At 37.5% G+C, this 115,343-nt stretch carries 97 protein-coding genes and 1 pseudogene (1 of these 98 running past the window's edge); 16 read left to right on the forward strand and 82 right to left on the reverse strand.

Annotated features, from left to right (window positions below; translation table 11 throughout):
* Nucleotides 1-386: 386 nt before the first annotated feature.
* From LQ50_RS07735 to LQ50_RS07820, 18 genes are all read right to left on the reverse strand, one after another.
* Nucleotides 387-1,235, reverse strand: coding sequence for an SDR family oxidoreductase (locus LQ50_RS07735; RefSeq protein ID WP_034627868.1), 849 nt, complete (start codon nt 1,233-1,235; stop codon nt 387-389).
* Nucleotides 1,211-2,308, reverse strand: coding sequence for a mannonate dehydratase (gene uxuA / locus LQ50_RS07740; RefSeq protein ID WP_034628040.1), 1,098 nt, complete (start codon nt 2,306-2,308; stop codon nt 1,211-1,213). The genes LQ50_RS07735 and uxuA overlap by 25 nt, the downstream gene beginning before the upstream one ends.
* Complete coding sequence (uxaC, locus tag LQ50_RS07745) at nt 2,271-3,734, reverse strand: glucuronate isomerase (protein WP_152608187.1); 1,464 nt, start codon at nt 3,732-3,734, stop codon at nt 2,271-2,273. Before uxaC ends, uxuA begins: the two co-directional genes overlap by 38 nt.
* Before the next feature lie 86 nt (nt 3,735-3,820).
* Complete coding sequence (locus LQ50_RS07750; protein WP_373279175.1) at nt 3,821-4,504, reverse strand: GntR family transcriptional regulator; 684 nt, start codon at nt 4,502-4,504, stop codon at nt 3,821-3,823.
* Nucleotides 4,505-4,577: 73 nt separating this feature from the next.
* Nucleotides 4,578-5,120 carry a D-lyxose/D-mannose family sugar isomerase gene (locus LQ50_RS07755; RefSeq protein ID WP_034627870.1) on the reverse strand — a complete coding sequence of 181 codons (543 nt, stop codon included), beginning with the start codon at nt 5,118-5,120 and terminating at the stop codon, nt 4,578-4,580.
* 43 nt (nt 5,121-5,163) lie between these two features.
* The gene (locus LQ50_RS07760) at nt 5,164-6,327 is read right to left on the reverse strand and encodes a Gfo/Idh/MocA family protein (RefSeq protein WP_034627871.1); all 1,164 of its coding nucleotides are present in this window, start codon (nt 6,325-6,327) and stop codon (nt 5,164-5,166) included.
* Between the two features lie 54 nt (nt 6,328-6,381).
* Nucleotides 6,382-8,493 (reverse strand): glycoside hydrolase family 52 protein, encoded by a 2,112-nt coding sequence (locus LQ50_RS07765; RefSeq protein WP_034627872.1) that lies wholly within the window; start codon nt 8,491-8,493, stop codon nt 6,382-6,384.
* 65 nt (nt 8,494-8,558) lie between these two features.
* The gene (locus LQ50_RS07770) at nt 8,559-9,659 is read right to left on the reverse strand and encodes a Gfo/Idh/MocA family protein (RefSeq protein ID WP_034627875.1); all 1,101 of its coding nucleotides are present in this window, start codon (nt 9,657-9,659) and stop codon (nt 8,559-8,561) included.
* Nucleotides 9,660-9,783: 124 nt separating this feature from the next.
* Complete coding sequence (locus LQ50_RS07775) at nt 9,784-11,289, reverse strand: GH39 family glycosyl hydrolase (RefSeq protein ID WP_034627876.1); 1,506 nt, start codon at nt 11,287-11,289, stop codon at nt 9,784-9,786.
* Between the two features lie 29 nt (nt 11,290-11,318).
* Complete coding sequence (locus LQ50_RS07780; protein ID WP_034627878.1) at nt 11,319-12,200, reverse strand: carbohydrate ABC transporter permease; 882 nt, start codon at nt 12,198-12,200, stop codon at nt 11,319-11,321.
* Nucleotides 12,201-12,212: 12 nt separating this feature from the next.
* Nucleotides 12,213-13,178 carry an ABC transporter permease gene (locus LQ50_RS07785; RefSeq protein WP_034627880.1) on the reverse strand — a complete coding sequence of 322 codons (966 nt, stop codon included), beginning with the start codon at nt 13,176-13,178 and terminating at the stop codon, nt 12,213-12,215.
* Nucleotides 13,179-13,291: 113 nt separating this feature from the next.
* Nucleotides 13,292-14,953: an extracellular solute-binding protein gene (locus LQ50_RS07790; RefSeq protein WP_034627881.1), complete on the reverse strand. Its 1,662-nt coding sequence runs from the start codon at nt 14,951-14,953 to the stop codon at nt 13,292-13,294.
* A 626-nt stretch (nt 14,954-15,579) separates the two neighbouring features.
* On the reverse strand, nt 15,580-16,218 hold the full coding sequence (locus LQ50_RS07795; RefSeq protein ID WP_237563668.1) for a YesL family protein: 639 nt from the start codon (nt 16,216-16,218) through the stop codon (nt 15,580-15,582).
* 183 nt (nt 16,219-16,401) lie between these two features.
* Entirely contained in the window at nt 16,402-18,459 is a 2,058-nt protein-coding gene (locus tag LQ50_RS07800) for an alpha-glucuronidase family glycosyl hydrolase (RefSeq protein ID WP_373279176.1), read from the reverse strand.
* 59 nt (nt 18,460-18,518) lie between these two features.
* Entirely contained in the window at nt 18,519-20,177 is a 1,659-nt protein-coding gene (locus LQ50_RS07805) for an ABC transporter substrate-binding protein (protein WP_034627885.1), read from the reverse strand.
* A 125-nt stretch (nt 20,178-20,302) separates the two neighbouring features.
* Nucleotides 20,303-22,024 carry a sensor histidine kinase gene (locus LQ50_RS07810; RefSeq protein WP_034627887.1) on the reverse strand — a complete coding sequence of 574 codons (1,722 nt, stop codon included), beginning with the start codon at nt 22,022-22,024 and terminating at the stop codon, nt 20,303-20,305.
* A gap of 7 nt (nt 22,025-22,031) precedes the next feature.
* Entirely contained in the window at nt 22,032-23,603 is a 1,572-nt protein-coding gene (locus tag LQ50_RS07815) for a response regulator transcription factor (protein WP_161784668.1), read from the reverse strand.
* A gap of 182 nt (nt 23,604-23,785) precedes the next feature.
* Complete coding sequence (locus tag LQ50_RS07820; RefSeq protein ID WP_034627889.1) at nt 23,786-24,421, reverse strand: bifunctional 4-hydroxy-2-oxoglutarate aldolase/2-dehydro-3-deoxy-phosphogluconate aldolase; 636 nt, start codon at nt 24,419-24,421, stop codon at nt 23,786-23,788.
* Between the two features lie 494 nt (nt 24,422-24,915).
* Between LQ50_RS07820 and LQ50_RS07825 the strand changes: the two are divergent.
* Nucleotides 24,916-26,183, forward strand: a pseudogene (locus tag LQ50_RS07825) (MATE family efflux transporter).
* Between the two features lie 56 nt (nt 26,184-26,239).
* On the opposite strand, the gene LQ50_RS07830 reads toward LQ50_RS07825, so the two are convergent.
* The 9 genes from LQ50_RS07830 to phaQ all read right to left on the reverse strand — a co-directional run bounded on the left by LQ50_RS07830 (nt 26,240) and on the right by phaQ (nt 35,513).
* The gene (locus tag LQ50_RS07830; protein WP_034627890.1) at nt 26,240-27,307 is read right to left on the reverse strand and encodes a Gfo/Idh/MocA family protein; all 1,068 of its coding nucleotides are present in this window, start codon (nt 27,305-27,307) and stop codon (nt 26,240-26,242) included.
* A 168-nt stretch (nt 27,308-27,475) separates the two neighbouring features.
* On the reverse strand, nt 27,476-28,093 hold the full coding sequence (locus LQ50_RS07835; RefSeq protein ID WP_034627892.1) for an SGNH/GDSL hydrolase family protein: 618 nt from the start codon (nt 28,091-28,093) through the stop codon (nt 27,476-27,478).
* A 222-nt stretch (nt 28,094-28,315) separates the two neighbouring features.
* Nucleotides 28,316-29,659 carry a branched-chain amino acid transport system II carrier protein gene (brnQ, locus tag LQ50_RS07840; protein ID WP_034627894.1) on the reverse strand — a complete coding sequence of 448 codons (1,344 nt, stop codon included), beginning with the start codon at nt 29,657-29,659 and terminating at the stop codon, nt 28,316-28,318.
* A gap of 226 nt (nt 29,660-29,885) precedes the next feature.
* A complete protein-coding gene (locus LQ50_RS07845) occupies nt 29,886-30,845 on the reverse strand; it encodes an aldolase catalytic domain-containing protein (protein WP_034627898.1) in 960 nt (319 codons plus the stop codon).
* Between the two features lie 494 nt (nt 30,846-31,339).
* Entirely contained in the window at nt 31,340-32,758 is a 1,419-nt protein-coding gene (locus LQ50_RS07850; protein ID WP_034627902.1) for a hypothetical protein, read from the reverse strand.
* Nucleotides 32,755-33,309, reverse strand: a complete 555-nt coding sequence (locus LQ50_RS07855) for an RNA polymerase sigma factor (protein WP_034627905.1) — start codon at nt 33,307-33,309, stop codon at nt 32,755-32,757. Before LQ50_RS07855 ends, LQ50_RS07850 begins: the two co-directional genes overlap by 4 nt.
* 217 nt (nt 33,310-33,526) lie before the next feature.
* Entirely contained in the window at nt 33,527-34,267 is a 741-nt protein-coding gene (gene fabG, locus LQ50_RS07860) for a 3-oxoacyl-[acyl-carrier-protein] reductase (protein ID WP_034627907.1), read from the reverse strand.
* 200 nt (nt 34,268-34,467) lie between these two features.
* Nucleotides 34,468-34,974, reverse strand: a complete 507-nt coding sequence (phaP, locus tag LQ50_RS07865; protein WP_034627909.1) for a polyhydroxyalkanoic acid inclusion protein PhaP — start codon at nt 34,972-34,974, stop codon at nt 34,468-34,470.
* Between the two features lie 158 nt (nt 34,975-35,132).
* Nucleotides 35,133-35,513 carry a poly-beta-hydroxybutyrate-responsive repressor gene (gene phaQ, locus LQ50_RS07870; protein ID WP_034627911.1) on the reverse strand — a complete coding sequence of 127 codons (381 nt, stop codon included), beginning with the start codon at nt 35,511-35,513 and terminating at the stop codon, nt 35,133-35,135.
* A 265-nt stretch (nt 35,514-35,778) separates the two neighbouring features.
* Between phaQ and LQ50_RS07875 the strand changes: the two genes are divergently transcribed.
* The 3 genes from LQ50_RS07875 (at nt 35,779) to phaC (ending at nt 38,204) form a co-directional block, all read left to right on the forward strand.
* A complete protein-coding gene (locus LQ50_RS07875) occupies nt 35,779-36,231 on the forward strand; it encodes a poly(R)-hydroxyalkanoic acid synthase subunit PhaE (RefSeq protein ID WP_052144647.1) in 453 nt (150 codons plus the stop codon).
* Between the two features lie 64 nt (nt 36,232-36,295).
* Nucleotides 36,296-37,078, forward strand: coding sequence for a 3-oxoacyl-[acyl-carrier-protein] reductase (gene fabG, locus LQ50_RS07880; RefSeq protein WP_052144648.1), 783 nt, complete (start codon nt 36,296-36,298; stop codon nt 37,076-37,078).
* Between the two features lie 37 nt (nt 37,079-37,115).
* The gene (gene phaC / locus LQ50_RS07885; protein ID WP_052144649.1) at nt 37,116-38,204 is read left to right on the forward strand and encodes a class III poly(R)-hydroxyalkanoic acid synthase subunit PhaC; all 1,089 of its coding nucleotides are present in this window, start codon (nt 37,116-37,118) and stop codon (nt 38,202-38,204) included.
* An 82-nt stretch (nt 38,205-38,286) separates the two neighbouring features.
* On the opposite strand, the gene LQ50_RS07890 is transcribed toward phaC, so the two are convergent.
* The 4 genes from LQ50_RS07890 to LQ50_RS07905 form a co-directional block, all read right to left on the reverse strand.
* The gene (locus LQ50_RS07890; protein ID WP_034627913.1) at nt 38,287-38,679 is read right to left on the reverse strand and encodes a cytochrome-c oxidase; all 393 of its coding nucleotides are present in this window, start codon (nt 38,677-38,679) and stop codon (nt 38,287-38,289) included.
* Nucleotides 38,680-38,847: 168 nt separating this feature from the next.
* Nucleotides 38,848-40,560 (reverse strand): DUF2207 domain-containing protein, encoded by a 1,713-nt coding sequence (locus tag LQ50_RS07895; RefSeq protein WP_034627914.1) that lies wholly within the window; start codon nt 40,558-40,560, stop codon nt 38,848-38,850.
* Nucleotides 40,561-40,754: 194 nt separating this feature from the next.
* Nucleotides 40,755-41,117 (reverse strand): hypothetical protein, encoded by a 363-nt coding sequence (locus LQ50_RS07900; RefSeq protein ID WP_034627916.1) that lies wholly within the window; start codon nt 41,115-41,117, stop codon nt 40,755-40,757.
* Nucleotides 41,118-41,256: 139 nt separating this feature from the next.
* The gene (locus LQ50_RS07905; RefSeq protein WP_034627918.1) at nt 41,257-45,456 is read right to left on the reverse strand and encodes a right-handed parallel beta-helix repeat-containing protein; all 4,200 of its coding nucleotides are present in this window, start codon (nt 45,454-45,456) and stop codon (nt 41,257-41,259) included.
* A gap of 565 nt (nt 45,457-46,021) precedes the next feature.
* Here LQ50_RS07905 and LQ50_RS07910 point away from each other — a divergent pair.
* Entirely contained in the window at nt 46,022-46,453 is a 432-nt protein-coding gene (locus tag LQ50_RS07910) for a MarR family winged helix-turn-helix transcriptional regulator (protein WP_034627920.1), read from the forward strand.
* A gap of 40 nt (nt 46,454-46,493) precedes the next feature.
* Nucleotides 46,494-47,663, forward strand: coding sequence for an MFS transporter (locus LQ50_RS07915; protein WP_237563669.1), 1,170 nt, complete (start codon nt 46,494-46,496; stop codon nt 47,661-47,663).
* Nucleotides 47,664-47,959: 296 nt separating this feature from the next.
* Here LQ50_RS07915 and LQ50_RS07920 read toward each other — a convergent pair whose 3' ends face one another.
* From LQ50_RS07920 to LQ50_RS08010, 21 genes are all read right to left on the reverse strand, one after another.
* The gene (locus tag LQ50_RS07920; protein WP_034627923.1) at nt 47,960-49,669 is read right to left on the reverse strand and encodes a SulP family inorganic anion transporter; all 1,710 of its coding nucleotides are present in this window, start codon (nt 49,667-49,669) and stop codon (nt 47,960-47,962) included.
* Between the two features lie 45 nt (nt 49,670-49,714).
* The gene (locus LQ50_RS07925) at nt 49,715-50,689 is read right to left on the reverse strand and encodes a formylglycine-generating enzyme family protein (RefSeq protein ID WP_084138664.1); all 975 of its coding nucleotides are present in this window, start codon (nt 50,687-50,689) and stop codon (nt 49,715-49,717) included.
* 299 nt (nt 50,690-50,988) lie between these two features.
* Nucleotides 50,989-53,289: a glycoside hydrolase family 3 C-terminal domain-containing protein gene (locus tag LQ50_RS07930; protein WP_034627925.1), complete on the reverse strand. Its 2,301-nt coding sequence runs from the start codon at nt 53,287-53,289 to the stop codon at nt 50,989-50,991.
* Nucleotides 53,290-53,739: 450 nt separating this feature from the next.
* Nucleotides 53,740-54,384 (reverse strand): YesL family protein, encoded by a 645-nt coding sequence (locus LQ50_RS07935; RefSeq protein WP_052144651.1) that lies wholly within the window; start codon nt 54,382-54,384, stop codon nt 53,740-53,742.
* 46 nt (nt 54,385-54,430) lie between these two features.
* Nucleotides 54,431-56,683 (reverse strand): glycoside hydrolase family 3 protein, encoded by a 2,253-nt coding sequence (locus LQ50_RS07940; protein WP_237563670.1) that lies wholly within the window; start codon nt 56,681-56,683, stop codon nt 54,431-54,433.
* A 218-nt stretch (nt 56,684-56,901) separates the two neighbouring features.
* Complete coding sequence (locus tag LQ50_RS07945; RefSeq protein ID WP_034627928.1) at nt 56,902-58,365, reverse strand: sulfatase; 1,464 nt, start codon at nt 58,363-58,365, stop codon at nt 56,902-56,904.
* A gap of 26 nt (nt 58,366-58,391) precedes the next feature.
* A complete protein-coding gene (locus tag LQ50_RS07950; protein ID WP_034627930.1) occupies nt 58,392-59,942 on the reverse strand; it encodes a sulfatase family protein in 1,551 nt (516 codons plus the stop codon).
* 102 nt (nt 59,943-60,044) lie between these two features.
* Nucleotides 60,045-61,379: a sulfatase family protein gene (locus LQ50_RS07955; RefSeq protein WP_034627932.1), complete on the reverse strand. Its 1,335-nt coding sequence runs from the start codon at nt 61,377-61,379 to the stop codon at nt 60,045-60,047.
* 36 nt (nt 61,380-61,415) lie between these two features.
* Nucleotides 61,416-62,894, reverse strand: coding sequence for a sulfatase family protein (locus tag LQ50_RS07960; RefSeq protein ID WP_034627934.1), 1,479 nt, complete (start codon nt 62,892-62,894; stop codon nt 61,416-61,418).
* 188 nt (nt 62,895-63,082) lie between these two features.
* Entirely contained in the window at nt 63,083-64,663 is a 1,581-nt protein-coding gene (locus tag LQ50_RS07965) for a sulfatase family protein (RefSeq protein WP_052144652.1), read from the reverse strand.
* A 41-nt stretch (nt 64,664-64,704) separates the two neighbouring features.
* Entirely contained in the window at nt 64,705-65,196 is a 492-nt protein-coding gene (locus LQ50_RS25960) for a carbohydrate ABC transporter permease (RefSeq protein WP_237563671.1), read from the reverse strand.
* Nucleotides 65,197-65,204: 8 nt separating this feature from the next.
* Nucleotides 65,205-65,558 carry an ABC transporter permease family protein gene (locus tag LQ50_RS25965; protein WP_237563672.1) on the reverse strand — a complete coding sequence of 118 codons (354 nt, stop codon included), beginning with the start codon at nt 65,556-65,558 and terminating at the stop codon, nt 65,205-65,207.
* 35 nt (nt 65,559-65,593) lie between these two features.
* Nucleotides 65,594-66,550: a carbohydrate ABC transporter permease gene (locus LQ50_RS07975; protein WP_034627937.1), complete on the reverse strand. Its 957-nt coding sequence runs from the start codon at nt 66,548-66,550 to the stop codon at nt 65,594-65,596.
* An 80-nt stretch (nt 66,551-66,630) separates the two neighbouring features.
* Complete coding sequence (locus tag LQ50_RS07980) at nt 66,631-68,079, reverse strand: ABC transporter substrate-binding protein (protein WP_237563676.1); 1,449 nt, start codon at nt 68,077-68,079, stop codon at nt 66,631-66,633.
* Nucleotides 68,080-68,261: 182 nt separating this feature from the next.
* On the reverse strand, nt 68,262-69,017 hold the full coding sequence (locus LQ50_RS07985) for a response regulator transcription factor (protein ID WP_034627939.1): 756 nt from the start codon (nt 69,015-69,017) through the stop codon (nt 68,262-68,264).
* A 9-nt stretch (nt 69,018-69,026) separates the two neighbouring features.
* Nucleotides 69,027-70,868: a cache domain-containing sensor histidine kinase gene (locus tag LQ50_RS07990; RefSeq protein ID WP_034627941.1), complete on the reverse strand. Its 1,842-nt coding sequence runs from the start codon at nt 70,866-70,868 to the stop codon at nt 69,027-69,029.
* Between the two features lie 186 nt (nt 70,869-71,054).
* A complete protein-coding gene (locus tag LQ50_RS26590) occupies nt 71,055-71,636 on the reverse strand; it encodes a hypothetical protein (protein WP_444542585.1) in 582 nt (193 codons plus the stop codon).
* Nucleotides 71,633-72,217: an iron-containing alcohol dehydrogenase gene (locus LQ50_RS26595; RefSeq protein ID WP_444542586.1), complete on the reverse strand. Its 585-nt coding sequence runs from the start codon at nt 72,215-72,217 to the stop codon at nt 71,633-71,635. The genes LQ50_RS26590 and LQ50_RS26595 overlap by 4 nt, the downstream gene beginning before the upstream one ends.
* Nucleotides 72,218-72,297: 80 nt before the next feature.
* Entirely contained in the window at nt 72,298-73,152 is an 855-nt protein-coding gene (locus LQ50_RS08000; RefSeq protein WP_034627943.1) for a Cof-type HAD-IIB family hydrolase, read from the reverse strand.
* 121 nt (nt 73,153-73,273) lie between these two features.
* Entirely contained in the window at nt 73,274-74,461 is a 1,188-nt protein-coding gene (locus LQ50_RS08005) for a sulfite reductase subunit alpha (protein WP_052144654.1), read from the reverse strand.
* 129 nt (nt 74,462-74,590) lie between these two features.
* Entirely contained in the window at nt 74,591-75,160 is a 570-nt protein-coding gene (locus tag LQ50_RS08010) for a DUF6944 family repetitive protein (protein ID WP_034627944.1), read from the reverse strand.
* A gap of 263 nt (nt 75,161-75,423) precedes the next feature.
* Here LQ50_RS08010 and LQ50_RS08015 point away from each other — a divergent pair, with 263 nt between their 5' ends.
* The 3 genes from LQ50_RS08015 to LQ50_RS08025 are packed head-to-tail and all read left to right on the forward strand — an operon-like array spanning nt 75,424 to nt 77,999.
* Nucleotides 75,424-76,422 carry an ABC transporter ATP-binding protein gene (locus tag LQ50_RS08015; protein ID WP_034627946.1) on the forward strand — a complete coding sequence of 333 codons (999 nt, stop codon included), beginning with the start codon at nt 75,424-75,426 and terminating at the stop codon, nt 76,420-76,422.
* Entirely contained in the window at nt 76,419-77,210 is a 792-nt protein-coding gene (locus LQ50_RS08020) for an ABC transporter permease (RefSeq protein WP_034627948.1), read from the forward strand. The genes LQ50_RS08015 and LQ50_RS08020 overlap by 4 nt, the downstream gene beginning before the upstream one ends.
* Before the next feature lie 3 nt (nt 77,211-77,213).
* Entirely contained in the window at nt 77,214-77,999 is a 786-nt protein-coding gene (locus LQ50_RS08025) for an ABC transporter permease (protein WP_034627949.1), read from the forward strand.
* A gap of 67 nt (nt 78,000-78,066) precedes the next feature.
* Here the strand turns inward: LQ50_RS08025 and LQ50_RS08030 are convergent, their stop codons facing one another.
* From LQ50_RS08030 to LQ50_RS08065, 9 genes are all read right to left on the reverse strand, one after another.
* Nucleotides 78,067-78,702: an FMN-dependent NADH-azoreductase gene (locus LQ50_RS08030; RefSeq protein ID WP_034627951.1), complete on the reverse strand. Its 636-nt coding sequence runs from the start codon at nt 78,700-78,702 to the stop codon at nt 78,067-78,069.
* 59 nt (nt 78,703-78,761) lie between these two features.
* Complete coding sequence (locus LQ50_RS25735) at nt 78,762-78,920, reverse strand: hypothetical protein (protein WP_202595365.1); 159 nt, start codon at nt 78,918-78,920, stop codon at nt 78,762-78,764.
* A 120-nt stretch (nt 78,921-79,040) separates the two neighbouring features.
* Entirely contained in the window at nt 79,041-79,883 is an 843-nt protein-coding gene (locus tag LQ50_RS08035) for a DUF368 domain-containing protein (protein ID WP_034627954.1), read from the reverse strand.
* Nucleotides 79,884-80,200: 317 nt separating this feature from the next.
* Nucleotides 80,201-81,580 carry a Glu/Leu/Phe/Val family dehydrogenase gene (locus LQ50_RS08040; RefSeq protein WP_034627955.1) on the reverse strand — a complete coding sequence of 460 codons (1,380 nt, stop codon included), beginning with the start codon at nt 81,578-81,580 and terminating at the stop codon, nt 80,201-80,203.
* Between the two features lie 200 nt (nt 81,581-81,780).
* Complete coding sequence (locus LQ50_RS08045; RefSeq protein ID WP_034627957.1) at nt 81,781-82,635, reverse strand: DUF4097 family beta strand repeat-containing protein; 855 nt, start codon at nt 82,633-82,635, stop codon at nt 81,781-81,783.
* Nucleotides 82,628-83,188, reverse strand: a complete 561-nt coding sequence (locus LQ50_RS08050; RefSeq protein ID WP_034627960.1) for a DUF1700 domain-containing protein — start codon at nt 83,186-83,188, stop codon at nt 82,628-82,630. Before LQ50_RS08050 ends, LQ50_RS08045 begins: the two co-directional genes overlap by 8 nt.
* Complete coding sequence (locus LQ50_RS08055; protein ID WP_034627961.1) at nt 83,181-83,504, reverse strand: PadR family transcriptional regulator; 324 nt, start codon at nt 83,502-83,504, stop codon at nt 83,181-83,183. Before LQ50_RS08055 ends, LQ50_RS08050 begins: the two co-directional genes overlap by 8 nt.
* A 197-nt stretch (nt 83,505-83,701) precedes the next feature.
* Nucleotides 83,702-84,757 (reverse strand): LLM class flavin-dependent oxidoreductase, encoded by a 1,056-nt coding sequence (locus tag LQ50_RS08060; protein ID WP_034627963.1) that lies wholly within the window; start codon nt 84,755-84,757, stop codon nt 83,702-83,704.
* A gap of 21 nt (nt 84,758-84,778) precedes the next feature.
* On the reverse strand, nt 84,779-85,780 hold the full coding sequence (locus LQ50_RS08065; RefSeq protein ID WP_034627965.1) for an LLM class flavin-dependent oxidoreductase: 1,002 nt from the start codon (nt 85,778-85,780) through the stop codon (nt 84,779-84,781).
* 229 nt (nt 85,781-86,009) lie between these two features.
* Between LQ50_RS08065 and LQ50_RS08070 the strand changes: the two genes are divergently transcribed.
* On the forward strand, nt 86,010-87,137 hold the full coding sequence (locus tag LQ50_RS08070; protein ID WP_034627967.1) for an MFS transporter: 1,128 nt from the start codon (nt 86,010-86,012) through the stop codon (nt 87,135-87,137).
* Between the two features lie 60 nt (nt 87,138-87,197).
* Here LQ50_RS08070 and LQ50_RS08075 read toward each other — a convergent pair whose 3' ends face one another.
* Nucleotides 87,198-87,761, reverse strand: coding sequence for an HPP family protein (locus tag LQ50_RS08075; protein ID WP_237563673.1), 564 nt, complete (start codon nt 87,759-87,761; stop codon nt 87,198-87,200).
* Nucleotides 87,762-88,027: 266 nt separating this feature from the next.
* On the opposite strand from LQ50_RS08075, the gene hmpA reads away from it, so the two are divergent.
* Together hmpA and LQ50_RS08085 are read left to right on the forward strand one after the other, a co-directional pair.
* Complete coding sequence (gene hmpA / locus LQ50_RS08080; RefSeq protein ID WP_152608188.1) at nt 88,028-89,260, forward strand: NO-inducible flavohemoprotein; 1,233 nt, start codon at nt 88,028-88,030, stop codon at nt 89,258-89,260.
* 244 nt (nt 89,261-89,504) lie between these two features.
* A complete protein-coding gene (locus LQ50_RS08085) occupies nt 89,505-89,969 on the forward strand; it encodes a hypothetical protein (RefSeq protein ID WP_034627973.1) in 465 nt (154 codons plus the stop codon).
* A 181-nt stretch (nt 89,970-90,150) separates the two neighbouring features.
* Here the strand turns inward: LQ50_RS08085 and LQ50_RS08090 are convergent, their stop codons facing one another.
* From LQ50_RS08090 to LQ50_RS08125, 8 genes are all read right to left on the reverse strand, one after another.
* Nucleotides 90,151-90,351, reverse strand: coding sequence for a cold-shock protein (locus tag LQ50_RS08090; protein ID WP_034627976.1), 201 nt, complete (start codon nt 90,349-90,351; stop codon nt 90,151-90,153).
* Between the two features lie 205 nt (nt 90,352-90,556).
* Nucleotides 90,557-91,156: a response regulator transcription factor gene (locus tag LQ50_RS08095; RefSeq protein WP_034627977.1), complete on the reverse strand. Its 600-nt coding sequence runs from the start codon at nt 91,154-91,156 to the stop codon at nt 90,557-90,559.
* Between the two features lies 1 nt (nt 91,157).
* Nucleotides 91,158-92,288: a sensor histidine kinase gene (locus tag LQ50_RS08100; RefSeq protein WP_034627980.1), complete on the reverse strand. Its 1,131-nt coding sequence runs from the start codon at nt 92,286-92,288 to the stop codon at nt 91,158-91,160.
* 179 nt (nt 92,289-92,467) lie between these two features.
* On the reverse strand, nt 92,468-93,523 hold the full coding sequence (desA, locus tag LQ50_RS08105; RefSeq protein ID WP_034627982.1) for a Delta(5) desaturase DesA: 1,056 nt from the start codon (nt 93,521-93,523) through the stop codon (nt 92,468-92,470).
* A gap of 246 nt (nt 93,524-93,769) precedes the next feature.
* The gene (locus LQ50_RS08110; RefSeq protein WP_034627985.1) at nt 93,770-94,450 is read right to left on the reverse strand and encodes a MerR family transcriptional regulator; all 681 of its coding nucleotides are present in this window, start codon (nt 94,448-94,450) and stop codon (nt 93,770-93,772) included.
* Between the two features lie 235 nt (nt 94,451-94,685).
* A complete protein-coding gene (locus tag LQ50_RS08115) occupies nt 94,686-94,895 on the reverse strand; it encodes a hypothetical protein (protein WP_034627988.1) in 210 nt (69 codons plus the stop codon).
* A 225-nt stretch (nt 94,896-95,120) separates the two neighbouring features.
* Nucleotides 95,121-97,796: a pyruvate, phosphate dikinase gene (gene ppdK / locus LQ50_RS08120; protein ID WP_034627989.1), complete on the reverse strand. Its 2,676-nt coding sequence runs from the start codon at nt 97,794-97,796 to the stop codon at nt 95,121-95,123.
* On the reverse strand, nt 97,789-98,610 hold the full coding sequence (locus LQ50_RS08125; protein WP_034627991.1) for a pyruvate, water dikinase regulatory protein: 822 nt from the start codon (nt 98,608-98,610) through the stop codon (nt 97,789-97,791). The genes ppdK and LQ50_RS08125 overlap by 8 nt, the downstream gene beginning before the upstream one ends.
* 430 nt (nt 98,611-99,040) lie before the next feature.
* Here LQ50_RS08125 and LQ50_RS25385 point away from each other — a divergent pair, with 430 nt between their 5' ends.
* Entirely contained in the window at nt 99,041-99,193 is a 153-nt protein-coding gene (locus LQ50_RS25385) for a hypothetical protein (RefSeq protein ID WP_161784669.1), read from the forward strand.
* A 216-nt stretch (nt 99,194-99,409) separates the two neighbouring features.
* Here LQ50_RS25385 and LQ50_RS08130 read toward each other — a convergent pair whose 3' ends face one another.
* From LQ50_RS08130 to LQ50_RS08140, 3 genes are all read right to left on the reverse strand, one after another.
* Complete coding sequence (locus LQ50_RS08130; protein WP_034627992.1) at nt 99,410-100,042, reverse strand: response regulator; 633 nt, start codon at nt 100,040-100,042, stop codon at nt 99,410-99,412.
* On the reverse strand, nt 100,039-101,184 hold the full coding sequence (locus LQ50_RS08135; protein WP_034627994.1) for a sensor histidine kinase: 1,146 nt from the start codon (nt 101,182-101,184) through the stop codon (nt 100,039-100,041). The genes LQ50_RS08130 and LQ50_RS08135 overlap by 4 nt, the downstream gene beginning before the upstream one ends.
* Nucleotides 101,185-101,651: 467 nt before the next feature.
* Nucleotides 101,652-103,067 carry a Na+/H+ antiporter NhaC family protein gene (locus LQ50_RS08140; protein WP_034627995.1) on the reverse strand — a complete coding sequence of 472 codons (1,416 nt, stop codon included), beginning with the start codon at nt 103,065-103,067 and terminating at the stop codon, nt 101,652-101,654.
* A 205-nt stretch (nt 103,068-103,272) separates the two neighbouring features.
* Between LQ50_RS08140 and LQ50_RS08145 the strand changes: the two genes are divergently transcribed.
* Nucleotides 103,273-103,455, forward strand: a complete 183-nt coding sequence (locus LQ50_RS08145; protein WP_034627997.1) for a hypothetical protein — start codon at nt 103,273-103,275, stop codon at nt 103,453-103,455.
* Between the two features lie 59 nt (nt 103,456-103,514).
* On the opposite strand, the gene LQ50_RS08150 is transcribed toward LQ50_RS08145, so the two are convergent.
* The 7 genes from LQ50_RS08150 to LQ50_RS08180 form a co-directional block, all read right to left on the reverse strand.
* On the reverse strand, nt 103,515-104,879 hold the full coding sequence (locus LQ50_RS08150) for a HAMP domain-containing sensor histidine kinase (RefSeq protein WP_052144655.1): 1,365 nt from the start codon (nt 104,877-104,879) through the stop codon (nt 103,515-103,517).
* Nucleotides 104,880-105,548, reverse strand: a complete 669-nt coding sequence (locus LQ50_RS08155; RefSeq protein ID WP_034627998.1) for a response regulator transcription factor — start codon at nt 105,546-105,548, stop codon at nt 104,880-104,882.
* Nucleotides 105,549-105,910: 362 nt separating this feature from the next.
* On the reverse strand, nt 105,911-107,098 hold the full coding sequence (locus LQ50_RS08160) for an endo-1,4-beta-xylanase (RefSeq protein WP_034628000.1): 1,188 nt from the start codon (nt 107,096-107,098) through the stop codon (nt 105,911-105,913).
* A 474-nt stretch (nt 107,099-107,572) separates the two neighbouring features.
* Complete coding sequence (locus tag LQ50_RS08165; RefSeq protein ID WP_034628004.1) at nt 107,573-108,082, reverse strand: GNAT family N-acetyltransferase; 510 nt, start codon at nt 108,080-108,082, stop codon at nt 107,573-107,575.
* Nucleotides 108,083-108,088: 6 nt separating this feature from the next.
* A complete protein-coding gene (locus LQ50_RS08170; RefSeq protein ID WP_084138668.1) occupies nt 108,089-109,129 on the reverse strand; it encodes a glutathione S-transferase family protein in 1,041 nt (346 codons plus the stop codon).
* Nucleotides 109,130-109,269: 140 nt separating this feature from the next.
* Nucleotides 109,270-110,922 carry a methyl-accepting chemotaxis protein gene (locus tag LQ50_RS08175; protein ID WP_034628006.1) on the reverse strand — a complete coding sequence of 551 codons (1,653 nt, stop codon included), beginning with the start codon at nt 110,920-110,922 and terminating at the stop codon, nt 109,270-109,272.
* A gap of 28 nt (nt 110,923-110,950) precedes the next feature.
* A complete protein-coding gene (locus tag LQ50_RS08180; protein ID WP_034628008.1) occupies nt 110,951-111,931 on the reverse strand; it encodes a BMP family lipoprotein in 981 nt (326 codons plus the stop codon).
* 487 nt (nt 111,932-112,418) lie between these two features.
* Between LQ50_RS08180 and LQ50_RS08185 the strand changes: the two genes are divergently transcribed.
* Complete coding sequence (locus tag LQ50_RS08185) at nt 112,419-113,066, forward strand: DsbA family oxidoreductase (protein ID WP_084138670.1); 648 nt, start codon at nt 112,419-112,421, stop codon at nt 113,064-113,066.
* 59 nt (nt 113,067-113,125) lie between these two features.
* On the opposite strand, the gene LQ50_RS08190 is transcribed toward LQ50_RS08185, so the two are convergent.
* Nucleotides 113,126-114,610: a nicotinate phosphoribosyltransferase gene (locus tag LQ50_RS08190; RefSeq protein ID WP_034628012.1), complete on the reverse strand. Its 1,485-nt coding sequence runs from the start codon at nt 114,608-114,610 to the stop codon at nt 113,126-113,128.
* Between the two features lie 148 nt (nt 114,611-114,758).
* On the opposite strand from LQ50_RS08190, the gene ybaK reads away from it, so the two are divergent.
* Nucleotides 114,759-115,235, forward strand: a complete 477-nt coding sequence (ybaK, locus tag LQ50_RS08195; RefSeq protein WP_034628014.1) for a Cys-tRNA(Pro) deacylase — start codon at nt 114,759-114,761, stop codon at nt 115,233-115,235.
* Between the two features lie 66 nt (nt 115,236-115,301).
* On the opposite strand, the gene LQ50_RS25390 is transcribed toward ybaK, so the two are convergent.
* On the reverse strand, nt 115,302-115,343 hold the end of the coding sequence (locus LQ50_RS25390; RefSeq protein WP_161784670.1) for a hypothetical protein. It continues 102 nt past the right edge of the window; only the last 42 of its 144 coding nucleotides appear in the window; its start codon lies off the right edge, out of view; the stop codon is at nt 115,302-115,304.

The following is a 115,343-nucleotide window of genomic DNA, read 5'->3' on the forward strand; positions in this document are numbered from 1 at the left end:
ACTTTCACCTTTTCAGTGGCCTTTAAGCAATGAGTGGAACCGTTGCTTTGTCTTAAGCTAGCTACGAGTGGGTTTCTCGTAGCTGGCGTGCAACGTGTGGAGCCATTGCTACTTCCTCGAATCCTCTTAGGGTACGATTTTTTCCTTTTTCAGTGGCCTCACGACTTTCACCTTTTTCAGTGGTCTTTAAGCGGAACCGTTGCTTTGTTTTAAACCTGCTATGAGTGGGTTACTCGTACCATTGCCGCTTCCTAGAATCTTCTAAAAGGACTTTTTCAGTGACCACTGACCTTTCTCAACCTTCACATAATCAATATCTTAATTCTGTAAAAAAGCAACCAAGCAGCGGAAATCCACTACTTGGTTGCTTAAGCATAAATGTTCAACTATACGCCTGAATATGATAAGAACCCTCCATCAACCGGAACCGTAATACCTGTAATGAAACCTGACATATTTTCATCAGACAGCCAAATTAATGTTCCAAGTAAATCTTCAGGTGTTCCGAATCGTTGCATCGGAGTATGAGCTAATATTTTGTGAGAGCGCTCTGTTAACGATCCGTCTTCATTCGTTAACAATCTTTTATTTTGTTGTGTAAGAAAAAAACCAGGAGCAATTGAATTAACTCTAATCCCAACTTCAGCCATATGTACCGCTAACCATTGTGTAAAATTATCAATACCTGCTTTAGCTGCACTATATGCTGGTACCTTCGTCATAGGTGACGGAGCACTCATCGAAGACATGTTAATAATGGTTGCCCCTTTTTTATTGATCATTTTCTTAGAAAATACTTGAGTTGGAATGATCGTACCAATTAAATTTAAATTGAAGACAAATTGAAAGCCTTCTGTTGTTAAATCGAAAAATGTCTTTAGCTCTTTATTATCGAGATCCTCTGGTTTTAATGTTTCATTTGTTGTAGAACCATCAGGATGATTCCCACCAGCGCCATTAATTAAAATATCACATTCACCGAGCTGTTCTGAAATGAGGGCTTCTGCTTCTTTCACACTTTCAACATCTAGGACGTCACAAGAAACGGCAAGAGCCGTCCCACCATTTTCCCGTATTTCTTGTTCAACTAGCTTACCTTTTTCAAGCTGACGGTTTAATATCGCCACCTTTACACCTTGCCTGCCAAGCTCTGTTGCCATCGCACCGCATAATACACCACTTCCACCCGTAATAACTGCTACTTTTCCTTTCAAATTTTCATTGATTGGTAACATAACGCTTCCTCCTTTTTTGTTCGTTCAAGTAAATCCCAAATACCCCATAAATACATAATCCCTAGTCCTCGATCATATAGCCCATAACCAGGTCTACACTTCTCTCCCCAAATATGCCGACCATGATCCGGTCTTGCATAACCTGTAAACCCAATTTCATGATAAGCTTTCATAATCCCCAAAATATCAACGGTACCGTCAGAAGAGCGATGGGACGTTTCGATGAAATCTCCATTTTCATATGTATTCACATTCCGGATATGAGCAAAATGGATTCGATCTGCAAACTCTCTAATCATTTCAGCAACATTATTAGTAGGATTTGCTCCTAGTGATCCACTACAAAGAGTTAACCCATTAGCAGGGCGATCAACAAGCTTTAAAAAACGTTGAATGTTCTCTTTGTTAATGATAATTCTAGGCAAACCAAAAACAGAAAAAGGAGGGTCGTCTGGGTGAATGGCCATTTTAATATTATTTTCTTCGGCAACTGGAATGATTTCTTCTAAAAAGAATTGCAAGTTCGCCCATAAATCCTCTTCTGTCACACCTTTGTATTGTTCAAAAAGCCTAGATAATGATTGAAGTCTATCAGGTTCCCAGCCTGGCATTGTCAGTGTTGAATTACCGGCGATTTCTTTTACTAATTCCATCGGTTCAAGATCTTTGATCTTAGCATTCTCAAAAAAGAGAGCTGTTGATCCATCTTCTAGTTCTTTAAACAAGTCCGTTCGAGTCCAATCAAACACCGGCATAAAGTTATAACAGATAACCTTCACTCCCGCCTGAGCCAACTTCTCAATCGTTCGTTTATAATTGGCAATATAGCGATCTCTTGTGGGCAACCCCAGTTTAATATCCTCATGAACGTTCACACTTTCAACTACATCGATATGAAACCCATGTTGGTTAGCTAACTCTTTTACTTCCATGATCCGATCTAATGGCCACTCTTCTCCTGCCGGAATGTCGTGTAATGCCCAAACGATACCCTCTACCCCCGGGATTTGTTTGACGTGCTCTAAAGGGATCAGGTCATTGCCTTCCCCAAACCATCGAAATGTCATTTTCATCATTTTCCAGCCCCTTCCCCTTCACTTGATCGAATCCTAAGTAGTTCTCAATATTTGAATAGCTAATATCCTTCACTATCTTTCCTAACTGTTTAAAGTCAGCTGGATATTCTCCATTTTCAACCCACTTACCGATGACATTGCAAAGGATTCTCCTAAAATATTCATGTCTAGTATAGGAAAGAAGACTACGAGAATCCGTAAGCATTCCAACAAAGTTAGATAATACGCCTACATTGGCTAACGTTTTTATTTGGTCTTCCATTCCATCACGCTGATCATTGAACCACCAAGCCGTACCAAATTGGATCTTACCTGGTACTTCACTTTGAAAATTACCAGCTAATGTGGCAACCATATAATTATCACGTGGATTTAAACAATACAAAACGGTCTTCGGCAAACGACCATTCTTTTCTAACTCATCTAACAAATTAGCTAAATCCTGTGCGTACGTAAAGTCAGCAATGGAATCAAACCCCGTGTTAGGTCCTATTTGTTCGATCATTGTTGTATTTACATTTCTGAGTCCACCAATATGCAGCTGCATCGCCCAGCCCTTTTTGGCGTATAACTTTCCTAAATAAATCATGACTGCTGTTTTGTATTGGATCGCTTCTCCTTCATTAATTTTTTCGTTTGCTAGAGCTTTATTAAAAATCGTTTCTATATCAGATTCTTGATAGGGGGTGTAGAACGATGAATCTAATCCATGATCAGATAAACGACATCCAACATCATGAAAATAATTAACTCGATCTTCCAATGCCTTCTTGAAATCTCCATAGGTGGATATGGTTCTTCCTGAAACTTGTTCAAGCTCTTTTACCCAATTGCTAAATGAGGTCTTTTCGATGTTTAATGCCCCGTCCGGTCGAAATGTTGGCAAAACCTTAACAGAAAAAGTTGGATCTTCTTTTAATTGCTTATGATAATAAAGAGAATCTACAGGATCGTCTGTTGTACATAACGCTTTTACTTTAAATTGATTGATAATCTCCTTTGCAGTTAAATCACCTGTTTGTAATTTAATATTGCATTTTTCCCAAATCATCTCAGCCGTGTCTGGAGTTAGAACTTCATCAATTCCAAAGCAACGCTGAAGCTCAAGATGGGTCCAGTGATAAAGGGGATTTCCAATCAGGTTTGGAACCGTTTCAGCCCATTTTAGAAATTTATCTTTATCACTTTTTTCACCTGTCACATACTCTTCAGCTACTCCGTTTGCTCGTAATGCCCTCCATTTATAATGGTCATCACCAAGCCACACCTCTGTAATAGAAAAAAACCTTTTGTTCTCCGCTATTTCTTTCGCTGATAGGTGGCAATGATAATCAATAATCGGCATTTCTTTTGCATATTCATGAAATAACCTCTTCGCCGTTTCCGTTTCTAACAAAAAGTCTTGATTCATAAATGAACTCACCTAATCACCTCTGTTAACAAGTTTTATTATTTAAAGGTAACGCTTTCATATATCCTAACAAAAAACCAGCTATCTGGTTCTTTGTCCTATTTAAAATACATAGGATAAGCTTCCTTTAATTTTCCCTGATCTTCATTCACAAGAGTTAGATGCTCTGTTATAAGCGTTTTAGCTTTGTTTGCATTCTTTTCTCGAATCGCAAGAATCATATCCTCATGTTGTTGTAAAATGGTATCCCAATTATGTTTTTCTGTTAAACTAAGCATTCTAACTCGATTTAAATGAACATTCATTTGTTGGATAATATTCCAGATCCTTTTCTTCCCACATCCTTCAGATATGGTCTCATGAAATTCTTCATCAAGCTCAAAAAACTTCTTATAATCCTTTACTTCAACACAGCGCTTTTGCATATAAATATTAAACTCTAGTTTCTGCATATGCTCTGGTGTGAAAACGCTGCAAGCTAATTCTATTGCCGCTTTTTCCAAATGCTCACGAATAAAACGAGCTTCCTCAACATGTTTTAAATCGATTAGTGCAACAAATGATCCTCTTTGTGGAAAGACTTCTAATAATTCATCCTGTACTAGCTTCACAAATGCTTCTCTCACAGGGGTCCTACTCACTTGAAGTATATCTGAAATTTCTTTCTCGGAAATATTTAGTCCAGGTTCAATTTTTAATGAAATAATGTTTTCCCGTAAAATGGTATAAACATAATCACGGGTTGAAGCGAATTTATTTCTTTCATCAAGTTCCAAAATCACATTGCTACACCTCCTCAGCTTTAGACTACCATACAAGTCTACTTGTATGGTAGTCTAAAGTAGTTACAACAGCCTACGTTTTTTTAGGAACTCGTGTAATATGTGGGTCTGTAAAGATATCGTATTCATCCCTGCTTGTCGTGGAAAACTCTGATACAATCGCCCCCTCTTCACCCGCTTGAAACCAGTGAAGGGTATTAGGGGGGATCGTAAATTGATCACCTGGATGTAATTCAATTTCATGAGAGACCGTGTAATAATCTTTACTAGAACTTGGAATGCTTGCTTTAAAATCTATTGAAGGCTCACCTTCCACATACAAATATACCTTCCCATAGCGGCAACGAAATGTCTCCGTTTTTCCCAATGAATCACCAATTGGTGGATGTTTGTGTTCAGGACAAGTTTGCAGTGGAAACAATACCAATTCTTTCGCACAATAGTGCTCGTTATTTATATAGGTTACCAATTCTAACCCTTGTCGTTCTAAATCATTTAACCCAAAATCGGCAATTTCTATTTTTTCTTGTTCTTCACTAGTTAATATAATATTCGCTTGCTCAAAATAACTCATCGTTTTAGATTTTGCTTTTTGATAATCACTTACACTTAACATCTTTTCTCTCCCTTAAACGTAAGATGTTCATTTATTAGTTGAGTTATAGATCACCTGAATAATTTCCACCTGTTGTAATTTGATTGTTAGTGAAATTTTCTATACTGTTTTTCTTCTCATAAAAATGTATGGCATGCTTCATGACCCCATCTCTTGTATAAAAAGGGCTGTCGTCTTTTAAAGGTAATTTCACAGACTCCCCAAAGCTAGAAGATTGATAAATAGCCGTTATGAGCTCGAGCGTTTGTCGACCTTGTATTCCATCAACAAGAACATCTTTTTTCCCTTCCACAGCAAGGAGTACATCATGAATTTGTCCTGTGTGCCCTTCATACGCAACGGGTGGGTACTCATCATAGACTTGCTGAATCTTTGATTCCAATTCTTTATCTTCTACCGGGAAACCATTTTCTTGTGCTGTGGAAGCTTTTAACTTCCAAGGTACAGAAACGCGTGCATTTTTACCTTGAAAAATCAATTGTTGCTCTTCTCCATGATGAACAACTGAACTCGTCACTTGCGCTAAACTCCCATTGTCATAACGACAAATGGCAATCGATAAGTCCTCTACTTCTGCATTATCATGAGACGTATTAGTCGATACGGCAGTCACTTCCTTTGGCATCCCGTTCATCCATTGAAAAATATCAATATGATGAACAGCATGATTTAGCGTACAACCGCCTCCTTCTTTCTCCCATGTGCCTCTCCACCATAAATCATAATAACTATGTCCTCTCCACCAGAAAGAATCTACTTGAGTATGAACAATCGGTCCCATCAGCTTTGATTCAAGGACGTGCTTTAACTTCATCATTGGTGACCCAAACCGATTTTGCGCGACAACCGATAATACCTTTTGGTTTCTACTTGCTGCTTCATTCATGGCATCACACTCTTCTAAAGAAGACGCCATCGGTTTTTCAACAAGTACATTTTTTCCAGAGTCCAATAGCGCAATTGCTGTTTCTGCATGTGTGTATGGCGGAGTACAAATAGATACTAAATCAATATCTGTGCGTTCCACTATGCCCTTAATATCATCATAAATATTGACATTTAAGTTGAAATCATTAGCTTGTTTTTCCGCTTTTTCTGGATAAATATCACATAAGGCAACAATTTCACAACGATCTGAGAATTCTTGATATGCTTTAATATGAGTTGAAGATATCGCTCCCGTACCTATAATCGCTACTTTTAACATATGATCCTCTCCTATTAAATTACTTCAATTACAAAGCAACCTTATTTCGTGATTCTACTTTTCTAATAGCCATAAAATACTAGTAACTCCACGCGGATAATACCGACTTGCTGCAATTTCGCCTTTAATGATTTGATCGCTCCAGCTCCAGTAGGATAGCTCTTTGTGTGTGAGCCAATTAACATGGGCACGATCAGCAGCTTTTCCTTCTTCGCCCCAAGAGAATCCTAATATTTCACGATAAACAAATTGACAAAGGTAGATTTTACTTAGCCATGAATTGTCACTAGTAGAAGACAGCTTCCAACCACCATCATCAAACAAACAAATACCTGGCTTTAATACAGTCGTAATGTGTTCTTTTAACGTTTTAATAAAATAGCCAAATTTCCCGTTGTCTTTAAGGTATTCCTTACAATCAGTAAAATACGGAAAAATCAATCCTTCAATCGCTGGTATGATCTTAGAGTCATTTCCCTCAGAAAGTACTGCAGGAATGTAGCCTCCCTCCGTTATTTCATTTGAAATGGTTTTTGCACACCTTTCAGACTGCTCTGTAGCGAGTTGCGATAGTTCATTTTCTCCTAATTTAAGGAATAATTTTTCCAAAGCTACATAGACTCCCCAACATTTAGAAGCAATGTAGATATTGTTTCTTGCTTGCCCTAGTGAAACATCTAAACTATCATATGTGGTAATCTCAGCTCCACCTTTTGTCATTGAACTATCTAATCCCATTAAACCATTTCGTAACTCAGGATCAGGATTATCCCGATTTAGCATGCTATAAAAAGCGTCTTTCAACGTATCTGAATGCTTCGTTATAAAATCTTGATCATTCGTTTGATTAATATAAACGGTTACACAACATAACCAGTTGATTAATTCTTCATGTGTCATGTAAGAGAAGCAACCATCGATTCCTGCAACTTCATAAGCAGAATGACCAGGCCTTGAGAACACATTGGCTACGCCCATATCATGAGTAAAACTAATTCCCCCGGCGTGAAGGGTTTCTTCGTTAGGGAAACGTACTTCATCTTGATAACTATAACGGTCAATAAATAATTCAAGTTCATTTCTTACAGCCCAAGGGTTCATTTTTAATTCGAAAAACAATTGGTCAACGGTTAAATCAAATGTATTCATCATTCGATATTCCCCTTCATTAACAACCCATATTGGCTTTTTATCAACGTCATCGAGTAACTGCGTATTTCCGTAGTAACTACGAATCGAATGAGCCATCATGAACTGTTGATCGTCTGAAAAGGTATCCTTTTCAATTAAGGCATTCGCTTTTGTGCACTCATCTATGAATCCCTTTACATTAGAAAGAGCATAGCTAGAAACGTCTTCAATGGACGAGTAATATCGAGTATAGGTGTATTGTGTATCGATCCCACTCGTCACTATTCCACCTTTATAAAAACTAATCGCAAAAGTATATTCTTTCTTCTCATTGGCAGGAACTTCCATGAGTAACGCTCCTACAAGACCTAATCCAAACCCATAATTAATCTCGTGTTCAACCGTTAGAATTTTTTCAATCGAGAAGCCTAAACCTGATTTAACTCCGGGCTCATTTGTTACAATGGCCGTTTGACGACCTTGACCAATCCCGACAAATTCTCCGTTACTTGTATCATCAAGCCTTCGCATAGCAGAATAAGGGTCACTTCCTTGATAACCAAAGAAAGCAGTTCTATTCTTATTACACCCCGTGTTATCAATCGTAATCTTGGCAAATACAGCTGGTAAAATTGCATTCTTTACGTCTTCATCTGGCCCAACGGATGGGTCCGGTACACTTTTTACAGGGGAATACACTTCAAATGTCATATCCCCTGCTTGCCATGAATCTGTACCAAGCTTCAAGTCCCTTGTAATATCACAATCATTGAAATAGTTAATCAGTTTCTGATCTGCTTTTGTCTCATCATTTCCAACAGCAAAACGAGCTAGATCTTCTGCTACATCCCCAAAAAACGGGAATGCCTCATATTGGTTGTTCTCTCTACTCTCTAAACCGACGTATATATTCTCATCAGCAGGCTTATCAAGCTCCAACCCTAATCCACCCTTACCTCCTTTGAACCCGAAAGTAAAACTTGCAAAAGCTCCGATTGGTGAGTGGTGAGCGTTAAAGAAAATATTCTTAGCCAAAGTGATCCCTCCACATAAAAATTGACAACTACTCTTTCAACTTAATTATTACTACTAACAAACTCTTACTTCACAGCAGCCGGTGTATCAGCTGATTCAACTTGAATGGCTTTTTCCTGTGCTTCAATACATAATTCTGCCGCTTTAAACGCATGTTCCTGTGTCATTGCATGTTCTGTTCCATTTAAACAATCCAAAATAAATTCTCCGAAGAATGGGCAGCCTACTTTCCCGTTGCATTCGAAATGCTTTTCTCCTTCGTGATTAACGAGGTACAAATGATCTCCCGAAGAGTCTCTACCAATATCGATATATTTTCTCACTTCAATATACCCTTTGGTTCCTAGAATAATCACTCGGCCGTCTCCCCATGTACCGAGACCATCAGGTGTAAACCAATCCACTCGAAAATAGAACGTAGCTCCGTTATCAGCAACAAGCGTAGCATCTCCATAATCTTCAAACTTTGGATATTGTTTAAAATGGTAGTTTGCTACTTTACTATGTAGCACTTTTGCATCGTTTGCCCCGGAGTAATGTAGGAATTGTTCAATTTGGTGACTTCCGATATCACATAAAATACCTCCATAATATTTCGGATCAAAGAACCAATCTGGTCTAGCATTTGCTCTAGCACGATGTGGACCTGTACCCATGACTTGAATGACTCGGCCAATCGCTCCCTCTTCAATTAATTGACCAGCAAAAATAGCACTTTCTACATGCAAGCGTTCACTATAGTAGATTCCCCACTTCAAACCAGTTTCTGCCGTTTTTTCCCTTGCTTTTTCTACTTGTTCCTTCGTAGTAAATGCAGGTTTATCTGCAAAATAATGTTTGCCATGATCTAGCACTCTAAGCCCTAATGCACATCGATCGACTGGAATATTCGCGGAAGCGACTAAGTGAATCGTTGGATCGTTTAATATTTCATCCTCAGATGCAGCTATCGTCACTTCTGGATACTTCTCTTTGAACCCACTTGCTTTTTTTTCATCTGGGTCATATACAGCAACTAGCTCCCCTCCTGCTTCTAGTAAACCATTACACATTCCATAAATATGACCGTGGTCCAATCCAATCGCAGCAAAACGAAACTCGCCTTTTTCAACAACTCGACTGACTTTCCCTTTAGGCGCATAATTCATGCCATCATTTTTGCTCATTGTCTCTTCCTCCTTCATATAGCTTTCACTATAACTTATTCAACTAACATTTTAATCATACTAGTATGGTATGCTAAATTTTAAAAGACTGTATGAGATGAGTCTAAAAAGCATAGCCAACTTATTAGTATGAAGTAATTAACGAATCATCTAAGCCAACGTACGAATCCGTTTCATCCTTTACAGGAGTGATTTCAATCAACGTTAGTTCATTCTTCGATAAGGTGATATCGATCGTTAGCTCACCATTCATAGACTCACCATGCGATGTTCTAATAAGAGGCTTTGCTGATTGACGCAAGGTTTCTACCATTTCCTTACTAGGAAAACGCGGACGTCCCATTTCTTTCCATACTCTCCATGGGTTAGCGTAGTCCTCATTGACAGTTTGACGCTTTATAAATGCATCACCATCTCTAAGTGGAATCGTAAAGGATAATTCTTTTTCAAACCCTTCTCCTTTTTCCATTACAAGATTCCAAGCAATAAGGGCAATGGCCCCGTCTTTCTTACATGTTACAATGACATCATCATCACGATATAAACGTTCTTGACCTAACTTGTTAAAAAACGAGAATAAATGAAAGGTCGGTTTTGGTACTTCATTCATTCCAATCAGCCCGAATCCCCCATGAAACTGCGCCCTTGGCACATCCCTCTCTTCAAAAATATCACTGAATGTCCAGTACGAAAATGAATCAACATAATCGCCACCCTCACTTAAGATTCGAGCAAGGTACGTCGCATTTAATGCTGTATCATGAACAGGATTAATAGGACTATAAGACGTATTGTACTCAGTAATATGAAATGGCAAATCAGGAAAAGGAGAAGTCTGAATCATTTCCTTTACGTTTTTAAATTCATCAAGCATCTTCGTATGATCCGCGAGTTCTTGATAGTAATAATCTGGCGTTACTTTACTTGGCGGTCTTGATGTATAGGCATGACGTGAAACAAAGTCAACAGGAACTTGTTCTTTTTGACAAAAATCAAGAAATTCAACGATCCACTCATCAGAACCTCCACATATAGCAGGACCTCCTACTTGAATATCTGGGTGTACTTCTTTTATTGCCATTGCTGTTACTTTATAAAGTTTAAAGTACTCTGTTTTATTAGCATCTTTCCAGAAGTTTACTAGATTAGGCTCATTCCAAATTTCAAAAGGCCATTTCAACACTTCTTCTTCTCCATACCGATCTATAAAATGAGAGACTACAGCAATAATTAAATCCTTCCATTTATTATAGTCATTTGGAGGAGTTACATTCCCCTTCCACGTAAAAACTGTTTCTTCACTTGAAGCGAGCAGTTCTGGCATAAACCCAATTTCAACAAATGGCCGTATACCTAACTCCAAATAGGAATCAAAGATTCGATCAATGTATGTGAAATTATAAAATGGTTGCGTTTCCCCATTCACTTCAATTTCACGGTAAATTCCTACATCATCATGTAACAGGCCATGACCACGAATATATTCAAATCCTATCGATTGTTGCGCTAATTTCAGATGCTCCAAGTAATCCTTCTGTAATGCAAGTCCTAAACGCCCGGTCCCAACACAAAATTTCCAGTTGTTATTAAACGTTGCTTCTCCCTCTTTACGAACCTTTATTTTTTTCATAAAAATCCCTTCTTTTCAATATTACTCTTTTACTCTTTCTCAGCACCTAATACAATACCTTTCACAAAGTATTTTTGAATGAATGGATAAACCACTAACATTGGTAAAGCGGCAATAAAGATTTGTGCAGATTGAACTGTTCGTTGTGACAAGTTCCGCAATGTTTCAGCATCAGTAATTTGGCTAAAATCTTGTTGAACAATAATCGTTTGCAAAAAGGTCTGCAAAGGATAATTTCTAGCATCGTTATTATAGATCATGCCATCAAACCAAGAATTCCAGTGAAAGACCATGGTAAATAATGATACGGTTGCTATGGCTGGAACCGCGATCGGCAAATAGATTTTCAAGAAAATTTGAAAATGGTTAGCTCCATCAATCGTTGCAGACTCTTCCAAGGATTTTGGAACAGATGTCCGGAAGAAATTTAATAATAAGATTAAATTAAACGCATTAATTGCTGTTGGTAATACCAATGCCCAAATGGTATTTGTTAACCCTAAGCCTGTTACAACCATGTACGTTGGTACTAATCCACCATTAAAAATCATCGTAAAGACGAAGAACCATACGTATAATTTTCTGCCTTTAAATTCTTCATCATATTTCGCTAGAGAATAAGCTGCACAAAGCATTGCCCCCATTGAAATAGCAGTTCCTAATACAACACGTAAGACTGAGATCATGAAAGAACGAATAAAATTATCGTTTCCTATTGTTCGTTCATAAGCATCTATTGTAAAATCAATCGGCCAAAAAGTAACAATATTCGCTGCTGCCGCTGCACTTCCACTTAACGATACGGCCAAAATATGTACCAGTGGTAAAATGCACAGTAATGCCATCAAGATGAGAAAGCTATAATTAAATACCGTGAAAATGGTATAGCTTTTCGTTTTATAGACACGCATAGGAAATCCCTCCTAGAAAATTCTCCAGTTCGCATACTTGTAAGCTAAACGATAACCTACAACAATTAAAACCAAACTAATAACTGACTTGAATAAACCAACAGCTGTACCGTAACTAAAGTCACCACTAACTAATGACACACGGTATACATAAGTATCGATAATATCCCCAGTTTGATAAACTAATGGATTATATAGGTTAAAAATTTGGTCAAACCCTGCATTTAAAACATTTCCAAGTGATAATGTACCAACAACAATAATGATTGGTAGCATGGCTGGCAACGTGATATAAAGAGTTTGTTTCCAACGATTCGCACCATCAACAACAGCAGCTTCATATAAACTAGGATTTACAGCTGTAATAGCCGCTAAAAAGACGATCGTATTAAATCCAGTTTCTTTCCAAAGATCACTAATAATTACGGTTGTTCTAAACCAATCATTACTTCCTAAGAAAAAGATTGGATCGACTCCAAAGAAACCTATGAATTGATTGACAAGACCTCCATCTGGAGATAATAAATCTAGTAAAATACCACCTAGAATAACCCAGGATAGAAAGTAAGGTAAATAAATAATGGTTTGAACCGTTCTCTTGACGGCCATTTTGTACATTTCATTCAATAATAATGCGACTGTAATTGGGACAATTAATCCAAAGATAATTTTCAGCATAGAAATGATAAGAGTGTTCCAGATAACCTGTCTCGCATAATCGTACTCAAACATCGTTCGAAAATGTTCAAGCCCTACCCATTGTGACTCCCATATTCCTAACCATGGCTTAAAATCCTGAAACGCCATGACGATCCCAAACATGGGAGCATATTGGAAAATAAGTCCTAAAATGAGTGCTGGTATCAAAAGTACATGAAGTTGCCACGTTCTTTTCAGGTCCCATTTTTGTTTTTTCTTTTTAAGTTTTGGTTCTTTCGTAACTTGATTCGTCTTATTATGAACAACTTGCTGACTCATGACTTTCCCTCCTATACCTAAAGAAAGTAACTAGTTAAAAGCAAGGTGCGAACAAAAAATTTAATAAACGACTAATTGTTCGCACCTTTTTTGCTTTTATTTAGATCATCTTATTAGCGAACGGATTCATACCATTCGTTTACTTCTTGTGTAACTTGCTCCCCACCAGAACTTAACCAATCTTCAACAAATTGATCAAATGCATCTAATGGCTTGTTTCCATAGATAATGTCAACAAAAAGCTCATCTTCTAATCGTTCTAAATGCTCAGATCTCGAACTCATCGTATCAGTAGGCGGTCCCGAAAACTCATTAACGATACGAATCTCATTTTGTTTATTAACAATTGCCGCTGCATGAATGTAATCTTTTTCTCTACCAGCAAGATTAGCTTCATATCCATTTACAGGATCTCTGCCTGTATCATGAAATTCCTCTAGTAAACCATACATTTCATATGGAATTGTTGGAATATTCGTAGGTAAGAAATATCTACCTGGATCAACATGATCTTCCCCAGTAATTTCTTCAAATTGTGCAATATCATAAACCGGCTCGCCGTCTTGCATTACATAATCATAACCTTCAAATAAACCATGTGGAAAATGCTCTGATTCACCTAATGTGTAGCCAAGAATTGCATCCCAATATTCAAAGAACTTATCCATATGCTCAAATTCTCTATTAAATAGGAACGAACCAACAATTAATCCCTCACCTCTACGTCCAGCCTCTCCATTTGGTCCAGATACGTGCGGGAATGGTTTTACTACAGCATCTGGAACAACTTGTGCAATTTCACCAATTGGATAACCATGTGCCCAAGGTGGAGCTGCCATAATTCCAGACCTTCCTGAAATAAAGCTTTCTTGTGCATCACCAGCACTTAAAATTGCAAAATCTGTTGATAAATAACCACTTTCATACCATTCGTTAATTTTAGATAACCCATCTTTAACGTTTGGTTGGATGGAGCCGTAAACTAGAGAACCATCATCAGCTTGACTCCAGTTACCAGGAACATAATCACCAAATGCACCAAATACCCAGCTTGAGTCAGCTATGTTTCCACCACGGAAACCTTCGTCCCCAGCTGCAAACGTAATCCCAATCGTATCGTCTCTTCCAGATTCATTTGGATCTTCATTAACAAATACATCCATAATATGTTCTAATTCTTCAAGTGTTTCTGGAGCTTCTAAATCAAATTTATCAAGCCAGTCTTGGCGAATCCAAAGAAGCGTATCTGAACCGTTACCACCAGAGTATCTTGGAACACCGAAACGTTCTGCATCTTCATTCGTTGATGGATAAAAGGCTTCTGGAAATCTTTCGAAAAGCTCTTTGACCCTAGGTGTAGCATGCTCTTCAATTGCTTCATCAATTGACATGACTAGTCCTGATTGGATTAAGTCTGCTTTAATATTATTATTTGAAACTAAGAAAACATCTGGCAATTTTTCGCGTGATGACATCATTAGGCGAAGCTGAGTATTAAATTGTTCATCATTTGGTTGCGTCCATTCTGTTACAAATTTAATACCAAGTTCCTCTTCCGCCCATCTTGTTACTACGTTATCGTGTACATCCTCGCCATCTTTAAATACGGTACCGTCATCAAGAACTCGAGCTGTTGTGATCGTTACGGCTTCGCCACTATCCTCTGTACTTGGATCTGAACTTGGATCTGTTGCTGCCTCTTCATTTGAACAAGCTGCCAAAATACCAAAAGTAAGTAGTAAAGATAAAAGCGTAAATAATGATTTTTTAAGCATTTTCTTTCCTCCTTAATTATTTTTTATAATGAAAACGCTGACAATAAAGTGTATTATTTGTTCTTTTCATCACCCCTTTCAAATAATGCACTTTCACACCATTCTAGATATACTAGTATGGTAGTGTTCTTTGATAAGGTACAACGATAGAAATCTCCTTAAAAAATCAACTGAAAACCCTTTCAAAAAAAACAACGACTGCCATATTAATGCATTACCATACAAGATTTGCTGTGTTTATTAACACATGAATATCCCCCATGCTTTTCAACCGTCCATTATTTTACTAGTGCGTTCTTTCTTCCACCACCTCTTAGTAAGCGTTTTCATTAAGAGTTAAATGAGAAACTCTTTCGACGTTCAGTAACTCAACTTTTTTCTATTAAGCTGAACGTATCTGTTCTGTTTTGTTTTCTTTGCTGCTTATAAGTAAATTATACAAAACTCTTTCGTCCAAAAAAACTAAGCAAAATATAGTTTACACTTAAAAAAGTATATATGTTTATTTAACATTTCAGAAAAGAAGGGAAATTCCTCCTGAAGAACTTTCCCTCATTCTCATGATACAGTCAAAGTACTAAATACTGGGGGCTGGAAAGCGTAGCACCATGGATAATCCCCTCATCCTACGTGCCATGTCTTAATTCTGTAATTTGTCGTCTCAACTCAAGTTGCTTGAAAGCAAAGTATGATGATCCCATGACGATATAACCAATTGCACTTACTCCAAAAAGTGGAATTAAGCCAGGGATGTACATAAATAAGTAGTATCCAATAAATAAAACGATCGCCATTACAATCGTCATGACTGGACTTAATACCCCTATTAATAGTGCGTGTTTCATATATTGAAAGAACTTCAAATCATAATGAACATAGACTGGAATAATATAGGCAAGCATAATTAAATAAGCAAATACAACGATAATCAAAATTGCATTTAGTATTAGTTGAATGATTCCTCCCATTTGGGAGAGTAGTTGAAAATCAATATATAATATATACGCAATCGCAAATAAGAAAATAAATAATAAATTACTCTTCATAAATTCTTTTTTATAAGTAGCAAAAAAGAGCTTAAATATTGGAGTATCCGTTTCGCCTTTAAACCATTTTCTAATAATTGTAAACATAGATACTGTAGCAGGCATGATCCCGAAAAAGACCAGTCCTAATGCTGTAAATAAAATCCACAGTAGATTGATATAGGCAAGTCTCATTACCCATTCACTAGCTCGGTAAAACCCACCCATAATTCCTTGCATCATTTTCCCCTCCGTATAGTGATCAACTTTTTATGAAACTTATAATAGGCTACCATCTTACTAATTAGAAAAATGAGGATGACTACAAATTAATATTCCCGAAAATAGTAACACCCGTATCTGTTTATATACGTGTATGTCTCGGAGTTATAACTTGAATCATCCTCATCACTTTAATATGATTTAATAGATCGTTCTATTTTTTTCATCTTGAATACCAGACTTACGCAAGAAGTACGTATTAATAATATCTCGCCACTGTTTTGCATGATCAATTTGTCCAGTAAGTCGGTCCAAAATATTTTGATAACACTCCTGATCAACTTTTCCTTCTAAGCTACTCCAGCGCTCTTTTAAACCTATCGCCTGTTCAACCCCTTCAAAATGAGTATCATAGATATGTTGGATAACGGTCTTTCCAGATTTAAGTTTATGTGTATATGGAACATGGTGGAAAAATAACAATAGCTCATCTGGGCATGTATCTAATGATTCATACATGCTAGCATTTTCATCAAAATACTGTGCTGTATATCCTGTTCCGCTAGCAACCGTTCGATCAACTCCTATTCCGTCACAATCAGCAAAGTGATAGGTTCCCCAGACAGAGTATTCATATCCATCAACATTCGGTCCATAATGATGATCCGGATTAACCATCCAACCAACACCAAGTGGAGATGTATAATTTTCGTATATTGGCCATGAATCCTTGAGAATGATAGATACTTGCTCTACCACGTCAGGGTCATTTCCAAATGTGGCATGAATCCATTCATTTGTAATTTCTTCAACAGAAAGATCAGGATTCCAAATCAAACGACCAAACCCAAATAGATTTGCCTGAGCGAGCTGGTGTCCGGTCCAATTCGTATCGTTACCAATATTTGAAACGGCTGTAATCCCACTAAAACGATTTTTAAATGTGGAACCATCAACAATTCGTTTAATAGGAGTTCCTTCCCCTTTAGCATACGTTTCAAATTCCAGAATCTCTTTCCATTGAGGAATTAAGTAGCAAACGTGCTTTTGCTGTCCAGTATATTCCTGTGTTATTTGAAACTCTAACATTTGATTCGTTTCATTCATGGCTCCAAATAGGGGAGATACTGCTTCGCGCACTTGAAAATCCATTGGGCCATTTTTGATTTGCAGAATGACATTTTCATGGAATTGTCCATCTAACGGCTTAAAGTGATCATACGCTGCCCTTGCACGATCTGTCTTACGATCACGCCAATCTTGCATACAATTGTAGACGAAGCATCTCCAAATCACAATTCCTCCGAAAGGCTCCAATGCTTCTGCTAGCATATTCGAACCATCTGCATGATTTCTTCCATACGTAAAAGGTCCAGGGCGATGTTCTGAGTCTGCTTTGACGACAAATCCCCCAAAGTCAGGAATATAACTGTAAACATCTTTTACTTTTTCCTTCCACCAATTTCGAACGTTATCGTCTAGTGGATCAGCCGTCTCTAAATCGCCTAATTGAATAGGACTAGCGTAATTAACACTTAAAAACGTTTTAATCCCATAACCCCGAAAGATTTCTGCCACTTTTGCTACATGAGGTAGAAAGTCATTTGTAATAAGCTTGGTTTCAACGGCATGAACATTTACGTTATTAATGGAGATTCCGTTGATTCCAACTGAAGAGAGCAACCTAGCATAATCTTTAATTCGTTCAAGGTTGTTTGTGAACTGATTATTCTCATAAAAAATAGATTCACCAGCATATCCGCGCTCAATACTTCCATCCATATTATCCCACTGGTTAATCATTCTTAACTGATTCGTCGGGTTCTCTCTCAAATTGACGGTCTCTAAGTTGGTTCTAGTTTGAATGAGTCTTAACAAGTGAAAGCTTGCATATAGAATACCGATATCTGTTTTACCAGCTAACAAAACGGCCGAGCCATTATCTGTTTTTTTTGCTTGAATAATATAACCATCATCATTTAATTCATTTGATGCATCATCCCCTTCTTCTATTTTTGATAAAACAATAGAATAGGAACTTTGAACAGAATCGCTTAGCGCCGGCTTTTGCCCTGTCATGTTTGTGAATGCTTTGATGAGTTCCTCTATAGCTGATTCGATAACTGTCGTACAAGTACCGGAACTTACAATAGCAGAAAGCCACTTCCCATTTTCATTCATCCAATCTTGGTCTTCAATCTTTTCATATCTTAACCAACCTTTGTATGCTTCTGTTAGCTCTTTAACGCTCATGCTCATTATTGTTTCCTCCTTGATTTACTTTTACTTTCATACAACTGATGATAACGATGAATCATTTACTGATTATTGTTGCTTAATTCAAGTCTTTTGTGAATAAACTCATTCATCACTTGCTCAAATGCTTCGTATCCAGTCTGATTAAACTCTTCCACATACATGTCCCAAACCGATTCAAATTCATTGGGATCAGCTAAAATCATTTGAGGGAACCAAAGTCTTTGTAACTCGTGCTTTTCCTGTTCAAAAATCGCTGCTTGCGACCCTGGCTCTACGTTTGCACTCCACGCCGGAAACCATGGACGTTCTTCCGGTTCTGAAAAAAGATCAGAAAAGACTTCAATGTTGTAAGCATCTAATAGTACTCGATCTTCCTCTGTATAATCATTCATAGCCACTTCCTGTTGACGTCGTGGTTCCCACGCATTTCCATCAGAATACAATCCATTCCCTCGTGGCCAATACCATTCAAAAATCGAAAAGCCAAATTGTTCTCGGAAATCGGCTTGATTTGTTAAAGCAATCTGTTCCTTCGACCGGTAAAAACGCCCTTCATCATTCACTTCATACGTTTCCCCTTCAATTCCCCAATTTACCAACTTCTGATTTTCTTCTTTCATCAAATGATCAAAGAACTTCATAATACGGACAGGATCTTCGGCATTAATCGTAATTCCAATCCCTCGATTTGCTGTAAATGATGGTGGATCAAGATATTGATCCTTAATCGTTTCATCAAAAACAATCGGTAATGCCATATATTCTCGATCATCGTCCCCAGCTTCACTTAAATGATTAAATGCTGTTCCAACCTGCCAACGATAGTCAAAAAATCCAAGCACACGACCAGAGGATATTTTTTCTAAGTATTCTTCGTAGGTCGAGATAAAAGCTTCATTATCAAATAATCCTTTGCTATTTATTTCATTCAGCTTTTGTAAATAGCGCTTAGTAATGTCTTTATTTCCATATACTTTTGCTTCGTTCGTATCCATATCAACAATTACATCACCATCATTTGGATACCCTGCTAAATGGGCAGGAGGATTAGCTAAAGTAAAAAACCTCCAATCATACGTTAGAGCTGTGAATCCAATCGTTTCTTGTTCGTTAATCATTGGGTACTTTTTTTCGTATGCTTCGATTAGATCAAAGTATTGATCGAGAGTCGTGATTTCTGGGTACCCAAACTCTTTCAAAACACCTCGTTGTATCCAAAAAGCACCTTGGTATATATTGGGGTTAGGAATATAACCGTTACTCGCTCCAAAAGGAATATAATAAATATTTCCATCTTCATGCTTCATCATATCTAAGTAAGGTTCATATACCTCCTTTAAATTGGGCGCATATTCATCAATTAGATCGTTTAATGGAATGAAGGCTCCAGCTTCAACTACTTTATCAACTGCCACATCGGGACTTAATACATCTGGATAATGTCCACTAGCTATCATCACTCCAACATGTGTATCAATATCACCTACAGGATACTCTACTTTAAAGTTCACTCCTGTTTCTTTTTCAAACATTTTCCCAATTGTCGTTACGTTGGAATCCATGTTTCTACCGTTATTAGCAGCATTAAAGTATGTGAACGTAACTGGATCCTCTCCTTTTAGAGCGGTATTCACATGTTCACTTTCATCACGATTACACCCCGTGACTACTACTAAACAAATAAATAATGTAGCAATAAGCAAACAATTAGTTCTCATGCATAACTGCTCCTAACAAGTGTACTTATAAGCACTTACTTTGTAAGCACTTACATTATAGCGCTTAAATTCTGTAGCTGTGACCCCGGAAAGTATAGTTCGTACTTAGAAAAACTTAGGGTCTTCTACTTACTTGGAAAAAAGATTCGAACTTCTGTGCCTTTATCCATAATACTGTTTATCTCAAAAGCAAAATACTCACCATAAAGCAGCTTTAATCGATAGTAGACATTTTTCACACCAATGCTTTCTCCCATATCATCTTCGTTATGAATGGATTGTAATAACATAGAGAGTTTACTCTCATTCATACCAACTCCATCATCTTTAATGGTAAACATCACACCGCCTTGAACCTTCTTCAACTGTAAATGGATAAACCCATTCCCTCTTTTAGGCTCAATTCCATGAATACTGGCATTTTCAACAAAAGGTATAAGAGACATATATGGAATATCTAACTCCATACATTCAGGATCAACGTCAATCCCGTATTGCAACTTTTCGCCAAACCGATATTGCTGAATCTCTAAGAAACTAGTAATAATCTTTAATTCTTCTTGAACGCTCACCCAATCTTTCCCGCTCGATATAGAGTTTCGTAATAACTTAGCCATATTTTGAATAATCTTGGCTGTCTCATCTTCATTTTTCAGCAAACTTCTCATACGAATGGTTTCTAATGAATTAAAAAGAAAATGAGGGTTAATTTGACTCTGCAATGCACTTAGTTGAGCTTGTTTCCTCTTTAGCTCTAAATCTTTCTTTTGTAGGTTAGCTATATACACATCATTTATTAAATCATTGATCTTCTTAGCCATACGATTAAATTCACTTGTTAATTGCCCAATTTCATCTTTGTACTCTATGCCATCTATCAATGCAAAATTTTGGTTTTTCATTCGTTTCATATGACGTAATATGCGTAATAACCGACTGTGAAGAGAAGACGAAATCCATATTATAATAAAGGATGGTATGAAGAAATTAAGAGCGGCTAAATACAAAATAAATTCCCCAGAATTCTCCACTTCTTCTAATATAGCATTCTCCGGAACAACTCCAACTAACTTCCAATTATTTAAGTAATTAAGTTCAAACTCCTTTTCGAACGTAATAGACTCTTCAGGAATATCAGAAAGTTTCGAGAAATTTAATTCTTCATCATTTATAACCGTACCCGTACTGTACTCAACCTGATCCTCTTCACCTACTAAATAAATATTGCCTTGAAATGTTACATTGTTAAAAGCTTGTTTAATCATATCGGTATTTAAGTCTATTTTCACAAATTTCTCTCTTGTATTATTTTGAAAATAGTCTAACTTACGGATCACACTAAATGTATCGGTTGAAACATTTCTTCGTAACACAGGATGCGATTGTTCTAATAACATAAAGTCTTGATGTAGTGCATTCGTTTTTACATCCTCCGTAATTTTATGAATCCCTCCTGCAAACAGCATCGATTGATTATCGGTATAAAACGTAATTTCTTTAATTGAAGAATAGACAGGGCTATATTTATTGAAGTTACGAAAAATAGATTCATAGTCTGTAATATACTCAATAACGGTTTCATACTCTTTTTCTAAAAAACCATGAATGATATTATCAGTATATATCGTTGTTGAAACACCTATAGCCTCATCCACTGTATTAATAAATTCAGTTTCTACTTGCTCAAAAGCAAGTGTTAAGTCATGCATTTTTTGTTTTTTCACATTATTAATTGTTACATGATAAAAAATGATGTTTGTTAGGAGGATTGGAATAAAGACAGATAAGAAATAAGTAATTAATAATTTATTCTTAAGTTGGACGTTATTTAGGCTAAACTTTTTCATCACTGTTTCATCCATTTCTTTCGAGTGACTTTCGATATTCAGTTGGAGTCATGCTTTCTTGTTTCTCAAATTGAGTTACAAAATAATCTGAATTTCTAAACCCTACTTTCTCAGCAATTTCATAAACTCGTAATGTTGTTTGCCTAAGAAGCTTTTTTGATTCATCAATCCTTAATTGCAGAATAAATTCTTTAAAATACACCCCAAACGTCTTTTTAAAAAGCTGTCCCATGTAGACAGGATTCATATAGAAAGCACTCGCTATACTTTTTAAACTAATATTTTCATTGAAATGTTCTTCTATATACGCTTTTATCTTGTATATATCACCTTTTCCATTCTTTTTTCGCAAGCTGCAGATATACTCACAAGCCTCAAGAACCAATTCCGAAAAATACTCCTTTAATTCAATAAATGTCACCGAACTATTATGCAAATGTAACATAGGAGTTAGCGTAGTCAGTTGTTGTTCATTGCCTTCCATACTTCTAATCGTTTTGATGATTTTATTCACACATCGAGTAATCGACGCTTTAATTGACCCTGGAGCAAAGAGGTGGACCTGAAATTCTGAAAAAATAAGATCAATTTTTTCTTGAATGTTCTTTTTATCCTTTTCTTCAATTGATTCCATGAGAGATGTATACAAATGGTCATCAATATCCATATGAGTGATGGACAAGTCTTTAACTTTATCAAATATAATTGGTTGATTACTAACATTCATATATTTATACTGCAGAGATTTGATTGCCGATTCGAAGGATACATGAAGTTCGTTGACCTTATTTACCGTTTGACCAATATAAATCGTTAAACTTTTATCAAGTTCATGTTGTAATTTTTTTTGTAAGCTACTAACAAAAACTAAAATATTATGATCAAAGCTCGCCAAGTGGTTGTCTGTAATTGCTAACCCAAACCGAAGCAACTCATGTTCTCTGATCGCCCATATTTCCGCTTTGGTCAGATCACATATCGCATCACCGATCATTGTTTTATATGATTCTATCCTCGTTCTTTCTATAGGATTTGAAATGATTTCATTTATTTCAGCAATTAAATAATTCATTTGATTAACTGAATCTAAGCATAACAAATCCGTTTGCTCTTGCTGGACATGCTCAATGTTCCCTGAAACTAAATCTTCGAACAAATTTGTTACGATTATGTTTTGTCTGTACTCTTTGACCTTCCTTTCTTCATCAAGTGTTTTGGTCAATTGCTTTAATACAATTTCGATCTCTTCTTTATCAAGTGGCTTTAATATAAAATCGACAACTCCGTATCGAACAGCTTTTTGAGCATATTTAAAGTCATTGTAGCCACTTAGGATAATAAACTTAGTCGGAAATTGTTTATCTTCCACTAAATGCCTTATTAATTCTAAACCATCAAGTACAGGCATACGTATGTCGGTAATAACTAAATCAGGCTTGGTTCGTTCAATGATCTCTAATGCATCTTCACCATTAGATGCTTCTGCACTAACCTCAAAACCACATTCCTGCCAATCTACAAGTGCTAATATCCCTTTTCTAACAAAATGTTCGTCATCTACTAGTACTACCTTGTTCATCCTATTTCTAACCCCTTTCATACAAGTTCTATATGCTGTTCCCATTCACACTTTGTACAAATAGTGGGAAAACTAAATAACATGAAAGTAGAGATTCATAAAAAATGATAGAGGTGTCTTTAAAAGGGACAATATCACCTTATATGACACCTCCAAAGCGGTTTCTAATTGGAATGATAGAATTAATGCCTTGCTTTTTGTACCTCATTAACAAACGCTTTCGATTTAGCCGTTAGGTCTGCTAACGTATGTTCATTTATTTCTAACTTTGTGTTGACTAAAGAACTACCAAGTCCTACAGTAATCCCACCGGCTTTTATATAATCAGCCGTATTGGATAAGTTAATTCCCCCTGTTGGCATAAGAGGAATATGAGGAAGCGGGCCATGCACATCTTTTAAATAAGTTGGTCCAAATACATTGGCTGGAAATACTTTTATGACATCAGAGCCATGTTCATAAGCTGTTAAAATCTCTGTAGGAGTTAAGGCTCCAGATATACTAATTACACCATAGCGTTTGGTCATTCGAATGGTTTCTGTATTTACAGTTGGCGAAAAAACAAACTTAGCTCCTGACAAAATAGCCGCTCGGGCCGTTTCCGGGTCAAGTACAGTACCTGCCCCAACGATTACACCATCTAATTCTGTAGAAGCTTTTTCTATGACTGACAATACGTTTGGTGTTTCCACGGTAATCTCTAGTGTCTTCACTCCACCTTCACGTAGGGCTTTTGAAATCGGAATTATATTTTCAAGCGTAGCCCCTCTAATAATTGCGACAACCCCACTGTCCTTAATTTCTTGTAGTAAGCTCATGCTTCTCCTCCGTTCTTATCTATTATCTATGTAATTTTATCGTTCAACAAATTCTTTCTCACCTAGCTGCACTAATATATCATCTAAGTATGTGATGTCCTTATTCCTAAAATATTTGTTACCGCTTTCACTTTTTTTATGATTATATCATCACATTCTTAGTTTGTATATTGCTTAAACTAAGTTTTTGTAATAATTTAGATGTTATAAACAATTAATTTATTTCATATTTTACTTCTTTTCTTTATACTCTATAGAAATATCGTTGCATTTATAATAATCTATATTACTATTAGGGCATGAATCCATAAACAAATGAATAGATTAAGTTTGTTATTGAAAGCGTTTTACAGATGGTTGCAATTGAACAAACTTTGGGATAGGAGACTTTAATGACTACAAGTGAAGTTAAAAAACTCTCTCTTTTTGCAATAACCTGGCCTATATTTATCGAAACCTTTTTACACATGTCGCTTCGAATTGCGGATACCTTTATGTTAAGCATCATATCGGATGAAGCTGTAGCAGCCGTTGGAGTTTCGAATCAAATAGTTATGTTTATTTTTTTTTGTTTCAATTTGGTGCAACTGGCGCTGGGGTGGTGATTGCTCAATATCTAGGAGCGAAGAAATTCAGCGAAGTTCGAAAATTTGCCTGGAATGCGATTACCTTTAATTTTTTATTTGGTTTACTCATTAGCATCATTATGGTTCTCTTTAGCCAGACGTTTCTCAGCTTCTTCAACCTTGAACCAGTCTTATTTAATCAGGCAAGAGTCTTTTTACTGATTGTAGGCGGCGTATTGTTCCTTCAAGCAATGATGCTTACCATATCAGCGATTGTTCAAGCTCATGGCTACACAAGAGATACGATGTTTGTAACCGTAGGAATGAATATTATTAACATCATTGGAAACTATCTTCTAATATTTGGAGCTCTTGGCTTCCCCCAATTAGGAGTTGTTGGCGTTGCTATTGCAACCGTTGTTAGTCAATTTATCGGTCTAATCGTTAACTTTATGATTTTATTTAAGAGAGTTGAGATTCGACTTCATTTAAAAGATATGATTGATTGGAACAAGGCACGGTTCTATCAAATCTTAAGCGTTGGCGTTCCTAGTGCAATTGGCAACCTCTCTTATTCATTAAGTCAAATTGTTACAACTGGTTTTATCGTTTCACTCGGACAGGTGATGTTGACGACTAGAATTTACACTTTAAATATTTTGTTTTTTGCTATTGTTATTTCCATTTCTTTAGGAAGAGGAACGCAAATTATTATTGGACACTTAGTTGGAGCCGGTGAATTCGAAAAAGCCTACAAAACAGCCCTTAAAAACCTTCGTATGAGTATGCTGCTCTGTCTCGGAGTGGCTATCCTCCTTTTTATAGCTAGGGAACCGTTGTTTCAGCTTTTTACAGATAACCCAGTAATCATTTCGACAGGAGGAATTTTATTATTGATGGGGATTGCTCTTGAGCCTGGTCGTTGCTTTAATATCGTTCTCGGTCAAGCAATACAAGCGACTGGTGACGCTCGTTATTTAATGCTAGTAACCATTATTGTCATTTGGGCCTTAAGTGTCCCTCTCTACTATTTGCTAGGTATACATTTTGGCTATGGATTAATTGGGATTTGGCTGGCTTTTATCATTGATGAATGGCTACGAGGAATGGTTCTATTTTGGCGTTGGAAGAGTAGAGCTTGGGAAAGAAAAGTTCTAGTAAAAAAAGAAAAGCAAAAGAACGAAGCTCTAGGTTAAAGAGTACTAATAAAAAAACACAACAACAGGGAAATCCGCCCTGTTGTTGTGTTTTCTTATGTTAATACCGTAGAAACATGACATTGATTTCTTAATTCATAATGCATCCCCGTTTCTGCCGCTTGGTGAAATCCATGCATGGCCTCTAACACATGTAACCCTACTTCTCCACTGGCTTGATGTGGTTTATCCTTCTTTATCGCATCTACCATTTCTAATACACCTAAACCTCGAGCATTAAAATGATAATCAGAAATCAATTCTACAGAAGTCCACTCTGAACTCCCAGGTTTTCTTAATAATACTGGACCTCCAAACGTATTAGGATCTGGAACTCTTAACGTCCCTTCTGTTCCATATATTTCAATGTTAGGATAGTCCACTTTCGTAAAGGTATCAAAGCTAGTTATCAGTGTACCAATGGCCCCATTTGTAAACTCAATTGTACCTGATAAATAGGTTGGAGTCTGTACGGTTATTTTTTCTCCATATCTCGGCTGACTCGTTATCGTACGTTCAGAGAACGCTTGAGACGCTAAGCAAGTAACCTTTTTCATAGGTCCTAACAACTGAACAAACGTGGTCAAATAATAGGGCCCCATATCGTACATCGGTCCTCCCCCTACTTCATAGTAGAAATCTGGATTAGGATGCCACCTCTCATGACCTGGTGTCATCATAAATCCTGTAACTGAAAGAGGTTTTCCAATAACCCCGTCGTCTATGAGTTTTTTACACGTTTGAATACCAGCCCCTAAGAAAGTATCTGGAGCACTCCCGATGCGAAGCCCCTTTTCCTTAGCTAATGCGATTAACTCCTCTCCGTCTTTTAGTTCAGAAGTTAAAGGCTTTTCGACATATACATGTTTGCCCGCAGCTAAAATTTGTCTACACACTTGTGCATGGACTTTGGGAATCGTCAAGTTTATGACTAGCTCAATTTCCTCATCAAGCAATAGTTCGTCAACGCTAAGCGCAGACGGTACGCCATACTTTTCCGCTTGTTTTATAGCTCTTTGACGGTCCAAATCAGCACAAGCCTTTACCTGAAGTTCTGAAAATCTATTACAGTTTTCAAGATAGATGCTGCTTATGTTCCCACAACCAATGATACCTAGTTTCATAGAGTACTTCCTCCCTCGTTATAATTAAACGCTTTCAATTTGATATGCACTACTTTTTCTATTTAACAATAAGGATATCCTTTTCCCCCTCTCATGAACACGCGTACATTTATTATCATATATAGTTTAGATTCATTTTGGATACCAGAGCGGCCCTCCCATACTCTTTTATATAAGTTGGTCTTCCACTGCCCTTAGCCAAGTAGTAGCCATTAACATATTCCCCCTTGAATTCATATGTACGCTATCTGTCGTAAGTGTATGATTAGGATTTGTTTGCAAATAGTGAATAAAAGCTTTATTCGTTGGAATAACTGTTGCATCAAACTGCTTTGCAACTGTATGAACAATCTGTACGTAATCTAATAACATTTTGTTTCCGATTGAATTAGGATCCTCTCCAATAATAGTAGGTTCCATTAATAGAATTTTGGCATCCGTATCGTCTTTAACTTTAGATAATAACTCTACATAAATGCGGTAAAATTTCTCCGGAGTTACTTGTTCTAAATCTGGACGGTCTAATTGCCTCCATACATCATTCACTCCAATAGATATAGAAACATAATCCGGTTGATGGGCAATTACATCCGTTTTCCACCTTGCTTGCAAGTCAACAATCCGATTCCCACTAACTCCCACATTGATAAACTGAAACGAGGTCGATGGATACGATGTTACCAAATAATCATGTAAAAGCTTTACATAACCATCTCCTAGTCCATCCGGATCTTCTAATCTTCCACAATCGGTTATGCTATCCCCAATGAATAGAATTTTTCTCATAATATAAACTCCCTCATTCATAATCAGACTTGTTTATCCATTCAAAGCTATAGTTTCAATAGTTGTATTATATTTCATATTATTTTTAATTCCAAGTTCTAAATTCAATCTTCTAAAATTTTAGAAATTTTAATAAAGATACCAAATTAATTGGACGTTCACAAAAAAAGGGGTATCTCAAAAAGGTCTGTTTTTTACCTTTTTGGGATACCCCCTAAATTATTACAATTTTTCTTCTACTAAAGGTTGGTTCACTTTGTTGGCTATACTAACTAGGAATCCAATGATCCCACCCACAATAGCTGGAACAACCCAACCTAACCCAACAGAATATAATGGAAGAATAGCAGTAAATAGATCATGAATTACGTCGATCCGGATTCCTGCTGCATGTAATCCTTCAAACAGACTAACAATAAAGGTAAATAAAATACTTACCTGATACACTTGTTTTTTCCCTTTAAATAGAGGGTGAAGAAAAGTTAACAACATCAAACACATGGCTAATGGATATAGCATATAGAGTACAGGAACAGAAATAGCTATTAATGTCGACAAACCAAAGTTTGATATAACCGCACTAAATATCGTAAAGACAATGGTCCATTTTTTATAAGAAATAGAAGGTACTATCTTGTTAAAATAAGATGCGCAAGATGTGATTAATCCGATGCTTGTTGTTAAACAAGCAGCAATCACAATAAAACCTAATAACAGCTTACCAAATGAACCAAAATAATAACTTGATACACTTGCTAAAATGGCACCTCCGTTATCTAAATGGCCAAGCTCGATCACACTTTTTGCTCCCATATACGTTAAAGAGGAATAAATAATTGTAAGCAGTACCCCTGCAATAACAGCCACTTTGAAAGTTGAAATCATGATTTCCTTTTTCGTAGTGATTCCTCTTTCTTTCATGATGTTAATAATCACAATTCCAAAGACAAAAGCCGCTAGAACATCCATCGTTAAATAGCCTTCTTGGAAGCCTTTAAAGAAACTATTATTCATAAATGATTCAGCAGGTGCTTGAACTTGTCCGATTGGATTAACAAATGAAACGATTATAAGGATCCCGATAAAAATCAATAATAATGGAGTTAAAAACTTTCCAATAATATCAACTAGCTTATTAGATTGTAATGAAAAGAATAACGCAATCCCAAAGAAGACAACTGTAAACAGCAACAATGGGAGAAAGCTATCATGGTTATTTATAAATGGTCTAATCCCCATTTCAAATGAAACCGTATTAGTTCTAGGTATAGCAAATAGTGGTCCAATCGCTAAGTATAGTGCCACAGTAAAGATAATTCCATACAATGGATGTACTCGACTTGCTAATGACTGTAAATCACCCTTACCTGAAAAGGCCAAAGCCAAAATTGCAAGAAAAGGCAACCCGACACCTGTCACAATAAATCCAGCATTAGCTAATAGAATGTTTTCCCCAGCCATCTGACCAAGCATCGCCGGAAAAATTAAATTCCCCGCCCCAAAGAACAACGCAAACAACATAAAACCAACTGCAATCACATTTGTGAATGAACCTCTTGATGACATTTATTATCCCCCTACAATTTCCATGAAACACAAAACCATATTACAAAATTTTGTCTTTTATCTAAAAATTTAAATTACACTAATTTCAAAGGCAACGGATGATAATATATCATACTGAAATAGCAAAATCAATTGTTTCTCCCGGAAATACGACATTTTTCGCAATATCTATAAACTTATTCAAAAAAGCGCCCAAATTGAGCGCTTTTTTGAATGAATTACTACCCTATTTCGACTCTGAAGCCAATGAGGATTCTGGTGATGTTACCTTATCATAAAAATCAGCGAATTTATCTCGGTCTTCGCTCGCACGATAAGCCATAGCAACACGTGGGTGTTCATTTAGGGTTCCAGAGATCATGTAAGGGATGATGTAACCCCACTCCCATCTTTGACGCATTTCTAACATGTGCTTCTCAATGACATCGAGTACTGGTTTTAATTCATAGCTTGCTTTTTGAATATGAGTAACGAGAAGTTCTGTATTACAGTTTCCTGCTGCACGACCCATTCCATAAACAGAGGAATCCAGAAAGGTAACTCCATTTCGCATCGCAGTCAAAGTATTAGCAAATGCCAATTGCATGTTGTTATGCGTATGAATCCCCAGCTTCTTGTTAGGAATCATTTCTTTAAACTTTTTCACTTGATGCTCAATGTCAGCAGGGTCTAAACTTCCAAAGGAGTCAACAATATATACAACATCAACTACGCTCTTTTTCACCATATTAAATGCTTCAATCAGTTGATTCTCAGGAACACTTGAAAGAGCCATGATATTAAGAGATGTTTCATAGCCAAGATCATGAAACATTTGAACAAGTTGAAGGCCTTTATCGACTTCACGAATATAACATGCAACACGAATCATATCTAAAGGACTTTGTTCACGTGGCAAAATGTCATCTGGATCCACACGTCCAATATCAACTAATGCAGAGAGCTTTGTGAATTTTTTCTGTGGAATAATTTCTTCTATGAAATGATCATCTAAAAAACGCCAAGGGTTCGGCTCCGTCGCTTGAAGCAGCTTAGGTGAGTTTTTATAACCAATTTCCATATATTCAACACCCGCAGCACTGAGTCCGTTATATAAATCTTGAACATATTCAACGCTGAAGTCCCAATTATTAATTAACCCTCCATCTCGAATGGTACAATCTATTATCTTGCAACTTTGTTCCATCGTAAGCCCTTCCTTCTGTAATCTTTTTCAATTCAACTTCATATGTAGAAAAACCATATGCAGTTTGTACCATGATTCGATAATAGTTGTCAATATTCAAATAATTCCCCTCTTAAGACATACTAAATTCTGATCGCACTAATATTGTGCACATTTTCACCACTTTATGCCCCTAAACTAACGAATTAGAAGAAAGCCGTCCCTTACTCTCTTCATGAAAACTTCAAACGTTCTTTACATAGAATACACTTATTTCACCATATTAAATAGTACAATCATGTTGGGTAGAGCGATATCAGGGGTCGCTACACTGACAGCGTTGGCGGGGCTGTTAGTACTTTTTTATAATCACACTTGAACTATGGAAATGTAGACTACGTGTAAAAATGTTTGCGCCAATTTCCAATCAATATGATAGAAAGGTAACCCAAAACCTGTCTGGCTACCTTTAATTAATTCATACATTTTTAGTGATTCCCCCAATGTAACGTATCTTAGTGCTTCTCTAGAGAATCAATAAACGTTTGCAATCTTTGCATAAATACACCTCCATTATAATCCTCACGGTCTGCGTGCTTATGCTTGTAAAACCACTCTCCAGAAAGTTCAAACAGTTCAATAAATCCATCGATAAATTCCTCGTCCATTCCACTATAATAGGCGTAATGGTATGGAGTCCCACCACCTAAATCTTCGTGGTAAGCATGGTCTATGTTAAAAGCATCAAACATAATTTCTTTACCTTGCTCGAGAGGAAACCCATCTTTTAATTTACCAAATGAGTAAAAGCTGTCGGCTGAAACCGTTGGCTCACTAAAGCGCCATTCGGTAAAATAATCGTGTTCAATTCTTTCAATCGTTGTCTCCGGCGGAAGATAGCTTGTGATTCCTACTTCTTCATTTTCATAGAGCTCCAATTGTACTTCCTCGAATCCAAAGGCGCCTATTTGTAGGAGGACTGTTTTTTCCAGAGGACGTTGGTACTCATCATGAAGCTCTCCTTCTGACCCAGGAACAGTGTATGGCGTCTGCACCCTCATGTATGTAAAAATGAGCCACGATACAAACCAACTTTCCTTATTGTCAAGTGGAAAATCCGCCGTATAAATCATCGGTTGTCCTAATAAGTCAGAGACATACAACTCCATAAAGCGTCCGCTTTCTTCATCAATGAATGCATACATCCTAGTGTTTTCCATATCGAAAGGGAATACATGATCGAAAGGAAATGAAATCTGAAAGTTCATTCGCATTTCCTCTATTAAAGTATTTGTGGGCACAATCGTCTCCGCCGTTTGTGAGAAATCAGCGGTTAACTTTTGTATTTGCTCTTCTATTAGTTCTTCACCCGCATCAATATCAAAAACAAGAAGATTCATTTGTTCTGAGTCAGGCCCATTTATCTTGACTGAATGAACATCTTCCCCCTCTTCTTCCTCTACAAACCAGTTCCTAGGAAGGTGAACAGAAAATGTATTGTTGTAAATATTGGTGGTGTTCATTGCATTTAAATCATCATAATCAAAAGTCGGCCTCTCGAGCACCCTTTTAACTAGTTCAACATTTTCTTCGATATGCTGCAGGTCTATTGATTCTCCCGCTCTTATCTCACCTTTTCCATCTTCCGGAAGCGTGTGAGTTGGCACTTCATCTTGCGTGTCGTCTTGAAAGACTGTTAGATTTAGAATTAATAAACCCGCAATACTTGCGGCAGCTAGCGTTGCCACCCCTCCAATAACACGTTGACCAAGCTTCTTTCGCTTCTGTTCCTTTCTAGGGCGAGTACTAAGATCTTTCAGGCCTTTTTGAAACGCAAGTAAACTTTTATTCCTCGCTTCCTTAGAAGCTTTCATCGCCTTCCTTTTCTGCATAATATAGCGAAGTTCCTCATCCTCACGTTTGCGGTCACTCATCGACTATTCACCTCCATATTCATCCGTTCAGAAAGAGCCATTCTCGCCCGTCGTTGTGTTGATTTGACAGCAAGAACTGATTTCCCCATAATGTGTGCTGTTTCTTTAATTGAAAAATCCTCTATAAACCTTAAATGGAGAACAGTCTGATAGTGGATTGGTAGCTTATTAATGCTCTCGAGAAGTTCATCCATGTGAAAATTACGAAAAACGGTATCTTCCGCCGATTCATCTTTGCCACTAAAGTGCTCAATCACGTCTACTTCCATTGAGATGGACTGCCTTTCCTTCTTTTGCTTACGGTAATAATCAATTACGACATTTCGAGCAATCTTAAATATCCATGTTTTAAAGGAAGATTTTCCTTCAAATCGGTCAAGCTGTCTTGCCACTTTAAAGAAGACATCCTGCAGCAGTTCCTCTGTGTCGTGATAGCTATTCGTTTGTATGTATATGTATTGAAAAATTCGGTCCACATAACGTTCATGCAATTGCTGAATAGCTTGTTGATCACCTGTAATAATCTCACGTATGAGTTCGTGATCGTTCATTTCTCAACCTCCCACATCTTTTGTCGTAAGTATAGACGATTATGCTGAACAAAAGATGCATATATCTGATATATTTTTGAAATTCATCATTACATTTTCTTAATAACGAAAACAAAAACGGATACAACACTTGTAGCTCCCAAGTGTTGCATCCGTTGATTTTTGTATGTTCTTCACGAACACCTTTGTCAAACACAAATTATACTATTCACAGAGACTAAATAACCGTACCTCCGTCAATACTTAAAATTGTACCGGTAATATATCTCGCTTCATCCGATGCAAGGAATGCATAACCATTTGCTATATCTTCTGGTTCACCCATGCAATTTAATACCGATTTACTCTTCATCATCTCTTTCACCTTTTCAGGCATTTTATCGACCATCGGAGTAGATATAAAGCCAGGAGCAATTGCGTTGACACGGATACCATATCTCCCCAATTCCTTTGCCCAAGACTTTGTCATCCCATTGACTCCCCACTTTGCTGCAGCGTAATTGGTTTGACCGAAATTCCCATAAAGCCCTACAACAGAAGAAGCATTCAAAATAACTCCGCTTTTTTGTTCAATCATGACTTTTGCTGCTTCCTGAGCGACATTAAATACCCCTTTTAAATTGACATTTATGACACTGTCCCACTGCTGTTCTGTCATCTTTACTAATTTCGCATCATTCGTAATACCTGCATTATTAACGACAATATCAATGTGACCATATTGAGCAACAGTTTCTTCCATGATTTTTTCGACATTTTGCCGATCTGTCACATCTGCTTCAATAGCAATGCTCTCTCCACCTAAATCTCTTATCATCTTTAAAGTATGAGCAAGATCTTCCTTCTTTAAGTCTACTAATGCAAGCTTTGCACCTTCTAAAGCAAACTTTTTGGCTGTCGCTTCTCCAATTCCTCTTGATGCACCTGTAATAATCGCAACTTTCCCATTTAATCTCATTTCCATTCCCCCTTACTTATTCAGGTCTCTGTCCAGATCCAAGTAACAAGGTTAATAGTGATTAAGGGCTTTAGAAATCGCTTGCACATAAAAAAAGGAAAACTAGCCATCCATAAAGTCTAACTTGGATCATCTTGAGAAGTATTGTCTCAAAGAAGCCGTTATTATTATGAATGAGCTTGGATTCCTATTAGAAATATTTATTTTGTATTAGTTGCATAATAGTCGAAGAATTTAAACATTTGAGGCTGTGTTTGCTGCCACTGGTCAAAAAGTCCTTCAAATGCATTAGTCGTTTTTTCACGCATTTTTTGATTTTGAGCTATCGTATTTGCAAATGTTTCTTGTAATTGATCCGTTGACTTTGAGAGTAGCTCAAGTGAAGCCTTACTTGGTAAAGTAGCAATCGCTTGAGACTTATGACCGATTTCTTCTAATTTATTCAACCAATCTTGATAATTTTGTCCACCAAGTGCCTTGTTATAATTTTCAAGTAATGATTGTGTGCTTGTTTTCCATTCAGTTGTCATCTTTTTTGAATTCTCTTCAAATTGATTTATTTGCTCTTTCGTTCCTTCAATCCATTCTCTTTGACTATCAAAAGCTTGAAGTGTTCTTGTCTCAAATTCTTCAATATAGTTAAATTGACTCCACCAATCTTTCACGAAACCACTATTTGAATTATTCGTCTCCTTTTTTGCCACCATCTAAAATCCCTCCACGTAATTAAATTATATTTACCGTAGCCAATTATGACTTGGTATTAACAACATAAAACAATGTTAAATACATTTGTTTATGTTACTAACAAGTTTCGGTGACTTAACTATGAAGTTATTCTACTTAATCCTCTGATCTTCATTGTTTATCTAGGTGGGGTGAAGAAGTTTGTATACATATTAAAAAATTGATCAAGCATCTTTTGATATTGCTCTAGTGAACTTGCCCAAATATCAAGGTATTGCTCTCCTGCCGAAGTAATGGAATAAATTCTTTTTGCTGGACCAGATGAGGTTGTATCCCATTCTGAAGTTACGAGTTCATCTTTTTCAAGTTGACGAAGAATTCGATAGAAGTTCCCTTGATCAACAGAGTGAAACCCAAATTGCGTTAGTTTTTGCATTAGTTCATAACCATGTGCATTCCAATCCTTTAATAGCAACAGTAATACAGGAATAATGAAATTTTTTGGAGCTCCAGCTGCTTCTGCTTTCTTTTTATCTATGCTACTGCGTCTGGGTGTCATTCTATCACCTTCTCACCAATTATTAAAAAATATCTCTATATGTAATTTACACCTATAGGTAAAAAAAGTCAACCTTTACCACTTCATTCAAAAAACGACAAAAAGAACAAGAAAACTACACACTCACCTAAATGAAAGCGCACAAACTGTCTAAATTTAAGGAAAAATGAAACTATTTTACGAATTGTTTTTGCCAAAAATCTACTCATTTTGCCTTACTATTAAATTGTAAAAGCTTTTAAATAAAAAGTTAGGAGTGGGATTCATGTCAAAACAAACAACGCTAGATCCTTTTGCCCTGTGGAAAAGCATGTATGAACAAACAGAGTCAAATCTAAGCGACGCAATCCATGAAACTCTGAAAAAAGAAGAATACGCAGAGTATTTAGGACACTTGCAGAGCGGATACCTCCAGTATCAGCAGTTTATCCAAAGTGCAACTGATGCTTACCTTAAGCAAATCAATGTTCCAACTCGTGAAGAAATTTCAAGCGTTGCCTCTCTAATTATTAACGTAGAGGAAAAAGTCGAAAATCTTGACGAGAAAATCGAGGACGAGATCCTTAATCAAAATGTATCTTCTGAAATAACTAAATTAAAAGCAAGCATAACAAGACTCGATAAAAAAATGAGTCAAATTTTGAAAATATTGACCAATGAAGAAGAGCAAGCTACACAGGATCCTCCTTCTTCAGAGCAAGACCAAAAGCCAGAATAACTATACTAGTCTAGTAACTCTTTAATACACAAACTAAAACTATAAGAAAATTGGAGGAATCAAAATGACAATTATTCAAAATGACTCAGCCTTAAATCAACAAGAAAGTTTAAGCTTAGAAGGAAAAGTTGCGATCGTAACAGGAGGTTCACGAGGCATTGGCGCAACGATTGCTAAAGATTTAGCTAGCAAAGGTGCAAAAGTTGTCATTAACTACAACGCTAGAAAAGATGCTGCAGATGGGGTTCTCTTTGAAATTGATCAACTAGGTGGAAGCGGTGTCGCGTTCCAAGCGGATGTATCTAACCATGATCAAGCTCATGCATTAGTTGAAAATACAATCGATTATTATGGCAAAGTAGACATCCTTGTTAATAATGCTGGTATTACAAGAGACCGTACGTTCAAAAAGCTTAGTACGCAAGAGTGGAATGAGGTTATTAACGTCAACTTAAATAGTATTTATCATACTACTTCAGCTGTTATTAACCCAATGCTTGAGCAAAACTTTGGTCGTATTATTAATATTAGTTCCATCATCGGACAAGCTGGTGGCTTTGGTCAAACAAACTATGCTGCTTCAAAAGCTGGAATGATTGGCTTCACCAAATCCCTTGCTTTAGAAACAGCTAGTAAAGGCATTACAGTCAATGCAGTATGTCCTGGATTTATTGAGACGGAAATGGTTGCAGAAATGCCAGAAAAAGTGTTAGAACAAATTGTTGGGAAAGTTCCAATGAAACGCTTAGGTCAAACTGCAGAAATCGCTGACGCTGTGCTCTTCTTAGCAAATAATAGCTATATCACTGGCCAGTGCATCAATGTCAATGGCGGATTATACATGTAACAAAAATTTAGGTTAGATGTGAAAGGGAGAATGGTTAATGGTTTATACTACTACCAAATCGCTAGAAACATTAATGGACACAGTGCCTGAGGATTGTCAAAAAGACATTAAACGTTTTAAACGAGTGATGGATGTCCTCACAAAAGAGCCTGAACCCAAAGTAGGTCAGACTCCTAAAGAGGTTATTTGGACGAAGAATAAAGCAAAGCTTTATCGCTATCAACCAGCTAAGAAAAAGACAAATAAAGTTCCAATTCTAATGATCTATGCGCTAATAAATAAACCTTATATTCTCGATTTAGCTCCTGGCAGCAGCCTAATTGAGTATTTAACAGATAAGGGACATGACGTTTATTTGTTAGACTGGGGAACACCAGGTTATGAAGATCGTCATATGAAATTAGATGACTACGTGCTAGATTATATCCCACGCGCAGTAAAGAAAGTGCTTCGGACATCTCAGGCAAAAGAAGTCAGCTTACTCGGATATTGTATTGGTGGAACATTAACGGCTATCTTTACAGCACTGCATCCGAACTTACCAATTCGAAATACCATCTTTTTAACAAGTCCATTTGATTTCGAAGATGCAGGGTTATTTACGAATTGGGTAGATGAAAGATACTTCAATCTTGATCTCATGGTTGATACGTTTGGAAACATCCCTGCCGAAACAATTGATTTCGGGAACAAATTATTAAAACCGTTAGTGAACTACTTTGGTCCATATATAGCATTAGCAGATCGAGCAGATAACGACAAATTCGTTAAAAACTGGACTCTCATGCAAAAATGGGTTGGTGATGGAGTTCCATTCCCGGGAGAAGCATACAGACAATGGATTGGAGAATTTTATCAGAAAAACAAGTTAATTAAGGATGAATTGTATATACGTGGACAGCAAGTTGAGCTTAAAAACATTAAAGCAAATGTTCTTAACATTGCAGCTGATCGTGATCATATTGCGATTCCTGAACAGACTGAGCGTTTAATGGAGAAAATCTCGAGCAAAGATAAGACTTTCAAGCTTATCCCTGCTGGCCATGTCTCTGTAACTGTCGGAAGAAGCGCTGTTAAACACACGTATCCATTAATTGAAGAGTGGGTAACTGAACACTCAAAATAGGAAGCGACGAAAATAGGATGTGCCCATGAAGGGATACATTCTTTTTTCGTTTGATCTAATGTCTCTCCTACTCTTCGTTCAATCAATTCGTCTTCAACGTTAGGACGTCTTCCTTCTTTACATTTGTCAATATATTTATAGCAAAAAATATAACTCCTAATAACACAGCCGTTGCACCAATTGGAATAAAGAAGTGTAGAGAACTATTTCCTTGAAGCATAAAAAATAAACCAATCATCATAAGCGGAAGACCGATATTGTGGAGCCAAAAATGAATCTTTCCAAGAATACTAGACTCTGTTTTTGGGAATAACGTGTATAAAATACCCGCAAGCGTCATGGAAGTCCATCCAAGCAAATTAATATGAACATGGACTCCTGTAAGATTATAAGCATGAGCAACAGACATATAATATCCAAGCACTACACCGATAACAAAATAAACTACAGAGATCTTAATAAACTTAATTCCCAACTTGCCACCTCCCTTCTTTTGTCATTATACAAATGTCCTATATACTTTATTCCTTTTTGTGTCACCCCATTTAATTATTTTGTCATTCTCTTAAGTAAAAGGTGATTATGGATGTCTTTTAAGAATTCCATAATCACCTTTACAATTAACTAACTTTAAACCTTTAAATTAAAAGGCACCAGACCCTCCTCCACCACCTCCTGCTCCAGATCCGCCACCAATTGAACTCCCTCCAGAACTACTGTCAGCTACTCCTGTTGTCCGATCTGCCCGATTAAAATTCGACGTGGCCGCCGCTGCCACGATAAGCCAGGTTGGATCAAAGCTATAGGCTGGTGTCCCCATTGGATTGGAGCTTATTGAAGGATTAAATGCGTTTATCAATGTTTCATTTTTCGTTTTTATGCTTTTATCATTTATCCCTAGCCCATAGATAAAGGCTCGCATTTTGTCATCTTCTGATAAAGTTTGCCATTGTGAAGACTGCAAATTTTGAAACTTTTGCTTGAAATTACGCCACTCTAGGGTAATTTTTGACCCTTTTAATGTTTTCGGATAATAACAAATTGCAAACAAGAGGAACCCACTGAACAAGATACCAGTTGAAACGGCATAGAAAACTAATCCATGTACTGCAAATAATATAATTATCGGAAGTAAAATCAGACTTAATAGACCTATCATCACTCGATATATGACTTTATTTTCATACAATCTAGCTTCCTTTAATTCCGCTCGCACGGCTTCCTGCCACATGTTTTTTTGTCGTTGGTATTTCTGATGATTTTTTTTATCCTCGAGGTAGGTAATTAAATCATCAAAACAAAACTCATCTTGGTCACCGATTTCATCAAATAACCATTCCGTCAAAATCTGTTCATGTCTCAATAACCCACTACCTTTAACAAGTCTAAACTTGTCATCACCAATTTTCTTCACATGTCCTTTTCGTACTAAATCCAATAAGGCAGCTGCGATCGCTTCTGATTGGAATTGGTGATAATTTAGATAAAAAATAGTTGTTGGCATCGAGAGTGTTTCTTTTGGGACGACTTCTTCATTTGTACCTTCTCTCATCAATGATGCGCGTTTTCCTTTAGCTTCAAGCCAAGCTCTCGCATAAAGAAAAAGCATACCAAGACTAACAAGAGGGACTAAGATTGCTCCTAACGCAGAGAGGAATTCCTTCCTCTCTGCAGTAGCAATTTTTTTATCCATTAATTGTAGGTGAGCCGCCTCGATCTCCTCTTTCATCAATTCATTCGACGTTTCCGTAGCGGCACCAAATAGGCTCGCATTATAAGCAACACGAATGTCACCGTTTTGCTTCCTCGGCACTTGTCCAAAGTTGTACTGAACATGGCCATCTTGGGAAACGGACTCTTTTTGAAAAGCCTCATCATAACCAAAAGCGATGACTTCTGAAGTTGATTCTGGAGGATATACATTGATCATCAAATTCTCATATGTAGAATCATTGCTCCGATCAAAAAACGGCCAATAAAACTCAGCAACATCGGCGTAAACATCCACGCCATTCTTTATTTCATAATATATATCGATTGTGATCGTCTCATCTTCACCAGTACGGTGAATGCGATGCTCCGTTTCATTTGTTTCTACTAATAAAGGTTGACTGTCTTCAAATGCTTCAAGTTGTATAATTTCCGTTCCTTCTTTCGGGATAATTTCTCTTATGATTCCTCCAAACTCTCCACTGAAATCATACGTATGACTTTCTTGAACCGAAACATTCCCATCTGTAAGTAAATAGGCATGAATTTCTACATTTGTAATTTCATAATCAACAGCCAACACTTGTGTTGGAATAAATAGCAAAATCGATACAATCAAGGCACTAAATATCTTCTTATTCATCATGTGTTGGTCCCACCTTTCATTTCTAAATACGTATTAGCCTTGTAAAAGTTTCATTTCTGAAAGATTTGATTGAATTCCTTATTTAGTAAAACACCAGATTTATCATTAGAAATAAAAAAAATTAAAATAGCGCATTAAAATGTCAATGCGCTTCTTATACTTTTAGTTCAGGATCACTCTATAATCTAACTATTTTAGTAATATGGATACGGGTACGGGGGATATGGAGGATATGGGTATGGGTACGGATATGCATAAGGCAATAACGCTAACGCGGCTAAGCTTGCGAGTGGAAAAAATTGTGGTCTAAATCGTCTATACCTTCTACCAGGATAACCATAACCGCCTCCAGCAAAATAGCGTTCATCTTGGTCATCACGGTCCATAACATCCTCACCAACCAAAACATGAACTCCATCATTACCAACACTTTGAATGATCCCATCTACATGTTGTCCGTCTTTCATTGATAACGTTACATGATAATTCATATACTGTTGACACTGATCATACATTGCCTGTGCGTCACCGAATTCATTTTGATAATAATGATTCATTATAATCTCTCCTTTCAAAAGTCATGATATTCACCTAGTTGGAGAGTGTGACATTTAAATATAAACCGCTTCAAAGGAAGACACTGAGCGGAAACAGAAAGACAGCTGAGAAACCTTGATTCTCAGCTGTCTATTTAGTTTACTTTCGGACTGTTATTTGTGTTGTGCCTTTGAAGAAATCACCAGATTGAATCTCACCAGTCATCACAATTGGGACTTGATTCCCTTCTTCTAATACCTTATCAAGGTCTTGTCGAGAAAGTTTGGCCGTCACTTTTTTCCCATTAACTTGAACTTGAACTGGCTTCACTGTAGCGTTTAATCGAATTGATTCTAATTCAACCGTCTGACTAATCTCCTGATCAGCAAACTCAATATTCACTGTTGCAACAGATTGATTTTTACCATTACTGTTATTAACTCCTTCTAGATTCAGCATTCGAGGTGTGAAGTCAATTGCTACTTCAATGGTTTCAACCTCTTTTTCAGGATGCATTAGTTCCTTAAATGACTCCCAAACATCTCCCCACAGGATTTCTCCATTTTTGTCCCGTTTAATCGAGACTATTTTCCCATCACCATCAAATTCAAAGATGGATTCTAGACTTTCTAGAATGTCTATTGGCAATGGCTCCCCTGATTTATTTTCTGAATGAGATCCGTTAAATAAATAGTTCCTATCTGATTCCAAGTTGGCAGGATAACTATCTCTTGCGCTTCCTACTTCATCAGTTCTATAGGACACAAAACCATCAATTGTAAAGTCCGTCGGAATATGATCATATGTTGTAAAACTTAAATTTGCCCCATGATTGTTGTAACCAATGTTATTTTTAGCAATTAATCCTGGGTTACTATTACTAGTAAATCCAAAGTACCCATTTCCAAATGCTATGCTGTTTTTAATTATATGTGGCACATGTACACCTTCTCCACCTAGTTTGAAGCCATTTTTCCCTGCATTTCCTTCATAACCGTTTGTCAGACGACCGTTATTAAAGGCAAGGCTATTTTCAATGGTTACAGCTCCAATTGCACCAGTACCGACTTTTGTATAGAGATCCCACCCATCATCGATATTGTTGTGTGAGATACATCCTCTAAACACATTCCCTTCACCTACTGTTAGCTTAGCTGCAAAGCCATCTGCATTGTTTTCAGATGGATCACGATTATCGAAAGCAACACTATTTAAAATTAAGTTATTCGACGGCCAATCTTCCTTATTGGGTGATCCATCCGTACGGCTGATTTGCAATCCTGTATCCCCATGCTCGTATACACGAATATCTTCTACAACGTTGTCACTTCCACCAATTGTGTACCCTTTTGTATTACCAGCTGAGCGAGCAAAATCAATTCCTTTCACATGCCAATAATCACCACTATGAACGACACCTTCTGAGCGTCTATCAAAGTCAATAACAGGTCTTTCTTTTGCTGTTGGATCAGCGACCAAATACTTCATCGCATCCTCAGTACCATCGTTATACTTTCTAATCTCAAGGCTGGCGTCACGTACATATTGCCCTTCAAGGACAATGATTTTTTGTCCTTCACTTACATAATGAATAGCGGTATCAAGGTCAAGAGGGTTCTCTCTTGAACCATCTCCATTACTTGTCCCAGTTGGCGATACATAAATATCCCCTTCATACGATTTTGATACAACCGTAAAGTTTCGGACAATTGGATTATAAGAAGTTAAATACTGCGTATCATCAGGCAAGAATGTAAGGCTAAAATTGGTATTTCCCGAGTTAAGTGTTGCTGCAACTTCACGAATTTCTCCTGCTTTCACATCTACATCCTGTGCAATAACTTCTCGTCCCTGCCTAATCGTTACAATTCCGTCAACATTAGATTGCACCATCAAGTTGTAATCCGTTTTAGAGGTTTTATCAAGGGACTCAATTGAGAGAGTTGGTGTAACTGGCTCTGATGGTGGTTCAACCTTTGGCGCATCTGTTGTAGTCGCTGTAACTGTAAAATCAATATCGCTTACTTCAATTGTTGCAAGACGAGCCGTGTAAAATCCAACGTAAATTTTTGAATCTTGAACATGGAGAATTTCAGGTTCATAAAACATCACTTCTTCGCCGTCATTCAGTTTCATTGTATAGCCACTATTTGTTTTTGCTAGCGTTAGTCGGTAGTCTTGGGTGTTGTCAGCTGTTGGCCTATCTTGATTTAACATCTGCTTATGAATGCCTTCACTACCTTCCCCATCCGCAGCTAATACCCCTGTTCTAATAAATCCTTGCGTTCCATTTTTATCTCGTGTTCCACCACTAAATCCGCCTACCGCAGCAATATTTGAAGCAAATACACTGGCATCTTGAACTTGATTAATCGCATCTCTTGCCATAATTCCAAATGATTCTTGTCCATCATGAGGGTTTTTCGCATATTCAATCACTTTTATATTAGCCGACAATTCAAAGTTATCTTCCTCTGCATCAATTTCCGTATAGTAGAAAGAGATCCCATCATGGTCACCTGTAATTTTCCCTCCACCTTCCAAAGCAACGATCTTAACAGTCCCATCTTCTTGGACTTCGACATAGTTTCGCTGATCAGAAGTCGATTGACCAAACCTCATTTTCTTCCAAACGTGTTCAACAGGTTCTCTTACTGTGACTTGGAATGAAATTGGTTTAATATCACGATCTTCAGGAACAATGCGGATGTCGTACGTACCAGCTTTAGCCCCATCAAATGCTGACTCATCAATTGCAAATTGTTCTTCGGATAAAACTTCCAGTTCCAAGTTATCATAAACTTTTGATACTTCTAACCCTTCAAAGTCAAACGCTTCGCCAACAACATATGTAGTTTTTGGATAGCTCGTTACTTCTATTGCCGTTAACTCTTTTTCTTTCACATTAACTTCGAAACTGGCTGTAACCCCTTTGTAAGATACAGTCATTTCTTGCTCTCCAACTGTTGTTGTATCAAAACTAGACACCTCATACTCACCTGGCAGAAGTCTTACCGCACTTTTATCGCTATATTCAGCATATAAACTTAAGCCAGCAAGATCCAACTCATCTCCTAAGAAGTAAAGAGTTTTCACGGGCAATTGTCTAATATCAAGTTTAGTGATCTCTGCATCTTTGACTTCTACATCAAAACTCGTTGTTGTTTCAGGTGTTTCGATAGAGTGAACGGTTATTTCCACTGGACCTGCCTCTTCAAAAATATAACCAGTCTCAGACACCTCTTCTTCATTAATCACAAACGAATACTGACTACTCAATAGCTCTTCATAGTTAAGTCCATTCTCGTATTCTGCTACAATAACAACCCCATTTGGGTCAAAGGAGTCCCCTTTAAAATAGACAGTTTTCGCTGGGTAATATTTTATCTCTAATCCCGTCACACTAGATGCTTTAATTTCAAGGTCTATTGTCGTTGTAGCCCCATTGTAATGAATGGTAATTGTATTTGTTCCAACCTCACTGCTGTCAAAACCCGTAACAATATAATCACTACTTGAAAGCTCAGCTTCAGTGTCATCATCAAATGAAGCATTCACTTTTAAACCTGATAGGTCAAGCTGTTCACCTTGTAGGTATTCTGTTTTCATTTCTTTTGTGTCTGCTTGTATGCTTGAAACTTGTCTTGAATCAATTAATAAATCAACTTCACTGAACGTAACGGTCGTATTTCTAGATGTGAATAAACCTGCAAAATTAATCTCTCCATTATAGTTTTCAATTGTTTGAACTTCATCGTCGATTTTTAGAATGTAAAGATTTCCTGACTTTTGAATACTTAACTTGTAATCTTCTTCAGCTGCTGGTGCAGTGGATTGAAATGTCAGCCCATCCTTTTGTATCCCAGCACCCGCATACTTATAAAAACCTTTCATTTCTTGATCAAGAGCACCAACTGCTACATAATCTCCTGTGAATGTTCCATCGTTTTCATTATCCAAGACATTCCCTCTAAGCATTAGGCCAAAGGAGACTTGATTATTCGCCGTCCATGCATCGACATGAACTTTTGCTGTTAGTTCAAAATTGCCCTCAGAAGGAACATCCTTAAAATAATAGGCGATGCCTTCCGTTGAACTAGATATTTTCCCTCTATCATTAGAACTTCGAATAGTTACCGTCTCATCAGCATTCTCTGTGACTTCAAAATTATCATATGTGTAATTCCCTTGTCCTCCATTGTCTCCAAAAACACTGCCCTTCCAATCACTACTGATATTTATCATATTAGGACTTGGCTCACTCTCGCCTGACTCAGCAAACACAACTAAACTTATAGGTTGAAAAGCTAAAATCAATATTAACCAGATTGCTAGTAATCTTTTATAATTGCTTCTCATTTCAAAATCCTCTCCTTTTCAATATTTAGCCTCTTCCGTTAGGATCCTCCCTTCATAATGTAGATATATTTAAACATCATGGAAGCTACACTCTATTTATAGCTCCATGAAAGGACTAACCGAACATAAAAGAATTAACCTGAGGAATTGAGTAAGACTTGGTGAGGAAAATGCTCAAATTATAACAACGTTGTCACCTTGATTATATCTATGGGGAGTAATTTCAGAGGATTAAACAACACAAAATAACAACGTTGTTATCAATTTAAATAGTAAACGCTTACACAAGTTATGTCAACGTGTCTTTTAGCTTCCATCATATTTCCTATCATTAATCTGACAGAATTTGATGACCTAGTATGGACTCTATCCCGCTCTTATAATAGGTATATATAATCAGTAATACATACCTATTACGATCCATGCTTTATTTAACTATATTTTTACTACTTATCATAGAAATATTTTGATTTACATTTATGTTTACTTTTATCTCCTCAAAGCTTTATAATAAAATCATCACATTTATTTACCTAGGTAAATAATATTGGAGTGGATAATTATAATGGAAACAAGTAATCTCCTTCATACGTTAAATCAAAAAGCTCGACTCTCATCCAAGCAATTAAATGAGGAACTGCAAGAATTTGGATTGTACTCATCGCAGTGGGCTATTTTATACGTATTAAATCAAAACGGCACTATGACGCAAACGGAGATTTGGCAATACTTGAAAGTAGAGCCCCCTACAGTAACTCGAACACTCGTAAGGATGGAAGCAAGTGGTTGGGTTATAAGAAAATCAGGAAAAGACAAACGCGAGCGATGTATAGTATTAACAGAAATGGCTAAAGAAAAATTTCCATTAGTCCAATCTCGTTTAAAAAGATTCGAAGATCAGTTTGTCTCTCCCTTGTCACAGCAAGAACAACAACAACTCCAACATCTTTTAGAGAAGTTAGGACAAAAAAGGGATGATCTACATGAAGGCCAGTAACAAACCGATTTGGACGAGAAACTTTCTTGGAGTTTCATTTGTGAATTTAATTGTGTTTATTACCTTCTATTCACTATTAACCACATTACCCATATACGTGATATACGAGCTCAAAGGGACAGAAGCGCAAGCTGGCCTTGTTGTCACAGTTATGCTTTTATCGGCAATCTTGATTCGACCCTTCTCAGGCAACCTCCTTCAACGGTTTGGAAAAAGAAATGTACTAATAGCCAGTACAAGTTTATTTGCCTTCACTTCATTGGGGTATATATGGATCGATCAATTCATCCCGCTTATGATCTTGCGTTTTCTTCATGGGTTTTCATTCGCGATCTTAACAACAACAACATCAACCATTGCGGCAGAGACTGTTCCTCTTGAACGTAAGGGAGAAGGCCTCGGGTATTTTACCATGTTTATGAATATTGCCATTGTCATTGGCCCCTTTATCGGACTTACACTTATTCAATTTATTTCGTTTCACTTATTATTTGTGATTCTAAGCACTTTCGTTGTCATTAGTGTCATTTGTGCGTGGTTAGTAAGATTACAGAGCCAACCAGCACCTGTTGGATCGCAATCGCAATCGCAACCGAAACGCAAACTTTCCATTCATGACTTTTTTGAATTTAAAGCCGTGCCTTTTTCATTCATCATTTCTCTTGTCGCCTTTGCCTATGCTGGAATCCTTTCCTTTATTTCTGTATATGCCATAGAGGTTGGACTTGAGCAAGTGTCGGGCTACTTCTTCCTTGTTTTTGCGGTCACCATGCTAGTATCTAGACCATATTTAGGTCGCTTATTTGATCAGCGCGGCGCAAAGATTGTTATTTTGCCTAGTTTAATCATGTACTCAATCGGATTTATCCTTCTTGCATTCTCACAATCTGCTTGGCTCTTTTTAGTTGCAGCTGGTGTGATCGGCATTGGGTACGGATCTTTGATGCCACTTTTCTTATCGTTGGCAACTGAATCAGTTGCCGCTAACCGCACAGGTCACGCAACCGCCACCTTCTTTACATTATATGATTCAGGAGTGGCTGCAGGATCTTTCATATTAGGTCTTATGGTCCCATGGATGGGGTTTTCCAACTTATTTTTCTTCCTAGCTGCATTTGTTTTAGTCATATTAGTTAGTTTTCAGTTCTTGAATAACCGAGTGGAAGTAGCAAAAGTTAAAAAAGTGAATGTGAATAAGATAAGTGGGTAGTTGGACTTTTTGGGTCCTAATTTAATTATTCTAAGTCTCTAAGGTGGCTGAATAGTGGAGTAAAGATCCATGTGCCTTAAACGAAACTGAACCTGTTATGTATTGTATATATTGGTTAGGATTAAGATTGGCTCTTCAAACTCAAGATAAAGATCATTCTAATTTCTAGTTGTATTATCGGTTGCCATTGTTGAATAAGACATCAAAACAAAAACGCTCTAAGATTTTTCACTCAGAGCGTTTTTCTAATGTAAAATGTTGTACCTTGCTATTTATTTTTGGCATTTCGAGTAACATTAAATCTGATAATCCATTGCACTAATGATAAAATCTTCTTTCTTTTCTATGTTAATCCCTTTGGCTTTCAATAACTGTTCTAGCGGCAAATGGTTCTCATGTTCTCTGTATTTTTGATCCCAATTAACTTTATTCACCGTATCCCGGATTGAACCCTTCATACTTGCAAACAATGTAATAATCCCTTTCGCACGATAGAAATCTATCATTTCTTCTAAAGTATCAACAGAGATCGTATCCACATCATTAACGCCAGACATATCAATGATCAACCACTTTGCATCGTTTCTTGTTTTGAGAACCTCTTTTACTTTCTCTTCTACATATGAGATATTCGCAAAATGAAGATTTGAATCAATCCTTAGAATAACAGCCTCATCAGAAGTGACTGCTTCTGTATATCGCTTAATATTACGAAACGTCTTTTCCCTTTTAACATACCCCATCTCTACAATGGACGGTTTGGAACTTCTATTCAACAATAATACTAACGTAAAGATGGCACCAATAATAATGCCCCATTGAATCCCAACAAAGAGCGTTACAATAAACGTAATAATCCAAACCCAGCCTTCAAATGGTTTCACTTCAAAAAGATGCTTCATTTCTTTAATGTCAACCAATTTGTAAACCGCTACTAAAATAATAGAAGCTAACACGGCATTAGGTAAATAATAAAAGAAAGAAGTAAAAAACATTAATGTAATAATAATAAATACACCTGTTATAACGGATGTCATCTGTGTAGCTCCGCCTGATTGGTGGTTTACCGCTGTTCTTGAAAAACTTCCGTTAACCGGAAATGATTGAAAGAAAGCACCTACCATATTAGACAACCCTAAGGCCTTTAGCTCTTTATTCGGATTCAGTTTATATTTTTCTTTCTTCGCAATGGCTTTTCCAATTGCTAGTGATTCCATAAATCCAAGTAAAGCAATTGTAATTGCCATTGGAATGAGGAGTTGAACGGATTCAAGTGTAAAAGAAGGAATAACTAACTGCGGGATTCCTTGTGGAACATTCCCTACAATCTGAACGCCACTTCTGTCTAAGTTAAATAAGAATACAAATAGAATCGATAGTATTACGACGAATAAAGCACCAGGTAGACGCGGAGCCATTTTTTTTAATATAACAAGTAGGATCATACTAATGATTCCAATTAATAATGTAATGAAGTTAATTTTTCCTATGTTTTCGACAACACCCATTAAGACATAATGCACCTGTAAATGATTACCTAAATCAATTCCAAAGACATGTTTAATTTGGCTAAATCCAATCACAATCGCAGCTGCAGATGTGTATCCATTCATCACCGAATGGGGAATAAATTTAACAATAAACCCTAGTTTACTAGCACCTAATAAGAACTGGATCAGCCCTACTAACACGGCCAGCGTTAAGACAAGTGAAATATACTCATTGGAACCTGGTTCAGCCAAAATGGAGACACCCGAAAAAACAAGTAAAGATGTAATAGCTACTGGCCCAATGGATAAATGCTTTGACGAAGCAAATAAAGCATAAATAAACAGAGGAATCGTAGCTGCATATAATCCCATAACCGGCGGAAGCCCAGCTAACATCGCATAAGCCATTCCTTGAGGGATTAGCATAACAAAAAGAGTAATTCCCGCAAGTAAATCTTTTGTAAACAATTGTTGATTATAATGGGCGAACAGACTTTCATTCTTTCCTTTAAACAATAGACATCCCTCCTCTGCACGCACCCTTTTAAATTCTATTACAGTTTAATTATAACATGACAAATCAACAGCACATCTAAAACCCATGTTTCCAGTAGAGCTATCAGGGGTATTCTTCGTTCTAGCAGCTACCCTATAACGATTGCAATAGGATTGATGACAAAGATATGAACCACCCCTCATCACTCTTTCACTACCACTCTCAGGTCCTAAGGGGTTACGAATAACAGCTTCAGCTGGATGAACATTATGGAACCAATCAGAACACCATTCCCATACATTCCCCGAAACATTATATAGTCCAAATCCATTAGGTTGAAAAGCATCAACAGGCGCTGTTGAAAGGTAACCATCCTTTGCCGTATTTTTTACCGGAAACTCCCCTTGCCAAATGTTGCATAAATGCTTTTTCTTATGTGTTAATTTATCTCCCCATGGGTACCTCTTTTGAATAAGACCTCCACGTGCTGCGTATTCCCACTCTGCTTCAGTTAACAGCCTTTTTCCTGACCATTTGCAGTAAGCAACGGCATCATTCCATGATACATGAATGACTGGATGATTCATTCTATCATCGACTGAGGAATCTACCCCTTCTGGATGTTTCCAACTAGCGCCTTTCACAGCTAACCACCATGGTGTTTGTTGAGGTGACCCGATAACTTCACGCTTCGCTTCATCGGTAGCAAATAAATGAAACACAAATGACCAGCCGAATTGTTCTGCATCCGTCTTATAACCAGTTTCATTTATAAACTCTTGAAATTGTTCGTTTGTAACCGTGTAGCGATCTACGGCAAATGGTTTTACGTATACGTTCCTAATTGGACCTTCACCATCAGATTCGAATCCATCTATATCATCTGTTCCCATTAAAAATTCACCACCGGGAAGTTCAATGAGGTTATCATCATGTCGAAGTTTGAGAGATTTTTTTATATCAACTGTCTCTTTTTGTTTCAACAAAATAGAACTATTTATATTTCGTTTAGCCGAACAACACGCTTTCTCCTTCACCACAATCACCTCTTATTATTAAGATAAATACAAAAGTGAATAATGTGATAACGCTAAAACAAAATTAGGACCGCTCCTTAGTCTACTTTAGCGTACAATATCATTCAATGACCACACTACATTTACTATCTTTATTTTATCAGTCTCTTAGTAGATTTTACACAGGTTAGCTGGATTTGTAACATTCACTTAGGATTTCAATCTCTTCAACAATATGTGGCTAGCCCAGCGCTTTATTGCACTGGGGCAATCACCATTCCGTTAGAGAATCTAATTTTCTTTTCAAAATAACATTATCTTGCTTATAGACTGACAATCTGAGTTTCATTTAGTTCATCTATCACTTTCGCCAGTTTTTCCTCTGTAAATGCTCCACCACTAAAATTCATAAGTGCACGTAGTGGCATGTATCCTAGCATTGCTTCCATCATCTCTGAAAATTCGCCCTGGTCACCTCCTGCTACATCAAATAGAGGACTTCCTTTTGTTAATTCTTCAATAAGTGGTTTAGCTTTTGGTGCTAAGATCGGATTTGATAACAAATCTCCTACAGTTGTATTGCGATGAACCTCTTTACGTATAGGAGTAGTTGACTCAACCGTTACTTGATCAGATAATACGATTTCTATTGAAGATTTACCAATTAGGATCTCAAATTCGCCTGATTCCACATGCCAGTCTTTTAATCCAACGTTATAGTAAGCAAACGACCGCTTATCTAACGTAAATGTTACTGTCTTTTCTTCACCTGGTTGCAGCTGTACCTTTTCAAACCCTTTTAGCTCTTTTTCCGGTCTGACGACAGTGCTTTCTATATCTTTTACATAAAGCTGAACAATTTCTTCCCCTGCGACATTTCCAGTATTTTCCACATTCACGTGAACCGTTACGGTCTCTGTATCTTTTATCTTTTTCTTATCAATAACTATGTTACTATATTCAAACGTTGTATAGCTTAGTCCATAACCGAATGGGAATAACGGCTCTACTTTTTTCGTGTCATAATAACGGTATCCAACAAAAATACCTTCTTTGTACTCAACATTATCACCTTCACCCGGGAAGTGTAAGTAAGATGGATTATCACTTAATTGTACTGGGAATGTCTCTGCTAGTTTCCCACTAGGATTCACTTCTCCAAATAACAGATCTGCAATCGCTCCACCAATTGCCTGGCCTCCAAGGTAGCCCTCAAGAAGTCCTTTTACTTTTTCAAGCCAAGGCATTTCAATTGGTGCACCATTACTTAAAACGATCACTGTATTTTCTTGTACCTCTACAACAGCTTCGATTATTTGTCGTTGGTTTTCAGGAATTCTTAAATGTGTCCGGTCGTATCCTTCTGATTCATAGCGATCAGGTAGACCCACAAATAAGATCGCTACATCTGATTTAGCCGCATTCTCTTTTGCTTCTTCAATCAACCTTTCATCAATTGAATCATGATCAAGTTGATAGCCTTCTGCATATTGGACATTAACATCTTGTCCTGCACTTACCTTCAACTCTTCTACAATGTTTTCTAATTTTGTCGGTTTAATATGAGAGCTTCCTCCACCTTGATATCTTGGTTTTTCTGCTAGAGCGCCGATAATAGAAATGGTTCCTTCTTTTTTCAATGGAAGAATACGATCTTCATTTTTTAATAAAACCATACTTTCACTTGCTACTTTTCTTGCTAACTGATGATGTGCTTCTTGATCATAAGACGCATTTTCTTTTTTATGATCAACTGCCATAAAGATGATTCTTAATATCCTTTCAACAGTTAGATCTAGTTTTTCTTCTGATAACTGACCACTCTTGACAGCTTCAATGATTTTATTATCGCCAATGCCTGCATTTGAAGGCATTTCAAGCTCTAATCCTGCTTCCAACCCGTCAACTCGTTCATTTACTGCACCCCAGTCAGATACAACAAAACCTTCAAAACCCCATTCATCTCTTAATACATCCGTAAGTAACGTTTTGCTTTCTGAAGCGTAGTCACCGTTTACTTTGTTGTAGGCGCACATCACTGTCCAAGGCTGTGCCTTCTTCACTGCGTTTTCAAAGCTTGCTAAATAGATTTCACGTAGAGTTCTTTCATCCACAACGGCATCCGTTGACATTCGACGATGCTCTTGATTGTTTGCTGCAAAGTGTTTCAGTGAGGTTCCCACACCTTGACTTTGAACACCATTAATATGATTAGCCGCCATTTCAGAAGATAAATAAGGATCTTCTGAAAAGTATTCGAAGTTTCTTCCGCATAATGGTGAGCGCTTAATATTGGCACCAGGTCCAAGGAGAACAGCTACATCTTCTGCTTGACATTCCTCCCCAAGTGCTACTCCTACTTGATGAATCAGTTCCTTGTTCCATGAACTTGCTAATCCAACGGCAGAGGGAAAACACGTAGCCGGAACACTGTCAAACAACCCTAAATGATCGGCTCCGGTTTGCTGTTTTCTTAAGCCGTGTGGTCCATCTGTTACCATGATCGATGGTATTCCGAGTCGTTCAACCCCTTTTAAGTTCCAAAAATCTAATCCTGAACAAAGTCCAGCTTTTTCTTCTAATGTCATTTCCGATATTAATTGTTGTAAATCTCTTTTAGTCATATTATCCCTCCTAGAGATGATTCATCATTTTAGTAAACGCTTTCTATCCTGATTATAAAATTTAGTATCTTTTATTTATGGTATAGTGTTAACGATTATTGTATTTTTTTAATGCAGTTTTAACCATATTATTAAATGGACGATGGAGGCAAATTATTAAACTTGATGATTTAAAATATATCTGCCAATCCCTATATCAATTATTCGGAGTGAAAATTTCCTTTCTAAATAATAGATGAATCTGCTATTTGAATATCAACTTTACTTAATTTTCATGATCAAAGTTATCACAAAGATCTTTAAGAAATATACAGGTACTACACCAAGGAAATATCAAACTCAACAAGGACAGGAATAAAAAGTACTTGAGGTTAAACTACCAAACACACTAGAATTTGTTTGGTAGTTTTTAATGTGCCTTTGACAAGGGTTGCACCCGTAAAATATCCTTTAATTGCTTTTGGGCCCTACTAACCTTGTGCGCTTTTTTTCGATTCTATTAAAAGCACTAGTAGCAAAAAACATAATGCCCAATGCTACACCACTTCCACCGAAAAAAGGAATGACACTTGGAAGAAAAACAAAAGCAATATATATGACGAAACATCCAGAAACCATGAAAAATGTCGTTAATGGATTAAGAATCATCATTAGGAATGCATTTTTAATCACTTGTAACAAGTTAAATTCATAATGCACATATACTGGAATGATATAAAGAAGTGTTAAACAATAAAAGAATGCAAGTACCCAAAGCGATACGTTTAAAATTTCAAATAGAGTGAATGAAGAAACCTGAATAAATCTTATATTTACATATAATGTAATACCAAATATGGTTAAGATTATCCCTAGTAGGTTCACATTTATAAAATCAGATTTAAAATAAACCCAGAATGATTTAAAAATCGGAAACTCTGAGTCTCCCATTCTCCACCTCCGTATGATTGCAAACATGGCTGCCGTTGCAGGCCAAAAACCAAACACAATCAATCCAGCTAAACTAAAGCCAATCCATAACAAGTTAAGATAGGCTAACCGAACAATCCATTCGGCCACTCTATATATTACTCCTGCCATACCCCCTAGCTGCATCCCTGATCACTCCCTACTAATAGTAGTGAAAGAGAAGCTTTCACTACTATTTTTTATACTTTGTAGTCCTTTTATCCTCAATCACCCCTTGCCAATTTAAACCATAAGCAAAATCATAGACATTCCCCTCTGAGTCCTTATAGCACTCCATATCATGAGGCACATCCTCATTCTGTTCTTCAACCGTTCTCATATTGGCCGGCAATTGCATTGGCAAAAGTCCTGAAGGCTCAGATTCCCCTGTTAAAATATCAAAAATCACTTGGTCTTGTACGCCAAAGTTAGCGACGATTGCTTGAACGTCTTGTTCAAATTCTTCAACAACAGCGGGTTTATTCATTAACAATGAAACTATAACCGGCTTTCCGTGCATCTCTTTTTTTAGTTCTATAATCATTTCTAAATCTGTCGTATTGGCTGGAGTCATTGTTTTCTCTTTATAGCTTCGATTTCCTGCTATACTCTTTTCGCGAGCGTATTTGGCAGTATAGGTTCCATATTGAAGACTAATAGGCACATAGCCATTGCCTCCTGCCTCTACATCTGCACGACTAAAACCGGTTCCCGATTCAGGGTTAAATTGGTTATCAGGATTCGTAATGAAAGCTAAACCAAAATCAGCTTCTTCAGACTTTTCTGTTATATTGAAGTACTTTTTCACAACATCAATATTTACAGGATAATCATACTTTTCTGGAACAGGATTACCAAACCAATCTTCCGATGCCGCAATATATCTTTTCGGAATATAGACTGTTTTTCCTTTTTTCAAAGGTAGAATGTTATTTTTATTCTTTAATAATACAACTGATTTTAGCTGAGCTTCATACCCTTCTTCCATAAATTGTGAGTTACCAACAGTCTTCTCACTTTCTTCTATAGTCAGATATGGATTTTCAAAAAGACCTGCACGGAAAATGTTTTTTAATAATCTGATAGCTGAATCTTCAAAGCGTTGACGCATATAGGCCTCACCATGCTCTGCTACACCCATGTAATAAGCTTCAATGACCGGCTGCACTTCATTGTTTCCACCAAACTGGTCAACACCTGCCATGAGCAGCTTATAGTGACGCTCTGCTACTGTGTAACCTTTTTCGACACCCCATGGTTTACCTGCAAATTGATCAACGTTATCTGGTTCATCTGCTGTAATTAACCAGTCTGTACAAACCACGCCATCATAGCCATATTTTTTCCGAAGCAAATCATTAATAATATACGAATTATACGAATTTCCAACATCTTCACCATTAACAGGGTCCTGATCATAAGAGATGGTATAATAAGGCATAACGGCCGATGCTTTTTTTGTTTTTCCCTCTAGTTTAAATGCACCTTCTAAAAACGGGATTAAATGAGTTTGAAAGTTGTCGCCTGGATAAACCGCATATTTGCCATATCCAAAGTGAGCGTCACGTCCCCCTTCACCTGACCCTCCACCAGGCCAATGCTTCACCATCGCATTCACACTTTCATAACCCCAGCCTTCACTAACTTCTTTTTCCCCTGTTGAGGTCTGAAAGCCATCAATATATGCGCGGCCCATATCAGTAGAAAGAGCAGGGTCTTCTCCAAACGTACCTACAAAGCGGTACCACCTAGGATCTGTTGCTAAATCAACTTGCGGAGATAAAGCTGTTGTCAGCCCAAGAGCACGGTATTCTTTTGAAGCAATACTACCGAATCTACGGGATATTTCCGGATCAAACGTAGCGGCAATTCCAAGTGATTCTGGCCACATTGAAATATCCCCACCGGCTCCTTCATTAAATTCAGCACTAGCATCCGTTCCATGTCTTGGGTCTGAACTGTTATTTGCCGGAATACCTAAATCTGTTCCCTCAGCAAAAGCCTGAACGCCATTATTCCAACGAACTGCCGCTTTCGTACTCTCAACAGAAGTAACAAGTATATGCCTTAAGTGATCCTTTTCTAGAAATGCCTTTTGTTGATCGGACAAGTCCCAAGCATTCGCATTACTTACTGGATATTCCTTTCCGTTATACGTATACTTATAAGGTCCTCTTGACATGGAAGGGATCGATTGATGTCGGCTATAAAGCATAAGCCCCGCTATTTGTTCAATCGACATCTTTGAAGCCAAATCTTTCGCACGCTCTTCGGGAGATACACGCCAGTCTTCGTACTTATCTAATTGACCGTCTTTATTTAAATCCTTAAATGAGTATCCATCTACTTGTAAAATGGAAACACCAGAACCTTCAGAGTAACCTAGGGTAGGGCCTCCGATATTCTTAATATAATGGATGTTGGTGGCATCACTTTTCGTTTTCATTTTCATCTCCCCTTCACAGATTAGCTTTAATGTTTACAATTCATTTAGAATCATACAAACCTTCTATTCTATTTCTTTTAATTGTAACCGCTTACCATTAATCGTTTTAGGGTGTTTTTTTTACATTTGTAGGTCCCTTTTTTTACATTAGTAAAAAGATAACCTAGCTTCTAATAAAAGAAGTAGCTTATCTTTTCATCCCTCTATTTAGTATCGCTTTATAAGCCTAACCTTATAAATTGTTCTTTTGGTGCATTCTCATCCTTCATTTCTTCCGTTAATCGATTGATATAAAATGCCTCTAATTCTTTATCGTCAATGGGTTCAAGCTGATCATAATCATCTTTTATATTAAAAAGGAAAGATTCTTTTATATTTTTATAAAAGGAAAAAGGCTTTCCCTCTTCACTATTCGGTATCTTATAAACTGGAAAATCAGTATACGGTAGGAACCTTCCTATCTCAATTTGATTCATCTTATCTTTCCCTAAATGGGCACGGAATGAGGTTGGCATAGCTGTATACCAAAAACAAGGATCATTATCTTCTCTCACCGGAGCTCTCATATACGTATAGACTCCATCGGTTATATTGACTGTCATCCCAAACATGCCATATAATGCATATTTTCGTATCTCATCTGATTGTCCGTTAATAAGTCCAAGTAAAGAACTACCATTAACCGTTGATGGAACGTCAAGACCAAAGTACTCTAAAATCGTCGGCATTAAATCAATATTTTGGGTAAGCTTATTCATTCGTGCCCCTCCTGCTACTCCCGGGACATGAACCATTAAGGGCAGATGAGCGACTTCATTATAGACATGCATGAAGTTTTTCCCAGTCCACTCGTGTTCACCTAACAACAAACCATGATCGGTTGTAAAAATAACTAGTGTATCTTCCCATAAATTTTGGTCATCCATAACATCCAGCAGTTTCCCTAACCAATGATCGATCATGGTCAGGTTCGCTGCATAATGCTTTTGAATATGATCCATCTCTTCCGGAGACTCTGTTACCTTTTTATAGCCAGGCCAATCAAAGCGTGGTCCATCATATTTATCATCGTAAAGATCTAAATATTTTTCGGGGCAATTAAACGGTTCATGAGGGTCAAAGGCTTCTACCATTAAGAAAAATTGGTCTGCCTCTTTGTTATCCTCTAGCCACTTGCACGCGCCTTTCATTGTTTGAGGGCCAGGATAGTCCTCTTCACTCATTAACACCGTCCGATTGTGTTCATTCTGTGGCATTACTCTTCCAAGAAAATTCTCAGGCATATCGGGAGACGCTACACGTGAAATCCAAGGATCCGACTCCTGCCCCCGATAGAAGTCCCATGTGTTAAATCCTTGACAATAATTTTCCCCGCCCGTTGAGAAGTAGTGATAATGATCAGTTACAATATGTGAAAACACTTCTCCTTCTCGAAGAGTTTGCTGAAGTGTGACATCAAATGGTTCCATCCCACCCCACCCACGCTCTAAAAAAGCAAGGCGACCTGTGAACATATCTCTTCTTGCAGGCATACATGGTAATGACCCTGACCAATGATTATCAAAGATCACTGATTTTTCGGCTAACCTTGAAATATTCGGTGTCTTAACCCATGTTTGCTGATTATATGTCTCAAGCATTTTCCGGTTTAAGGTATCTAATAAGATAACAACGGCTTTCATTTAGATTCCCCTTTCTAATAAAGGCCTCAAGGCTGAGTGACTACATCCATTTGATCTATTTTTTGTATTCTTTCGTTTAATCTTCGTTCCGGCTGTGAACCTTGGAGCGAAAGAACTTCATTCACAATCCTTGTTGCAACTGGTGCAACTTTTTTCCCTTTAGGTAAAGTCTTCTTGCGTTCTTGTAGTGTTTGATTGACAGCTTCAGCCGACTCTAAATGAAATTGTAAATCCATAATCTCCGCTCTCCATGTCAGTAATGCCTGAATAAGTTCATGTTTAATAGGAGCAACTTCCTCATCATTGAATAAGTCATTTCGCTCTTTCGGATCATTCAGGCGGTCAAAAAGTCTTCCTGTCCCTTCTTCAAAATAATATTCTAGCTTCCATTTTTTACTGGCTACGGCTACCGATTTGAAAAGGGTGGCGACCGCACAATGACGAGGAGAGGAACCACCATCTTTTATAGGTGTGAATAAATCCAAACCTTGCATCGTTGCACTTTGAATTCCTGCAACACCTAGAATCGTAGGTCCAATATCATTCCAAGTGGCAAATTGTTCTCTTTTTCCCTCTGGTAATGTCCCAGGCATACTCATTAAAAATGGTACTCTCCATGATTCATCATAATAGTTATGCTTATCATTAAAGCCGTGATCAAATAACTGTAATCCGTGGTCCGAGCTAAAAATAATAAGTGTATTTTCACGCAATCCTGCTTCATCTAAATAATCTAATACCCTTCCAACTTGATGATCACAATAAGCCGTGAGTCCGTAGTACAGCTTCTTTAGCTTTTCTACCTTTTGTCGTATTCCTTCATGATAGATAGCACCACGGGCTTCATATAAATCCTTTAACTCTAAATCTATTGGAAGTATTGCTTCTGAATCATAGTCGGTATAACCTAATAACTTTTTCATGTGCAAAGGAAAGTTCTCGATTTCTCCTTCTACATAATTCGGAGCAGGTAACTCTATATCATCAAATAGAGTTGCCCATTTCCCTGGCGGATCGGTAGGCTCATGGGGACTTACCATTGAGCAAAAAGCGAAGAACGGCTGACCATCTTCGGTAGATTGATTCATTTCTTCTATTGTTTTATCAACAAGGAACGCTTCCATAAATAGATCTTCTGGAATTTCATTCGGGTGATCGCTGACTCGACTATATCCGTGTTGTGTAATGTGTTCTGCGTAGCAATCATTTTTATTACTGAACTTTTCTCCGACAACAAATTGACGATCGAACGAATCAGGCATTTGACCAAAATGAGTTTTACCAACCATAATATTACGATAACCTGCTTTTTTTAAATAATCGGGGATCGTAGCAAAATGATTATGACGTGCTAACCCATTCTCTAAACAACCATGAACAGGAGTGTGAAGACCTGTTATTAGACTACTTCTAGCAGCTGAACAAACCGGTGATGTAGTGTGACCTTGCTCAAATAGAACTCCCTCTTTTGCTAGCCTATCGAGGTTAGGAGAAATAGCAAACGGGCTTCCCATGCAAGATAACGTATCCCATCTCTGTGAATCAGTCGTAATCAATAATATATTAGGGGGATTCATCGAACCTCTCCTTTCCTTTCCATTTGTCAATCATGAAAATGAACGAACTCTTCATATAATGAACTTAACCTATTTAAAGATAAACAGGTTAAGTTCCACACTTTACTTTACTGCCTTATTCCATTCGGATCTCTCATCAATAATAGGCTGTTTTGATAACCCTCCCGTTTTTTCCCACCAATCTTCTACTAACTCCTTTAGTTCCTTTTTCGTAGATTGATATGGTTGTAGGTCATATATGTTTTGCAATTCATCTGGATCCTTGACTAAATCATACATTTCTTCTTTATCATCTTGGTAGTAATAAACGTATTTAAACTGTCCTGTCTGAATTCCTCTAAAAGGATGCTCTCCCCAATAAGCTTTGTAATGTTCAATAAATACATAGGTATCAGGGTCTGCTTCTTCTTTTTTCAACAAAGGTAACAATGATTCATAGAAATTTGTTGGTACAGGAAGTCCAACAGCATCAATCATCGTTCCTGCTAAGGATGCACTTGACGTTACATCGCTAATTTCTTTCCTTTTTGATGTCACCCATGGTAAATAAACAAGTAATGGAACTTCATATAAATCCCTATAAGGCAGTACCCCTTTTAACCTTAGGCGATGTGCCCCTTGCATATCCCCATGATCAGATGTAAAGACAATCATCGTATCATGCAAAATTCCTTTTTCCTCTAGTTTTTCAATGATTTTTCCTAGATTTCGATCCATTAAGGAAACCAATTTCCGATATCTCTTTGCATCTTCTCTAATAATCGTTTCGGTCAGTTTAGACTCGGTCGATTCAGCTCGGCGTTTTTGATGTGGCGGTTTGGATGACAAATCATCTTCATAAAAGCTTTTTGGTACAGGCATTTCGTCGACTTTATATTGATCGTCATATGCAGGCACATCCTCAAAAGGCTTTCTTTTAATAAATGTAGGTTGATTCGGATGAGGCATATACCAAGATAGATGCATAAAGAACGATTTATCGTTATCGTAGTCATTTAAATAGTTTAATGCTTCTGCCGTTGAATGAGCATCTCTGTTGCTATGATAATCTGGATGATCATTTGTACCTGTTAAATCAACTCCTTCTGTCCGATAGGTAGTAACTTGAAAACCATAATCAGAAGGATGTCCCCCAAGATGCCATTTACCAAAGTAGGCTGTTTCATATCCGCCACGATTCAATACTTCTGCAATGTTCTCATCTTTTGGATCAAGCATATGACCAATAATATTTACTCCTACTTCATGTGGATACCTCCCTGTCATCCAAGAAGCTCTTGATGGTGTACATTGAGCTGAGGTCACCACATGTTTCGAAAATTGAACACCCATTTTTGCCAACTTTTCTAAATTGGGAGTAAAGTAATTTGTTTCACTACCTATTGCATCAGCTCTTTGCTGGTCCGTTGTGATAAAAAGGATATTTTTGCGAGTCATCCTATCACCTTCCCTTTCTATGAAATGACATTCTATTTAGAATCTCTTATCTAACTCATGTGGAACGACATCTGACGTTTCCATATAAAAGTTCATGACTCTTTCCTTTAAAGTCATTAAAACATCAGCCAAAGCGGGGTCATCTATTCGATTGGTTACCTCATTAGGATCATTGCGAAGATCATAGAGTTCATCTTTTTCATAAAGCCTTCTCACATATTTAAATTCCATCGTCCGGCACATGACAGCCTTTGTATGTTCGGGGCCTTCTTCAGCCTGTAAACTAACCCTTGGCCAATAGAGCCCTGGTTTTGCCGCATGGGATACGGCATTTGCTTCCATACAATGGGTTTCACCTTGAAGCCTCCCACCTTCACAGAAAACGGCATCTCGTTGGCTAATCTTGTCATTGTCTAACATAGGAACAAGAGATTTACCAAAATGAGTATGTTTTGGCGTGATTCCTACCATTTCTTCAATCGTTGCTGGAACATCAATCAATTCAACAAGGTTTTCGTTTATACCAGGTGTAACAGAAAACGATTTTGGTGGTTTGACGATTAAAGGCACATTTGTAATTGGATCTTCAAATGTATTTTGGTTTTTTTCAACTATGCTATAATCTCCTGTGTAGTCCCCGTGATCTGAAAAGAAAAATACTGCCGTGTCATCGTAAATTCCGGCTTCTTTTAAGGCATCCATCACCATTCCAAACTGGTGATCAACCCTTGCGCACATGCCATAATATGTCGCTTTCAACTCCGTCCATTCATCCTCTGTCCACGAATGCATATTCTGTCTTTCATGAATGCCTTTTAACATGCTAGGCTTCCCTTCCCAATTTTTTGGGTGCTGAACTCTCTTTGGTATCTTACTTCTGTCAATCATGCTATACCAAGGCTCTTCCACTGCATATGGTGGATGAGGATAAAGCAATGGGAGATAAATACAAAGAGGTTGATCATCAGGAGCATTTTTAATTCTGTCAATGGCTCCATACACATCAGCCCAATCTTTATCGTAAAATGTTTCATCACCAGGCAATGGATCCAGTTTTCCTCCATAAAAAGAGAAATAATTTCGGTCCCCTGGCTCACCGCGCCAGCTATCTGCAAAATGTAAATTCGATTCTTTTTTGGGCTTTAATTCCGGTTCATACATTTCATTGCAGTATTCGTTAAAATCTGCATCCGCAGGAATGAGATCATTTTTCCCTCCCCACCAAACATAATAACCGTTTTGTTTGAGGGTTCTTAATAACACTGGCTCATCTGGCTGCATCATGTGATAAATAGTCCGATGTCCTCTCACATGAGGATACCAGCCACTCATAAAAGAACAACGGCTTGGGGTACAGACAGGGTTTTGACAAAAAGCGTTCGAAAAAGAAACACCGTCTTCTTCCACCATTTTATCTAAATTAGGTGTGACAGCTGCAGGATCTTCTAAATGCCCCATCACATCTCCTCTCCATTGATCTGGATTAAAAATAACGATATGTGGTTTTTTAGTCATCAGACTCCTCCTTTTCTTTGTATATATCGCAGCAAAATTGTATAAAGCACCTACTCTATTTATATTGTAAACGCTTACTGATACTGGAGTTAGGGTAAGATTTTTACTTCGGTGGAGCTATTTTTTACTTTTTAAATAAAAAACTAGCCAGTCATTTCTCATAAGACAGGCTAGTTACCTCAATCCATTTATCTAGTAGGGGCGGAACTTAGTTTTTCTTTTTTGGCAGACATGATATTCTTTCTTAATTTCCCTCTAAATTCCTCGGCTTCTTTTTGTTGGTGTTCTCCGAATTCTTCTGGGTGTCTACGTTTTAATTCAGGAATATGATGTCCTCTTCCTGTTTCTTCTAATCTCTTTGTATAGTTCTTCAAATAACCTCGAGCATGGAAAGGACCGCCTTCTCTAATAACCGTCCAGAGTGGGTCAACATCATCTTGAGACTTAAACATCATCTCATCGTGCCATTCATGTAAGTAATAAACAGCCTCCATACAGATGTCTTTATTTTCAGATGCCACATTTCGTTCTTCTCTCGGATCTTCTGCTAAATTAAACAGCATTTCTTTATCAAACATATGGAAACCGTCATGATACGTTCGAATATAGATCCAATCTCTGAAACGAACGCTTCGTTGAACAACATGAGCACATTGTGAGACGACTAAATATTCCCGACCACATGATTTTGCTTCTTTAATAGCTGGTGCATAACTCTCTCCGTCCCAAGCCGGTGCTACTGGAAGGTCAAGCATTTCCGCCATTGTAGGTAAGAAGTCAAGATGATAATGTAAGTCGTTGTCGACAGTGCCTTGCTGCATTCCCGGCCAACGAACGATCATAGGAATTCGGCAAGTTCCATCATCAGCCGTACCATGCTCACTATAAATACCCAGTTGACCCATGTTTTCACCATGATCAGCAGAAATAATAATAACTAAATCGTCCATTACCCCTTGTTCCTCTAACGATGTAAACAAAGCACCTAGTTGTTCATCCATATAACGAATCCCACAATCATATCCGTCTATCACTTCTCTTAAGTCTTGCATGTTTTTAATTTCACCTAAACTACGAGGATAGTTAGGAACTGGTTGATTCGTATAAGTCTGTCTGGCAAAGTCAATTTCTAGTTCGCTGGCACTATGTGGTCCCACTTTTTCTTTATGCTTTTCTAGCATTTCTTCCGTAGCCCACTTTGGTAAAGGAGAATCTTCAAATGGATTGCCAAAGCTTTCAGGTGCACGATAAGGCGTATGGGCATCCCAATAATTAATATACAAGAACCAATCGTCCTTCTTCGCATTCCTTTGTACCCAATCTTCGACAACAGGAGCAACATGTTCAGCTGATTCCATCCCGGCCATTCCTGTATTGATGATTTCATTGAATCCAGCATAGAAATTAAAAGTTGAATGCCGTTGAGCAAATGGACTGATCAACGTAGTTTGTAACCCACCAGCCAATTGTAAGTACGAAGGGAGAGATTCGCCTAAAGATAACCTTCCCATTAGACCACGATCTCGACCTTCTAGTTTCATATCACCAGCCGTCCCACCATGTCCGACTAAGCCATTTCGAATCCCAAACTGACCGGACATTAAAGCAGTACGAGAAGGTGCACATGGTGCATCTGATGTATAGTAATTCGTGAAACAAACTCCTTCAGAAGAAATGCGATCAATGTTTGGCGTCGTGTTACGATGATAACCGTAACAACTCATATGTTGCGGGCTCAATGCATCTAAATCTAAAAATAAAATTCTCAATTACTATTACCTCCTATAGTTTTTTTTATAGATTACTAATATTAGCCTTTCACTGCACCAGAGATCCCCTCTATGAAGTACCTTTGTAAAATCAAAAAGATGATAATAATAGGAAGAATTGAAATCGTTGCCCCTGCGGCAATCCCTGTCCAGTCAACCACATTCTCCCCTCTGAACGCATATAGCCCAACAGATAAAGGACGAATGCTTGGATTGCTTAATGTAAGAACTAGTGGTGTCAAGAATGAATTCCACGTCCATACGATTTGCATAATAACCGCACTACCGATGATCGGCTTTGATAAAGGTAACATAATACTTGCGAATGTCCTGAAGAAACCACTTCCATCGATCGTTGCCGATTCCTCCAATTCTTTCGGAATTTGGCTGAAAAATCCGGCAAACAACATGACTAGCATGACAGACCCCCCACCAGATTCAGCTAAAATGACACCAAAAATCGTATTGGAAAGCCCTAATTGACTAATTAAAACCGCTACTGGAATAATTGAGAATTCAAGTGGTACAAACATACTGCAAACTAGAATGGCAAAAATAATTTTTTCCCTGGAAACGAGTACCTTCCAAGAGCATAACCACAAGCCGATGTTGCACAAATCGTAATCAACACCACACCTGTTGTAATTAAAAAGGAATTTAAAAAATATTGACTAAAGTTTGCCGTTTCCCAAGCTCGTATTAAATTGGCAAAATTAAGAGATTCAGGGATTAAGCTCAATCGATTAGCAAAAAATTCTTTATCTGTTTTAAAAGTTGATGCAACCATCCATAAAAAAGGATAAGTCCAGATAAAACAGATCCCAATTAATAAGATATGAATACAACCTCTAATTATAGATCCCTGTTTACTTGGTTTAGATGCTGTCGTTTTCATTTTTTCACTCCTTACCTACTTAAGCTCTTGCCAGTTTAATATTTAGCTGATTTCAACTTTGCCTTAATTAACTGCAGAGATGCCATGATGATAATGACTGTAAATCCAAAGAAAAGACCCGCTGCATTCGCATACCCCATTCTAGGCTGTCCCACTTCACCTGAGAAAGCATGTCGGTATACATATGTTGATACGACATCCGTTGCAAAGAACGGACCGCCATCTGTAAGCGTCTTAATTAAATCAAAAACGCGAAGTGAAAAAGCAATATTAAAAAGTAATATGACCGCTCCAATTGGAATAAGTAATGGCAAGGTAATCTTAAAAAAGGTTTTTAGGTACCCCGCTCCATCTATATAAGCTGCTTCATATAACTCCCTTGGAATTCCTTGAAGACCCGCTAACCAAAAGATCATATTGATCCCTACACTCATCCAAATCGAGACCATAATGACTGTTGGCATGGACCAAGTCATGCTTCCTAAAAAATCAATGGGAGCACTGATAAAGCCCAATTTCATTAAAAGGAAATTGACTCCTCCGTTTGGACTCCAGATAAATCCCATAATGATCCCGATAATCGAAGCACTCGTTACAACAGGGATAAAGATCAAGGTTCTGTAAATATTAGCAAATTTCAAACGAGGATTGTTTAAAATAGCGGCAAAGATAAGCCCTATGATTAACTGGAGTGGTACGGTTCCTATCGCATAAAAGAAAATATTTTTATAAGCATTCCAAAAGTAAGAATCATTGAGTAACTCCTTAAAGTTCGCTAGCCCTATAAAATCAGGTGTCGCAGTCAAGCCCGACCAATCAGTCATGGAATAATACCAACTAATAACAATGGGCCATCCTTGAAATAAGGCAAAAAGTAATAGATTAGGGATAACAAACAACCAGCACCAAAACGCTACGCCCTTATTATATTTTCTTTTTTTCACCTTCACTGACACATTTTTCTTTGCCACAGCAGGTTGTGTATGTTCCATGGTTCCCCTCCTTGTTAATAATGGCAGGTAACCTTTTTACCTGCCATTATACTTTTGAATTGTCCTTACAAACAATCAGGCTACTCTTGATTATGATGACTCATTGGATCCCAATCAGAAAATGTAAAATCATCAATACTCACATCTTCACCATTTGCTTTCGCATCCTCGATCGCTTTAGTTAAAGCGGCATCCGTTTTCTTCGAAAGCTCTTGTAACATCGGTTCATAGTCACGTAGGCCTGTAATAGCCACAGCTTGCAATATTTCTCCGACATTCGGACTTACATCTGTATATTCAGAAAAAACTTTGGTCGCTTTTGGCTTTGATGATGGATCTGGAGCAAGTACAGCATATTCACTATAAATTTCATAAAATTCTAGCATTTTACCTGATGCATACTCTTCAGAAATTCCATCAACGACCGAGAAGTTAAAATCTTGTTTTACTGCTTCTTCCTGGAAGAAACCTCCTCCGTAGAATTCTTGTAAGTATAATGCAGCTTCTTCTGGGTGTTCTGTGTTCGCAGAAATACCTAGTCCTGGTGTAACCGTTAAATTCATTGAGCCGTTTCTTTCACCTTCAGGAAGAGGGGGAGCCGTAACACCATAATCTAGTTCCGGATTTTCTTTATTCCACAATCCAATGTTCCATGCGCCTTGAATAATAAATCCAGCCTCACCATTGGCAAATAACTGCCTTGCTTCAGGTGCAGATAATCCAGATGTTTGCGGATGGATACTGCCATCATCAGCGAGACCAGCAAACAAATCAAACACGTCTAATACTGCGTCAGTATGATAAGGGGCCTCGCCAGTCATAAGACTTACTGGACTAGCTGTACTTAAACCACTTCCATTAATCGCTGACCAATCACGTGCCGTATAAGCCCAACGATTTGTTTGTCTACCACCCTCAATCATTCCATAAAATTCTCCATTTCCTGCCTCAGTAATCTTACGAGCATACTCACGAAATTCTGCATATGTCTTTGGAGGTTGCTCAGGATCAAGCCCCGCCTTTTTGAATAGCTCTTTATTGTAAAAAACAGCTGTACCCATTTGTGGAACGTCCATAGGAATGGCATACACTTCTCCATTTATCATTGTTGCTCCTTCTGCTAAAAGACCTTCTGAGAAAATATCATAAAAGCCTTCTTCTACATAAGGGTCTAGTGGTTGGAACCACCCATCTTCTACCAAGGCAGGTAGTTTAAAACCTAATGGAGGCGGGAATAAATCTGGTGCCTCCCCTGATCTTACCGCAGCAAGAATCGTATCTCTGAATTGATCTTGTGTTAATGTTGTGTATTCAATATTCGTCACTTGTGGGTACTTCTCCATAAACTGTTTATGGAATTCTTCACGGATCGGGCGAGTAGAATCACTCCAGTCCATTACCCTTAATGTAATTCCTTCTCCATCTCCACCATTGCTACTAGAATCATTTGTTTCTTCATTTGCCACATCACTACCTGAACAAGCTCCTAAGAACAGTATTGTTATCAAAAGAACTGAAAACGCTATCATTTTTCTCAAGATCAATTCCCCCTTTTTTCTAGCTACTTAGTTTACCCTGTGCATTCCAAACATAAGCTATGAAAATGCTATTACTCAATCTGTTCTCTCATTTCCTCCTTTTCTTATTGTTACCTTTATTGTAAGCGCTTTTAAAAATAGAAATAAGACTCACTTTTTTACTTTCAACGGGTTTATTTTTTACTTTTCTGAATTCTCCGATACTCCCCTGGTGTCGTTCCTAAATCCTTTTTAAACGTTCTTCTAAAATGCTTCTCATCCATGAAGCCCACACTTTTGGCCACTTGATCTATCGTCATTTCACTTTCTAGTAGGAATTGACAAGCATGCTTCATCCTTACCTCTCTTAAATACTGAACAAATCCCTTTCCCGCCTCCAGTTTAAATAAGCGGCTTAGATAAGATGCGTTAAACCCTGCCTGCTCTGCTATGATAGAAAGAGATAGATCCTCCTTATAAGAACTTTCAATAAGTTTTAAAATAGATTGAATGAGTTCCACTCCCTTATTTTGTTCATTTAAATCAACGGTGTTCTCTTCAGAATGCCCTGTTGATTCACTAAGTTGCTCCCTACAATTCTCTAAAATATCACGTAGCTCACTACTTTTAATCGGTTTTAACAAATAATCGATGGCGCCCAACCTAAATGCCGTCCTAGCATATTCAAACTCGTTATGTCCTGTAATAATAACCACTGGAAGATGTAAATTTAGAGAATTCATGCTTTTCATGAACTCTAATCCATCCATAACAGGCATACGAATATCAGAAAGAACAAGATCGAATCTGTCGTTTTTTAACTTTTGAAGAGCTTCACTGCCGTTATGTGCTACATCTGCTACAGTAAAATCAATGTCGAGCTTATCGATCATCTTACACAGTCCTTCACACATCCAATACTCATCTTCTACAACTAAAACTCGATACATACTCCCACCTCATTCATCTTCATTAATTGGTATCACAATCTCGATACTTGTCCCATGGTTCGCTTTACTGCTAACATGTAGCTTTGCTTGATCTCCATAATTTAATTGCAGGCGTTGTTGGACGTTCCTCAATCCAATATGACCTGAAGACAGGCCTTCAACTACCTTAAAATCCTCTTTCCTATTCAACCTATCTTGTATTTCTTCTAACCTTTTATCATACATTCCAACTCCATCATCGACTATTTCAATAATAACCAAGTCTTCCCGTTGCCTAGCTGTTATATGGATGTTACCTCCAACCCCTTTTGGAATAATTCCATGCTCAACTGCATTTTCTACCAAGGGCTGCAATAATAACTTAAGTACAGGAATTTCACTCAACTCCTCAGGAATATCAAAATGACATTCAACATGTCTGGGAAAACGTATCTGAATAATTCGTAGAAATGCTTTGACATGATCTACTTCTTCGTAAAGCAATTTATATTTCTCGTGATCAATGCTATACCGAAACATATCAGATAGTGATTCACTCATATCTGATACTTCCTGTACGTCATATACCTCGCCAATACACTTCATGGTATTTAATGTGTTATATAAAAAATGAGGGTTAATTTGCATCTGTAATGCTCGCAATTCTGATTCACGGTTCAACAATTGTAATTTTGTCTGCCGAAGTTCAGACATGAAAACTTTATCTTTTAATTCCTCCAACCTTTCTAGCATATGATTGAAGGTTCTCGTTAACATTCCAAATTCATCCCCGCGATCCATAGGTACACGTAAGGAAAGATCTCCCGTTTCAGCATGTCTCATATAGCTTTGAAGTTTGAATAATGGAGTAGTAATAACCTGAGCAAAGTATTTCGAGAACAACAATACAAATAGAATGGAAAAGATCGCAATCATATATAATCCATTTCGTAACGAATTAATTTTCCCTGATACCTCTTCAAAAGGGACAAAGCCGACGATTTTCCATCCTGTCTTCGTTGAGGTGTTGAAAGCAACAAGAGTCTGAACACCAGCTATATTCACCAGCTCATAGCCACTTTCTCCTCTCAACATGTTTAATTCTGATAGCTTGTTTGTATGCTTTTTTGTAATGTTTGCGTTTTCAAATAATGATTCACCTTGTTCAGAGAAAATACCGACAAAACCAGTTTGACCCATTTTAATAGAGTCACTCATATTAGAAAAATACTGAGGATCGAAGTTAAATAATAAGGTCCCTTTCTCTTCATTTAATTGATATAGCCTACCACCATACGTCGCGACGAATTCCCCATTATAATAATTTGATTGTTGGGGCGGATAAAGATAAAAATCCTTTTCACTCACAACCTCCTGATGAAATGGATCACTTTGAAAATCATGCTCTAATTCGACCTCAGACCACCAACTAGCAAAGACAGGGTTAACGAAATCTTCGCTATAATATAAAACACTTCCATAATCGTTAATTAAAAACACAGACCACAAGTATTCCCGATGATTTACAACATTTCTAAGAAAATTACGTAAGTCTAATTGAAAGGCTAGTTCTTCCCTATCAGTCTGATCTTTTAAATTTAAAAAACGCTGCACATCTGAATTAAAGTGAATAATCCTAGACAAATTCTCCATTTCTTCAATAGATGAACTCAATCTCAAATCTACTTGTCGAGATGTTTCCACCATATAACTTCCTAATTCCTCTTTTAGAGCTTGAGTAGACTTAAAATAAAAAAATGTTGCAACTAAAAAGAGTGGCAGCAAACTAACAATATAAAAAGTGAATAATAGCTTTGGACGAACCATAATATGACTTGTCCATGAATCGAGTTTATTGATGATTTTGTTCAATGATCTCACCTCCTGATATAATCGCTATATTAAATCCTTTTCATTTCAAATGATTTATAGATCTTTTTAGCATATTCTAATTTTCTTAATATTTCAACATCTCTTATAGATCAAATAGTCATACCATTTAGGTCGAGAATAGAGTAAAAAAATAAGACCTCGCCTAAACGAGGTCTTAACCAATACTTACTCCGCCAACCGATAAATCTCCAACAAATCCGCCTCAAACAACTTCACAAAGTTACCAAGCGGCCCTCTTTCCGTACCCTTTTTCGCCATTTCCTCAAAGTGCTCCCCCCCAATGTTTGCATCGTTCAATGTTACTGGCATTCCAATCGAGCGAAAGAATTCTTCCGTTTTCTTGATCCCTGCTAGAGCTGTTTTCTCTAAATCATTCAAATCAATTTCAACATCCCACACTCGATTAGCAAATTGTGCAAAACGATTCACATCATGTTTGTACACATACTTCATCCATGCTGGGAAAATAATTGCAAGTCCTGCACCGTGAGCTAAATCATAGATACCGCTGATCTCATGTTCAATGTCATGACTTCCCCAATCACCAACTCTACCTGTATTTAGCAAATCATTATGTGCTAACGTACCGGCCCACATGATTTCTGCTCTTGCATGATAGTTTGTTGGGTCTTCCAAAACGGTATGTGCATGGTTAATGATCGTTTTTAAAGTCGCTTCACATAAACGATCTGTTAAATCTACATGCTTTTCGTTTGTAAAATATCTTTCTAAAATATGTGCCATCATGTCAGTGATTCCGCAACCGTTTGGTAATTTGGCAACGTATATGTAAGAACCGGATTTAAAATCGCAAACTTAGGTCGCATCGTTTCATGACCTACTGCACGTTTATACGCTCCTTCTTCATTTGTGATGACACTTCCTGCACTGCTTTCACTACCCGCAGCTGGAATCGTCAACACCACACCAATTGGCAAACAATCTGTGATAGAGGCATTCCCAGTAAAGAAATCCCAAACGTCTCCATCATAGTTCACACCAATGGCAATGGCCTTAGCTGAATCAATGACGCTCCCTCCACCTACTGCGAGAATCAAGTCGATGTGATTCTCCTTACATAAATTCACCCCTTCTCGAACTAGGCTTACTCTTGGATTAGGCTTCACACCGCCTAGCTCAAAAATTTCAACTCCTTGTTCTTGTAAAGATTGAACAACTCTATCATACAAACCACTCTCTTTGATACTACCTCCACCATAATGTAAGAGAACTTTATTGCCGTAAACGACCGTTTCTTGTCCAACTACTTCCTCTTGATCTTTACCAAAAATAATCTTTGTACCATTTTGAAAAGTAAAATTCTGCATGAACTCGCCTCCAATTTTTCAATTACTTTCTCTAATAGAGATCCTCCATTATTTTCTGTGTGGCTATGCTAAAAACCTGTTTATAGTTCAAATTTCTCCTTAAGATAATGATACACACCATCTTCATCACAAGTAAATTCGGTTATGTCATCTACCATTTCTTTAATTTGATCAGGTGCATTCTTCATTGCTACAGCATGATTGACAAACTTAAGCATGGGTATGTCGTTATTGCTATCTCCAATCGCCATAATGTGCTCACCAACTAAATTAAATTGATGCAACATTTCGTTTATTCCTGTCGCTTTATTCACATTCGCTACCATTACTTCCACGTTGTGAAGGGAAGAGATCGACGTCGTAAAATCTATTTCTTCCTTTACTTGATCTAGCTCTTTCTTCCACTCATTGATATGTTCTTTCGTTCTAGCAAAGAAATAAAACTTAGAGAATTTCTCTCCTTTTATTTCATCCGCCCAATCAATTTCTTCCTTAATTGCTTGTTTTCGCGAGAGCCATTCATTGATGCCGACCTCATCAGGCTTTGGATCTCGAACTTCATTTTCCACATATTCCTGATCTTGCTTTAATGTTATTCGATCGATTCCATAAGGGAAAAGTTCATAATACACCTTATTTGCTCTTGCTTTTCCAATAATCTTCTCCACTAATTCACGCGAAAGGGAATGCTCAAATACCGCTTCTTTTCCTACGTATCCAGCCATTCCATTTGAAGTAATGTATCCATCCACTTGAAATCCTTCTGGGACAACCCCTTCAATTTCATCAAAAGCTCGACCCGTAGCAATAAAAACAAAAAATCCCTTCCTCCGCAAGTGATCAATGATTTCTTTTGTATGTATACTTACCTTGTTATGATGATTTAGGATGGTACCATCCATATCTAAAAAAATAGCTTTAGGTTTTGGATTCATAATGCTTTCCTCCAATTTTGTAAAATACGTTTATTGCGTAAGTATACACTTAAGCACCTGGATCCTCAACGTTAGCAGCCATAATAAAGAGACAGGAACAAATCCTGCCTCCATTTTCTTATTAATATACATCACGCTGATAACGTTTTTCCTTTTGCATCGCAGTCACATACTCTTCTGCTTCTTCTCGGCTCATGCTGCCTTCTTTTTCAACAATATCAATTAACGCATTATGCACATCTTTAGCCATGTACTGCTTATCTCCACACACATAGAAATAGGCACCAGCTTCTAACCAAGCAAACAATTCTCTGCTATTATCAAGCATTTTATGCTGCACATACACCTTCTTATCCGTATCACGGGAGAATGCAACATCAAGCTTAGATAACGCTCCATCGTTTTGGTATTCCTCAAATTCTTCTTGATAAAGAAAATCAGTCGCCTCATGTTGATCACCGAAAAAGAGCCAAGTTTTTCCTTCACCTTGTGACACTGCGCGTTCTTCAATAAATGAACGGAACGGGGCAACTCCTGTTCCAGGACCAACCATAATAATATCCGTATCTAGTGACTCAGGTAAAAAGAAATGTTTATTTTGCTGGACAAATACCGGAAGTGTGTCCCCTTCACCAACACGTTCTGAACATTGAACAGAGCATACTCCTTTTCGATCTCGCCCATGAGCTTCATAGCGAACCGCACCAATGGTTAAATGAACTTCATCAGGATGGGCGTTTAAACTACTTGCAATCGAATAAAGGCGTGGTGGCATCTTTCTTAAAAGGGAAACAATATCTTGAGCAGATGCGTTCCATGGTCCAAATTCACGTAATAGATCGATCAAGTCTCGCCCTTCCATATATTCTTTTAATTGATCTTTATTTTCCGGTAGGATTAGTTCTTGAATGTCGGCATTTTCTGTGAACTGAGCTGCTTGTTGGACAATCTTTTTGTTTAACAAGGTAATTTCAAAGTAAGTGCTCAACGCCTCACCAAGTGGCAACGTTTCACCTTTTTTATTAATCGTTACCGTTTCTGTGGGATCCCATTTCATTTCTGCCAGTAATGTCTTTATTAATTCAGGGTCATTTTCCGGGAAGACCCCCAGACAATCTCCAGGTACATACGTAAGACCTGAACCTTTTAATGATAACTCAATATGTCTCGTCTCCTTATTAGATCCGGGTTTATTCAAATTAATCGTCTTAAGGATTTCCGCTTGGAAAGGATTCGTTCTCGAATATGTAACCGAAACTACTTTCTCCTCTTTAGGCTGTTCGGTATTTTTCACATCATTTTTTTGCACACTCTACACCTCACTAAGTAAATAGTTTAATAATAATTACTTCTTCATTAATTCTTTATATCCTTTTAAATTGAAAATAAATTCTCTCACTAAGACACCTTTAAAACAATTGTACACGAAAATCCTCCTTTACTGCTCTTCCACTTCTGGTTGTAATTGTGCAAAGTACGATAAGACAGCACCTATCGCTTGAATCCAACTTCCAGTAGCATTTAATGTGTCAGGATCTCCAGCCACTTGATTGAGAGTGTGTTGGAGGCTATATTGACCTGAAATAGCCTGTAATGAATTTCCTATTCCTTGCAATAGGTTTCCTATGACATTATACGATTGATCTAATGAATTTGATTGATTATCAAGGTCATCTCCTAATGAAACAATCGCTCCTAAAGCTTGCATCCAATTTCCAGCTATATTTAACTTCTGATTCGATTCTTCTTCCTCATCCCCTAGCAGACCAGAGATAACAGTGAGATTCCCTACCGATTGTACTTGATTTCCAAGCTTACTAAAAGTAAATTGCTCTTGCCCATCTGCTTGTAGGGCACTGCCAGTTGCTTGTAGCACGTTCCCCCACAGGTTTAGGCTCTTTAAAGCATCGTCACTAATCCTCTGCAATGGTGTACTACCAACAGCAGAGACAATTGTACCTAGCGCCGATATTCCAGAACCGAGTATGCTTTTAGACTGATTATCCATTGAAATCCTATCCTAACTATTATTTATGAACGTAGATCTCTTTATTGTATTCGCTACAAGGTTTCATCGATACCGACAATTGACTTAAATTGTTTATATCCAACATACATTGAGCTGTGAATATGGTGAGTCTATGTCCATTCCTTACTAATAACGTTAGTCTGGGGTCATCTACTTGCTGTATGACCTAGTTGGGAGTAAACTATTATTTGCTTGAACACAACTTAAATAGCCTTGAGCTATTTATGGAAAGGAGCATATCGATGAACGTCATTGAAGTTCAAGATTTACGAAAAGAATTCAAATCTTATTCTAGCCGTTCTGGTTTATCTGGAGCGTTTCGAGACTTATTTACAAGAAATTATAAAGTCCTTGCAGCGGTTGATCAAATTTCTTTAACCGTTAAACAAGGTGAAATGGTAGGCTATATCGGCGAGAATGGAGCAGGAAAATCAACTACAATCAAAATGTTAACTGGAATCTTAACACCTACTTCCGGATCCGTTGTCGTCAATGGAATGAACCCTCATAAAGAACGGGAACAATTCGTTCGGACCATTGGCGTTGTGTTCGGTCAACGTTCTCAGCTTTGGTGGGATATTGCCGTACAGGAGTCATTCAGATTACTAAAAAAGGTGTACCGAGTATCGGATGAAGATTACAACAATCATATGGGTCATGTAATAGAAACATTAGAAATCGGCCCTTTATTAGACAAACCGGTACGAAAGCTTTCATTGGGTCAGCGGATGCGCTGTGAATTAGCAGCAGCATTAATCCATAATCCTTCCCTGCTCTTCTTGGACGAGCCGACGATTGGACTGGATGTTTTAGTGAAGTTGAAAATTCGCAAGTTCTTAAAAGAAATTAACGAACAATATAAAACGACCATCATCCTAACCACACACGATATTACAGATATCGAAGCCCTTTGCGAGCGAGTCGTATTATTAGATGAAGGAAAAATTGTATATGATGGCAAGTTAAATCAACTTCAAATCAATGCCGTGGAAGGAAAACAAGTTGAATTTGAATTTCTGACTGAGGTTCTTTCAGCGACACTTCCGTCTTCACCAAAACTACATTGGGAACAAAAAGACGCAACGACCTGGACGGCTACTGTAAATGGTGATGAGCAGGCTGTCTCTGAGCTCATTAGCAATGTCATCCAAAAAAATCCGATCAAAAATGTTCGTATTAATGAAATTTCAACAGAAGAGATTATTCGAAAGATCTATGAAGAAGGAATGGCCATCTCATGAGTCAGTATATTGAAATGATTCGTGTTCGTTTTTTAATGATGCTTGCTTATCGAACGAACTATTACAGTGGAATATTAATTTACAGCATTAACATTGGTGCCTATTACTTTTTATGGTCCGCCATTTATGGAGGACAAGAAGAAATTCAAGGATTATCTGTTCTACAAATGACAACGTATGTGGCAGTAGCGTGGATGGCCAGAGCCTTCTACTTCAACAATATAGATCGCGAAATTGCCAATGAGATAAAAGATGGAAAAGTTGCGATAGAGATGATTCGTCCTTATAACTATTTAGGAATGAAAACCATGCAAGGGCTTGGTGAAGGCTTGTTTAGACTTCTATTCTTTTCCGTACCTGGTATGGTTATTGTTGCCCTTGTCTTTCCGATTAGTTTTTCTGCTAGCTTTATGACATGGGTATTTTTCTTTGTCTCACTCGTCTTTAGTTTTATTGTGAACACACAAATCAACTTGCTTACTGGAATTATGACGTTTTTCTTATTTAATAATTCAGGATTAATTCGTGCAAAACGTGTAGTGATTGATTTGTTTTCAGGACTTTTGCTTCCGATCTCTTTTTATCCTCTTTGGGCGCAATCTGTCATGATGTATTTGCCGTTTCAAGCGATCAGCTATATTCCTAGTATGATTTTCACAGAAGGATTCGTAGGAAACGAGATTTATACGGCTGTGTTGCTGCAAGCATTCTGGGCACTATTTTTATTTATTCCAATTCAATTGTTATGGGTACTAGCAAAAAAACAGTTGATTGTGCAGGGAGGCTAGTCGATGTTTTACATTTCTATCTTTTTTCAATATGCCTCTCAATATTTAAAAACAAGATTAACGTACCGTGTAGATACAGTAGTTGAAATTTTATCTGATTTATTATTTCAGGCAGTAAACTTAGTTTTTATTTTAGTTGTTTTTGGACATACGACATTACTTAGTGGATGGAATCGCGAAGAAATTATCTTTATTTATGGTTTTTTCCTTGTTCCTTATGCTATCTTTTCATCCTTCTTTAATATTTGGGACTTTAATGAACGCTATATTGTTAAAGGGGAAATGGACCGTGTACTCACACGCCCCATTCATAGCCTTTTTCAAATTATAATGGAGCGAATGGAGCTCGAGTCATTATTTGGGGTTATTACAGGCTTAGCGATTATGTACTACGCAGGCTCCCGTTTAGGATTAACGATAGCTTGGTATGATCTTTTCATTTTTATTGCAATGGTTTTGGGCGGGGCCTTTATTTATGCTGGAATTTTCATAGCTCTTGCTAGCATTGGCTTTTGGTCTGATAGCCGGACCGACATAATGCCGATGATGTATAACATTGGGAACTACGGCAGGTATCCAGTAGATATTTACCACAATGTGATTCGCTTTGTTTTAACATGGATTTTGCCTTTTGCATTTGTCGGCGTGTATCCTGCTGCTTATTTTCTACAAAGAGAAGAATGGTATGTGTATGCATTTTTAACTCCCGTGATGGGTGTTGTGTTTTTATTCCTGGCTGTGATGTTGTGGAATGCAGGGGTAAAAAAATATCGCGGCGCAGGAAACTAAATTTACCGACAAAAATTAATTCCCCACCTTTACGAAAAAAAGTGGGGAATCTATATTTTAAGCACTCTTAAAAAGTATGTGCTAAATCTTTTGCACGCGCAACGGCGTTTTCTTTAATCTCTTGGGCTTTATCAGGCATGGCATTATGACCTTCTACAAACAACCCGTCAAAAGATGGAACCCCGAAAAATTGCATAATAATTGATAAATAACGATGCCCCATTTCCATTTGAGCTGCAGGGCCTTCCGAGTAAATTCCCCCACGTGCTTGAATGTGCAACGCTTTTTTATCCGTTAATAGACCAACCGGACCTTGTTCCGTATACTTAAATGTCTTGCCAGCCACAGCGACAGAATCAATGTATGCTTTTAATACTGGTGGAAATGAAAAGTTCCATAAAGGCGAGACAAAAATGTATTTGTCTGCTGAAACAAACTGCTCACATAATTCAGATAATCTACCAACTTTCGCTTTCTCATCGGATGAAAGCTGATCAAAACCTTGTCCAGACCGAAGCTTGCCCCATCCACTGAATACGTCGACATCAATATGAGGAATGTCTTCTATGTATAGATCGATCGCCTCTACTTCATGGTCCGGATTTACTTCCTTATACGTATCGATAAAAGCCTTTCCTACTGCCATACTGAAGGATTGTGTGTCATCATGGGGGTGTGCTGTAATATACAATACTTTTGTCATCTTTACCCAACCTCTCTATTTCATTTTTCCCACTTATTTTTGCTGAAACCCTCAAGTGCCTACTTTAAAAACTCTATTTGCTCACTTTCATAAGGGTTAGTAGCAATATTTAATCTAGCTTCATCGGTTAGATTAAATGGCTGATTATTCGTTTCACTCATTGATGTTTCGTGATTTTGCATACTCCCATCATAATGAATGGGCTTCTTTTCCATCATTACTCACCTCCAGTCGCACAGATTGATCTTATTCATTATTTGCCATGTCTGATATGTTTATGTACCCATTTTATAGCAAAAAGCCCCTGTGTCATTTCACACAGAGGTCTCATTTAACATTTAAGGATTTAATTTTACTGCTGTTTTTTTCACTTCAAAATAACTTAATCCATATGCACTCATTCCACCGATTCCAAAAGCTAGTACACTTATAAATAATAAAAAGCTATCTCCTGCCACACCAGGATAAATGACAACAATCGATCCGATAATAAAACCTATCATTAAGGCATATGTGCTCGTTTTGTATTTATTAAATAGGAAAGAAATAAATCGACTTGTTATGACTAACCCAATGGCAATTCCTGATCCAACTGTTAAAATAACAGGTAGATTAAATGTCGATAATGCATTCACAACGGTTGGATACACTCCGAATAGCAAAAAGACAAATGATCCACTAACACCAGGTAAAATCATAGCAGAGCTAGCAATCCACCCAGCAAAAAATAATAGCGCATATTCAGTAAATGATAACTGACTCATAACGGTTGCTAGTTCATTCTCCTTCACAAAAAATGTAGCTCCTACAATCATTGCACCAACAGCAAGCAACACATAATGAATAGGTGAAAAATTCTTTTTATAATCAATATCTTTTAACAATGTAGGAATAATCCCAATGATCAACCCTAAAAAGAAGAAAAATGTTGGCTGCGGAAATTCAACCAAAAGCCATTCAACTAAGTGACTAATCGTTAATAATGCAATAACGATCCCGATCCCAAGTGGCATCAAAAACATTACATGCTTCTTCCACTCCTTTGAAAATAACCCATTAATCGCAGCAATAAGCGATTGATAGATCCCAAGAACTAACGCAATCGTTCCTCCACTTACTCCAGGGATCAGATCACTTACCCCCATCGTCATACCTTTTAAAATATTCTTCCATTGAAACAAAGCTTTCTTCTCCTTTATACATAAATATCAATCAAACAAAATAGACCTTAACAAACGAAAAGGTCTAGCTACAACATGTTCATGTTGGTAATAAGTCGTGAAGATTATTGAGATTAGCATAAATGAGATCGACAAATAATACAACTATTTTTATCGTTCACCCTATATTTCTCACTTCAAATTTCGAACATTTTCTGAACGAATTAATATCTTGGCTTCAGCTTGGTCCCAAACTTATTAATCTATTTCTTTAATGGGGTGCATAAAAGTCCTGCCTCATTAGTTATTAGAACCATTGAAGCAGGACGTTTTCATTTTTAATACAACTTCCCTTGACGATACAACACCGTACTCAATTTCATCACCGAATGTATATAACAATTCTGTCGTAATGGAAAGGGATCCCCAAAGTATTGTGGCAAAATGGAGTCCATAGTTGCTTTCATTTTAGCAACTAACAGTTTAAAAACTTCTTCTTCATTATAAAATTGTGTCTCACGACCTTGAAGCCATTCAAAATACGAAACGATTACTCCTCCTGCATTTGCAAGAATATCAGGGATGATAATGACACCTTTTTCACTTAAATATTCATCTGCTTTGCCTGTAACTGGAGCATTAGCACCTTCTACTATAAATCTCGCTTTAATGTTTTCCATGTTACCTTCATGTATTTGATCTTGTAACGCAGCTAAAATTAATACGTCTACATCTTGCTCTAACACTTGATCTCGCTCATGGATCACCGCTTTAATTCCAGCCTTCATTAATTGCTCTTCTGAGGTTGGGAGGTCCCCTTTATTTTTTCCTGTAAAATCAATTAATGCAGGGATATCCAGGCCATCAGAATTATATAGCATTGTATTTCGATCACTAACTGCAACAACTTTATTTTGTAAGAGTGAACAATGATAAGCTTCAAGGGCTGCAATAGAACCGACATTCCCAAAACCTTGAACAGCAACCGTCATCGGTTTGTCCGTATAGCCTAATAATGTCTTTGCAAATTTATTCCCTGTGTTTGATAAAAATGTCTGTTGCTCTTTTAAGAAATCATGAAGCATATAACGAAATGAAAAGTACACACCTTTTCCGGTAGCTTCTCTTCGCCCTAATGAGCCACCGTTTATGATACTTTTCCCTGTGAAACTTCCTCTGTATGGTTCCCCTGGGCGAATGCTCTTATATTCTGCCATCATCCAATCCATTTCACGATCACCAGAACCCATATCAGGTGCAGGAATATCTTTGTCCGGACCTAAGATATCACTAAAATAATGTACATACTTCTGACAAATTAAGTTAATTTCTTTTGCAGAGTGGTCTCTTGGTGTCAAGACTACACCGCCTTTCCCACCTCCGAAAGGGACGTCATGAAGAGCATTTTTCAGTGTCATTAAGGCAGCAAGGTTAATTACCTCGTCCTCTTTGACCTCTTCATGAAAACGAATTCCTCCTTTATATGGACCAAGCGTGTTATTGTGCTGAACACGAAATGCAGGTATTCGTACAATCTCCCCGTTGTCTAAAGATATTCGCAAAAAAGCTTTATGTACTTTGTTAGGTGTTGAAAGAATGGAAGCTAACGAGGCAAAAGCTTGATGTCTTGTTTTATCTTGTAATTCTGGTAAGAAGCTAGAATCCTTTAATAATGCAGCTAATGATGCTTGAACAATCGAATCAGTTTGGCTAGCCATAAAAATAAAACCCTCCATTTTTTTACTATTATTACCTTACCCTAAATTTAACAAAACAAACCAACTGTGATTAGTATTTTCCCAGCCCCAGTTTAGTAGAAAGACAATACGAGGTCGCGGGATTTTATATACACGACCTCGAGTAGCTTTATTAATTCACAACTATAACTTCTTTCATCCACTCCGTTCAACGCTTCGTTCTATTTCTTCTCTATTGTCACACTTCCATTAGCTGTTGTTAATTGAATCATGTTGTCGCCATTTCCACTTACAGCATTTCTTGATGAACTCCCGAAAACATCCACTCTTCCATTAGCAGTGTTGACAAGGATTGTAGCATTGGTCGGTTCCTCTTCAGTTTGAATTTGAATCCTCCCGTTATCAGTAGCTAAGTCCAATGGATCATTCATTTGTTTTGTTAAAAGTGAAATTCTTCCATTATTCGTTTTTCCAATAATTTCTCCGTCAATATCCTCTAAAAGAATAGCGCCATTTTTTGTTCTTACAGAAACAGTAGGAGCACTCACTCCTTTTAATTCAATAGCACCGTTATCTGCTATAGCAGTAACTCTATCTCCCATTACATTACTCAGTTCAATTCGACCATTGTCAGACTTTACACCTATCTCTCGTACCTCTATGTTATCTGCATGAATACGACCATTATTACTTTCTAACTTAATTGTTTCATAGAGTTTTTCAGGTACATAAACGGTTAACGATAATGTATGAGAAAGAAAGTTAAATTGAAATAGTTTCTTTTGTGGATTTTTGACACTAATTAATAATGTTGAATCTTTTACATCTGTTGATAATAGATAATTGGAATTATTTCCAGTCAATTCCACTTTTGCCGTATCATCATTTGTAGGTAAAAAATTAATTTCTGCATTATTTGTCATGACTTCTATGTTCATAAATTCTTCATCGTTAATCAATTTTTCTTCAGTAACCCATTCAGACTTATTAACGGATGGCAATGTGAGGAGTATACCAATTACTCCTCCAATTAATAATCCCAATGCAATAATCGAAACTTTTTTCAAATTAATCATGTTTGAGCCCACCTTTTACAAGCTTGACATTAAACTTTAAATATCGAAGAAAGCCTTGGGTTAAGGTACGTGTTGCAAAAAACATCCCAATGGCAATAAACAATCCAAGTCCACAAAGAGCTAATGTTATAAATAATTCAAATAACTCGAAAGACCCTGGATAAAAAATAATATTAATTAAAAACAAAAGAGGAGAAACAATAAATGAAACCCCTACGGCCCAACCTGCAAACACGATTGAGACCAAAGCGATAAATGGTCCGAGAACGATGACAAGATTAAAGAACCCTAATCCAATAACAGCCCATACAGCCCGAATGATATTCCCTGTTGTCACCGTCGTTTCTGCCTTCTCGAGATGATACGATGCAAGCATATCTTTAGCTATTTGTTGCGGCGATCCAAGTGAGCATGTTATTTCCCCCTCTGTTTTTCCTTCTTCTAATCCCACTGCAAAATGCTCTTCAAAGTCATTCAAAATATCCTGACGTTCATCAAGAGACATTTTTTGTAGAGCACGATCCAATTCCATTAAAAATTGTTGTTTATTCATCTCTAACACCTTCTTTTATTAATTGATTCACTCCGCTCGAAAATTCCTTCCACTCTTGCAAAAGCTTGTGAAGGAAATCTCTTCCACTATCAGTTAACTGATAATACTTACGTGATGGTCCTTCTGACGATTCTTTTAAATACGTGGTAAAATAACCTTCTTTTGTTAACCTTCTTAACAATGGATATACTGTGCCTTCAGAAATAGCAATCTTCTCTGAAATTTTTTGGACAAGTTCATACCCGTAACGATCTTGTTTATCTAGTAAGATGAGTACGCATAGTTCTAAAACACCCTTTTTGAATTGTACGTTCACTGCCTAGTTACACCTCATTTCTCTTTTATTCACTACCATGCAATATATAGTACCTGTTTATAAAGAATCCTTGAAATAAATATATCACTCAGTACTGTATATTGCAAGGTACTATTTAATTAATATATGCAAATGGACTTTAGTATATTAAAAAAGACCAACGTTTTATCAATAGTACTGTTGGTCTTTTAACTATGCTATTTGTTCTTTTTGCCTTCCCATTTAGAAATTTCTTCTCGAACCATTGGGGCTACCTCTTTCCCTAGCAATTCAATGGCTTTCATCACATCATCATGTGGCATCGATCCAACTGGTACGTGTAGCATAAATCGTGTAATTCCTACATGTTTACGAGTATGAATGATTTTTTCTGCAACCGTTTTGGAATCTCCGACATATAACGCTCCCTCAAAGCTACGAGCAGCATCAAAACTAGTACGATCATAATGCCCCCAGCCACGCTCTCGTCCCAATTTATTCATGACCTGCTGCGTTGATGGGAAAAATTTATTCGCTGCTACCTCTGTATCTTCGGCAATAAAACCGTGAGAATGCGAAGCCACTGGTAGCTTGGACACATCATGGCCTGCTTGTGCTGCTGCTCTTTTATACAGGCGTACAAGCGGTTCAAACTGAGTTGGACGACCACCAATAATCGCTAAGACTAATGGTAGTCCAAGAAGTCCCGCACGAACAACTGACTCGGAATTCCCACCACTTCCAATCCAAACAGGTAATGGGTCCTGTACTGGGCGCGGGTACACCCCGAGATTGTTAATAGCAGGACGATGACCACCACTCCAGCTTACTTTCTCAGAATCTCGTATTTTTAACAGCAACTCCAATTTTTCATTAAAGAGCTCATCATAATCCGTTAACTCATAACCAAATAACGGAAATGATTCAATAAACGAGCCTCTCCCTGCCATGATCTCTGCCCGGCCATTTGAGATGGCATCTAGTGTCGCAAACTCCTGAAACACACGTACCGGATCAGCTGAAGAAAGCACGGTTACCGCACTTGTTAGTCTTATCCGTTTCGTTTGCGCGGCAGCTCCGGCCAATACAACTGCAGGAGAAGAAGCCGCAAAATCTTCGCGATGGTGTTCTCCTACTCCAAAGACATCTAAGCCCACCTGATCAGCTAGAACAATTTCCTCAACTACTTCACGTATTCGCTCTGCATGGCTTTTTACTTTTCCAGTTTCGGTATCAGGCGTCGTTTCTACAAATGTACTAACTCCAATTTCCATAAATGCCCCCCGCTAAAAGTATTACTTTCCGTCTACTACTTCTTTTAATATTTCATAAGAACGCTTTTGCTTATCTTGATCATAAATATAGGAAACAGCCATAATTTCATCAACATTGTATTTTTTTTGGAAATTTGCTAATTGTTCTTTGATCGAGTCTTTACTTCCCATTAACGTGACACTTGACATTGACATAGCTACTTCTTTTTCTTGACGGCTCCAAATTAGGTCCATATCTTCCACTGGAGGACTCAATGGATTTTGAGAATTACGTACAACATTTAAGAAGAATTGTTGCATTGTTGTTGATTCCCTTTTTGCTTCTTCATCACTTTCAGCTGCAATTACATTTAAACAAACCATCATGTACGGAGAATCTAAGTATTCAGATGGCTCAAAACGCTTGCGATAAATCGAAATCGCTTCTTCCATGTGTGTTGGAGCAAAGTGAGAAGCAAACACATATGGCAATCCTAACTTTGCAGCTAAGTAAGCTGAATCTGTTGAAGAGCCTAGAATATAAATCGGAACCTTTGTCCCAACTCCCGGATGGGCTTTGACATAACTTTGACGCTCTTCTGGCCCAAAATAAGTAAGTAAAGCATTCACGTCTTCTGGAAACGTGTAGACCGTATCATTTTGAGATCGACGGAGCGCTCTTGCTGTCATCATATCGGTACCCGGTGCGCGTCCAAGTCCTAAGTCAATTCGGTCAGGATATAATGTTGCCATCGTTCCAAATTGCTCCGCAATGATTAATGGAGAATGGTTAGGCAGCATAATTCCACCCGAACCTACTTTGATATGATTGGTGTGCTCTAACGTATGTTTAATTAAAATCGATGTTGCCGAACTAACAAGAGTGGGCATATTATGATGTTCTGCAATCCAATAACGTGAATACCCCATCTCTTCAGTTGCTTGCGCTAAATCGACCAATGAATCAATCGCTTCTTTTGCATTTTGTCCTTTGCGAATAGGCGCTAAGTTTAAAACAGATACTGGAATTTGTATATTTGACATGTTAATGTTCCTTTCATGCTGAAGTTACAAATCAATAGTAACAAGTTAAGAAGAGGAAACAAAATAATTTGCTTATTTTTTTAAAGTGAATGTTCATCTTGATTTCACAAAATCCTCACTTTTTCTTGTCTATGTTTTTAAATCATTCATTATACGTATTGCTTAGTTAGATCGGGATTGATTAAATCATATAGAACATAGTAAATCGTATAACTTTGAGGTGACGTTAATGGCTTTGCTTTACATCATTATTATTGTGGCTTTTATAGATACCTTTTCACAGCTCCCAATTATTGGTCCTTTTGCTAGTAACTTGGGTGCTACTCCGATGTTAGTCGGCATCATTATAGGCATATATTCATTTTCTAATATCATTGGAAATATCGTATCAGGGTACTGGATCGATCGAATGGGCCCTAAAGTTGTCCTGTGCACAGGGATGATTTTGGCAGGAATCGTCCTTTTTTTCTACTCTCTCGTTACAACCGCACAAGAATTAATATACGTTCGTTTATTTCATGGACTTGTTGGAGGACTAATTGTACCAGCGGTGTTTACTTTTTTAGGTTCGAGAAAGACGAAGAAATCAAAAGGGAAGGTCATGGCGTTATCAGGAGCTTCTGTTGGGATTGCAGCCATTGCTGGCCCCGCACTTGGAACCATTATTAGCGGAAGGTTCGGGTATGATTATTTATTTTTTATGCTTACCATTTTGATGATTGGGTGCGCCTTATTAGCGATCTTTTTTGTAAAAGATCTTCAATGGACCGGCTCTACTGATCCAACTGATCAAACGGCCTTTTTTATAATAACAAAACCAATTCTCTATTCCTATATCTCCATCTTTTTATTAATGTTTACATTAGGAATTCTAACATTCGCCTTGCCATTAAAAGTAGAAGGACTTCAACTAAGGGCTGAATTGACTGGTTCATTATTAAGTATATTTGGACTAGTGGCCATTCTCATTTTCATCCTTCCAACCAATGTTCTCTTTGAGAAATGGAGACCTATGCATCTAATGACCATTGGTCTTTTAACAATATTTTTTGCTTTAGTAAGCTTATCACTATCATCTACCTTTATTCATTTGATGCTTGCGATGGTCATTTACGGGGTAGGGTTTGCTTTTATTTTCCCTTCGACTAGTGCGGCAGTCGTTGAGAGTTCCGGTGAATCAAAACGTGGGAAAGCATTTGGCCTATTCTACGCATGCTTTTCATTTGGTGTAATTGCCGGTTCATTCCTTTCTGGTGCTTTAGCGGTATCTCCTTCTTTGTTATTTTTTATCGGGGGGTTATGTTTACTCTTTGTTGTTTTAATTTTTCATCTTTTTAGCCGCAGACTAATTAATTAAAAAAGTTCAAATGAGAAAAGTGCTATGGAATACACTTTTTCGCATAGCACTTTTTTATAGTTATATCCACCTTCTAGGGTATGTTCTATTTTCAAATAAATTATTATATAAAACCGATATCACTACGACGATGATTGCACTAATTATTATTGTTAATAGCATCCCCCAGCCAGTCTGAGTGTTTATTGCTACAATTGCACTAGCTGCAGCAGGCGGATGCATCGTCTTAGTAATCAACATAAGAAGAACTACAACAGCTAATGTAATACCTATTGTTATATGAGACCTTCCAAATAGATCCCAAATGGATAATGCGGCAACGGTTGAAAGAATATGTCCCCCAATAATATGACGCGGTTGTGAAAATGGACCTTCATATGCAGCAAAAACGAGTAAACAACTAGCACCAATAGGACCTAATGCCATCGGATAACCTAAGCTTACAGCAAGAATGCTTATAAGAATCATCGCAATTAAGCCGCCACCAGCAGAGATTAAGGAGTCTGTTAAGCGGACATTAGGATCTTGTACACTAACCCCTTTCATCTTTTTTACATATTGAACAAAGCTTGAGCCCTTCTGCAAATGAACGGTTTTCTCTATTTCTCCTCTTTCTAAAGGCAAAAGCTAACATCCCCCTTCTACACAAAAAGTCAAGAGAATCGTTAGATTATTTCACATAAAATTCATTATAAAGGGAATTTTTAGAAACGTAAATACAGTTAGGGGGTAAAGTCGGCAAAGAAAACACGTTTTGAGAGGATACTAGCCCAGTTTAATTATTGTCTATTTTTCAAAAGAAGTATTTTAAATATTGCTTTTAACTGTTTTCATCATCATAATTAAACATATATTATAAATACACCTTTAAATAAATGGAGGAATTCCTTATGACAACAAAACTATTAGACTCAAAAACAATTGATATTATTAAATCAACCGTTCCAGTTTTAGCTGAACACGGCAAGGCAATCACTACCCGTTTCTACCAAATGATGTTCACAAATCATCCAGAGTTACTACATATCTTTAATCATGTGAATCAAAAACAAGGGAAACAACAGCAAGCGCTTGCCAATACAGTATATACAGCAGCGCAATATATAGATCAGTTGGAAACCCTCCTGCCAGCAGTCAAACAAATCGCACATAAACACCGTAGTTTAGGAGTAAAAGCTGAACATTACCCAATTGTCGGCGAACACTTATTATTAGCAATCAAAGATGTATTAGGTGATGCAGCAACTGATGAGATCATTAATGCATGGGGTGAAGCATACGGGGTCATTGCCGATGTTTTTATTTCCGTAGAACAAGAAATGTACAATGAAGCTGCACAAAAACCTGGAGGTTGGGATGGATTTCGTGAATTCATCATTACAAAAAAGATAGAAGAAAGCGATGTTATTACATCGTTTTACTTAAAACCAAAAGATGAAGGCAACCTCTCTAGCTTTCAGCCTGGTCAATATATAACCGTAAAAGCAGTCATTCCTGGAGAAGATTACACACACTTGCGTCAATATAGCTTGTCAGACTCTCCGGATAAAGACTATTATCGTATTAGCGTAAAACGGGAAGATAGAAAAGAAGAAATTCCAGCTGGCATTGTTTCTACCTTCCTTCACCAACAGGTTTCTGAAGGAGACACGATTGAAATCACAGCACCAGCTGGTGACTTTATCTTACAAGAAAAAGAGAAGCGACCTGTCGTTTTCCTCAGTGGTGGTGTTGGCCAAACTCCAATGATTAGCATGTTAAAAACACTTGCAAAAAAGAATACCACTACAGATGTGACGTATATTCATGCTGCTATTAACAGTTCTCATCATGCATTTGACGAAGAGATTAGAAGTATCGTTAATGAGTCTGAACATATGAGCTATTATGTGAGTTATGAACAGCCAACTGCAAAAGACCATCAAGCAAAGAACTATAAAAAAGAGGGCTATGTTGACCTTCCATGGTTACAATCTATTTTAAAAAACAATGATGCTGATTTTTATTTCTGCGGCCCTGTTCCTTTCATGAAAGCGATGAATCAAGCATTAAAAGAATGGAATGTAGCAGATGATCGTATCCACTTTGAATTTTTTGGACCAAAAGGCAGCCTAGAAAACTAACGACCGAAAAGTCAAAGTATATCTCCCTACAACAGATGTAGCAAAGCTCCATTCGCTATACGCCGCGAGTAGAAACCCGCTTCTCTTTATTGCTTTTTTAAAGATGCGCCTCTGCCCATTGCTTCGGGGTTGTCACAAGGGTAAAAAGCACCCTCTGTGACACCTCTTACTACTACCTTTTTATGACAGAAAGGTTATGGTATACTAAGCAAATTAAACAATCCTTTTTATTATTGGAGGCAGCATGCTTACATTTGAAGAAAAACTATTAATAATTACTGAATCGTTCCCTGAACTAGAAAGAAAAAATGTTTCATTAGGTAGAGTCAACTTCCACTATAAAGACAGTTCCTACGATCAAAAGAATGTAGTCTACCATTTACACCCTAACGGCAATGGCTTTGTGTATGCTGGGAAGATGACAGGCTACCAAACGAATGATAAAGGGATGGTGAATATTCGCGACTTTACTGAAAAAGCCCTTCGCTCTACAATTCGAAAGTCCATTCTCTCACTCACTCCAAAGGTGAACGAATCAGAACTCGAACCAGAAGAGGAAATATGGATTAATGATAATACTGTCACACTTACATTACTAAAAGAAGACGATCTGTGGAACGTGTACTCTGATGAGAGCTTAGACGGGACATTTCATTCGTATAAACAAGCGGTACACTATTTAGAAGAAGAAGGATTTTTACGTATTTGACGACCAGTTTAAAGTTTTTATAAATTTAATTAGGTTATTTAGAAAGTGTATGGTATGCTACATGTAACCATTTTTCACTTGTGTCATATTGTTTCTAAGGCTGACTCTCTCTAGAGTCAGCCTTTTTTTATTATCTTAGAAAAGTCATTAAAAAAAGACCCCTTCTCAGGAGTCTTTTTTATTAACCTTTAGTTACATTAACAGCTTGAGGGCCACGTTGACCTTGCTCTACGTCAAAAGTAACTGCTTGACCTTCATCTAAAGATTTAAATCCTTCGCCTTGGATAGCTGAGAAATGTACGAATACGTCATCTCCACCTTCAACTTCGATGAAACCGAATCCTTTTTCTGCGTTAAACCATTTTACTGTACCTTGTTGCATGTGTGTTTCCTCCTGTGTGGATTACATCCACGATTTAATACTATTATTGCTCAGTTTAGATATCAAAGGCGAAAAGTTTAAATACTTATCAATCCCGACATATCGAACAAAAATAATTCTACTTTATCATAACAGATAATGTGTAGAAAAGCAAATGGAAGTTCATCGCCATCGATTTTATCTCTTATAAAAGTAGCACAAGGTTTTACTTAAACCAGCCTTTTTCCCTAAACTTAGATATAGCCTCAATTCGGTTGCCAACTTGTAGTTTATCTAATATAACCGAAATATAATTACGCACCGTGCCATTTGTCAATGAAAGCTCTTTGGCAATTTCACTAGTACTTTTTCCATTGGAAATCAACTCCATCACCTGTTTTTCCCGATTCGTAAGTGGGTTTTTATTATCAAATGCTAGGTCGACTAATTCTGGAGCATAAACACGTCGTCCATCCATGATGACTCGTATCGAGTTTGCTAATTCTTCACTAGGACTATCCTTTAACAAATAGCCACGTACATCGGCATTTCTCGCACGTTCAAAATAACCTGCACGAGCAAAAGTGGTTAGAATAATAACTTTACAAGGTTGATCAATTAGTTCTTCGGCCGCATCAAGTCCACTCTTTATTGGCATTTCAATGTCCATAATACAAATGTCAGGGTTAAACTCTCTAACTAAAGACAACGCTTCCTCGCCATTTCTTGCTTCCCCTACTACTTCCATATCTGCTTCTAAATTAAGTAAAGAGCTAAGGGCACCGAGCAACATCCGTTGATCTTCGGCAATTACGATTCGAATCAAGTTAATCCCTCCTAGATGCTTGCTTAATCACATTTGGCACTCGAATATCAATCGTTATTCCTTCTGATTCCTGAATAGTCAAGCTTCCATTAACAAATTCCAAACGCTCTCTAATACCACGAAGTCCATTTCCATCAAAATCATCATCTCTTCTAGAGAACCCAACCCCATTATCTTGTACAATAATTTGTAGTTCCTCATCTAATTCCTTAATTACTAATTTACAAGTCGTTGCCTGAGAATGCTTAATTACATTTGTTACTGCCTCTTTCAAGCACATACTTACGACATTTTCGATTAATAAAGGTGTATTAGTTAAAGTGGCATTTCCTTCGAAGATGAATTCCATATGTGCGGCTTTTAGGATCTGTTCCACATAAACAAGTTCATCTTTCAGCTTTGCTCCACGCATATCAGACACCATCTCACGAACTTCTTTTAATGCCGTTCTAGCCGTTTGATTAATATCACTCATTTCAGCTTTTGCTGCTTCTGGATTAATTCCAACTAATTTTCTAGCCAAATCACTTTTCAAACCAATCAGTGATAGCTTTTGACCAAGTGTATCGTGTAAATCACGCGCAATCCGTTGTCGCTCCTCTGCAACCATTAATTCAGAAATCTTCTTATTTGCATCTTCTAATTGGCCCTCTAATTTCTCACGCTTGTTTCGATAATAAGAGGTAATCGGAAGGAGAATCACACCAATCACTGAAATGATAATAAAAGGAAACTGAGCAAAGAACAATTCAGTTTGTGCGATAAAGCTATAACAAACCGCAATAATCGTTGTTATTAGATGAATAACATACATCAGAAGGAAGCCAATTTTGCTTTGAATGTTTCCTATAAAAAAGGCTAAAAAAAGTGCAAAATATACGTAGCCGTAAAACAATGTCATTCCTATGCTTATAGCCATCTCAACCGATACCCATAAATAGACAAGTCTTCCATTAGAAATAAAAGATAAACGATAGGAAAGAAAAAATAACAAAATCATTATAATACCAAACGTAATCTCTAATGCAGAAGATAACCTAAAGATAAAATAAAAAGGCAATAAACAAAAAATGATCCAAATGTACACACTAAGGCCTGTATTTTTTGGGAATATATTATACCAATTTTGCATGATTAGCCCCCTTTCTTTTCTTTTGTAAGGAGGAAAATTACTTTGTACTTATCATACAATAATGACCACCTTTTTGTCCGGCTCAGTAAAGAAAAAACCTTTAATATTAACAGAGGACACTGTAAAAGGGAAAAATCTACCTTTTTCAGTGCCCTTATTAAACTTGAACCATATATCTATTAGGATTTCCCTTGTAAGCTAACCCGTTTATTTTTTATTTGTACGTTAGACTTGGCGTTAGGGATAAGATGCTTTACTTGTTTAAAGCTCACAAATGTTTTACTAGCTTCGTCGTATAAGCGAAACCGAATAGATTGTAGACTTGAACCCATTGTAATCGTAGTTGCTTTCTGTAATGGTGGGGTTGTTTCATGTACTTTTTCCAAATTATAATTTGGAACTCTTGGGCTTAGATGATGAACGTGGTGATATCCTATATTACCTGTCACCCACTGCAACACTTTCGGAAGCTTATAATATGAGCTTCCATCAATCGCTGCTTTGACATAATCCCACTCTTCTTCATCTTCAAAGTACGAATCTTCAAATTGATGTTGTACATAAAATAACCAAATCCCTAATGCTCCTGCTACAAAAAGGATCGGTGCTTGAATAAGAAGAAAAGCCTGCCAACCAATCATCCAGATCATCAATGAATAAAGAGCAACAATTGAAATGTTAATGACATGTGTATTCACTCTTTCTTTTTTTCTTGCATCTTTACGATTGAAGCGATTCGTAATGAAAAATAAATAAATCGGACCAAGTCCAAACATAACAACCGGATTCCGATAAAGTCTATATGACAATCTTTCTTTAAATGATGCATTCACGTATTCATCCACCGTCATAATCCAAACGTCACCAGTACCACGCTTGTCTAAATTTCCACTAGTTGCATGATGAATTGAATGCTCACGCTTCCACTTTTCATAAGGAAACATCGTAATAATACCCGTAATGGTCCCCAGAATATTGTTAACTTTCTTATTTTTAAAGAACGACCCATGACAACAATCATGGAAAATAATAAATATTCGAACGACAAACCCTGCAGCTACGATCGCTAAAGCAAGTGTTAGCCAAATTGAAACTGACAAGCTCTGATACGCTAAAAACCATAATAAAAAGAACGGCGGCACTGTATTAATTAACTGTTTTATACTTGATTTTACGTCTGATTTTTCAAATGGTACTACGCTTTTTTTTAGTTGTGCTAATTTGTGATTACTCATGACTTCCCCCTTACAAGGCACTTTTTAATTAGAGTTGGAGAACTAATACCTCTATCATAATAGAGAGCCTTTGTTTCAAGAAGTCATGAACGTCAAGTAACAAATATGACATTTGTCATACTTGTCCGTACCCTAAGGCAATTAAACCAACTTTTACAATTGGTATAATCCTTCTAATACACTCTTTCGTCTCAAAAAACTCCTACACTATAATAGTGTAGGAGAACGGTTAATTCAGTTCCTGTGCTATAAATAATCGACAGAGCCCTCTTTTTTCGGCTTTAAGAAGTTTAACCAACTTGGAAGCTTCGATTTTGTTGCTGCTGCTTCCCGATAAGCTTGAACAAACTCTTGAAATTGCACTTCTCTTTCTTCAAGTTTTTGCTGGATAAATAACTTCTCTTCCTCTTCTCGATGAATTTCTTGTCTTAAGCGACTTAATTCTTCTTTCGTGCTTTCAGCTGTGTCTATAATGGTGTGAGAATAGGATTGAATAAGTGATTTCGTTTTGCTATGTCCCGCATTCATTTCATGCTTTACTTCATCTTTTACTTCTTGAATAAATTCTTCCTTAAGTCCTGCAATCGATTCAGTTAGTTCTTGAATGTTATCAATCGTCTCATTTTGTAAGGATAATATCACTTCATACTCTTGAGGTGCTTCATTTAGTAGCTCATTTGGCTCCATTTCAATATTTGTATTAAGAATAAAGTTCACATGTTCTTCATTAATGTTATTGTCCTTTAAAATTTTTATTTTTTTTAACATCTCAAGATCATATTCTGAATACAATCTTGCGCCTGTTTTTGTTCTTTGCACATAGAGGGCTTTTGAAAACATGTCTTCCCATTCTCTTAGTTTCCCTACTGGTATTTTTAAGTTCTTTGAAACTTCCTTAATCGTATATTTTCTTTGTCCGTTTTCCATACTCTCACCTCTTTTAGAATTATGTTTAAAGTACATATTAGATGTGAGTATGACTATTTTCCTTCTACATGACAAAAGTTCTAATAATAAGTTGAGATTCGGCAATAAGTGTTGTGGTTTGATGCTTGCTTTCCTGCTAAATCGAGCTTTTCCATATTTAAATCCCCTAGATAATGGAGGAACAAAAAAACGATTTCCTTAGCGGTCGTTATACTCCCACAAAGGAAATCGTAGTTCATGTATTTTCTACCCAATCAAAGTAAGTGCCACTCCCATTGCAACCCGCACAGTGATAATAAGAAGAGTTCAACATATACACTTCCGTTCCTAACATATTGAACCCTTTCCCCTGACATTCAGGACACATTCCTTGTGATTTGCAAATTTCTACTCTTCGAACATTCCTTTTTTCAATCCAATCTCCAAAAACATTCAATAAACCCATTTTTCTCACCTCATAGGTAGTATTCCTAAAAGGTATGGCGTTATTCATATAATGATGGTAATCTAGCTGAAAAAATGATTACTAGCAACAGTTGCTAGTTTACTCCCCTTTAGCCACTTTTCTTTGTAAGGGAACCCACTTATTACAAACAGCGACTCCTTAGATTGCTCAAGGGAGCCAAAAAGGTCAAAAACAGTGCAGATCTCTTCAGCCTCCCTCGATAATTTATTTCTGAGCTTGAAATTCATTAACCGATTGCTTTAATTCATGCTTAATCGTCGCTTGAGCAGCGGCAAGGCGTGCAAGCGGTACACGATATGGAGAGCAACTTACGTAATCCAATCCAGCTTCATGGCAAAATTCAATAGACTGCTTCTCTCCCCCATGTTCTCCACATATCCCTGTCTTTAATCCCGGCTTTGCACCTCTTCCAAGCTTAACACCAGTTTCTACTAGTTTGCCAACACCTTCTTGGTCAAGAGAAGCAAACGGATTTTCTGGCAGAACTTTGTTTTCAATATATGCTTGCAAGAATTTCCCTTCTGCATCATCACGACTGTACCCAAATGTAGATTGGGTTAAATCGTTTGTGCCAAATGAGAAAAAGTCAGCCTCTTGTGCAATTTGGTCCGCAGTTAATGCAGCACGTGGGACTTCAATCATTGTCCCTACTAGGTAATCAAATGTCTTTCCTGTTTCTTCTTCCACTTGAAGCCCAGCATTGATAACCAACTGACGCATTTCTTTTAGCTCATTTACATGGCCCACTAACGGAATCATAATTTCCGGTTTTACAGCGATTCCTTTATCGATTCCTTTAGCAATGGCATAGAAGATTGCTTTTGCCTGCATAACGTAAATTTCTGGATACGTCATTCCAAGACGGCATCCTCGATGACCTAACATTGGATTAAATTCATCTAATTGGCGCACTTTTCGCAAGAGATATTCTTTCTCCTTCAACTCTTCAGAATTCGGATTTGTCATTTGAAGCTTTGTTACATCAACAAGCAATTCCTCTTTATCTGGCAAAAATTCGTGAAGAGGAGGATCCAACAATCGAATCGTAACAGGCCGACCTTCCATCGCCTCAAAGATTCCTTCAAAGTCTTCTTGTTGCATCGGCAACAATTTACTTAATGCGACTTCGCGCTGTTCATACGTTTGTGCAAGAATCATTTCTTGCACAATTGGAATTCGATTTGCATCCATAAACATATGCTCCGTCCGGCATAACCCGATTCCACCTGCACCAAACTCTACTGCTTTTAGTGCGTCTTCTGGATTATCCGCATTTGCTCTGACCCCTAGTTTTCTCTCTTCATCGGCCCACGTTAACAGTAATTGAAATTCTTCTGACAGTTGTGGTGCAATCATTGGAATTTCTCCTAAGAAAATTTCACCTGTCGAACCGTCGATTGTGATCACATCCCCTTGTTTCACAATGATTTCGCCTACTTTAAACTGTTTTCCTTTTAAGTCGATCTTGACAGCTTCACAACCACAAATACAAGCTTTCCCCATTCCTCTTGCCACTACAGCTGCGTGACTTGTCATTCCGCCTCGACTCGTAACAGTAGCTTGCGCTGCAACAATCCCGTGAATATCATCTGGTGTCGTTTCTGGACGAACAAGAATGACTTTTTTCTCTTCTTTCCCCAACCGTTCAGCGTCATCTGCATCAAAAACAACATGACCTGTTGCAGCTCCTGGTGAAGCAGGAAGCCCTTTTGCCAATGGGCTTCTCTCGTATAAATCATCAATTCGGCTATGAAGCAACTGATTCAACTGATCTGGGTCCACACGTAAGATTGCTTCTTTTTTACTTATAATCTTTTCTTCTACTAAATCAACCGCTATTTTAATAGCAGCTTGAGCAGTTCTTTTTCCGATCCGCGTCTGAAGGATATATAGTTTGCCACGCTCGACCGTAAATTCGATATCTTGCATATCCTGGTAGTGCTTCTCAAGAAGGTTACATGTATCCACAAACTGCTGGTATACATCTGGCATCTCCTGCTTGAGCCTAACGATAGGTTGAGGAGTACGAATACCAGCAACCACATCCTCCCCTTGAGCATTGATCAAATATTCACCATATAATTTTGCCTCTCCTGTGGAAGGATTACGTGTAAAAGCAACACCTGTCCCGGAATCATCGCCCATATTTCCAAACACCATGCTCTGAATGTTGACAGCGGTCCCAAGATGTCCAGGGATTTTTTGAAGACGGCGGTATACAATGGCTCGTTGATTATTCCAAGAATCAAATACAGCACTGATTGAAAGGAATAATTGTTCTTTCGGATTTTCTGGAAAAGAGCTTTTAGTATGACTTTTCACAAGTTCTTTGTAGCCATGAATCACTTCTTTCCAATCGTCAGCTGACATCTCGGGGTCTGTTTCGTACCCTTTTTCTTCCCTTATTTCTTCAAGTAATTGTTCGAAATAAAAGCCATCCACCTTCAACACAACATCACTAAACATCTGAATAAATCTACGGTAAGAATCATATGCAAACCTTGGATTGTTCGTAAGCTTCGCCATTCCTTCAACTGTTTCATCATTCATCCCAAGGTTTAATACGGTATCCATCATTCCAGGCATCGAATGAACCGCTCCTGAACGAACAGATACGAGCAATGGATTTTCGGGGTCTCCTAGGCTTTTTCCTGTTTGTTCTTCGAGGTTCGTTAATGCTTCTAACACTTGTTGTTCGATCGTTTCAGAAATTGATTTTCCCGCATCATAGTATGCATTACAAGCATCCGTAGAAATAGTGAATCCATAAGGAACAGGTAACCCAATCCGAGTCATCTCAGCTAAGTTTGCTCCCTTTCCTCCTAAAAGTTCCTTTTTATCGCCACTTCCTTGATCGAACATATAAACAAATTTATTCACGATATCCTACCCCTCTCTTTTTTAGCATGGCTAATAGTAAATCGGCTGTTTCTTCAACAGCTTTATCTGAGACATTAATAATGGGACATCCAATACGTTTCATTATCTTTTCAGCGTATTCTAACTCTTCTAGGATTCGGTCGAGGTCCGCGTACTTTGCCACCGACAATCCTAAGTTTTTCAATCTTTGTTTACGAATTTCATTTAGCTTATCTGGTGTGATAACTAGACCGACACATTTATTTTTTGACACTTTAAAAAGCTCATCTGGTGGTCGTACTTCTGGTACTAAAGGGACGTTTGCCACCTTATAACGCTTATGTGCCAAATACATGGATAGTGGCGTCTTTGATGTTCGAGAAACCCCAATTAATACAATATCCGCACGTTGAATTCCCCTACTATCTTGCCCATCATCGTATTTTACAGCGAACTCAACGGCTTCGACTCTTCGAAAATAGTTTGCGTCTAATTTTCTAATTAATCTTGGTTCTCGCTTCGGTTCTTTATTGAACGTTTTAGCAAAGGCTTCCATAAGTGGATTCATCAAATCAATCGCCATAACCCCTTCTTCTTTCGACCTGTTATCTAAGTAATCTTTCAAAGTTGGAATAACAAGTGTATAGGCGATAATCGAGTTGGTGCATTTAGAAGCAATGATGACGTTTTCAAGATCATTGACATCCTCTACATATGAAACATGGTCAATTTCAACTTCTCCTCCATTAAATTGCGATGCGACAGCTTTCACCATCAATTCAGCTGTTTCGCCAACTGAATCAGAAACGACATAGACGACTTCCTTCTCTTTCACACCGATTCCCCTTTACTTTTTTTGTTTCATAGTAGCTTTCATGTAGGTCTTAGTCATTTCAGAATGGCACCCAATATGTACCTTAATAACTTGAAAGACTATCAAGAAATCATCTCCTCACTCCTAGTTAAATAGAACCTTTTGATAGTCTATTGAATGTAATATGTGACATACTAATAAGAAATTCAATGCAAATGTGTTATACATTAAATTAAATAGTATATTACCATTTATCAAGATTCGTTACAACCCCTTATTTCCAATTAAAGCAATAGAATAGACAGAAATTTCATTTTATTATTCAAAATGCTTTCCTTTAGGGATAAACACAAATTCAAAATCCGCACGATATGCATTATACTTGTCCAGTTCAACTCTACTATACTTGAATAAGCTAGCAATGAGACACATTGAAAAGGGGGGATTAATAGTGGACGAAAAAAAAATTGAGCCGAAAATCACAGTAGATTTAGCTAAAAAGCTCTTAAATGATAAAAGTGTCTATTTAACAGAAGAAGGTAGACGCCGTTTATTGGAAATTGTACGAAACGAAGATTACTATAATAACCAGATCATTCACTAAATATAGGAACCATTCTTATAGAAAATATAACTAGATGAGCTAGATGAGGGAGAGGAGCAAGAAAATAAATGGAGAGTACCCAAGCGAAAAAGTGCCTAAAAAAAGGTTCATGTCCAGCGCTATGGGACATGAACCTTTTCTTTACATACTTGAGCTAAGTCTGCACCTTTTTAAAGGGTTTATCTTAAAGAGGCAAACGAAACTAGCTATACATTTCTAAACTACATTGTGCCTGATCGCATAAATAGCAATTTGAGTCCGGTCTCTAAGGTCCAATTTATCTAAAATAAGACTAATATGATTTTTCACCGTGCCGACGGATAAACCAAGCTCGTCTGCAACCTCCTTATTGCTACGCCCTTCTCCAATTCGTTTAATAATATCTAGCTCACGAGGCGTTATCGAAGAGTCAACTTCTAGCACCTCAGATTGTTTAATGAGACGGGGCATTACTTTTGCTGCTACATGATCCTGTAAGGAAAGACCTCCTGATAGACAACTTCGAATCGCACGAATTAATTCTTCTGGCTCTGCATCTTTTAGCATATATCCCCTAGCCCCGCTTTTCAATGCTTCTAATGCATACTGATCATCATTAAACGTAGTTAACATAAGAACTACTTGATCTGGCCAGCGAGAATGAATAATTCGAGCTGCTTCCAACCCATCCATGACAGGCATCCTGATATCAAGTACAACAATGTCAAAGGTTTGCGCTTCGCAAAGTAAGATAGCTTCTTTTCCATTGCTAGCTTCCCCTGTAATACAAAGCTCTGAGTCGGTCTCAATCATCATCTTTAATCCTTGCCGTACCATTCCCTGATCTTCAGCCAATAAGATTCGAATCATTGGCCCATCCCTCCCCCATTTGGTAGCGATAACGTGCCACGCACGATAAACCTTCCATTATATTGCTTCACTTCTATTTTTCCTCCTGCATGTTCCATTCTTTCTCTCATAGCCGTAAGCCCAAACCCTTCACGAATAATACCCTCTTCAATGGTTTGATTGGACACTTCAAAACGAAAAAGTGTTCCACCTGGAGCTTCAAAGAGAATATCTACTTCCCTTGTTCCACTATGACGCATCACATTTGTTAACGCCTCTTGAACCACTCGGTATACAGCAATAGCCTGTGAATTCAAAAGAGGAGCTGATAATGCGCCATGTTTAACTGTGAATTGTACTCGTATAAAGCTTTCTGCTTCTAATTTTCTAATCAACCCAATGATCGCTGACAAGCCTCTTACGTCATCTTGTTTCAACGTTTTCACTGCACTTCTCGTTTCCTCTAAACTTTCCTTTGCTATTTTTTTCAATTCGACAATTTTCCTATTCTCTTCGTCAGAAGATGACTGCATCCGAAAAACTTCAAGCTGCATTAATAAAGCTGTCAGCTTATGACCAACCGAATCATGTATTTCCCGAGCAATTTGCGATCGTTCCTCTTGACGTGCTAATTTTTCATCTGAGACAACCCGACGTTTCATTTTACGATACTCCGTTAACAGTGCTTCATTGCGAGCAAGAGTTTCCTCATGACTTATAAAAAGTCTGCGATAAAGAGTTAACCCTACAGTAATGATTAATCCATACAAACAAAGAAACATTGGCGGCACACTTGGATAATGTAAAAAGTATGGGGCCAATGTACCACTAAAAAGAATTACCCCTACAACTCCGGCTTGTAACGGTTGAAGTCTGTATACAGCCTTCCCTGCTATGATTAAAAGAACGAGCAATATGTATATGTTCGGGGTGCTTTCTTTCTCTGGCCAAAGTGAGAGGATTGTGATGATTGATGCTAAGCATAATACAATGGTCAGAAGTCTTTGACGTGTTCGAAAAAGAGGAGATAAAAAAAACAAAGCAAAGAATCCAGCACACCCCACCATACGAAACGGAATTTCACTAAAGTTAATCGTAAAATGAGTTAGCGCAAAGAACCAAGACACTCCAAGTAATAACAACCAAATCCAAAATGATGCCATCCATTCTTCTCCTAACGTAAAATTGAACAAATATAGTTACGCAGATTACTCACTCGTAACTGTACTATTCATTTCTATAACTAGCGATTTCATTGTACATCGCAAGCAACCATTAAAACAACAACTTCCGGGTCATCAGGATTATCTTGGCTTTAACGGAATTAACTATATATCCTAGTTTTTAGGTGAACAGACGACTTCTAAAAGGGGGGAAGCTATCATGTTAAGAGCTCTAACAATTCTTATTTAATGGAACGTTTAAATTTATGCGAGGAGACTGAGAATTAGAGAGTGGTTTTCAGAAATTTATCTATTTCGTCCGCTATCATACTTGAGAAGACGTTCCACGATAACGGTTCTATGCCATAAGAGGACAAGCTCTGTTCTCTTATGGCTTCAACAAATATGGCGCTGACTCATGTAATCTTAGGTAATCCTAATGCTAAAACAAGCATTCGTAGAACATCTTACATAATAAAAGTAACCACAATGTACAAGCCGGTTGTAATCCCAGCTGCGATTAACGCCGGCTTCAATTTATATTTAGCATAATCAATCACAGAAAGACCCAAAATCTTTGCTATGGTATTTGTATCATCACTTAAAGGCGAGGCAAACGCTCCAAACGCCCCACTAGCAAAGACTGCCCCTATTACTAATGGAAGCGAAACATCACCAACTAGCGCAAGCGAGATCCCAAGAGGCATCAAAATCCCCCATGTCCCCCAAGCTGAACCTATAAAATACGATACAGCCGCTCCGAACGCGAATATAAGTGGGGCTATAAACATTTGAGGAATCCAGCCTGAATGTGCTGTAACAAACGCTGAAAACCCTAAATCATCGGTAATCGAGGAGAGTCCCCACACGATTGATAACAGTAAAATGACCGACATTAATTCGTTTCCACCTGCGATAAAGCCATCAATAAGTTCACTTAATTTGAAACGCTGAAGCAAGTAAAACCCAATGGATAACAACACTGTTATTAGAAGAGCCACTACCATTGCATCTAAAACATCGGCTTTGATAAATGCCTCAAAAAAGTCAAAACCCTGAACATGACCATCCCACCACGTTAAAAACAATGTCAAACCAATGACCAATATTAATGGAAAAAGCAAGTTCAGTGGTTTTATCGGTAACTCCTTTGAAACGCCAGGGTGACAGTCATGCCAATCATCTTCCTCTTCCACCTTCTTCTCATCAATTTGCATAGGTGCTGTTGATTTCTTTTTTGAATGATGAAAGAAACTTAAATACGCACCTAATAAAATCATGACGATTGAAAAGAAGTTAAACGGAATGCTTTGGATAAATAAAGAGTAAGGATCTAATTCTATCCCTTGATTCTCGGTTGCTATTTGAATGATCGAAACCATATAGCCAACAAAAGCTGTCGCAACAGGAATTAACACAATGATTGGTGTTGCTGTTGTCTCAATGACAAAACCAAGCTCTGCCGTGGTCATCTTTACTTTCTTTAAGAGAGCTCTCATTATAGGAGCAATTGTGACAAAACGAAACGTCGGTGCCGCAAATGTCCCGATCGTTGACACATACGTTAAAATAAGTGCTTGTTTTCTTGTTTGAATTTTTTCCGCTGCCTTTTCAACAAAACCTCTTATGCCTCCTGTCATCTTAATCATGCCAACCAATCCAGAAAAAGCATATAAAAAGACAATAATTTTAATATTATTCCTATCAATCAATGCTTGTACTACATAGACAAACATTGCCTGTATCCCACCAAGAATCGATGGCTCCAAGATATAGGACCCTACAAGCAATCCTAAAAAAAGAGCTGGAAGAACTTGTTTTGTGTAGATTGCTACAGGGATTACCACTAAAAATGGTACAATCGAAAGCCAGCTTGATTCCATAACCATCACCTATCTTAAAGTATCTCTAAAAGTTGTTACCGTTTTAGAATGTGATTGGTGTTGGAAATTATACGTAACGCTAGATTGTTTATATGAACGTTTTTAGAATGAATTTAAGCAACAAGTTATAAAAGTTTACACTATTTATAAAAAATCCTATATACTGTACATACTAATGAGAAATTGAAAATGAGAGGGATATGAAATGTCTGACGAAAAACAAAGAAAAAAAATCAGCCTACAAGATGCCATAAAACAACAACTTGCCAACAAGAAAAAACAAAACAGTTCAAATAGACCGACTAACAACCCGTACCAATCAACTAAGCAAATGAAGAGCCAACAAACGAAAAAACAAAATAACCAAAGAAAAAGAACTGGGGTATAGCCTCAAAAAACAAAGCCACACTCTCACAATTAAGTGAAGTAGGCTTTGTTTTTAACATTTTATTCCTCTTTAAGCGTCTTCTTGTTCTCCGTTTTGATTGGAATGGTTACAACAAAGCTAGAACCAAATCCCTCTTGTGTAAGGACATCGATTGAGTATTGATGAATGCCTAAAATTTGCTTAACAATCGATAAACCAAGCCCATTGCCATCCACTGAGCTTCCTCTTGCTTTATCTACTTTATAAAATCGATCAAATAAGTACGGGATGGCATCTTCTGCAATGCCTTTCCCATAATCTTTTACACTTACAGTCACACCTTGATCTCCTCTTTTTAGCTCAATCTGAATGGCTCCTTTTTGAGGAGAATATTTAATAGCATTTGTTAACAAGTTAAACCACACTTGTTCGAGTAGATCTTGATCAGCCAACACTTCAATAGGTTCAAGTTCTAAGTCAATTTGTAACTCTTTCTTTTTCCATTGCGGTTCTGTTGCTAACACCGTTCTTCTAATTTGTTCGTCAAGCCAATACAATTCAGGACGATAGGGATGATGCTCTGAATCTAAGGAAGCAAGTCTTAATAAATTTTCACTTAGCCTGGAAAGTCGATCCGTCTCCTGATAAATAATATCCAAATATTCTCTCTGATTCTGTATTGGTATCACTTGATCTCTTATCGCTTTTGTAAAACCTCTAATTGATGTAAGCGGCGACTGAATTTCATGTGACACACTACTCACAAAATCATCACGCATTTGATCGATCTTCTCAACCTCTGAGGCCATATGATTAAAGCTTGTGATTAATTCTCCAATCTCATCTTTATTTTTACTTTTAAGACGTACAGAGAAGTTCCCTTTTGCCATCTCTTTCGCTGCCTGAGTTAACAACTTAATAGGGTTTATCAAGTATCGAGAAGCTAATAAAATCAATAAGCTACCAACGAGTAATACTAAGATAAGAGAAATATTAACAATTCCTCTTATTCCCTTCATTTCTTCTTCCGAATTCAAATGAACAAACAAGGCATACGGTTCATTCATGATTTCCACTTGAAAACCAGCTCCATTTGTGACGTCACCTTTCCTGTTTGAGAAGGACATCGGCACTTGATCACCAGACATCAACACGTTTTCAATATCTGTATCATTGATGTCAAATGGCGCATGTTGATCCAATAAGGGAACGCCTTCTTCATCCATAATCATAATATCAAAATGAGCGGACCTCAATGTTTCAGCCATTTCAGGCAACTTTCCTGGATCGGTTAATTCAATTATTTCTGCTACACGCGATGTAACATTGACAACTTCCTTTTCAAGAAAAAAGTAAGCTGTAATGAAATAGGAAGTAGCTATACTAATGATGACAACCCCAATAAAGGTTGCTACGATTCTTACATAAAGACTCTTCTTAAACACTTATGCCTCCTCCAACCGATAACCTAACCCCCTAACGGTTGTGATCGTTATATCCTTAAAAGGAATTAATTGTTCCCTTAATCGTTTAATATGCACATCAACAGTTCTTTCATCGCCTTCATAATCGAATCCCCATATTTTTTCAATTAATTGTGTACGTGTGAATATTTTTCCTGGTGAGTTAGCTAGCATATAGAGTAATTCGCATTCTTTTTTCTTTAAATATACTGATAAATCATGACACTGAATCAAATGTTTTTCTAAATCAATCGTTGTTGAACCAATCGTTATCCTACTTTCTGTTGATACATGATACCGTTTTAAAAGGGCCTTCACTCGAAGAATTAATTCGACCGGATCAAATGGCTTGACTAAATAGTCATCTGTACCGGCACTAAACCCCTTTACCTTATCCTGCGATTCTCCTTTTGCCGTGACCATTAAGATAGGGATATTCAAAAACGACCGAATATCCGCCGTTAATTCAATCCCATCGATATATGGCATCATGACATCGACAATGGCTAAGTCTATCGGTTCATGAGATAATAGTTCTAATGCCTCTTTTCCATCACATGCTTCTACCACACTAAACTGACTATTTTCCAAGTACACTCTTATTAATTTTCGAATATGTGAATCGTCATCGACTACGAGAATTTTATTCACTATTTTCTCAACTCCGATAATATATTTTAGAAACGAAATTTATACGATCTATCTTTCCTAGTAGCTGTGAATTTAAAAGAAACAGAAACGTGATTTATTTTACCATAATTAGTCTACCAAATTATTATGAACTGAGTATGAAATTTTCTCTTAAAGGGGAATCAACTTCCAAAATAGAAGTCTCTATACTCAACGAACATTGTCTACCGTTATTGACATCCATGTACTCTTATCACTTTCTCCCTTCATTTGTAAAAAAATAGAGTTACTCCACTACCTATCCTCTATCTTGGTAAAAGACACAAAAAAACAACCCCGTTTAAACGGAGCTGTTTTCATATGTCACGGTATACAATTAGGTTTTAATCAATTACCTTCCAGAATGCAGGTTTCACTCTGTAGTTTTCGTCGAATAAAAACGGTGCATCAATTCCGACTCCACTATATTGCTCGGCTCGGTCATCCAACCAAGTATGATTATCAGCTATGCCCCAGAATGTGACACTGCTGATGTCCGCTTCCAACTCTTCATACAACTCAAACAACTGATCGTAACGAACAGCTTGCCGCTCAAAATCTTCTGCAGGGATATCATCATACGTTTCATACGCGTTATCTGGTGGCCAGCCATATAGACTTACATCGAGTTCTGTTACTTGATTGTCCAATCCTAGTTCCGTAAACATTTCAAAAGACTCTCTTGTTTCTTCTATTGAAGGCCAGTCAATTTGAATATGTGCCTGATGCCCTACACCATCAATCGGAACTCCTTGATCTAACAATTGACTTACAAGGTTGTGTAGGTCATCCCTTTTTGATGGTACTTCCGTATTGTAGTCATTGATGTAAAGTTTTGCCTCTTCCCCAGCATATTTTCTAGCTGTCTCAAATGCTACTTTAATATAATCGGTACCAGTAATTTGATACCAAGGTGAATTTCGTAAGCCACCATTATCATCGATCACTTCATTTACTACATCCCAAGAATCGACATCATCCTTATAACGCTCTACGACCGTTTGTATATGTGTTTTCATGCGCTCTAATAAAAGGGCTTTATTTGCATCCCTTTTCTCAGCATCTATTTCATCTACCATTGGATTTCCATTCTCATCAAGGAAAAACCAATCCGGTACTTGATTATGCCAGACAAGTGTGTGAAAACGTAGATTCATATCATTTTTGCGAGCAAACTCAACAATTTTATCCGCCCCTTCCCAATCCCATTGTCCTTCTTGGGGCTGAAGAGAGATAGGTTTCATCGCATTTTCAGCAACAATACTATTATAATGATGCTTTAAAATTTTACCCTGTCTTCCGTTTAATTGATAAGGTTCTACAGCAGCACCAATATCGAAAGCGCTCTCATATCTTTCAGCAAGAGAAGCCACTTGCCATGCATGCGGTTGAACATTACCGTTGCCTTTCTGATCTTTTCCAAATACTCCTTTATGTGCATTTCCTTGAGCTGAGACACTTCCAATACCACCTGAGAAGACGAGAGATAAAGCCAACCCTGCTATAATCGGTTTCCGAAAAATATGTAGCATCTAAAAATCTCCTTTTCATAAAGTGAATTTTTGAAACAAAAACGAAAAGTACTAAACGAAACCTCCTTTTATAAAAAATGGATGCATGCAACCACAATAGGTAAGGGCTTACAAAATAACGATGAATGTAATTGCATGCTTTTAACTCGGCTTCATTATAGCAATAATTCACTTAGTTCATCTACCGAACTAACTAAGATTCTCTAAAATGAGAGATTAGTATTGGTAATAATACCCTATTATGTACATCACACGACCATAAATCATCTACTTATGGCCTATTATTTTCTTAAATCGCACCATCCAAATCACCTAAATCTAAAATCTGTTTCTAAACATATATCTCTTAAACTAAAAAACTCACTTAAAAGAGGATGTTTCAAAAGGTTTCTTCCCTTTTGAAACATCCTCAAAAATGAGATAAATTGAAATATGGTAAAGAAATTCTCCTCTAATGGAATCAATTCAGTTCTTTCATTCAATTCCAATACCTAATCGAAACGCCTTTACAATTACTCCATCATTTGCAGGCTCAAAGTCATGCTGAGGCAAACGCTGAAACCCCATCCGTCCATACAGTCCAATAGCGCTTTTCATAAAATCTGCGGAGTGTAAACCAATTGTATCATATCCCTTTGCTTTCGTTCGTGCAATACATTCGGTAAGCAGGGCGTGTGCAACTCCTTTTCCTCTTGCTTCTTTATTAACAGCAAGAAGACGAATTTCTGAGTAATCTAACTCATCAACCTGCCCTTCATAGGCGTCTACTTTGGGTGGAAAAAGGGCTACACTTCCGATAATCTCTCCTTCTACTTCAGCAACAATTAGTTCTACTCCAGGTTGCATATCTGCCTCTGAAGAGATTGCTTGTTTAAGAGCTTGCCAATGTTTTTCAGATACAGCTTGCGCATGCTCGCTGTAAGCATTAACCCTTTGCGTGCGAATAAACTGGATTTCATCTTCCACAGCATTACGTATTTTCATTTTGCATCAATTCTCCTCGATTAAAAATTTTCCTACTTGTTTACTTAAAGATTGGCGGTTATGTGGCAACAAAAGAGCTGTTATATCAGGTCCTTTAGGAAGAATTTTAACCCCTCCGTTGTTCTGAAAAATGGTAATAGATAAATGATAGTGCTTCTTAATTGCATCAAAATCGGTTGTATCTCCAAAGCCTGGTGTATCGTATAAATCACGAAGGTATCCCCATAAATGCTCGTATTCCCGAATTAAATTACGATTTGTATTAAATCCATTATAATAAGCGACATCAAAACGGATTAATGTAGCATAAAGACGAATATCTGAATCTGTGACGAAATCTCCGAACAAAAATCGCTGATTAGCAAGTCGCTCCTCTAATGCATCTAACCTAGCAAAAAGTGCATCAAACGCTTGTTCATACGCTTCTTGTGAACGAGCAAATCCACATTTATATACACCATTATTTATATCTTCAAAAATTAGCTCATTAAGTGAATCAATTTCTTCACGTAAATGAATTGGATACAGGCTTGGTGCAGATGGTTTATGAAATGGTGCCCATACCGTTTCAAAGTAATTCGTTAGTTTAAAATAATCATTATAGACAGCTTGGTTATTGGTGACATCGACAAGAACAGGAACCGTCGGTCGACCCTCATATTCTTTATCTGCATTTTTGTATACTTCACTTATATACGTAACCCCTAAAACAGGATCAACTCTAGCTGGATCAAGTGAGAACTCCCAGTCGACACGATCAATATTTGGACGAATCGGACTCGCTGTTCCCAAGCTGATCGCGTCTTGAAGCCCAAGTAATTTGCGTACAATGACAGAACGATGAGCCCAAGGACAAGCTGGCGACCAAAGAAGTCGATAGCGGCCTTGCTCTACTGGCAATTCCCCGGGTTGCTCACCAAAAGGGGTCGTAAATCGATTCACTTGCCTTTTAAAAGAGCCATCCTTATGAAATTCATTAGTCATATTTGCATATGTATTTAAATCTTCTATACTATGTCCATTGACTGTCTCATCATTTCGTCTCATGATATCACCCTTCCTACTATTTGATTACTTTCTATCCAGCATATCCCATTAACATTGTACTTAATATATCATCAAATTTGCCTTTTTCACAGAAAAAAAGACCTCTAGATTCTATATACCTAGAGGTCATGAACACTAATTTAATCAACCTTAAATTGTGAAAGTGTTTCGTTTAATTCATCTGTTAATATGCGCAATGACTGAATTTTATCTACTATATTTCCAATTGAATGTAATTGCTCATTCGTCGATGCAGAAATTTCTTCACTACCAGCGGCCGTTTGTTCGACAACCGCACTAATATTTTCAACGTTATTTAAAACATGTTCGTTGAACTTCTTCGAAGAATCTACACCCACTACTAGATCTTGTAAGACGCCTGAAATCCCTTGTACTCTGTCTTCTATTTGTTCAAACGTTTCAAGTGTACGGTTCATATGGTGACTTTGATCTTTAGAAATCTTAACGCCTTGATCAACCGAATTTGAAATCGTTGATAACCCTTCTTTTATACGGATCACCATCTCAAAAATATGAGTCGTCGCCTCTGTTGATTCATCAGCGAGTTTTCTTACTTCATCTGCAACAACGGCAAACCCTTTTCCGGCCTCTCCCGCCCTAGCCGCTTCTATTGCTGCATTTAATGATAGCAGGTTGGTTTGTTGCGCAATGTTGGAAACCGTATGAGCCATATTTTCTATCTGAGTCGCATAATCCGTAAATTCTTTGGTCGCTTGTTCAATAGCTTGAGTTGCTTGAACGTTTTCTCTTAGTAACATTTGTTGCTCATCAATTACTTGGCGTCCATTTACAATCGCTACATTCGCACCTTTTGCATAGTCAACCGATTGTTGTGCTCTTTCCACGTTACTGCCAAAACCTTGGCCCATTTGCTCAATTAACTCAACTGAACTTTGTAAATCCTCTGAAATTGTCTGTGAACCTTTAGATAGTTCATCTGTTGATAACGCAATTTGCTGACTAGACTCTGACAACTGACGATTCTCTAATTCTAACTCCTTCGAATACGCGTCAACTTTCTGACTTGCCGATCCAACAGATGTGAGTAATGCGGTCAATTGATTAACCATTTTGATAAACGATTCATTTAGCTGGCCTAGTTCGTCTTTATGCTCGTAGTTAACCTGGTCAACAGCTAGGTTTCCTGCTGCAATCTCCTGAGCATTTTGTGTTAACTTCTTCAATGGATTTGTAATGCTATTTGTCATACGTACAAGCACAAATGAGGATACTAGCACAAGAACAACACTACCGATAATGGCAAATGTAATGATAAATTCAATTTGAGCCCTTGTTGTTTCTTGCAAATAATCATGATGTGATGTTGCATGCAAATTTAATAAATATAAATCATTGGAGATCCCTTGAGTTCTCACAGCTTGACGTTTTACTTCCGCAAGGTTCTCATCTCTCAATGCTTCCTCCGCTGTTTGCTTTAGCTCAGTAAATTTTGAGCGAGCTACTTCTAAGGACTTTCTACCTTCATCATGGTTTAAAAGCGAATCAACCTTATCGAATAGGTTATCTACTAGCACGATTTCATTTAATGCTTCTTGCTTATTGCTCTCGGTATGATTATTAGCATAATTATTCATGCTTTGCATAGCCACTTTCATTTCTGCATTTAATTCATGGACAGCAATAAGTAGATCTACATTTTCTTGATTCGAAGTTTGAATTGATAACATCCTTGTAATAATAAATCCTATCATAAGAATGGATAAGACAAGTGCTAGTAAGGAATGAAAAAGTATTTTTCTTTTGATGGACATCGAGTTTCCTCCTGTTGCAATCTCTTTGTTAGTTACTAAATATTACATCCCCATGTAAAAGAGCCTCTTCAGCCTCTCTTAGCTCTTCTTCCTGTTCCGCTGTTAAATTAATTATTCGAACTGGAGCCAATCCGACACCATTATCAGCTAACCCTAACTCTATATGCTTGTCTGATAATTGATTATGTTCTTGAATTTCTTTTACGGCATCAAACAATGCAACATCCACGTTTTTCATCATAGATGTAATGATGGCCTCTTCCGCATAATAAAATTGATCGCTGTCTACCCCAATGGCATAAACCCCATTTTGCTGTGCCTCTCTTAATGCTCCAACACCGGTAAATCCAGCAGCAGAATAAAGAACATCGCTGTCTTGATCGATCATATTTTTAGCGATCTCTGCCCCTAACACATCATTACCAAAATCACCAGAGTATTCAATAAGTACTTCTATCTCTGGATCGATCGATGCCGCTCCTTTTGCAAAGCCGTTTGCAAACTTTTGAATAAGTGGAACATCATCACCGCCGATAAAACCTATGGTCTTTGTCTCAGTCGTTAATGCCGCAATCACTCCTGCTAGATAACTACCTTCATCTTCTTTAAACGTCAATGAAATAATATTGTCTACTTCAGACACTGCATCAACAAGCAAAAATAATTGATTTGGATATTGTTTGGCAACCGTTTCAAGTTCTTCTTGTACCATAAATCCTAATCCAACAATGAGATGATGATCAGCTTCTACTAAGTCCATTAATCCTTGTTCATAAGTCTCTGTATCTTTTAACTCACGATAGTCAAAAACAATTCCTAACTCATCTCGTGCTCTAACCAATCCTTGGAACGCAGCGTCACTAAAAGATTGATCTCCCAGTCCGACGTCTGACAACATAATTCCAATTTTTGTTTTTTCTTTTATTGGATTCGACTCTTCTATATTGCATCCACTTAAAAAGATGGCAAATATTAATATAAGTACAAAGGAATAAATGATGTTTCTCATGCTGTATTTCCCTCCAAATTTTTCATACATTTCACTACTATATCAGAAATAGACATATATACCCACTACTTTCTCTGCAACTTTCATCAAAATCCACATTTTGTAGTTAATTTTACCTTACACAATTTTATATTGAGCCCAAGCAAAAGATGTTAGCCCACATACTCTTATAGGGAAACATTAAAGGTAAGGGGTGGATGCTGTGAATACGGGGACAGAATTCAATGGTGACAACGGAATTGTATTGTCATTATTTATCCTTTTTTTGGTTATTGGAATGATTTTATTTGCTGTCACTATGTAGGAGTGTTGCCGCTTTTCTCGCGGGACCCATCATTACGAAAAAACCCTTATTGCAATTTATTGGTCAAACACCCTCTTAGTCGATATACTAAAAGTGAAACATAAAAAACATATCGTATTGTTGGAGGGATTCATGATGTTACACATTGAAATGTGGACAGATTTTGCTTGACCATTTTGCTATATAGGCAAGAAGCGTCTGGAGGACGCCATTCAGAAAATAAACCATCCTGTTAAAGTAGACTATCGTTGTTTTGAATTAGATCCAGCGATGGAACGTGATGCAGGATACAACATATATGAAAAATTGGCTTCCAAATATGGAATGAGTTTAGACCAAGCAAAAACTAACTGTCAAAACATGGAACGCATGGCACAGGAAATTGGCTTAGACTTCAGATTTGATACTCAAATTTTAACGAATACGTTTGATGCCCACCGATTGGTAATGTTCGCCAAAGAACATGGGAAGATACACGAAATGACTGATCGTTTATTGCGTGCGTATTACACTGAAGGAAAGCATATTGGAAATCATGAATCATTGGAGACGCTTGCTGAAGAGGTTGGATTGGACCGAGGTTCCGTAGCAACTATGCTTGCAAGTAATGAATTTGGCAATATTGTTCGTCAAGATGAGAAAGAAGCAGAGCGGTATGGTATCCGCAGCATTCCTTTTTTCCTTGTTAATCAAAAGTATGCTATTACTGGAGCACAATCCACTGACGTGTTTGTTCAATCGTTGGAACAGATTATTGAACAAGACGGCCTATTTGTAGAACAAACAGGTGCATCTTGTGATGATCAAGGTTGCGAACTACCCGAAAAATAATCCATGAGAGGTTGTCTAAAAGGGCAAGGGGGTCCAATGACCCTTGCCCAATTTCTATATTATAAACCATTTTGGCCTTTTATTTCCGCTTTAATCTCTTTAATAATAGACATTTTGTTGTCCCAACATTGTTGACTTAAATCAACCGGATACTCTTCAGGGTTTAATGTTCGCTTGTACTCCTCCCAAAGTATAGCTAGGTTTTGAGAGACAAACTTTTGAATTTCGAAAATATCTGGAGTATCATAAAGCAACTCTCCATCTACAAAAATATTCGTAAGGAGTTCTTTTGCTTCAAAGTCCGTTACAAATTTACTAATAAATGTGTGTGTTGGATGGAACATTTTTAAGCGTTCTTCTGTTTGTGGCTCTTCATTTTTTAAGGCAATATAATCTCCTTCTGATTTCCCGTTCTTATTATTAATGATTCGATACACTCTCTTCTCACCCGGCGTTGTGACTTTTTCCGGATTTGATGAAATTTTAATGGTATCGACCATAGTTCCATGTTCATCTTCAATCGCCACAATTTTATAAACAGCACCAAGAGCAGGCTGATCAAAGGCAGTAATCAACTTTGTTCCTATTCCCCACACGTCAATCTTGGCTCCTTGTGCTTTTAAACTTAAAATGGTCTGCTCATCCAAATCACTTGAAGCTACAATTTGAGTCGAGTGGAACCCAGCTTGATCAAGCATCTCTCTCGTTTTCTTAGACAAATAAGCCATATCTCCGCCATCCAAACGGATCCCTTTAAAATCCACTTTCCCCTTAAATTCCTTGGCGACTTCAATAGCAGCAGGTACACCTGAACGCAACACATCATATGTATCAACAAGTGGAATGAACACTTTTGTTTTTCGTTTAACACAGCTTTCAGCATACTTCTTCATCGCAACATAATCACTTTTGTACACTTGAATCATTGAGTGGGCATGTGTACCAGAAACGGGAATTCCAAATTTTTTCCCTGCACGTACGTTACTAGTAGCATCAAATCCTGCGATAAACGCCGCTCTTGTGCCCCAAATAGCAGCATCCATTTCTTGTGCACGTCGGGAACCAAACTCCAAGGCTTTCTCTTCCCCTAGCACTTGTTTAATTCTTGAAGCCTTTGTTGCAATTAGTGTTTGATAGTTGACAATATTCAACAATGCCGTTTCTATTAGCTGTGCCTCTGCCAACGTCGATTCAACTTGTAAGATCGGTTCATTACCAAAAACAAGTTCTCCTTCTCTCATTGAGCGAATGGTACCAGTGAAACGAATCGTCTTTAAATAATCAAGAAAGTCTTCTTCATAACCACCCGCCTCACGTAAATAGTCAATATCACTCTGTGTAAAACAAAAATCTTTTATATATTCAATTATTCGTTCCAACCCTGCAAACACCCCGTATCCATTTCCAAACGGGAGATTGCGAAAATATAATTCAAAGACCGCTTTCCTGTTATGCATCTTGTCATGCCAATATGTTTCGGTCATATTAACTTGATATGCATCTGTATGTAGTGCGAAGCCATCATCATTGTAAATTTTCTTCATCCTCTACCTCCTAATCCTGCTTTCTTACTGTAAGTATCACCCTATCAGTCATTTCTAATAAGTAAAGCGTTTTCTAATACATCTCTCTTTTAAACGCAACATAATCAGTTTACAATAAATAGAAAATAGTAGAAAGATGAGGGCTTATATGAAAAAGGTAAAAACGAATGCGATGCGTCTTTTGGATAAACACAAAATTGATTATAATCAACTTTCTTATGAAACTAATGATGGAAAAATAGATGGTGTATCTGTAGCAAAGAAAATTGGCAGAGAAGTAAATATCGTTTATAAAACCCTTGTTGCCCAAAGCTCAAACAAGGCACATTACGTTTATGTGATTCCAGTTAATGAAGAGCTTGATTTGAAGAAAGCAGCAAAAGCTGCCGGAGAAAAGAAAATCGAACTGATTCCAGTAAAGGATATCACAAAGGTGTCAGGCTACGTTCGTGGCGGATGCTCCCCGATCGGAATGAAAAAACCATTGCCTACTTTTATCGACGAACAAGCCCAGTCACTTAATACCGTTATCGTGAGTGGTGGAATGATTGGCATCCAAATTGAACTAAAAGCAGAGGATTTAGGGACAATGACAAATGCACTATTTGTAAATGTAACAAAGTGATTACTTTCTTCTATAAAAAGCTCTCCTCTTTATCAGAAGAGCTTAGTCTATAAGAAAACTAACTACCTATACGTTAGAGGAATCATCATAATCATAACGAAACCCATC

The organism is Halalkalibacter okhensis (assembly GCF_000787375.1).
GTDB classification, from domain to species: domain Bacteria; phylum Bacillota; class Bacilli; order Bacillales; family Bacillaceae_D; genus Halalkalibacter; species Halalkalibacter okhensis.

Bases quoted from the DNA above. Each gene is read 5' to 3' on its own strand.
- LQ50_RS07755 (WP_034627870.1), bottom strand. From the start codon at position 5,120: ATGTTAAGTGTAAGTGATTATCAAAAAGCAAAATCTAAAACGATGAGT.
- LQ50_RS25965 (WP_237563672.1), bottom strand. From the start codon at position 65,558: ATGAAAACGACAGCATCTAAACCAAGTAAACAGGGATCTATAATTAGA.
- LQ50_RS07945 (WP_034627928.1), bottom strand. From the start codon at position 58,365: ATGAAAGCCGTTGTTATCTTATTAGATACCTTAAACCGGAAAATGCTT.
- LQ50_RS07850 (WP_034627902.1), bottom strand. From the start codon at position 32,758: ATGAGTGACCGCAAACGTGAGGATGAGGAACTTCGCTATATTATGCAG.
- LQ50_RS08050 (WP_034627960.1), bottom strand. From the start codon at position 83,188: ATGAATAAACAACAATTTTTAATGGAATTGGATCGTGCTCTACAAAAA.
- LQ50_RS07900 (WP_034627916.1), bottom strand. From the start codon at position 41,117: ATGAATCATTATTATCAAAATGAATTCGGTGACGCACAGGCAATGTAT.
- LQ50_RS07830 (WP_034627890.1), bottom strand. From the start codon at position 27,307: ATGAAACTAGGTATCATTGGTTGTGGGAACATAAGCAGCATCTATCTT.
- LQ50_RS07795 (WP_237563668.1), bottom strand. From the start codon at position 16,218: ATGCAAGGAATTATGGGTGGGTTTTACCGAGCTAGTGAATGGGTAATG.
- LQ50_RS07960 (WP_034627934.1), bottom strand. From the start codon at position 62,894: ATGACTAAAAAACCACATATCGTTATTTTTAATCCAGATCAATGGAGA.
- desA (WP_034627982.1), bottom strand. From the start codon at position 93,523: ATGAGTAATCACAAATTAGCACAACTAAAAAAAAGCGTAGTACCATTT.
- ybaK (WP_034628014.1), top strand. From the start codon at position 114,759: ATGAAAAAGGTAAAAACGAATGCGATGCGTCTTTTGGATAAACACAAA.
- LQ50_RS07790 (WP_034627881.1), bottom strand. From the start codon at position 14,953: ATGCTTAAAAAATCATTATTTACGCTTTTATCTTTACTACTTACTTTT.
- LQ50_RS08190 (WP_034628012.1), bottom strand. From the start codon at position 114,610: ATGAAGAAAATTTACAATGATGATGGCTTCGCACTACATACAGATGCA.
- LQ50_RS07810 (WP_034627887.1), bottom strand. From the start codon at position 22,024: ATGAAAAAGTTTAGCCTAAATAACGTCCAACTTAAGAATAAATTATTA.
- LQ50_RS08060 (WP_034627963.1), bottom strand. From the start codon at position 84,757: ATGGAAATTGGAGTTAGTACATTTGTAGAAACGACGCCTGATACCGAA.
- LQ50_RS08170 (WP_084138668.1), bottom strand. From the start codon at position 109,129: ATGAGACGAAATGATGAGACAGTCAATGGACATAGTATAGAAGATTTA.
- LQ50_RS08085 (WP_034627973.1), top strand. From the start codon at position 89,505: ATGCTTACATTTGAAGAAAAACTATTAATAATTACTGAATCGTTCCCT.
- LQ50_RS25735 (WP_202595365.1), bottom strand. From the start codon at position 78,920: ATGATGGAAAAGAAGCCCATTCATTATGATGGGAGTATGCAAAATCAC.
- LQ50_RS08015 (WP_034627946.1), top strand. From the start codon at position 75,424: ATGAACGTCATTGAAGTTCAAGATTTACGAAAAGAATTCAAATCTTAT.
- LQ50_RS07975 (WP_034627937.1), bottom strand. From the start codon at position 66,550: ATGGAACATACACAACCTGCTGTGGCAAAGAAAAATGTGTCAGTGAAG.
- LQ50_RS08040 (WP_034627955.1), bottom strand. From the start codon at position 81,580: ATGGCTAGCCAAACTGATTCGATTGTTCAAGCATCATTAGCTGCATTA.
- LQ50_RS07980 (WP_237563676.1), bottom strand. From the start codon at position 68,079: ATGATAGCGTTTTCAGTTCTTTTGATAACAATACTGTTCTTAGGAGCT.
- LQ50_RS07805 (WP_034627885.1), bottom strand. From the start codon at position 20,177: ATGAGAACTAATTGTTTGCTTATTGCTACATTATTTATTTGTTTAGTA.
- LQ50_RS07905 (WP_034627918.1), bottom strand. From the start codon at position 45,456: ATGAGAAGCAATTATAAAAGATTACTAGCAATCTGGTTAATATTGATT.
- LQ50_RS25960 (WP_237563671.1), bottom strand. From the start codon at position 65,196: ATGTTTGTACCACTTGAATTCTCAATTATTCCAGTAGCGGTTTTAATT.
- LQ50_RS08010 (WP_034627944.1), bottom strand. From the start codon at position 75,160: ATGGATAATCAGTCTAAAAGCATACTCGGTTCTGGAATATCGGCGCTA.
- uxuA (WP_034628040.1), bottom strand. From the start codon at position 2,308: ATGAAAATGACATTTCGATGGTTTGGGGAAGGCAATGACCTGATCCCT.
- LQ50_RS07895 (WP_034627914.1), bottom strand. From the start codon at position 40,560: ATGATGAATAAGAAGATATTTAGTGCCTTGATTGTATCGATTTTGCTA.
- LQ50_RS07950 (WP_034627930.1), bottom strand. From the start codon at position 59,942: ATGAATCCCCCTAATATATTATTGATTACGACTGATTCACAGAGATGG.
- LQ50_RS08065 (WP_034627965.1), bottom strand. From the start codon at position 85,780: ATGTCAAATATACAAATTCCAGTATCTGTTTTAAACTTAGCGCCTATT.
- phaP (WP_034627909.1), bottom strand. From the start codon at position 34,974: ATGGTGGCAAAAAAGGAGACGAATAATTCAAATAGTGGTTTCGTGAAA.
- LQ50_RS08020 (WP_034627948.1), top strand. From the start codon at position 76,419: ATGAGTCAGTATATTGAAATGATTCGTGTTCGTTTTTTAATGATGCTT.
- fabG (WP_052144648.1), top strand. From the start codon at position 36,296: ATGACAATTATTCAAAATGACTCAGCCTTAAATCAACAAGAAAGTTTA.
- LQ50_RS07930 (WP_034627925.1), bottom strand. From the start codon at position 53,289: ATGACTAAAAGAGATTTACAACAATTAATATCGGAAATGACATTAGAA.
- LQ50_RS08070 (WP_034627967.1), top strand. From the start codon at position 86,010: ATGGCTTTGCTTTACATCATTATTATTGTGGCTTTTATAGATACCTTT.
- LQ50_RS07780 (WP_034627878.1), bottom strand. From the start codon at position 12,200: ATGCGTGTCTATAAAACGAAAAGCTATACCATTTTCACGGTATTTAAT.
- LQ50_RS08000 (WP_034627943.1), bottom strand. From the start codon at position 73,152: ATGAATCCAAAACCTAAAGCTATTTTTTTAGATATGGATGGTACCATC.
- LQ50_RS08175 (WP_034628006.1), bottom strand. From the start codon at position 110,922: ATGTCCATCAAAAGAAAAATACTTTTTCATTCCTTACTAGCACTTGTC.
- LQ50_RS07855 (WP_034627905.1), bottom strand. From the start codon at position 33,309: ATGAACGATCACGAACTCATACGTGAGATTATTACAGGTGATCAACAA.
- LQ50_RS08160 (WP_034628000.1), bottom strand. From the start codon at position 107,098: ATGCTACATATTTTTCGGAAACCGATTATAGCAGGGTTGGCTTTATCT.
- LQ50_RS07875 (WP_052144647.1), top strand. From the start codon at position 35,779: ATGTCAAAACAAACAACGCTAGATCCTTTTGCCCTGTGGAAAAGCATG.
- LQ50_RS08130 (WP_034627992.1), bottom strand. From the start codon at position 100,042: ATGATTCGAATCTTATTGGCTGAAGATCAGGGAATGGTACGGCAAGGA.
- LQ50_RS08030 (WP_034627951.1), bottom strand. From the start codon at position 78,702: ATGACAAAAGTATTGTATATTACAGCACACCCCCATGATGACACACAA.
- phaQ (WP_034627911.1), bottom strand. From the start codon at position 35,513: ATGACACCCAGACGCAGTAGCATAGATAAAAAGAAAGCAGAAGCAGCT.
- LQ50_RS26590 (WP_444542585.1), bottom strand. From the start codon at position 71,636: ATGATGGCACATATTTTAGAAAGATATTTTACAAACGAAAAGCATGTA.
- LQ50_RS08025 (WP_034627949.1), top strand. From the start codon at position 77,214: ATGTTTTACATTTCTATCTTTTTTCAATATGCCTCTCAATATTTAAAA.
- LQ50_RS07985 (WP_034627939.1), bottom strand. From the start codon at position 69,017: ATGTATCGAGTTTTAGTTGTAGAAGATGAGTATTGGATGTGTGAAGGA.
- LQ50_RS08090 (WP_034627976.1), bottom strand. From the start codon at position 90,351: ATGCAACAAGGTACAGTAAAATGGTTTAACGCAGAAAAAGGATTCGGT.
- LQ50_RS07940 (WP_237563670.1), bottom strand. From the start codon at position 56,683: ATGAAAACGAAAAGTGATGCCACCAACATCCATTATATTAAGAATATC.
- LQ50_RS08110 (WP_034627985.1), bottom strand. From the start codon at position 94,450: ATGGAAAACGGACAAAGAAAATATACGATTAAGGAAGTTTCAAAGAAC.
- LQ50_RS08180 (WP_034628008.1), bottom strand. From the start codon at position 111,931: ATGAGAAACATCATTTATTCCTTTGTACTTATATTAATATTTGCCATC.
- LQ50_RS08140 (WP_034627995.1), bottom strand. From the start codon at position 103,067: ATGGAATCAAGCTGGCTTTCGATTGTACCATTTTTAGTGGTAATCCCT.
- LQ50_RS07845 (WP_034627898.1), bottom strand. From the start codon at position 30,845: ATGGAACAAAGTTGCAAGATAATAGATTGTACCATTCGAGATGGAGGG.
- phaC (WP_052144649.1), top strand. From the start codon at position 37,116: ATGGTTTATACTACTACCAAATCGCTAGAAACATTAATGGACACAGTG.
- LQ50_RS08165 (WP_034628004.1), bottom strand. From the start codon at position 108,082: ATGAAAATACGTAATGCTGTGGAAGATGAAATCCAGTTTATTCGCACG.
- LQ50_RS07760 (WP_034627871.1), bottom strand. From the start codon at position 6,327: ATGTTAAAAGTAGCGATTATAGGTACGGGAGCGATATCTTCAACTCAT.
- LQ50_RS07775 (WP_034627876.1), bottom strand. From the start codon at position 11,289: ATGAAAAAAATAAAGGTTCGTAAAGAGGGAGAAGCAACGTTTAATAAC.
- LQ50_RS08045 (WP_034627957.1), bottom strand. From the start codon at position 82,635: ATGATTAATTTGAAAAAAGTTTCGATTATTGCATTGGGATTATTAATT.
- LQ50_RS07910 (WP_034627920.1), top strand. From the start codon at position 46,022: ATGGAAACAAGTAATCTCCTTCATACGTTAAATCAAAAAGCTCGACTC.
- LQ50_RS07815 (WP_161784668.1), bottom strand. From the start codon at position 23,603: ATGAACAAGGTAGTACTAGTAGATGACGAACATTTTGTTAGAAAAGGG.
- LQ50_RS07800 (WP_373279176.1), bottom strand. From the start codon at position 18,459: ATGAGCATGAGCGTTAAAGAGCTAACAGAAGCATACAAAGGTTGGTTA.
- LQ50_RS08115 (WP_034627988.1), bottom strand. From the start codon at position 94,895: ATGGGTTTATTGAATGTTTTTGGAGATTGGATTGAAAAAAGGAATGTT.
- brnQ (WP_034627894.1), bottom strand. From the start codon at position 29,659: ATGTCATCAAGAGGTTCATTCACAAATGTGATTGCAGTTGGTTTTATG.
- LQ50_RS07785 (WP_034627880.1), bottom strand. From the start codon at position 13,178: ATGAGTCAGCAAGTTGTTCATAATAAGACGAATCAAGTTACGAAAGAA.
- LQ50_RS26595 (WP_444542586.1), bottom strand. From the start codon at position 72,217: ATGCAGAATTTTACTTTTCAAAATGGTACAAAGATTATTTTTGGTAAA.
- fabG (WP_034627907.1), bottom strand. From the start codon at position 34,267: ATGAGATTAAATGGGAAAGTTGCGATTATTACAGGTGCATCAAGAGGA.
- LQ50_RS08135 (WP_034627994.1), bottom strand. From the start codon at position 101,184: ATGGCATCATTTTGGATTTGGTTGTTATTACTTGGAGTGTCTTGGTTC.
- LQ50_RS07770 (WP_034627875.1), bottom strand. From the start codon at position 9,659: ATGAGCAAAAATGATGGCATGAATTATGCGCCTAAAGGGAAAGTCAGT.
- LQ50_RS07820 (WP_034627889.1), bottom strand. From the start codon at position 24,421: ATGAGCTTACTACAAGAAATTAAGGACAGTGGGGTTGTCGCAATTATT.
- LQ50_RS08145 (WP_034627997.1), top strand. From the start codon at position 103,273: ATGTCTGACGAAAAACAAAGAAAAAAAATCAGCCTACAAGATGCCATA.
- LQ50_RS08100 (WP_034627980.1), bottom strand. From the start codon at position 92,288: ATGCAAAATTGGTATAATATATTCCCAAAAAATACAGGCCTTAGTGTG.
- LQ50_RS07835 (WP_034627892.1), bottom strand. From the start codon at position 28,093: ATGAGAAAAATTCTATTCATTGGGGATAGCATAACCGATTGTGGAAGA.
- hmpA (WP_152608188.1), top strand. From the start codon at position 88,028: ATGACAACAAAACTATTAGACTCAAAAACAATTGATATTATTAAATCA.
- LQ50_RS07735 (WP_034627868.1), bottom strand. From the start codon at position 1,235: ATGTTACCAATCAATGAAAATTTGAAAGGAAAAGTAGCAGTTATTACG.
- LQ50_RS07935 (WP_052144651.1), bottom strand. From the start codon at position 54,384: ATGCAGCTAGGGGGTATGGCAGGAGTAATATATAGAGTGGCCGAATGG.
- LQ50_RS07955 (WP_034627932.1), bottom strand. From the start codon at position 61,379: ATGACTCGCAAAAATATCCTTTTTATCACAACGGACCAGCAAAGAGCT.